Annotated in this window: 109 protein-coding genes and 3 tRNA genes (1 of these 112 only partly in view); 54 read left to right on the top strand and 58 right to left on the bottom strand. The window is 74.3% G+C overall.

Going from position 1 to position 112,731, the window contains the following annotated elements; all coding sequences use genetic code 11:
* Both WCD58_RS33735 and WCD58_RS25210 read left to right on the top strand, forming a co-directional pair.
* On the top strand, nt 1-473 hold the 3' end of the coding sequence (locus tag WCD58_RS33735; protein ID WP_373696275.1) for a DUF3566 domain-containing protein. Its footprint begins 664 nt before the window's first position; 473 of the gene's 1,137 nt are visible here — the last part of the coding sequence; its start codon lies off the left edge, out of view; its stop codon occupies nt 471-473.
* Between the two features lie 63 nt (nt 474-536).
* Nucleotides 537-610 (top strand) — tRNA-Ile (locus WCD58_RS25210).
* Between the two features lie 80 nt (nt 611-690).
* Here the strand turns inward: WCD58_RS25210 and WCD58_RS25205 are convergent.
* The 4 genes from WCD58_RS25205 to WCD58_RS25190 form a co-directional block, all read right to left on the bottom strand.
* The gene (locus WCD58_RS25205) at nt 691-1,092 is read right to left on the bottom strand and encodes a histone-like nucleoid-structuring protein Lsr2 (RefSeq protein ID WP_337705851.1); all 402 of its coding nucleotides are present in this window, start codon (nt 1,090-1,092) and stop codon (nt 691-693) included.
* Between the two features lie 120 nt (nt 1,093-1,212).
* Complete coding sequence (locus tag WCD58_RS25200; RefSeq protein ID WP_337705850.1) at nt 1,213-1,656, bottom strand: SRPBCC family protein; 444 nt, start codon at nt 1,654-1,656, stop codon at nt 1,213-1,215.
* 15 nt (nt 1,657-1,671) lie between these two features.
* Entirely contained in the window at nt 1,672-2,508 is an 837-nt protein-coding gene (locus WCD58_RS25195) for a phosphoenolpyruvate hydrolase family protein (protein WP_337705849.1), read from the bottom strand.
* Nucleotides 2,505-3,698 carry a Tm-1-like ATP-binding domain-containing protein gene (locus tag WCD58_RS25190; RefSeq protein WP_337705848.1) on the bottom strand — a complete coding sequence of 398 codons (1,194 nt, stop codon included), beginning with the start codon at nt 3,696-3,698 and terminating at the stop codon, nt 2,505-2,507. Before WCD58_RS25190 ends, WCD58_RS25195 begins: the two co-directional genes overlap by 4 nt.
* 236 nt (nt 3,699-3,934) lie before the next feature.
* Here WCD58_RS25190 and WCD58_RS25185 point away from each other — a divergent pair, with 236 nt between their 5' ends.
* From WCD58_RS25185 to WCD58_RS25160, 6 genes are all read left to right on the top strand, one after another.
* Entirely contained in the window at nt 3,935-4,048 is a 114-nt protein-coding gene (locus tag WCD58_RS25185) for a DLW-39 family protein (RefSeq protein WP_337705847.1), read from the top strand.
* Nucleotides 4,049-4,053: 5 nt separating this feature from the next.
* Nucleotides 4,054-4,126, top strand: a tRNA-Ala gene (locus WCD58_RS25180).
* A 585-nt stretch (nt 4,127-4,711) separates the two neighbouring features.
* The gene (locus WCD58_RS25175) at nt 4,712-5,128 is read left to right on the top strand and encodes a PEP-utilizing enzyme (RefSeq protein WP_337705846.1); all 417 of its coding nucleotides are present in this window, start codon (nt 4,712-4,714) and stop codon (nt 5,126-5,128) included.
* A 72-nt stretch (nt 5,129-5,200) separates the two neighbouring features.
* The gene (locus WCD58_RS25170) at nt 5,201-6,634 is read left to right on the top strand and encodes a hypothetical protein (RefSeq protein WP_337705844.1); all 1,434 of its coding nucleotides are present in this window, start codon (nt 5,201-5,203) and stop codon (nt 6,632-6,634) included.
* An 82-nt stretch (nt 6,635-6,716) separates the two neighbouring features.
* Nucleotides 6,717-7,337: a hypothetical protein gene (locus WCD58_RS25165; protein ID WP_337705843.1), complete on the top strand. Its 621-nt coding sequence runs from the start codon at nt 6,717-6,719 to the stop codon at nt 7,335-7,337.
* Complete coding sequence (locus WCD58_RS25160) at nt 7,334-9,799, top strand: pyruvate, phosphate dikinase (RefSeq protein WP_337705842.1); 2,466 nt, start codon at nt 7,334-7,336, stop codon at nt 9,797-9,799. Before WCD58_RS25165 ends, WCD58_RS25160 begins: the two co-directional genes overlap by 4 nt.
* 12 nt (nt 9,800-9,811) lie before the next feature.
* Here WCD58_RS25160 and WCD58_RS25155 read toward each other — a convergent pair whose 3' ends face one another.
* From WCD58_RS25155 to WCD58_RS25145, 3 genes are read right to left on the bottom strand one after another with little or no spacing between them, the layout of a single operon-like run.
* Nucleotides 9,812-10,537, bottom strand: coding sequence for a tyrosine-protein phosphatase (locus WCD58_RS25155; RefSeq protein WP_337705841.1), 726 nt, complete (start codon nt 10,535-10,537; stop codon nt 9,812-9,814).
* Entirely contained in the window at nt 10,530-11,555 is a 1,026-nt protein-coding gene (locus WCD58_RS25150) for an HAD family hydrolase (RefSeq protein ID WP_337705840.1), read from the bottom strand. Before WCD58_RS25150 ends, WCD58_RS25155 begins: the two co-directional genes overlap by 8 nt.
* Nucleotides 11,552-12,529 carry a DUF7064 domain-containing protein gene (locus WCD58_RS25145; RefSeq protein ID WP_337705839.1) on the bottom strand — a complete coding sequence of 326 codons (978 nt, stop codon included), beginning with the start codon at nt 12,527-12,529 and terminating at the stop codon, nt 11,552-11,554. The genes WCD58_RS25150 and WCD58_RS25145 overlap by 4 nt, the downstream gene beginning before the upstream one ends.
* Before the next feature lie 217 nt (nt 12,530-12,746).
* On the opposite strand from WCD58_RS25145, the gene WCD58_RS25140 reads away from it, so the two are divergent.
* The 8 genes from WCD58_RS25140 (at nt 12,747) to WCD58_RS25105 (ending at nt 20,791) form a co-directional block, all read left to right on the top strand.
* Nucleotides 12,747-13,031 (top strand): EutN/CcmL family microcompartment protein, encoded by a 285-nt coding sequence (locus WCD58_RS25140; RefSeq protein WP_337705838.1) that lies wholly within the window; start codon nt 12,747-12,749, stop codon nt 13,029-13,031.
* 90 nt (nt 13,032-13,121) lie between these two features.
* Nucleotides 13,122-13,409, top strand: coding sequence for a BMC domain-containing protein (locus WCD58_RS25135; RefSeq protein WP_116708163.1), 288 nt, complete (start codon nt 13,122-13,124; stop codon nt 13,407-13,409).
* 42 nt (nt 13,410-13,451) lie between these two features.
* Complete coding sequence (locus tag WCD58_RS25130; RefSeq protein ID WP_337705837.1) at nt 13,452-14,864, top strand: aldehyde dehydrogenase family protein; 1,413 nt, start codon at nt 13,452-13,454, stop codon at nt 14,862-14,864.
* Nucleotides 14,865-14,869: 5 nt separating this feature from the next.
* Entirely contained in the window at nt 14,870-15,679 is an 810-nt protein-coding gene (eutJ, locus tag WCD58_RS25125) for an ethanolamine utilization protein EutJ (protein ID WP_337705836.1), read from the top strand.
* A complete protein-coding gene (locus WCD58_RS25120; protein WP_337705835.1) occupies nt 15,676-16,308 on the top strand; it encodes a BMC domain-containing protein in 633 nt (210 codons plus the stop codon). Before eutJ ends, WCD58_RS25120 begins: the two co-directional genes overlap by 4 nt.
* A complete protein-coding gene (locus tag WCD58_RS25115; RefSeq protein ID WP_337705834.1) occupies nt 16,305-17,645 on the top strand; it encodes a malate dehydrogenase in 1,341 nt (446 codons plus the stop codon). Before WCD58_RS25120 ends, WCD58_RS25115 begins: the two co-directional genes overlap by 4 nt.
* The gene (locus WCD58_RS25110; RefSeq protein WP_337705833.1) at nt 17,642-18,673 is read left to right on the top strand and encodes an alcohol dehydrogenase catalytic domain-containing protein; all 1,032 of its coding nucleotides are present in this window, start codon (nt 17,642-17,644) and stop codon (nt 18,671-18,673) included. The genes WCD58_RS25115 and WCD58_RS25110 overlap by 4 nt, the downstream gene beginning before the upstream one ends.
* Before the next feature lie 24 nt (nt 18,674-18,697).
* Nucleotides 18,698-20,791: a helix-turn-helix domain-containing protein gene (locus tag WCD58_RS25105; RefSeq protein ID WP_337705832.1), complete on the top strand. Its 2,094-nt coding sequence runs from the start codon at nt 18,698-18,700 to the stop codon at nt 20,789-20,791.
* Between the two features lie 6 nt (nt 20,792-20,797).
* Here the strand turns inward: WCD58_RS25105 and WCD58_RS25100 are convergent, their stop codons facing one another.
* The 3 genes from WCD58_RS25100 to WCD58_RS25090 form a co-directional block, all read right to left on the bottom strand.
* Entirely contained in the window at nt 20,798-21,100 is a 303-nt protein-coding gene (locus tag WCD58_RS25100; protein ID WP_337705831.1) for a BMC domain-containing protein, read from the bottom strand.
* A 381-nt stretch (nt 21,101-21,481) separates the two neighbouring features.
* Entirely contained in the window at nt 21,482-21,802 is a 321-nt protein-coding gene (locus tag WCD58_RS25095) for a tyrosine-type recombinase/integrase (RefSeq protein WP_337705830.1), read from the bottom strand.
* A gap of 149 nt (nt 21,803-21,951) precedes the next feature.
* Nucleotides 21,952-23,922 carry an alkyl/aryl-sulfatase gene (locus WCD58_RS25090; protein ID WP_337705829.1) on the bottom strand — a complete coding sequence of 657 codons (1,971 nt, stop codon included), beginning with the start codon at nt 23,920-23,922 and terminating at the stop codon, nt 21,952-21,954.
* A 199-nt stretch (nt 23,923-24,121) separates the two neighbouring features.
* On the opposite strand from WCD58_RS25090, the gene lysX reads away from it, so the two are divergent.
* Genes lysX through WCD58_RS25075 form a run of 3 tightly spaced genes read left to right on the top strand, consistent with a single transcriptional unit; the run spans nt 24,122 to nt 29,065 of the window.
* Nucleotides 24,122-27,526, top strand: a complete 3,405-nt coding sequence (gene lysX, locus WCD58_RS25085; protein ID WP_337705828.1) for a bifunctional lysylphosphatidylglycerol synthetase/lysine--tRNA ligase LysX — start codon at nt 24,122-24,124, stop codon at nt 27,524-27,526.
* Between the two features lie 3 nt (nt 27,527-27,529).
* Nucleotides 27,530-28,510: a ring-cleaving dioxygenase gene (locus tag WCD58_RS25080; RefSeq protein ID WP_337705827.1), complete on the top strand. Its 981-nt coding sequence runs from the start codon at nt 27,530-27,532 to the stop codon at nt 28,508-28,510.
* A gap of 54 nt (nt 28,511-28,564) precedes the next feature.
* On the top strand, nt 28,565-29,065 hold the full coding sequence (locus WCD58_RS25075) for an Lrp/AsnC family transcriptional regulator (RefSeq protein ID WP_337705826.1): 501 nt from the start codon (nt 28,565-28,567) through the stop codon (nt 29,063-29,065).
* On the opposite strand, the gene WCD58_RS25070 is transcribed toward WCD58_RS25075, so the two are convergent.
* The 7 genes from WCD58_RS25070 to WCD58_RS25040 all read right to left on the bottom strand — a co-directional run bounded on the left by WCD58_RS25070 (nt 29,051) and on the right by WCD58_RS25040 (nt 38,755).
* On the bottom strand, nt 29,051-30,346 hold the full coding sequence (locus tag WCD58_RS25070) for a dihydrolipoamide acetyltransferase family protein (protein WP_337705825.1): 1,296 nt from the start codon (nt 30,344-30,346) through the stop codon (nt 29,051-29,053). The two genes, WCD58_RS25075 and WCD58_RS25070, sit on opposite strands and share 15 nt — an antisense overlap.
* Nucleotides 30,347-30,360: 14 nt before the next feature.
* Nucleotides 30,361-31,338 (bottom strand): alpha-ketoacid dehydrogenase subunit beta, encoded by a 978-nt coding sequence (locus WCD58_RS25065; RefSeq protein ID WP_337705824.1) that lies wholly within the window; start codon nt 31,336-31,338, stop codon nt 30,361-30,363.
* A gap of 13 nt (nt 31,339-31,351) precedes the next feature.
* The gene (locus WCD58_RS25060; protein ID WP_337705823.1) at nt 31,352-32,404 is read right to left on the bottom strand and encodes a thiamine pyrophosphate-dependent enzyme; all 1,053 of its coding nucleotides are present in this window, start codon (nt 32,402-32,404) and stop codon (nt 31,352-31,354) included.
* A 173-nt stretch (nt 32,405-32,577) separates the two neighbouring features.
* Nucleotides 32,578-33,729, bottom strand: a complete 1,152-nt coding sequence (locus tag WCD58_RS25055; RefSeq protein WP_337705822.1) for a 3-isopropylmalate dehydrogenase — start codon at nt 33,727-33,729, stop codon at nt 32,578-32,580.
* Nucleotides 33,729-35,927: a hydantoinase B/oxoprolinase family protein gene (locus WCD58_RS25050; protein WP_337705821.1), complete on the bottom strand. Its 2,199-nt coding sequence runs from the start codon at nt 35,925-35,927 to the stop codon at nt 33,729-33,731. Before WCD58_RS25050 ends, WCD58_RS25055 begins: the two co-directional genes overlap by 1 nt.
* A 14-nt stretch (nt 35,928-35,941) precedes the next feature.
* A complete protein-coding gene (locus WCD58_RS25045) occupies nt 35,942-38,056 on the bottom strand; it encodes a hydantoinase/oxoprolinase family protein (RefSeq protein ID WP_337705820.1) in 2,115 nt (704 codons plus the stop codon).
* A gap of 6 nt (nt 38,057-38,062) precedes the next feature.
* The gene (locus tag WCD58_RS25040; RefSeq protein WP_337705819.1) at nt 38,063-38,755 is read right to left on the bottom strand and encodes a GntR family transcriptional regulator; all 693 of its coding nucleotides are present in this window, start codon (nt 38,753-38,755) and stop codon (nt 38,063-38,065) included.
* A gap of 254 nt (nt 38,756-39,009) precedes the next feature.
* On the opposite strand from WCD58_RS25040, the gene WCD58_RS25035 reads away from it, so the two are divergent.
* From WCD58_RS25035 to WCD58_RS25025, 3 genes are read left to right on the top strand one after another with little or no spacing between them, the layout of a single operon-like run.
* Nucleotides 39,010-40,473, top strand: a complete 1,464-nt coding sequence (locus WCD58_RS25035) for an aldehyde dehydrogenase family protein (RefSeq protein ID WP_337705818.1) — start codon at nt 39,010-39,012, stop codon at nt 40,471-40,473.
* A gap of 29 nt (nt 40,474-40,502) precedes the next feature.
* Nucleotides 40,503-41,282 (top strand): SDR family NAD(P)-dependent oxidoreductase, encoded by a 780-nt coding sequence (locus tag WCD58_RS25030; protein ID WP_337705817.1) that lies wholly within the window; start codon nt 40,503-40,505, stop codon nt 41,280-41,282.
* A gap of 50 nt (nt 41,283-41,332) precedes the next feature.
* Nucleotides 41,333-42,118, top strand: a complete 786-nt coding sequence (locus WCD58_RS25025) for a FadR/GntR family transcriptional regulator (RefSeq protein ID WP_337705816.1) — start codon at nt 41,333-41,335, stop codon at nt 42,116-42,118.
* A gap of 17 nt (nt 42,119-42,135) precedes the next feature.
* Here WCD58_RS25025 and WCD58_RS25020 read toward each other — a convergent pair whose 3' ends face one another.
* On the bottom strand, nt 42,136-42,678 hold the full coding sequence (locus WCD58_RS25020) for a cupin domain-containing protein (protein ID WP_337705815.1): 543 nt from the start codon (nt 42,676-42,678) through the stop codon (nt 42,136-42,138).
* A gap of 100 nt (nt 42,679-42,778) precedes the next feature.
* Nucleotides 42,779-43,438, bottom strand: a complete 660-nt coding sequence (locus WCD58_RS25015) for a TetR/AcrR family transcriptional regulator (RefSeq protein WP_337705814.1) — start codon at nt 43,436-43,438, stop codon at nt 42,779-42,781.
* Between the two features lie 155 nt (nt 43,439-43,593).
* On the opposite strand from WCD58_RS25015, the gene WCD58_RS25010 reads away from it, so the two are divergent.
* Entirely contained in the window at nt 43,594-44,643 is a 1,050-nt protein-coding gene (locus tag WCD58_RS25010; RefSeq protein ID WP_337705813.1) for an LLM class flavin-dependent oxidoreductase, read from the top strand.
* Between the two features lie 16 nt (nt 44,644-44,659).
* Here the strand turns inward: WCD58_RS25010 and WCD58_RS25005 are convergent, their stop codons facing one another.
* Nucleotides 44,660-47,533, bottom strand: coding sequence for an AfsR/SARP family transcriptional regulator (locus WCD58_RS25005; RefSeq protein WP_337705812.1), 2,874 nt, complete (start codon nt 47,531-47,533; stop codon nt 44,660-44,662).
* A 113-nt stretch (nt 47,534-47,646) separates the two neighbouring features.
* Between WCD58_RS25005 and WCD58_RS25000 the strand changes: the two genes are divergently transcribed.
* The gene (locus WCD58_RS25000) at nt 47,647-49,230 is read left to right on the top strand and encodes an FAD-dependent monooxygenase (RefSeq protein WP_337705811.1); all 1,584 of its coding nucleotides are present in this window, start codon (nt 47,647-47,649) and stop codon (nt 49,228-49,230) included.
* A gap of 207 nt (nt 49,231-49,437) precedes the next feature.
* Here the strand turns inward: WCD58_RS25000 and WCD58_RS24995 are convergent, their stop codons facing one another.
* Entirely contained in the window at nt 49,438-50,109 is a 672-nt protein-coding gene (locus WCD58_RS24995) for a TetR/AcrR family transcriptional regulator (protein ID WP_337705810.1), read from the bottom strand.
* Nucleotides 50,110-50,225: 116 nt separating this feature from the next.
* Here WCD58_RS24995 and WCD58_RS24990 point away from each other — a divergent pair, with 116 nt between their 5' ends.
* On the top strand, nt 50,226-50,768 hold the full coding sequence (locus WCD58_RS24990) for a hypothetical protein (RefSeq protein ID WP_337705809.1): 543 nt from the start codon (nt 50,226-50,228) through the stop codon (nt 50,766-50,768).
* A 16-nt stretch (nt 50,769-50,784) separates the two neighbouring features.
* On the opposite strand, the gene serA is transcribed toward WCD58_RS24990, so the two are convergent.
* Both serA and WCD58_RS24980 read right to left on the bottom strand, forming a co-directional pair.
* Nucleotides 50,785-51,984: a phosphoglycerate dehydrogenase gene (gene serA / locus WCD58_RS24985; RefSeq protein ID WP_337705808.1), complete on the bottom strand. Its 1,200-nt coding sequence runs from the start codon at nt 51,982-51,984 to the stop codon at nt 50,785-50,787.
* Nucleotides 51,985-52,036: 52 nt separating this feature from the next.
* Nucleotides 52,037-52,612 carry a GNAT family N-acetyltransferase gene (locus tag WCD58_RS24980; RefSeq protein WP_337705807.1) on the bottom strand — a complete coding sequence of 192 codons (576 nt, stop codon included), beginning with the start codon at nt 52,610-52,612 and terminating at the stop codon, nt 52,037-52,039.
* A 188-nt stretch (nt 52,613-52,800) separates the two neighbouring features.
* Between WCD58_RS24980 and WCD58_RS24975 the strand changes: the two genes are divergently transcribed.
* From WCD58_RS24975 to WCD58_RS24950, 6 genes are read left to right on the top strand one after another with little or no spacing between them, the layout of a single operon-like run.
* A complete protein-coding gene (locus tag WCD58_RS24975; RefSeq protein ID WP_337705806.1) occupies nt 52,801-53,790 on the top strand; it encodes an ABC transporter substrate-binding protein in 990 nt (329 codons plus the stop codon).
* Nucleotides 53,787-54,818: a FecCD family ABC transporter permease gene (locus WCD58_RS24970; protein WP_337705805.1), complete on the top strand. Its 1,032-nt coding sequence runs from the start codon at nt 53,787-53,789 to the stop codon at nt 54,816-54,818. The genes WCD58_RS24975 and WCD58_RS24970 overlap by 4 nt, the downstream gene beginning before the upstream one ends.
* On the top strand, nt 54,815-55,840 hold the full coding sequence (locus WCD58_RS24965) for a FecCD family ABC transporter permease (RefSeq protein WP_337705804.1): 1,026 nt from the start codon (nt 54,815-54,817) through the stop codon (nt 55,838-55,840). Before WCD58_RS24970 ends, WCD58_RS24965 begins: the two co-directional genes overlap by 4 nt.
* A complete protein-coding gene (locus WCD58_RS24960; protein WP_337705803.1) occupies nt 55,837-56,622 on the top strand; it encodes an ABC transporter ATP-binding protein in 786 nt (261 codons plus the stop codon). Before WCD58_RS24965 ends, WCD58_RS24960 begins: the two co-directional genes overlap by 4 nt.
* Before the next feature lie 60 nt (nt 56,623-56,682).
* Nucleotides 56,683-57,123 carry a VOC family protein gene (locus WCD58_RS24955; protein ID WP_337705802.1) on the top strand — a complete coding sequence of 147 codons (441 nt, stop codon included), beginning with the start codon at nt 56,683-56,685 and terminating at the stop codon, nt 57,121-57,123.
* 5 nt (nt 57,124-57,128) lie between these two features.
* Complete coding sequence (locus WCD58_RS24950; protein ID WP_337705801.1) at nt 57,129-57,770, top strand: winged helix-turn-helix transcriptional regulator; 642 nt, start codon at nt 57,129-57,131, stop codon at nt 57,768-57,770.
* Between the two features lie 65 nt (nt 57,771-57,835).
* Here the strand turns inward: WCD58_RS24950 and WCD58_RS24945 are convergent, their stop codons facing one another.
* Nucleotides 57,836-59,347 carry a CocE/NonD family hydrolase gene (locus tag WCD58_RS24945; RefSeq protein WP_337705800.1) on the bottom strand — a complete coding sequence of 504 codons (1,512 nt, stop codon included), beginning with the start codon at nt 59,345-59,347 and terminating at the stop codon, nt 57,836-57,838.
* A 91-nt stretch (nt 59,348-59,438) separates the two neighbouring features.
* Here WCD58_RS24945 and WCD58_RS24940 point away from each other — a divergent pair, with 91 nt between their 5' ends.
* The gene (locus WCD58_RS24940) at nt 59,439-60,047 is read left to right on the top strand and encodes a TetR-like C-terminal domain-containing protein (RefSeq protein ID WP_337705799.1); all 609 of its coding nucleotides are present in this window, start codon (nt 59,439-59,441) and stop codon (nt 60,045-60,047) included.
* Here WCD58_RS24940 and WCD58_RS24935 read toward each other — a convergent pair.
* From WCD58_RS24935 to WCD58_RS24925, 3 genes are all read right to left on the bottom strand, one after another.
* Nucleotides 60,016-61,407 carry a hypothetical protein gene (locus WCD58_RS24935; RefSeq protein ID WP_337705798.1) on the bottom strand — a complete coding sequence of 464 codons (1,392 nt, stop codon included), beginning with the start codon at nt 61,405-61,407 and terminating at the stop codon, nt 60,016-60,018. The genes WCD58_RS24940 and WCD58_RS24935 overlap by 32 nt on opposite strands.
* Nucleotides 61,404-62,135 (bottom strand): TetR family transcriptional regulator, encoded by a 732-nt coding sequence (locus WCD58_RS24930; RefSeq protein WP_337705797.1) that lies wholly within the window; start codon nt 62,133-62,135, stop codon nt 61,404-61,406. The genes WCD58_RS24935 and WCD58_RS24930 overlap by 4 nt, the downstream gene beginning before the upstream one ends.
* 71 nt (nt 62,136-62,206) lie before the next feature.
* Nucleotides 62,207-63,274 (bottom strand): homocysteine S-methyltransferase family protein, encoded by a 1,068-nt coding sequence (locus WCD58_RS24925; RefSeq protein WP_337705796.1) that lies wholly within the window; start codon nt 63,272-63,274, stop codon nt 62,207-62,209.
* A gap of 271 nt (nt 63,275-63,545) precedes the next feature.
* Between WCD58_RS24925 and WCD58_RS24920 the strand changes: the two genes are divergently transcribed.
* Both WCD58_RS24920 and WCD58_RS24915 read left to right on the top strand, forming a co-directional pair.
* Nucleotides 63,546-64,160, top strand: a complete 615-nt coding sequence (locus WCD58_RS24920) for a hypothetical protein (RefSeq protein ID WP_337705795.1) — start codon at nt 63,546-63,548, stop codon at nt 64,158-64,160.
* Nucleotides 64,161-64,199: 39 nt separating this feature from the next.
* Nucleotides 64,200-64,328 carry a hypothetical protein gene (locus WCD58_RS24915; RefSeq protein ID WP_337705794.1) on the top strand — a complete coding sequence of 43 codons (129 nt, stop codon included), beginning with the start codon at nt 64,200-64,202 and terminating at the stop codon, nt 64,326-64,328.
* Here the strand turns inward: WCD58_RS24915 and WCD58_RS24910 are convergent, their stop codons facing one another.
* Entirely contained in the window at nt 64,329-65,150 is an 822-nt protein-coding gene (locus tag WCD58_RS24910) for an AraC family transcriptional regulator (protein WP_337705793.1), read from the bottom strand. It abuts the gene before it with no gap.
* Between the two features lie 82 nt (nt 65,151-65,232).
* Between WCD58_RS24910 and WCD58_RS24905 the strand changes: the two genes are divergently transcribed.
* From WCD58_RS24905 to WCD58_RS24895, 3 genes are all read left to right on the top strand, one after another.
* Nucleotides 65,233-66,063, top strand: coding sequence for a Rossmann-fold NAD(P)-binding domain-containing protein (locus WCD58_RS24905; protein ID WP_337705792.1), 831 nt, complete (start codon nt 65,233-65,235; stop codon nt 66,061-66,063).
* Nucleotides 66,064-66,074: 11 nt separating this feature from the next.
* Complete coding sequence (locus WCD58_RS24900; protein ID WP_337705791.1) at nt 66,075-66,494, top strand: pyridoxamine 5'-phosphate oxidase family protein; 420 nt, start codon at nt 66,075-66,077, stop codon at nt 66,492-66,494.
* A 187-nt stretch (nt 66,495-66,681) separates the two neighbouring features.
* Complete coding sequence (locus WCD58_RS24895) at nt 66,682-67,191, top strand: amphi-Trp domain-containing protein (RefSeq protein ID WP_337705790.1); 510 nt, start codon at nt 66,682-66,684, stop codon at nt 67,189-67,191.
* A gap of 1 nt (nt 67,192) precedes the next feature.
* Here the strand turns inward: WCD58_RS24895 and WCD58_RS24890 are convergent, their stop codons facing one another.
* The gene (locus WCD58_RS24890) at nt 67,193-67,600 is read right to left on the bottom strand and encodes a VOC family protein (RefSeq protein WP_337705789.1); all 408 of its coding nucleotides are present in this window, start codon (nt 67,598-67,600) and stop codon (nt 67,193-67,195) included.
* A gap of 95 nt (nt 67,601-67,695) precedes the next feature.
* Entirely contained in the window at nt 67,696-68,037 is a 342-nt protein-coding gene (locus WCD58_RS24885) for a MarR family winged helix-turn-helix transcriptional regulator (RefSeq protein WP_337705788.1), read from the bottom strand.
* Between WCD58_RS24885 and WCD58_RS24880 the strand changes: the two genes are divergently transcribed.
* Entirely contained in the window at nt 68,015-68,176 is a 162-nt protein-coding gene (locus tag WCD58_RS24880; RefSeq protein ID WP_337705787.1) for a hypothetical protein, read from the top strand. The two genes, WCD58_RS24885 and WCD58_RS24880, sit on opposite strands and share 23 nt — an antisense overlap.
* Before the next feature lie 3 nt (nt 68,177-68,179).
* Here the strand turns inward: WCD58_RS24880 and WCD58_RS24875 are convergent, their stop codons facing one another.
* From WCD58_RS24875 to WCD58_RS24865, 3 genes are read right to left on the bottom strand one after another with little or no spacing between them, the layout of a single operon-like run.
* The gene (locus tag WCD58_RS24875) at nt 68,180-68,323 is read right to left on the bottom strand and encodes a hypothetical protein (RefSeq protein ID WP_337705786.1); all 144 of its coding nucleotides are present in this window, start codon (nt 68,321-68,323) and stop codon (nt 68,180-68,182) included.
* An 18-nt stretch (nt 68,324-68,341) separates the two neighbouring features.
* Entirely contained in the window at nt 68,342-68,710 is a 369-nt protein-coding gene (locus WCD58_RS24870) for a VOC family protein (RefSeq protein WP_337705785.1), read from the bottom strand.
* 10 nt (nt 68,711-68,720) lie between these two features.
* The gene (locus tag WCD58_RS24865; protein ID WP_337705784.1) at nt 68,721-69,548 is read right to left on the bottom strand and encodes an AraC family transcriptional regulator; all 828 of its coding nucleotides are present in this window, start codon (nt 69,546-69,548) and stop codon (nt 68,721-68,723) included.
* Between the two features lie 46 nt (nt 69,549-69,594).
* Here WCD58_RS24865 and WCD58_RS24860 point away from each other — a divergent pair, with 46 nt between their 5' ends.
* Both WCD58_RS24860 and map read left to right on the top strand, forming a co-directional pair.
* Nucleotides 69,595-71,094: a flavin-containing monooxygenase gene (locus tag WCD58_RS24860; protein WP_337705783.1), complete on the top strand. Its 1,500-nt coding sequence runs from the start codon at nt 69,595-69,597 to the stop codon at nt 71,092-71,094.
* 85 nt (nt 71,095-71,179) lie between these two features.
* Nucleotides 71,180-71,965 (top strand): type I methionyl aminopeptidase, encoded by a 786-nt coding sequence (gene map, locus WCD58_RS24855; RefSeq protein WP_337705782.1) that lies wholly within the window; start codon nt 71,180-71,182, stop codon nt 71,963-71,965.
* Nucleotides 71,966-71,982: 17 nt separating this feature from the next.
* On the opposite strand, the gene WCD58_RS24850 is transcribed toward map, so the two are convergent.
* A complete protein-coding gene (locus WCD58_RS24850) occupies nt 71,983-72,612 on the bottom strand; it encodes a hypothetical protein (RefSeq protein ID WP_337705781.1) in 630 nt (209 codons plus the stop codon).
* Between the two features lie 83 nt (nt 72,613-72,695).
* On the opposite strand from WCD58_RS24850, the gene WCD58_RS24845 reads away from it, so the two are divergent.
* Nucleotides 72,696-73,229, top strand: coding sequence for an ester cyclase (locus WCD58_RS24845; protein WP_337705780.1), 534 nt, complete (start codon nt 72,696-72,698; stop codon nt 73,227-73,229).
* On the opposite strand, the gene WCD58_RS24840 is transcribed toward WCD58_RS24845, so the two are convergent.
* The 3 genes from WCD58_RS24840 to WCD58_RS24830 all read right to left on the bottom strand — a co-directional run bounded on the left by WCD58_RS24840 (nt 73,226) and on the right by WCD58_RS24830 (nt 75,139).
* On the bottom strand, nt 73,226-73,465 hold the full coding sequence (locus tag WCD58_RS24840; RefSeq protein WP_337705779.1) for a helix-turn-helix domain-containing protein: 240 nt from the start codon (nt 73,463-73,465) through the stop codon (nt 73,226-73,228). The two genes, WCD58_RS24845 and WCD58_RS24840, sit on opposite strands and share 4 nt — an antisense overlap.
* Nucleotides 73,466-73,616: 151 nt before the next feature.
* Nucleotides 73,617-74,309 carry an MT-A70 family methyltransferase gene (locus WCD58_RS24835; protein ID WP_337705778.1) on the bottom strand — a complete coding sequence of 231 codons (693 nt, stop codon included), beginning with the start codon at nt 74,307-74,309 and terminating at the stop codon, nt 73,617-73,619.
* An 80-nt stretch (nt 74,310-74,389) separates the two neighbouring features.
* A complete protein-coding gene (locus tag WCD58_RS24830) occupies nt 74,390-75,139 on the bottom strand; it encodes a BglII/BstYI family type II restriction endonuclease (RefSeq protein WP_337705777.1) in 750 nt (249 codons plus the stop codon).
* A gap of 132 nt (nt 75,140-75,271) precedes the next feature.
* Between WCD58_RS24830 and WCD58_RS24825 the strand changes: the two genes are divergently transcribed.
* Together WCD58_RS24825 and WCD58_RS24820 are read left to right on the top strand one after the other, a co-directional pair.
* Nucleotides 75,272-76,849, top strand: a complete 1,578-nt coding sequence (locus tag WCD58_RS24825; RefSeq protein ID WP_337705776.1) for an ArnT family glycosyltransferase — start codon at nt 75,272-75,274, stop codon at nt 76,847-76,849.
* 16 nt (nt 76,850-76,865) lie between these two features.
* A complete protein-coding gene (locus WCD58_RS24820; RefSeq protein ID WP_337705775.1) occupies nt 76,866-78,329 on the top strand; it encodes an alpha/beta hydrolase in 1,464 nt (487 codons plus the stop codon).
* Here WCD58_RS24820 and WCD58_RS24815 read toward each other — a convergent pair.
* Nucleotides 78,295-79,710 (bottom strand): FAD-dependent monooxygenase, encoded by a 1,416-nt coding sequence (locus WCD58_RS24815; protein WP_337705774.1) that lies wholly within the window; start codon nt 79,708-79,710, stop codon nt 78,295-78,297. The two genes, WCD58_RS24820 and WCD58_RS24815, sit on opposite strands and share 35 nt — an antisense overlap.
* A gap of 81 nt (nt 79,711-79,791) precedes the next feature.
* Between WCD58_RS24815 and WCD58_RS24810 the strand changes: the two genes are divergently transcribed.
* Complete coding sequence (locus WCD58_RS24810) at nt 79,792-80,415, top strand: TetR family transcriptional regulator (protein ID WP_337705773.1); 624 nt, start codon at nt 79,792-79,794, stop codon at nt 80,413-80,415.
* Between the two features lie 46 nt (nt 80,416-80,461).
* Here WCD58_RS24810 and WCD58_RS24805 read toward each other — a convergent pair whose 3' ends face one another.
* From WCD58_RS24805 to WCD58_RS24785, 5 genes are all read right to left on the bottom strand, one after another.
* Nucleotides 80,462-80,779: a DUF5313 family protein gene (locus tag WCD58_RS24805; RefSeq protein ID WP_337705771.1), complete on the bottom strand. Its 318-nt coding sequence runs from the start codon at nt 80,777-80,779 to the stop codon at nt 80,462-80,464.
* On the bottom strand, nt 80,776-83,718 hold the full coding sequence (locus WCD58_RS24800) for an FAD-binding and (Fe-S)-binding domain-containing protein (protein ID WP_337705770.1): 2,943 nt from the start codon (nt 83,716-83,718) through the stop codon (nt 80,776-80,778). The genes WCD58_RS24805 and WCD58_RS24800 overlap by 4 nt, the downstream gene beginning before the upstream one ends.
* 6 nt (nt 83,719-83,724) lie before the next feature.
* Complete coding sequence (locus WCD58_RS24795) at nt 83,725-84,903, bottom strand: amidohydrolase family protein (protein WP_337705769.1); 1,179 nt, start codon at nt 84,901-84,903, stop codon at nt 83,725-83,727.
* The gene (gene pepE, locus WCD58_RS24790) at nt 84,876-85,601 is read right to left on the bottom strand and encodes a dipeptidase PepE (RefSeq protein WP_337705768.1); all 726 of its coding nucleotides are present in this window, start codon (nt 85,599-85,601) and stop codon (nt 84,876-84,878) included. Before pepE ends, WCD58_RS24795 begins: the two co-directional genes overlap by 28 nt.
* 371 nt (nt 85,602-85,972) lie before the next feature.
* Complete coding sequence (locus WCD58_RS24785) at nt 85,973-87,688, bottom strand: GMC oxidoreductase (RefSeq protein WP_337705767.1); 1,716 nt, start codon at nt 87,686-87,688, stop codon at nt 85,973-85,975.
* An 81-nt stretch (nt 87,689-87,769) separates the two neighbouring features.
* On the opposite strand from WCD58_RS24785, the gene WCD58_RS24780 reads away from it, so the two are divergent.
* Both WCD58_RS24780 and WCD58_RS24775 read left to right on the top strand, forming a co-directional pair.
* Nucleotides 87,770-88,312, top strand: a complete 543-nt coding sequence (locus WCD58_RS24780) for a TetR/AcrR family transcriptional regulator (RefSeq protein ID WP_337705766.1) — start codon at nt 87,770-87,772, stop codon at nt 88,310-88,312.
* Nucleotides 88,309-89,613 carry an FAD-dependent oxidoreductase gene (locus tag WCD58_RS24775; RefSeq protein WP_337705765.1) on the top strand — a complete coding sequence of 435 codons (1,305 nt, stop codon included), beginning with the start codon at nt 88,309-88,311 and terminating at the stop codon, nt 89,611-89,613. The genes WCD58_RS24780 and WCD58_RS24775 overlap by 4 nt, the downstream gene beginning before the upstream one ends.
* Here WCD58_RS24775 and WCD58_RS24770 read toward each other — a convergent pair.
* The 3 genes from WCD58_RS24770 to WCD58_RS24760 are packed head-to-tail and all read right to left on the bottom strand — an operon-like array spanning nt 89,603 to nt 92,015.
* Nucleotides 89,603-90,583, bottom strand: a complete 981-nt coding sequence (locus tag WCD58_RS24770; protein ID WP_337705764.1) for an NADPH:quinone reductase — start codon at nt 90,581-90,583, stop codon at nt 89,603-89,605. The genes WCD58_RS24775 and WCD58_RS24770 overlap by 11 nt on opposite strands.
* Before the next feature lie 29 nt (nt 90,584-90,612).
* The gene (gene mug / locus WCD58_RS24765; protein WP_337705763.1) at nt 90,613-91,164 is read right to left on the bottom strand and encodes a G/U mismatch-specific DNA glycosylase; all 552 of its coding nucleotides are present in this window, start codon (nt 91,162-91,164) and stop codon (nt 90,613-90,615) included.
* Entirely contained in the window at nt 91,161-92,015 is an 855-nt protein-coding gene (locus WCD58_RS24760; RefSeq protein WP_337705762.1) for an SMP-30/gluconolactonase/LRE family protein, read from the bottom strand. Before WCD58_RS24760 ends, mug begins: the two co-directional genes overlap by 4 nt.
* 167 nt (nt 92,016-92,182) lie before the next feature.
* Between WCD58_RS24760 and WCD58_RS24755 the strand changes: the two genes are divergently transcribed.
* Nucleotides 92,183-92,521, top strand: a complete 339-nt coding sequence (locus WCD58_RS24755) for a hypothetical protein (protein WP_337705761.1) — start codon at nt 92,183-92,185, stop codon at nt 92,519-92,521.
* A gap of 8 nt (nt 92,522-92,529) precedes the next feature.
* Entirely contained in the window at nt 92,530-93,933 is a 1,404-nt protein-coding gene (locus tag WCD58_RS24750; RefSeq protein WP_337705760.1) for an alpha/beta hydrolase, read from the top strand.
* Between the two features lie 78 nt (nt 93,934-94,011).
* Here WCD58_RS24750 and WCD58_RS24745 read toward each other — a convergent pair whose 3' ends face one another.
* On the bottom strand, nt 94,012-94,803 hold the full coding sequence (locus WCD58_RS24745; protein ID WP_337705759.1) for a hypothetical protein: 792 nt from the start codon (nt 94,801-94,803) through the stop codon (nt 94,012-94,014).
* Nucleotides 94,804-94,949: 146 nt separating this feature from the next.
* Between WCD58_RS24745 and WCD58_RS24740 the strand changes: the two genes are divergently transcribed.
* Both WCD58_RS24740 and WCD58_RS24735 read left to right on the top strand, forming a co-directional pair.
* Complete coding sequence (locus WCD58_RS24740) at nt 94,950-95,477, top strand: peptidylprolyl isomerase (RefSeq protein ID WP_337705758.1); 528 nt, start codon at nt 94,950-94,952, stop codon at nt 95,475-95,477.
* Between the two features lie 38 nt (nt 95,478-95,515).
* A complete protein-coding gene (locus WCD58_RS24735) occupies nt 95,516-96,391 on the top strand; it encodes a rhomboid family intramembrane serine protease (protein ID WP_337705757.1) in 876 nt (291 codons plus the stop codon).
* Here the strand turns inward: WCD58_RS24735 and WCD58_RS24730 are convergent.
* Together WCD58_RS24730 and crgA are read right to left on the bottom strand one after the other, a co-directional pair.
* Nucleotides 96,302-96,823 (bottom strand): PH domain-containing protein, encoded by a 522-nt coding sequence (locus WCD58_RS24730; RefSeq protein WP_337705756.1) that lies wholly within the window; start codon nt 96,821-96,823, stop codon nt 96,302-96,304. The genes WCD58_RS24735 and WCD58_RS24730 overlap by 90 nt on opposite strands.
* A 55-nt stretch (nt 96,824-96,878) precedes the next feature.
* Entirely contained in the window at nt 96,879-97,133 is a 255-nt protein-coding gene (gene crgA / locus WCD58_RS24725) for a cell division protein CrgA (RefSeq protein WP_274283354.1), read from the bottom strand.
* Between the two features lie 76 nt (nt 97,134-97,209).
* Here crgA and WCD58_RS24720 point away from each other — a divergent pair, with 76 nt between their 5' ends.
* A complete protein-coding gene (locus WCD58_RS24720) occupies nt 97,210-97,860 on the top strand; it encodes an aminodeoxychorismate/anthranilate synthase component II (protein ID WP_337705754.1) in 651 nt (216 codons plus the stop codon).
* A gap of 22 nt (nt 97,861-97,882) precedes the next feature.
* On the opposite strand, the gene pknB is transcribed toward WCD58_RS24720, so the two are convergent.
* The 7 genes from pknB to WCD58_RS24685 form a co-directional block, all read right to left on the bottom strand.
* The gene (gene pknB, locus WCD58_RS24715) at nt 97,883-99,829 is read right to left on the bottom strand and encodes a Stk1 family PASTA domain-containing Ser/Thr kinase (RefSeq protein ID WP_337705753.1); all 1,947 of its coding nucleotides are present in this window, start codon (nt 99,827-99,829) and stop codon (nt 97,883-97,885) included.
* A 2-nt stretch (nt 99,830-99,831) separates the two neighbouring features.
* A complete protein-coding gene (locus WCD58_RS24710; protein ID WP_337705752.1) occupies nt 99,832-101,241 on the bottom strand; it encodes a serine/threonine-protein kinase in 1,410 nt (469 codons plus the stop codon).
* Complete coding sequence (locus WCD58_RS24705) at nt 101,241-102,722, bottom strand: peptidoglycan D,D-transpeptidase FtsI family protein (protein ID WP_337705751.1); 1,482 nt, start codon at nt 102,720-102,722, stop codon at nt 101,241-101,243. Before WCD58_RS24705 ends, WCD58_RS24710 begins: the two co-directional genes overlap by 1 nt.
* Nucleotides 102,719-104,278, bottom strand: coding sequence for an FtsW/RodA/SpoVE family cell cycle protein (locus tag WCD58_RS24700; RefSeq protein ID WP_337705963.1), 1,560 nt, complete (start codon nt 104,276-104,278; stop codon nt 102,719-102,721). The genes WCD58_RS24705 and WCD58_RS24700 overlap by 4 nt, the downstream gene beginning before the upstream one ends.
* A 53-nt stretch (nt 104,279-104,331) precedes the next feature.
* The gene (locus WCD58_RS24695) at nt 104,332-105,702 is read right to left on the bottom strand and encodes a protein phosphatase 2C domain-containing protein (RefSeq protein ID WP_337705750.1); all 1,371 of its coding nucleotides are present in this window, start codon (nt 105,700-105,702) and stop codon (nt 104,332-104,334) included.
* 148 nt (nt 105,703-105,850) lie between these two features.
* Nucleotides 105,851-106,336, bottom strand: coding sequence for an FHA domain-containing protein FhaB/FipA (locus WCD58_RS24690; protein ID WP_337705749.1), 486 nt, complete (start codon nt 106,334-106,336; stop codon nt 105,851-105,853).
* A 19-nt stretch (nt 106,337-106,355) separates the two neighbouring features.
* Complete coding sequence (locus WCD58_RS24685; protein WP_337705748.1) at nt 106,356-107,633, bottom strand: FHA domain-containing protein; 1,278 nt, start codon at nt 107,631-107,633, stop codon at nt 106,356-106,358.
* A gap of 173 nt (nt 107,634-107,806) precedes the next feature.
* Between WCD58_RS24685 and WCD58_RS24680 the strand changes: the two genes are divergently transcribed.
* Together WCD58_RS24680 and serS are read left to right on the top strand one after the other, a co-directional pair.
* Nucleotides 107,807-107,892: transfer RNA gene (locus tag WCD58_RS24680), tRNA-Leu, on the top strand.
* A gap of 93 nt (nt 107,893-107,985) precedes the next feature.
* A complete protein-coding gene (gene serS / locus WCD58_RS24675) occupies nt 107,986-109,302 on the top strand; it encodes a serine--tRNA ligase (RefSeq protein WP_337705747.1) in 1,317 nt (438 codons plus the stop codon).
* On the opposite strand, the gene WCD58_RS24670 is transcribed toward serS, so the two are convergent.
* The gene (locus WCD58_RS24670) at nt 109,292-110,104 is read right to left on the bottom strand and encodes a thioesterase family protein (RefSeq protein WP_337705746.1); all 813 of its coding nucleotides are present in this window, start codon (nt 110,102-110,104) and stop codon (nt 109,292-109,294) included. The two genes, serS and WCD58_RS24670, sit on opposite strands and share 11 nt — an antisense overlap.
* Nucleotides 110,105-110,143: 39 nt before the next feature.
* Entirely contained in the window at nt 110,144-110,665 is a 522-nt protein-coding gene (locus WCD58_RS24665) for an antitoxin (protein ID WP_337705745.1), read from the bottom strand.
* A gap of 268 nt (nt 110,666-110,933) precedes the next feature.
* On the opposite strand from WCD58_RS24665, the gene WCD58_RS24660 reads away from it, so the two are divergent.
* Nucleotides 110,934-112,412, top strand: coding sequence for a serine/threonine-protein kinase (locus tag WCD58_RS24660; protein WP_337705744.1), 1,479 nt, complete (start codon nt 110,934-110,936; stop codon nt 112,410-112,412).
* Nucleotides 112,413-112,731 lie beyond the last annotated feature (319 nt).

Below are 112,731 nucleotides of genomic sequence, written 5' to 3'. Positions count from 1 at the left end.
CGACCAACCAGCTCTCCCCGGAGCAGCTCGGCCTGCGCAACCGCGACGACGACACCCGCCGCGAGCCCGACGACGTCGCCGAGCTCTCGGCGGGGCGCCCCCGCAGCGGCAAGGCGCCGCGGCGGGCCAGCCTGCAGGTCCGGCGGTTCGACCCGTGGTCGGTGCTCAAGCTAGCGCTGGTCCTGGGCGTGGCGCTGTTCTTCGTGTGGATGTTCGCGGTCGGCGTGCTCTACGCGGTGCTCGACGGCATGGGCGTCTGGGCGCAGCTCAACGGCACCTACCAGGACCTGACGTCCGACGCCGGGGGTGGCGGCGAGCTCATCACGGCCGGCGGCGTCTTCGGTGTCGCGGCGGTGATCGGCGTCGTGAACATCATCCTGTTCACCGCGCTCGCGAGCGTCTCGGCGTTCATCTACAACATCTCCGCCGACGTCGCGGGCGGCATCGAGGTCACGCTGTCCGAGCGTGACTGAGGGCGGATCCCCGGTGTCGGGCGCCCGGTGACCGTCGGGTACCGTGGCGTCCGCACCTCGCAGGGGCCCATAGCTCAGTTGGTTAGAGCGCGTCGCTGATAACGACGAGGTCGCTGGTTCAAATCCAGCTGGGCCCACCCCTTTCGGTGCACCCCACCCGACACGAACGGCCCCGGAGCTCCGCGCTCCGGGGCCGTCGTCGTCTGTCGGGGGCGGGTCAGCCGGAGAACGTCGCGGCGTGCTCGGAGCCCTTGCGCTGGGCCTCCCAGGCCTCCACGACGTTGTTGGGCACGCGGCCGCGGTCGGACACCTCGAAGCCCTGGGCCTTCGCCCACTCGCGGATCTGCTTCGAGGTCTCGCGGTCGTAGCCGCCGGGGGACGTGGCCCGCGGGGTGCCCGTGCCGGCACCGGAACGGCGACGCCCGTTCGAGCGGCGGCCCCCGGTGCGGCGCGCGGCGGCGACGTACTCGGCGAGTGCGTCACGCAGTCGGGCGCTGTTCTTGTCGTCGAGGTCGATCTCGTAGGTCACGCCGTCGAGTGCGAACTCGACCGTCGTGATGTCCTCGGCCTCCTCGCCGGTCAGGTCGTCGACCAGGGTGACGATGGTCTTCTGTGCCATGGCTGGCGTGACTCCTCACTACATCATCGAACCGATGAGGTGGCGTCTATTCGTTGCGTGGCGAGATTAGCAAAGAAAAGACGTTGTGTTCGAACCGGGAGGAGTTCGGTGCCGCGAACGTCACCCCGTGGGCGAGAAATACGAGACCAGACCGTCCAACCCGGTTCCGAACACATCCCTTCCGAACAACGCACTGAGCCGTTCAGCGTCGTCGAGGTCGCAGTCGAAGAGGACCGACCAGGCGACGAAGGATTCCCCGGTCGAGGTCACGGGATGGACGCGGATGGTCGAGCGGTAGTCGCGCACCGGGAACGGCGATTCGAGGATCGCGTAGGTCAGACGTCGTTCGCGGTCGTCGAGGGCGACGAGGCTTTCGCGCACGGTGCCGCCGTCGCCGAGGGTGAGCCGGCGCACGGTCCCCACCTGATCGGTGAGCGCGCCGCCCTCGAGCTCGCTCGCGGCGATCGAGGGGTGCCAGGTGGGGAGGCAGCCGAAGTCGCGGATCATCCGCCACACGGTGTCGGCGTCGGCCGGGATCACGGCGCTGGTGGTCACGTCGGGCATCTCGGGTCCTCCTGGTCAGCGGTTCTCGGTGCCCGGGCGCAGGTCGACGAACGCGCGGGTCGTGGCGGTCAGGGCCTGTTCGGTGGGCAGACGCTCCATGCTGCTGGCCCCGTAGAAGCCGTGGCAGGCGCGCGTCCGGGAGAGCACGTAGGCGGCGTCGTCCGGGGACGAGACGGGCCCGCCGTGCACGAGCACGAGGACGTCGTCGCGCACCGAACGCGCGGCGTCCGCCCATTCGTCGACGAGGGCGACGCAGTCGTCCAGCGATTTCGCCGTCTGTGCGCCGATCGTCCCGCCGGTGGTCAGTCCCATGTGGCACACGACGATGTCGGCGCCCGCCTCGGTCATCGCCCGCGCGTCCTCGACGGAGAACACGTACGGCGTCGTGAGCAGATCCTCGTCGTGCGCGGCGGCGATGAGTTCGACCTCACGATCGAACCCCATGCCGGTCTCCTCGAGATTCACCCGGAAGGTGCCGTCGATGAGGCCGACGGTCGGAAAGTTCTGCACCCCGGCGAACCCGAGCTCGCGCAGCTCGCGCAGGAAGCGGGGGCGGATGAGGAACGGATCGGTGCCGTTCACGCCGGCGAGCACCGGTGTGTGGTGCACGACCGGGATCACCTCGCGCGCCATCTCCACAACGATGTCGTTGGCGTTGCCGTAGGCGAGCAATCCCGCCAGCGAACCGCGACCGGCCATGCGGTATCGGCCGGAATTGTAGATGACGATGAGGTCGATCCCGCCCTCCTCCTCGCAGCGCGCGGAGAGGCCGGTGCCGGCGCCGCCGCCGACGATCGGCTCGCCGCGGTCGACCTTGGCGCGCAGCCGCTCGACGATCTCGGCGCGGGTCACGGGCGTCCTCCGGTGATCTCCCCGAGCGCGGCGACCAGGGTCGCGGCGAACTCGGGGTCGTTGACGTGATGGGGGCTCTCGACGATCCGGTGGGTGTCGTCCTCCCGGAACTCCCGCCGCAGGGTGTCGAACAGCGCGGCGTCGGCCTCGGGGTCGGCGAAGGGCATCCCCGGCGCGTCGAGGGCCGAGACGCCGCCCGTGGGCAGGACGAGGCGGACCGGGCCGGGGCAGGCGTTGAGGCGGTCGGCGAGGAACGCCGCGGCCGCGCGGTTCTCCTCCGGCGTGGTGCGCATGAGCGTCACCTGCGCGTTGTGCTCGTAGAGGGTGCGGCCGCGGAACTGCTCGGGGACGGTGTCGGGCGCCCCGAAGTTGACCATGTCCAGCGCGCCGACCGACCCGACCCACGGGACCCCGGTGCGCGCGATCGCGCCGAGCCGGTCCTCGGTGGCCGCCATGACGCCGCCGACGACGAGGTCGGCGATCTCGGTGGTGCTCACGTCGACGACGGCCTGCACGAGTCCGTCGTCGACGAGCTTCTCCATGGCGCGCCCGCCGGTGCCGGTGGCGTGGAAGACGAGGCAGTCCCACTGCTCGCTGACCGCTTCGGTGACCGCGGTGACGCACGGCGTCGTCACCCCGAACATCGTCAGCCCGAGCGCCGGCTTGTCCTGCGCCGCGGGCGGCTCGGTGGCGATCATCCCGCCGAGCGCGTGGGCGGCGTTGCCGAGGACGCGCCGGCTGATGCGGTTGAGGCCGGCGACGTCGGTGACCGAGTACATGAGCGTCAGGTCGACCGAGCCGACGTAGGGCGCGACGTTGCCAGAGGCCACCGTCGACACCACGATCTTCGGCAGCCCGACCGGGAGCCGCTGCAGCGCCGGCGTCACCAGCGCGGTGCCGCCGGATCCGCCCAGCGCGAGCACGCCGGCGACGTCGTCGCGCGCCGGGAGCCAGCGCTCGAGCGCCGTGCTCATCGCCGACACCGAGCTGCCGCGGTCGCCGGTGAACGCCTCCGCGCCCGCGACCTCACGCGGGCCGACGTCCGCCGTGCTCGCGTCCGGGTCGCTGGTGCCGACGTCCACCGTCGTCACCGCGTGCCCCGCGTCCCGCAGGAGCCCGGCGACGTAGCGCAGCTCCTCGCCTTTCGTGTCGAACGTGCCCACCACGTAGGCACGACCCGCCCCGGCCATCCGAGCTCCCGTCCACGACGCCGACGTCCGCGAGAGTCCTACCGCTCCCGGCCCGCCCGGCGCGAGGCGTCGCCGACGATCACCGGTTCCGACCGAAGGGCCCCTTCGGTTGATCTACCGGGCGAGGGGCACCCTTCGCCGGAACAGGGTCGGGCGTTCCGTGCCTCGCGACGCGGCGAACCGGCCGTCTCGGCTGCTGCGGTACCGTGGTCGGGGTCGTCGTGGGAAGGAGTGCAGTGAAGGCACTCGTCACGCTCGCCCTGGTCGCCGGGGTCGCGGTGGTCCTGCGACGCCAGCGCGAGCAGCGACCGACCAAGGACGTCTGGCGCGAGGCGACCACCTCGGCCTGACCCGCGGGGACGTAGCTCAATTGGCAGAGCACCGCCTTTGCAAGGCGGGGGTTGAGGGTTCGATTCCCTTCGTCTCCACCGCTGTGAGCTGCACAAACGCTCGGACGGCGACGTCGCCTGAGGTCATCTCGGCTGTGGCGTGAGGCGAAACGGAGCGCTGCTCGGTGGCACGGCCAGCCCGTGCGAGCGAGTTCTGGTCGCCCGACCAGCACCTTCTTGAGCGCGACCGCTCTTGAAGCCGGCTGGACGCGCCGCGCCCGTGACGCGAACCGGCGTCGACCGGTACTCGGCGGATGAGGTCGCGAACGAGCCCTTGACGCTCGAGTTGCTGGAGGCCAGCTGACACGCCGTCCTGCTCGCCAGGTCCGACGACGTCCTCGACCGCTCCCGGCGTGCCTCTCACCGACGGCAGCAGAGCCTGCCGTTCAATGCTCGGCCGGCTCGGGTTCGGTGGTCTCGCCCGCGGCCCAGCAGCTCGTGACGAGACGTCGCAGGGCGGGCGGCGCTCCTATCCGACCCAGACAACCCCGGGAACGTCTTTTGTCCGCGCTCTCCATCGGCCCGCAAGGTGATCCAGGGCACTGTGACCTGGGCAACGCGGAGAGGAACAGTCGACCGAGCTGGCCTCCGCCCGCACACCTCAGTGGTTCGAGGAGGAACTCCATGGCCGACGTCCTTGCCGAGGGCTACAACGTCTTCGACACGTCCAAGTCCCCGTCGGGGACGGTCAAGTACCTGTCGGCGCCGTCCGACGTGATCCAGCTGATCCAGTCCGGGAAGCTCAAGGAGCACATCCTGCTGGTGCGCGGCGGGACCACGACGTTCCTGGCGCCGGCGCTGAGCATGGGTGCCATCGGGGTGATCACGATGTCGGGGGCGCCCGAGTCGCACCTCGGCATCCTGTCGCGCGAGTTCCAGACCCCGTGCGTCATGACGGCCCACCTGACGAGCAGCGACTCGCGCTACGTCGTCGGCTCCACCGACGAGTCGCACTTCGAGGAGATCGCGCGCGAGCTCGACGGCAAGCAGGTCCGGCTCGACTGCACCGACCACGAGACCGGCCGGGTGGTGGCGGAGTAAGCGCGGCCGACGAGCACCGCGAGCAGCCGACGTCCCAGCCGACCACCGATTCCGCCAGGAGCTGACAGCACAGTGACCACGACCGAGGGCAAGCGCGCGACCTTCCGCCAGCGCTACGACGAGGGCGATGACGGCCTCCGTTTCCAGGACCTCACCTACACCGGCAACTTCGTCGGCATGGAGCCCGTCACCGACGGGATCAAGGGCGACAAGATGATGAGGGAGCGCGCCCGGTCCGGCGTGCTGGAGAAGGTCTCGAAGGAGGACGTCCTCCGCGACCACTTCACCATTCCTGAGCTCAACGACCTCAACAACTATCTGGCCTGGAACATCTGGGACGTGCTCGTCATGCGGGCCACCGAGGGCGTCTCGGGCATGATCCCCCGCCAGGAGTACGAGATCCTGGCCTTCATGCACGAGTTCTACCGCTGGCCGGAGCTCATGGCGATGACCACCGAGGCCGTGGGCGGCGCCCAGGGGATCATGGACATCGGCGCCTCGGCCCGTCGGGAGATCGGCACCAAGGTCAACGCGGTGCACGACTGGTGCATCGGCGCTGTCGGCTTCGGCATGGGCCGGTGCGGTCTGCTCGCGCTCGAGGCGATCAAGCCCGACGAGTACGTCGAGGAGTCCAACGAGATCCTCAAGTTCATGCAGCGCGTGCTGTGGGGCAAGCGCCAGGACGGCTACATCCTCAACTCCCAGGACCGTTACCGCTGCCGCATCCACGACCAGGACTTCCTCGACTCGATCGTCAACCAGGTCGAGCCGCTCGACCCCGACGGGCCCGAGCACGGGGCGTTCACCCAGTTCAACGCTGCCGCGGAGCTGCTCGCCTTCCTCGACCACTACGACTGCCGGCTCGGGCTCGGGGACACCGGCCCCTACGAGCTGCCCGACGGCAAGCTGCTGATCCTGCGGGACCTCTTCGTCAACGAGGAGGTCTTCCACTGGAGCGACGTCTGCGAGGACGCGGGTCTGCCTCACGCCTACACGCTGGCGCTGGTGATCGACCCGGAGATCATGAGCCTGGAGGAGATCCGGGTGAACGACATCTCCACCACCTTCACGCGTCCGAAGAACTACCTGCAGGCCGTCGTGGGCGGGGCCGTCTTCGCCCGCGAGAAGTGGGACACCCCGATGGGCGAGGTCTACAACATCCCCATCAAGGATCTCGGTGACCACCTCGGTCGCGTGCAGACCGCGACCCTGAAGCTGTACACGAAGACGTCGAAGATGTGCCGCCGCGACCTGATCTGGAACGGCCAGTACGTCTACTACATCGACATGATCCTCCCGCACATGCGCAAGGCCGGCACGTACGAGAAGGCCTGCCGGGACTACGACCTGTGGGAGATCGACCAGCGCGTCGCGAACTACTACTACGACATCACCAAGCGGGGATTCGCGCAGGAGACGGTGCCCAGCAAGATCTTCTCGGGCGCCGGCTACCTGCCGTTCCCGGACGGCATCAGCCCCACCCGGTCGAAGTACCGCTGGCTCTAGGCCCGCGCGACCAGACCGACCGACCGGTGCGGCGCCTCAGGAGGTGCCGCACCGGTCGTGGCTGACCCGAGTGAGGACGCCGATGACCGTCACGACCCTGGCCAAGCCCGACTACGACGTGCTCAACGTCCTGGCCCTCAAGAAGATGGCCGACGCCACGGCGATCGCCGCGGTCACCGGGATGCCGGCCGGCGACGTCGAGGGGCGCCTGGCGAGCCTGTCCGGCGGTGGGCTCGCGGTGGTCGCGGGTGGCGCCGCCCTGCCCACCGACGAGGCCGAGCCCGCCCTCGCGGCGACCGCGGCCGAGGTCTACGCGCCGGTCCGGGCCGACGGCGACGTCCTCGCCCTCGTGGAGAAGTTCGAGACCACCAACGCCCAGTTCCTCGCGGCCATGTCGTCGTGGCAGCAGGTGGAGGTCGGCGGACGCAAGGTCACCAACGACCATTCCGACGCGGCCTACGACGAGAAGGTCATCACCAAGATCGAGCGCTTGGTCGGGCGCCTCGAGCCGCTGATCGGTGCCCTGGCAGGGCACGATGCCCGCTTCTCGCTCTACTCGACCCGCTTCGCCACCGCCCTCGAGGCCATCGACACCGGCGACCACGACCTCGTCTCGGCGCCGACGCGCGACTCGGTCCACAACGTCTGGTTCGAGTTCCACGAGGATCTGCTGCGCACCCTGGGTCGGGAGCGCGCGGAGTGAGCTACACCCGCGCATTCACGGACGACGGGCAGGTCGACGTCGACGAGCTCGGCGGCAAGGGCTCGGGACTGGTGCGTATGACCAGGGACGGCCTACGGGTGCCGCCCGGTTACGTCATCACCACCGCCGCCTGCCATGTCTACCTCGACCGCCGAGCGCTCCCCGACGGGCTCGAGGACGAGCTCCGCGACCGGCTCGCCGCGCTGGAGACCACGACCGGCAAGTCGTTCGGCACCGGCCCGGAACCGCTGCTGCTGTCGGTGCGTTCGGGGGCGCCGGTCTCGATGCCGGGAATGATGGACACCGTCCTCAATCTCGGGCTCTCCCGCGACGCGGCTGTCGCTCTGGCCGAGCGATCCTCCGACACACGCTTCATGGCCGACCTCGTCGCCCGCTTCCACACGATGTACTCCGAGATCGTCCTCGGCGCGCTCGACGATCGGCCGGCGGTCGACGCCCTCGTCGCGCAGGCGTCCCCCGGCGACGATCCGGCCGACGTCTACGACCGCATCTGGGCGGCGGCCGAGGCGGCGCTCGACGACGAGCTCTCCGAGAGCGTGCCGTCCACACCGTGGGACCAGCTCGTCCACGCGGTCGAGGCCGTTTTCCGGTCGTGGAACACGCGCCGCGCGCGGACCTACCGCGATCACCACGGCATCGCGCACGACATGGGCACCGCGGTCGTCGTGCAGTCCATGGTGTTCGGCAACCTCGACGATACGTCCGGGTCCGGCGTGGCCTTCACCCGCGATCCCGTCACCGGCGAGCCGGGCCTCTACGGCGAGTACCTCGCCCACAGCCAGGGCGAGGACGTCGTCGCCGGCGTCCGGACCCCCGACCGCGTGCAGGACGCCCTGCCGCCCGACCTGCTCGCCGAGCTCGAGCGCACCGGCGCCGAGCTGGAGGCCCGTCACGGCGACGTCCTCGACATCGAGTTCACCGTCGAGCACGGCGTCCTCTACTTCCTGCAGGTCCGCAGCGCCAAGCGCACGCCCGAGGCCGCGGTGCGGATCGCGGCCGACCTCCTCGCCGACGGCACGGCGAGCGCCGCGCGGGCGCTCGGCCTGGTGACCGCCGACCAGCTCCGGCAGGCGCAGCGGCCGGGTTTCGACCCGGACGCCCTCGCCGCCGCCCGCGACGACGGCCAGGTGCTGCTCACCGGCATCGGCGCCTGTCCCGGGCAGGTCTCCGGCGAGCTGGTGCTCGACCCCGACCGCGCCCGCGACCGCGCCGACGCAGGGGCGTCGGTGGTTCTCGGCCGCTCGGTGACCAGCCCGGCCGACCTCCACGGGATGATCGCCGCCGCCGGCATCGTCACCGCCACCGGCGGCTCCACGAGCCACGCCGCCGTCGTCGCCCGCGCGCTCGGCACGGCCTGCGTCGTCGGTGCCGCGGCCCTCGAGATCGACGACGCCGCCCGCACCGTCCGCATCGGCGACCGCACGCTGTCCGAGGGCGAGGAGGTCTCGCTCGACGGTGGGTCGGGAGAGCTGTTCGCCCTCGCGTTGCCGACGACGACGCCGGCGGCGGCGAACGAGGCGATGGACACCCTGCTGGCCGCGGCCGCCGAGTCCGCCGGCAGCGAGGTGCTGGCGCGGGTGACGCTGCCGGTCGACGTCGACACCGCCCGCGCCGCGGGCGCGACCGGTGTGGTCACCGCGATCGACGACGTGCTCGCCGCGTCCGGCGACCTCAACCGGCTGGTCGAGACGCTGCTCGAGAAAGGGCTGAACGGCGTCGGCGCGTTCTCCGAGGTGCGCGACGCGATCGCCGAGCAGCTCGCGCCGCTCCTCGTGGCGGCTCGGGAGAAGGGGGTGCGCGATGTCGATGTGCGCGCGATCGACCTCCTCGCCGACGAGTCCCGCGAGCTCCTTCAGCAGACCGCGGTGACGACGCGCCACCCCGAGCTCGCGCTGCCGCTCGGCGTGCCCGACCTGATCCGCGCCCAGCGCGAGGGCCTCGTCCGCGCCGCGGGCTCGGCCGACTACACGGGCCGGCTGCGCCTCGCCGTCCGCCACGTGTCCGACCCGTCCGAGGCCCGAGCCCTGGCCGGCCTCGACGACGGTGCCGACGCGCCGGGCGTCGGGACCTACCTGACGAGTCCCCGGGCCGTGCTGGCCGCCGAGGAGCTGGCCGCGTACAGCGACGGGGTCTGGCTGGAGGTCCGTGCGCTCCAGGCCGCGATGTTCGGCATCCCGGCCCGACAGTTCCTCACCGCCGAGCCGCTGGACTCCTACATCGCGCGAGGGCTGCTCGCCGTCGACCCGCGCCACGAGCTCGACCCGGTGGTCGTCCGCCTGTTGCGTGACGTGCCGACCGGGACGGGGGTGCGACTCAGCGGAACGGTCGCCGATCCGGTCGCGGCCACACTGCACGGCCTCGGCTTCCGCCGTTTCGCTGTCGACCTCCCCGAGGTGCGCCCGCTGATGCTGGGACTGGGTCGGGCAGCACTCGCCGGGTGAGGCCGATCGAGGTCAACCGATGGGCTCGATGAGGAGTCCCGGAAGGCGTGCCAGCAGGGCGGCGTCGATCCCGCGGGTCGTCGCCCAGCCCTGCGCTCCGCCGAACCGTTCGTCGAGCACGTCGAGCACACCGTGCACCGTCGACTCGTGGGCCATGTACATCTCGGGCGCCACGGTCGCCATGTGCGTCCGGTAGCGGGGCCAGGTCGCGAAGCGCGCCATGACCGCCTCCATGTTCGGCCCGCTGGCGAGGTAGTCCGCGACGATGGCGTCGCGCTCGACCCCGGCGAGGGCGAGCAGGAGCGTGACCACGAGGCCCGTGCGGTCCTTGCCGGCGGCGCAGTGCACCACCGTCGGGCGTCCGGCGAACGCGGCCGCGGCCCGGACGACGGAGCCCAGCACCGATGTCGGCGCCTCGAGGTGCTGCAGGGAGAACAGGAGAGCCTGCCGCGCGGGCGGCTCGTCGTTCGGCTCGGCCTCGCGCAGCGGCGCGTTGAGGTAGGTGACGTCGCGGGTCACCAGCGGCCCCCGACCCTGCTCGGCCGCCTCGGGTCCGACCCGCAGGTCGATCACCGCCTCGAGGCCGAGACGCTCGACGAGCAGGCCGACGTCGGCGTCGGTGAGGGCCTGGAGCGTGTCGCTCCGGAAGAGCACGCCGTGGCGGGTCCGACGGCCCGGGCCTGCCGGGAGCCCGCCGAGGTCGCGGAAGTTGAGCGTGGCCTCGGGGGTGTCAGCCACGGCAGATGCGGCGCATCGCGTCGAGCACGTCGTCCGACGCGGCGGAGCGATGGCCGTCGGCGCGGCCCGCTGCCGTCCCGTTCGTGGCAGAGACCCCGGGCGCCATCAGCGCGGGGGAGGTCTCCGCGACCGCCTCGCGCCGTCGGCGGCGGCGCCTCTCCCCGGGCTCTTCCTCCGAGCTCCCGGACCCGGAGCCGGTGCACCCGCAGCCGCAGCCCGCGACATCGGGGCTCGGGGCCGGTACCGCGGCTGCCGGCACGGCGCAGGCGTCGCTCGGTTCACGGGCGGCGTTGTCACCGAGCAGGTGGGACAGCACCTCCTGCGGCCACAGCGCGACGAACTCCGCGCCGGCTTCGGTGAGCTCTCGGGCCGAGTGCATCCCCCAGGTCACGCCGACCACACGGACACCGACCTCGCGCGCGTCACGCACGTCTCCGGCGGTGTCGGTGACGAGCACAGTGGTCGAGGGGTCAGGGCGCTCGGCCTCGCCCGCCTCGTCGTAGTCGGCCGAGCAGCGCCGGCCGTAGCCGCTGCCGGCGTCGGCGAGGAAGGCGCGCAGGGCGGCCCGCTTGTCCGGGGCCACGTCGCCGCCGAAGACGTGCGCGAAGCAGTACGCCAGCTCGTTGTCGACGAGGACGCGGCGCAGCACCTCCATCGCGTTCGACGACATCACCGCGAGCGTGCACTCCGACGCCAGGCGCCGGACCACGGCGTGCATCCCGGGCACGAGCGGCGGCGCGTAGTCCGCGCGCAGCGCCGACAGGAAGTCCGCGGTGGCGGCGCGGGCCTGCTCATCGGTGGAGCACAGCGCGCGGATCGAGGTGAAGACGTTGCCGCGGAAGAGCTCGAAGTACTGCGCGGGAGTGTCGACCCCGAGCCCGTGGCGCCGGCTGATCGGTTCGAAGACCTCCCACGACGCAATCCGGGTCTGGACGAGGGTCCCGTCCAGATCGAAGACGACCGCCCGCACCGCACCGATGGTCGAGCTCCCGCTGCGCTTCGTCTCCGAACCCGTCATCGGCTGTGGATCTCCCCGAGCTCGCCGAGCCCGATGAAGTCCATGCACTCGCCGAATCCGACCCGGTCGTCCCGATCGTTCGTCCAGCGCAGCAGCACGTTGTGCCCGACCACACCGGGCTGCGAGAGCCACGGGAAGGTCGTGAGCGCGTCCCCGGCGACCGCGATCGTCCGGTCGCCGGCGCGCACCTCGATCTCGATGCGCTCGGGGTAGAGCCCGCGCCGCCGGGTCAGGCCGTGACCGCCCGAGAGCCCGTGCATCTGGCCGTCCTCGACGAGGTAGCCGTGCGTCAGGCGCAGGGGCGATTCGCCGTCGGGGCCGTTCTTCGTGTCGAAGTCGAACAGGCCGTGGACGACGAGGTCCTCGCCGAAGTGGGCGTGCATCCATGACAGGCGCGAGGTCTGGCGCTCGGCGCGGACCCCCCAGCTGTGGTCCATGGTCGCGACGCAGTCGATCGGCAGCGTCCGTCCCCGCACCGACACCTCGCCCTCGTAGTGCCCGGACTGGTCGAAGTGCCCGGCGTAGGCGTGGCCCCACGTCTTGGCCATGTCCCGGTCCGCGGCGAGCGGGTCCTGGTCGGGGTCGTTGATGTCGTAGGCCGGCATGATCGCCGTGTAACGGAAGTGGATCTCGACGCCCGCCGCAGGGTCGGAGTAGTCGACGTCCCAGACCTGGTTCGGCTTCGTGCACACCACCTTGAGCCCGTTGAGCAGCTCGTAGTCGAGCAGGCTGTCGGGGGCGGGGAGGTTCTGGGAGTCCCAGTACTCGGCGGCCCAGGGCTCGCGGACCCGCCGTGAGTTGATCGACACCGTGGTCCCGACCATGCCGATCGCCTTGCGGTGCAGGGCGTAGAGCCCGATGTTCACCGGCTGCTCGGTGTCGTGCCCCGCGTACAGGCCGAAGTAGTTGGTCTCCGCCCACAGCGGGTCGTCGCTGGTCGGCGGGTGGAACTGGGCGTCCTCGTCGCGGATCACCGATGACCTCCAGGTCGCGGCACGGTTGTGTCGTGGATCACGAGAAGCGTCCGCCCTCCCGGCGACCCGAACCAGGGTGACCCGGGACAGCGGAGCCCGCCGACGTTGTCCGGGTGGGATAAGGCTCGCGACCCGCTCCGCGGCCTAGCGTCCGAGCCACGGTACGAGACCTGGCTCACAGGCTCGTGAGGACGATGCGGTCGCGGGAGGCGTCGAGATGCTGCTCGGACGCGTGGTGGGCCAGGTCGTGGCCACGGTGCGCGCACCCGGCTTCGACAACGTCTCGCTCCTGCTCGTCCAGGACACGACCGAGGAGGGCTGGGTCGGTTCGACGTGCGTCGCGGTCGACCTCATCGGCGCCGGTGAGGGCGACGTCGTTCTGATGACGACCGGCAGCGCCGCCCGCGTGGCCGCCGGATCCCGGTCGCCGACCGACCGGGCCGTCGTCGCCATCGCCGACTCGGTCATCCGCAACGGCACCGCCAGCTCCCGTTCGGCCTGACGCCGGCCGGGCCCCGCAGAGACACCGGAGGACCACATGGCAACCACGGCGACGACCCCGGCCGGGTCGAGCACGAACGGCGCCGTCGCGATGCGCGGCGCACTCGGCCTCATCGAGACGAAGGGCCTCGTCGGGGCGATCGAGGCGGCCGACGCGATGGTGAAGGCGGCGAACGTGCAGGTCCTCGGCCACCGCGAGATCGGCGGCGGCCTCGTGACCGTCATGGTCCGCGGGGACGTCGGCGCGGTGAAGGCCGCCACCGACGCCGGCGCGGTCGCCGCCGGCAAGGCCGGCGAGGTGGTCTCGGTGCACGTCATCCCGCGCCCGCACGACGAGACCGAAGGCATCCTCACCGTCCTCGCGCGCCCGAAAGGCTGATCGCCGCCACCGCACGGACCGAGCACCGAGAGAGGTGGGGAGATGACCGCGACCCTGGACCGGGGACCGTCGGGGGGCCTGGACGCGGACCTGGCCGGCCTGGCCGACGTCCGCGCGAAGGCGCGCGCCGCACGTGACGCCGTCCGCCGGCTCGAGGGCGTCGACCAGGACACCCTGGACGGCTACGTCCGGGCGATGGCCCGCGCCGGGACGAAGGCGGCCGAGGAACTGGCCCGTCTGGCCGTCGACGAGACGGGCTACGGCGTCTACGAGCACAAGATCCACAAGAACCGGTACAACACCGGGTTCGTCGCCCGCTGGATGCTCGAGCGCCGCGCCGTCGGCGTGCTCTGGACCGACGAGGTCGCCCGCGTCACGGCCATCGGCAGCCCGATGGGCGTCATCGCCGGCATCATCCCCGTCACCAATCCCACCTCGACCGCCCTGTTCAAGAGCCTCGCCGCGGTGAAGTCGGGAAACGCCGTCGTCCACGCTCCGCATCCCCGGGCAGCCCGCTGCACCCTGCGTGCGGCGCAGATCATGGCCGAGGCCGCGGTCGAGGCCGGCGCGCCCGAGGGTGTCGTCTCCTGCCTGGAGTCGCCCACGCTCGCGGCCACCGCCGAGCTGATGCGTCGCGACGAGGTCGCGCTCGTCCTCGCCACGGGCGGACCGGGCATGGTCCGCGCCGCCTACTCCAGCGGCAAGCCGACGATCGCGGTGGGCGCGGGCAACGTGCCGGCCTACGTCGGCGCGAGCGTGCCGGACGCCGCCGAGGCGGCCGAGATGATCATCACCTCGAAGTCCTTCGACAACGGGACCGCCTGTGTCGCCGAGCAGTCGGTCGTGGTCGTGGACGCCGTGGCCGACGACTTCCTGCGCGCGTTCGCGGAGCGCGGCGCGTTCTGGATGGACGCCGCTCAGCAAGCGGCGCTGGTCGACGTGCTCTTCGACGACTGCGGTGCTCTGCGTCCGGCCGGCGTGGGACAGAGCGCGCGCCGCCTCGCGCAGCTCGCGGGCTTCGCGGTGCCCGACGCCACGCGGGTGCTCGCGTGCGAGCTCGACACCGTCGCCGAGACGACGCCGCTCTCGCGCGAGATTCTCGGCCCGGTCCTGTCGGTCTACCGAGCCCGCGACCCACGAGCAGGACTCGCCCGGTGCCGGGAGATCCTCGCGCTCGGCGGGGAGGGGCACACCACCGCCGTGCACGCCGCCGACCCTGCCGAGCTCGCCCCGTTCGCGGCGCTCCCGGCGGGCCGCATCGTCGTCAACACCCCCGCCCTCTTCGGTGGGATGGGCTACTCGACCGACGTCGACCCGTCCTTCCAGCTCGGTACGGGGACCTGGAGCGGCTCGATCTGCTCGGACAACGTCACGCCCCTGCACCTGATCAACATCAAGCGAGTCGCCCACGAGGTCCGGCCATGGCGCAGCGTCTACGACAGCGTCGAGGTCTGAGCCCGGTGGCGGGCGGCGATCCCCACGCCCTGCTCGCCGCCGCAGCGGACCGGATCGGGAAGCCGCCGGAGGGCACGCCGCTGCGGCCACGGGTCGGGGTCGACCTCGGCACGGCCAGCTGTGTGCTCGTCGTCCTCGACGACGACCGACCCGTGTGGGTCGAGTCCGCGGGCTCGGGAGCGCTGCAGGACGGGGTCGTCGTCGACTTCGCCAAGGCCGTCGCCACCGTGCGCGAGCTGCGTGACCGCGCCGTGGACGCCCTCGGCACGGAGTTGTCGACCGCCGCCACCGCCTACCCGCCCTGCATCCCGGTCGCCGACGCGCGGGCCTGCACCTACGTCTGCGAGACGGCAGGCTTCGACGAGGTCACGCTCGTCGACGAGGTCAGCGCCGCGCAGCGCACCCTCGAGATCACCGACGGCGTGGTGATCGACGTCGGCGGTGGCTCCACCGGCGTCGGGGTGTTCCGCGACGGACGCCTCGAGCGCCTCGACGACCGTCCCGGCGGCGGGCACCACCTCGACCTCGTGCTGGCCGGCGCCCGGGGCGTCGACGTCGCCGAGGCCGAGCAGTTCAAACGGGAGCGGCCCGCCGAGGCCCTCCCGATCCTCACCCCCGGTCTTCACCGCATCGCGGAGTCGATCCGCGCGATGACCCGAGGCACGGACGCCGACCTCCCGCTCCACCTGGCGGGCGGCGCCCTCATGATCCCCCGCGCCGGAGACGTCCTGGCGCAGTACCTGCAGAGGACCGTCGTGACCCACCCGCACGCCCTGCTCATCACCCCTCTCGGGATCGCGAGGTCGGCACCATGACGTCAGCGAGCGGCCCTTCCCTCCGCACCTACGCCTTCGTCGACCGCATGCAGCCGCAGTGCGCCGCCCACATCGCGGCGACCAGCCCCGGCGACGTGCCGATCGCCGGCATGGCCGAGCTCTACATCGAGATGGCGCCCGGCAACGAGGTCTTCCGCGCCGCCGACATCGCACTCAAGGCCGCCGGTGTCCGCCCGGCCCTGCAGATCATCGAGCGGGAGTTCGGCCTGCTGGAGATCCACTCCGAGCAGCAGGCCGAGGTGCTTGCCTCCGGTCAGGCCATCCTGGACGAGTACGGCCTGGTCGAGACCGACCGCATCCGGCCCACCATCGCCTCGACGCAGTTCATCACCAACGTGCACCCCTACCAGGCGCAGCTGCTGAACAAGTGGCGCAAGGGCAGCATGCTCATGCCGGGGCAGAGCCTGTTCATCATGGAGGTCGCGCCGGCCGCCTACATCTCCGTCGCCGCGAACGAGGCCGAGAAGGCCGCGTCGATCACCGTCATCGAGCTGCGCGCCGTCGGCCGCTTCGGCCGGATGTTCCTCTCCGGCACCGAGAGCGAGGTCCAGTCGGCCCGCGACGCCGCGGTCGCCGCGCTCGAGGAGATGAAGGGCCAGGAGAAATGAGCACCGTCTGGGGCACCACGGACGTCGAGGCGGCCGCGGCGCGCGGCGTCGCGCTCCATGTCGCCCCGGGCGATGTGGTGACCCCGCTGGCCCGCGACCGCGCGCACGAGCTCGGTGTCGCCGTCACGTCCGCCGATGCGCTCGACCGCCCGCCGGCCACCGCACTGCCCGTGTCGTCGGGGACGACGGATCGCACACCCGGCACGGCGAGCTCGTCGACCACGGCCGGGCAGCGACGCAACGGCTCGGACTCGCCGGCTCCCTCACCGGCGACGCCCCTGCCCCCGACGTCGGTCGGGTCGCCCGGGACCGGCGGGCCGGTCCGGACGATGCGCCCCCCGTCGCCCGCACTCTTCCGACGGGGTGCGCCCCTGCCTGCCGGGCTCGACGGCGGCGCGCGGCGGACCGGGCGCGCCGTGGTGATCGGTGCCGGTCACGTCGGGATGATCACTGGGATGCGCCTGGCCGACGCCGACGTCTTCGACGAGGTCGTGCTGGTCGACATCGACGAGGGGCGAGCCGCCGGCATCGCGCTGGACCTCCAGCACACCGCGCCGCTCTCGGACTTCGCCACCCGCGTCCGGGGCGTGGGCACGGTGGAGGAGGCCGGCCCCGCGGAGTACGTCGTCATCACCGCCGGCAGGGCGCGGCAGCCAGGCATGACGCGCGCCGACCTCGTCAGCACCAACGCCGAGATCGTCGGCGACCTCGCCCGCCGCGTGGCCGCCACCTCACCGCAGGCCGTGATCATCGTCGTCACCAACCCGCTCGACGAGATGACCCAGCACGCCTGGACGTCCTCGGGTCTCCCGTCGTCGCGGGTGCTGGGGATGGCCGGGGTCCTCGACACCGCCCGGTTCCAGGCCCTGGTCGGCGTGGAGAGCTCCCTGCGAGCACGATCGGTCGACGCCATCGCCCTGGGCAGCCACGGCGAGGAGATGGTCATCCCGCTCTCGCGGGCCTCCCACGACGGTTCCTCCCTCGCGCAGGTCGTGCCCCCGGCGCAGCTCAACGCGGTGGTGGACAGGGCCCGCGGCTCCGGGGCCGAGGTGGTCGGGCTGCTCAGGACCGGCAGCGCGTTCATGGCCCCGGGCACGTCGGCGGCGCGGATGGTGCTCGCGATGGTCCGCGACAGCGACGAGGTGATGTCGGCGGCCGTGCTCGCCGACGGTTCCTACGGCATCCGGGACGTCTACGTCGGCCTGCCGGTTCGGCTCGGCCGGGGCGGGCTCCGCGAGATCGTGACGATCCCGTTGGGGCCCGAGGAGCTCGCCGCGCTCCGCGAGGCCGGGGAGCGCATCCGGACGCGGCTCGGGGCGATGGCCGCCGCGTCATGAAGGCCGTCGTGCACGCCGGTCACGGCCAGGTCCGCGTCGATGACGTGCCCGACCCGCGACTCTGCGCGCCCACCGACGCGATCGTGCGGGTGCGCCGGGCCGCGGTGTGCGGGACCGACCTGCACGTGCTGGCCCACCCCGACCAGGTCCCGCGGGGCTTCGTCCTCGGGCACGAGTTCGTCGGCGAGGTCATCGAGCGCGGCGACCAGGTGCGCGATCACGCGCTCGGCGACCTGGTGGTCGGCGCCGACTACACCGCCTGCGGACGGTGCTGGTGGTGCCGGCGTGGCGATCACTGGCAGTGCTCGGACCGCCGCTTCTTCGGCACCGGCACCGTCTTCGGGCCGCCGCTGGCCGGCGCGCAGGCCGAGCTCGTCCGCGTGCCGCACGCCGACACGGTCCTCGTCCCGCTCCCGGCGGGCATCGACCTCGACGCCGCCGTCTTCCTCGGCGACACCGCGGCGACCGGATACGCGGCGCTGCGTCGCGCCGGGACGGAGCCGGGCGACACGGTGGCCGTCCTCGGCGGGGGACCGGTCGGCCAGGTCGCCAGCCTCGTGGCGCAGGCGATCGGTTCCGGTGTCGTCGTGGTGGTGGAACCGGTGGCCGATCGCCGGCACGTCGCCGCTCGCGAAGGCGCCCTCGCGGCGAGTCCCGACCAGGCGCGCAAGGTCGTCGACGCGGCCACGGACGGCCGCGGCGCCGACGTGGTGGTGGACGCGGTCGGCGGTGAGCGCGGCCTGGGCCTCGCTCTCGAGCTCGTCCGCCGGCGCGGGCGCGTGGCCTCGGTCGGGGTCCCAGCCGAGACCGTCGAGGTGCCCGCCGCTCGGGCCTTCACCGACGAGCTCGCCTTCTCGTTCGCGATCGGCGACGTCATGCGCGACGCCGGACCCCTCCTGGCGCTGGTGCGAGCCGGGGTGCTGGACCCGAGCGTGGTCGCCACGGACCGGGTCGGTCTCGACGAGGCCGTCGAGGCGTATCGGCGGACCGCCGAACGACTTACTCTCAAGACGCTGATCTGCCCGTAGGCGGTCGGTCCGGAGGTGTGTCCGATGAAGCCGGTCGACGCGGACCGGGCTGCGGCGACGGACGACGGCGCGCAGCTGCTCCGGGCGCTGCTCACGACCCTGCCCGCGTGCGCCGATGAGGCGCTCGACGACCTTCGCCGTGCGGTCGTCGACGTGCTCGGCAGCGAGGTGACCGTCGACGTCGACGCCGGGACGCCCCCTGCTGCGGGCCGGGGTGTGCAGGTGGGACGAGTCTCCGTGCAGTGGGCCAGGGAGTGCCCGCGCGTCCCCGAGGACCTCGGCGCACTGATCGGCCAGGGCTGTACGTGGGCGACGCTCGTCCTCGAGCGGGCCGACGCCCTCCGTGCCGTCGACGACGCGGCCGAGGAGACGGTCATCGTCACCGAGGTGGTCGAGCGGCTGCTCTCCGTACACGACGTCGACCAGCTCCTGCTGAGCATCGCGACCCGGACCCTCGGACTCCTGGATGCCGACATCTGCGGGGTGCTGCTGCGCGAGGGTGACGAGGTGGCCATGCGATCGTGCGTCGGCCACCGCGTCATCGACACCGCGCGACTGCGGATGCGGCGGGGGATGGGGGTGGCCGGGCTCGTGTTCGAGACCGGACAGCCGGCCAAGGTCGATCACTACGTCGAGGATCAGACCATCAGCCGTGACTTCGTCGGGCTCGCCGAACGCGAGCAGACGGAGTCGGCGCTCGCCGTGCCGCTGCAGCTCCCGGGTGAGTTCCTCGGCGTGCTGGAGGTCTGGCGCCGGCGGCCCTCGGTGTTCACCGAGCAGGACGTGCGTCGGATGGTCACGCTCGCCAACTTCGCGACGATCGCCCTGCGCAGTGCCCGTCTGCACGACGAACAGGTTCGTGCCAACGCCGATCTCGCGAAGGCGCACGCCGCACTCAAGCACCAGGTCGGCGTGCTCGGACAGACCGCCGAGCTGCAGCACGCCCTGCTGACGACGGTGCTCGACGGGGGCGGCCTCTCGGCGCTCGCCCGGCGCGTGGCGTCGCAGCTCCACTGCCGGGTCGGCATCTACGACGCCGGCGGAGGCCTGCTGGCGGGGCACGGGGACCAGCTGCCCGACTGCCTCCCCGCGCGCTACGGGCGAGGACGGGCGCTACGACGGGCCGCGGGTCTACCGCCCACCGCCCGCCTCCAGCCGGTCTACGCCGACGGCGACGAGGTCGGCTGCGTGTACCTGCTGCCCTGCGACGACGAGCCCGCGGGGGAGGAGATGCTCGACGCCGTCGTCGGCCAGGTCGCGATGGCGTGCTCGTTGTCTCTGCTGCGGGAGCGGGCCGCGAGCCGCGCCCGCCACGAGGCGTTGAGCGAGGTCCTCTGGGATCTCGTCCAGGGGCCACCCGAGCACCGGGTCGCCGCGCGGGCGCGGGCCCAGCAGATGGGGGTGTCCCTGGGCCCGGGGATGCGCGTGCTCCACGGGCACCTCGAGAACGTCGAGGAGCTCGCGACCGAGCACGGGTGGGACACGTCGCGGACCGGGCGGCTGCGACGCGACGTCGTGCGTGCCCTGCGCGACCGTGACGAGGGGCCCCGACTCGCCCTGGTGGGCCTCCGCGGTGACCTCGTCGTCGCCGTCGCCGACGGGCTGGACTCCACCACGGCCAAGCAGCTGGTCCAGCAGATCGCCGACTCCGCGCGGCGCGAGGCCCCGGACCTGCGGTCGTCGTGGGGGGTGAGCCGGCCGCACGACGACGTCGAGGCGCTGCCCGCGGCGTTCAACGAGGCGAAGACCGCGCTCTCCGCGTCCCACCGTCTCGGGGGCAGCACCATCTCGCTGTACGAGGAGCTCGGCGTCGTGCGTCTGCTCCTCGGCTCCGGTTCCGATCCCGACCTGCAGACGTTCATCGACGACGTCACCGGACCCCTCGTGGCCTACGACCGCGAGAACGACGGCGCGCTGGTGCGCACCCTGCGCGCGTTCTTCGACGCGGACTGCTCCCAGCGCGTGGCGGCCGAGAAGCTGTTCGTCCACCACAAGACGCTGCGCTACCGGCTCGAGCGGATCAAGCAGCTCACCGGCCTCGACCTCTCCCGCCACGACGACCGTATGCGCGCGGACATGGCCCTGCGCCTCCTGCAGCTCAACACCGACGGGAGCTGACCGGGCTCAGCGGATGTGGGAGACCGCCGCGTCGACGATGCCCTCGGTGTCCCCGGCCGGACGCGGGATGATGTGCGAGGCGTACAGCTCGCCCACCGAGGCGGCCGCGACCTTGCCGGCGTCGACCGCAGCGGTCACCGCGCCGACGTCCCCGCGCACGAGGACGGAGACCTGGCCGTTGCGCAGGGTCCGGTAGCCCTCCACCTGGACGTTGGCCGCCTTGACCATGGCGTCGGCGGCCTCGATGGCGCCGACGAGTCCGCGCGTCTCGATCATGCCGAGCGCACCGGCGTGTCCAGGCTGGGTCACGGGTCCTCCCACGTCGTCGCGGTCCGGCGTCCAGCATCCGCCGGCGCCGGGTCCGCCCGCCATTGCCCGCGCGGACAGCCGGGAGCCGATGTCTTGTCCCGAGGGATAGTCGCGAGAGGGTCGCCCGGCATCGACGAGCCAGGGTGTCGATCCTCGTCGTGACACGAAACAGCGCCTACCGACGATGTCGAGGAGTACCGAGTGACATCGCTCGAGGACGTTGTTGCTGGTGGAGGCCCTGATCAACGCGGTCGTCCATCTCTGCAGGGCGGGGGTTGAGGGTTCGATTCCCTTCGTCTCCACCCATCCTGACCAGCCATAACGTGTTTCACGGGGAACATCAGTCCTTCTCCTCGTCCTCGTGGAGCACATCTGGGGCACTCACGGCGGCGTCCATCCGGTCGGCTTGTCGACCGAGCTGGGCGAGAGCGTGGCGCCGAGCTGGGTCACCCACTTCTGCACCTCGGCGCGGCGTACCGACGAGAGCCGGGTCGTGCCCCAGGGCGGCACGATGTCGTTCTCGATCGCGCCGCGGTACCGGTCGTAGGTCGAGGGCGTCAGGTGCCGCTGAGCAGCGAGCCAGTCGCGAGCCCACTCACCGGTGAGCAGCCGGCCGGCGGCCGGGTCGATGTAGGAGCCGGACCGCATGTCGTGCTCGACGGAGACGGCGTAGCCCTCAGCGTCGGACTTCCTGCTCGACACACGCACACCGCGTCCGGGCCGTCGATCCACTCAGCGATCGACCGCACCAACGCCGCCGCGCTGTTCCCGCGCCTCGACCGCTGAGCACCTGCGCCTCGCGGCATGCACTCGGGGGGCGTGACACGTCGGGGGGACCGACCCACGCGGGATCAGGGCGTGACGATGGCGAAGCTCGGGTCCGGCGCGTCGGTGAGCCCGACGATGGTGGCGAGGGTCGTGGGGTCGCCGTCGAACTGCACCTCGTCGGGGGTCTGACCGGCGAGCATGGCCAACAGCTGCGTCCTGGTGAGGGTCACGACGAGGTCGGCCGTCCCGGACCGTGTGGTCGGGTGGTGGGTGAGCACTCCGTTCGACAGGTCCATCCGGTAGGTCTCGTCGGTGTCGGTGAAGTACCAGCGGATCGAGGCGGTCACGTCCCACGCTCGCTTGCCGTCGATCCGGATGGCCAGGCTGTCAAACAGCTGGGTGATGGTGAGCGCGCCCGCCATCCCCGCCGAGCTCACCTTCGCGCCCGCGACCGGCTCATGGAGCTCCAGCGCGCCGGTCAGGAAGTTGTTGCGCCAGGTCGCGCACTCCGATCCGAATCCGAGCCGGGTGAGGACGTCGGCGAGCAGGTCCCTGGCCGCGCGGTGCGAGGCGTCGGCGAACACGGCGTGGCTGGCCAGCTCGGCGGCGAAGCGCAGGTCGCCCGCGTCGGCGAACTCCTGCGCCCTCGCGACGGTGGCGTCGAGGCCGCCGATGATCTGGACGTAGCGGCTGGCCGCGGCCTCGGGCGGGTGCTGCCAGAGGTGTGCCGGGTTGCCGTCGTACCAACCGAGGTAGCGCTGGTAGATCGCCTTGACGTTGTGGCTGACCGAGCCGTAGTAGCCGTGGGTGTGCCACGCGGCCTCGAGGGCCGGCGGCATCTCCATCTGCTCGGCGATCTCGCTGCCGACGAGGCCCTGGTTCATCAGCCGCAGCGTCTGGTCGTGCAGGTACGCGTAGAGATCGCGCTGCTCGGTCATCAGGGTGACGACCTCACCCGCGCCCCAGGTGGGCCAGTGGTGGGAGGCGAAGGCGACGTCGGTCCGGTCGGCGAACAGGTCGATCGCCTCGCTGATGTAGCGGGACCAGTTGCGGGCGTCCCTGACCTCGGCCCCGCGCAGGGTCAGGATGTTGTGCAGGTTGTGGGTGACGTTCTCGGCCAGACACAACGCGCGCTTGTCCGGGAAATGGAAGTTCATCTCCGAGGGCGCCTCGGTGCCCGGGGTGATCTGGAAATCGATCCGGATCCCGTCCAGGGTCTCCTGCTGGCCGGTGCGGGTGATGTCCACGCTGGGCGCGATCAGCCCCACCGACCCGGTCGAGGTACCTGGCCCCAGCCCGACCCCGAGGGTGCCGGTCGCAGCGACAGGCAAGCCCATCCCGGTGTGGTACACACCGCGGCGCAGCATCGCGCCGCCGGCGTAGACGTTCTCCGAGACGGCGTGCTCCAGGAAGCCGGCCGGTGCGACGATCGGGACATCCGTGTCGGCGTCGACGACTCCCAGCACTCCGCCGAAGTGGTCGATGTGGGAGTGCGTGAAGATCACCGCGGTCACCGGCCGGTCACCGCGGTGCGCCCGGTACAGCGCCAACCCAGCGGCGGCGACCTCGGCCGACACCGCTGGGTCGATCACGATGACGCCCTGGTCGCCCTCGACCAGGGTCATGTTGGACAGCTCGATGCCGCGCAGCTGGAAGATGCCGTCGGTGACCTCGAAGAAGCCCTGGATCGCTGTGAGCTGGCTCTGTCGCCACAGGCTCGGGTGGACCGTGTCGGGGCACTCCCCGGTCGTCGCCGCGGTGTAGGCATCCGCGTCGTAGACGACCCGGCCGTCGCCGGCTCTGATCACCCCAGGTTCCAACCTCGCGATCAGGCCGCGGGTCGCGTTGTCGAAGTCGGTCCGGTCGCTGAGATCCGCAGACATCCCGTGGCCCCCTTCACGCGTTCGTGACGCGGCGACTCTGGCGATCGTCCCGACGGTGTGCGTCATCCGTCGCGGGTGAGATCGGCACGATGACCCGTGACACGAAAACAGCGGGTCGCCGCGGTGATCAAGGCGGAGGTCGGGGGTTCGATTCCCTTCGTCTCCACCCATCGCCCCCCGACAGGGCTCTCGGCGACCCCCGGTGCCGAGGAGGTGACGCCGCGTGCCCCGTCACGGCCGGCACCTCGCCGGTCCCGCCAGGACGGGACGGCCGACTCTTCCGGCCCACCGAATTGATCGCCATGCTGACTTCGGAAGCCCGGGCCGGGGACGCGCGCCGGGGCCGGCGACACCCTCGCGGAGTGACGACATGGTCGAGCTGACGGCGGACGAGCCGCCCCGGGCCCCCGGGACCGGTTCCCGCACGCCGACGCCGCCGCCGACCGCGCCGCCCCGCGACCCGTCGGCAGCGGCCGGTCGATCGGCGATGACACGCTTCGCCGACCGGGTGCCGGACCTGCTCGCCGGCTACCTCGCGTTCGTCGCGGTCTTCTGTGCCGTCACGGCGATCGTGCCGCCGCTGCGCGCCCCCCTGGAGTGGCTGCGGATCGCGATCGAGGTCGTGTCGGTCGAGGCGCCGCCGAGCCTGGCCACCGCGACCTTCCTGGGCATCCTCGCGTCCGCCGTGCGTCGACGGATGCGCGTGGCGTGGTGGTTCGCCGTGGTCTACGTCGTGCTGGGCCGCGTCCTGGGCGGTGTCGAGTTCACGATCGACACCGACGCGGCCGACCCGGTCACCCTCGTCGTCGGGGGCACGGGGACGTGGCTGCGGCTGGTGTTCGGCGTCGCGTGGCTCGCGATCCTGCTCGTCGCCCGCCGGCGGTTCACCGCGCGCACCCAGCGGTACAGCGGGTGGCGCGCGCTGGGCACCTACCTCGCCCTCGTCGTCGCCGGCACCCTGCTCGGCTGGGGCCTGCTGCAGCTGTTCCCGGGCACGCTGACCAGCGCTGCGGACCGCTTCGGGTGGGCGATCACCTACGTGCTCGGCGGCCTCGGCGACCCCGGTGCGGTCGGCATCGACGGCGCCGCACCGCGCGCGGTCACGTTCCTGTGCGGGCTGTTCGGCGCGCTCGCCGTGCTGGCCGCCGCGTACGTGCTGTTCCGGCCCCGGCCCGACCGCCGCCGGCTCGACCCCGGCGACGAGCAGCGGCTGCGGGTGCTGCTCGACCAGTACGGCGAGGACGACTCGCTGGGCTACTTCGCCACCCGCCGCGACAAGGCCGCTGTGTTCTCGCGGTCGGGCAAGTCGGCGGTGACCTTCCGTGTCGTCTCGGGCGTCAGCCTCGCCAGCGGGGACCCGATCGGCGCTCCGGAGGCGTGGCCGGGCGCGATCGAGGCCTGGCTCGACGAGGCGCGCCGGTACGGCTGGCTGCCGGCGGTGATGGGCGCGAGCGAGCGCGGTGCCCGCGCCTACGCGGGCGCGGGGCTGAACGTCGTCGAGCTGGGGGACGAGGCGGTCCTCGACGTCCGGGAGTTCTCGGTCGAGGGCCGGTCGATGCGGGTGGTCCGCCAGGCCGTGAGCCGGGTGGAGCGGACGGGCCACACCGTCCGCGTCCGGCGGCACGCCGACCTCTCCCCGGACGAGATGAAGGAGGTCGTCGAGCGCGCCGACGCCTGGCGCGACACCGACGCCGAGCGCGGCTTCTCGATGGCGCTCTCCCGCCTGGGCGACCCGGCGGACGGGCAGTGCGTGCTGGTCGAGTGCTTCGACGGCGCCGGGGAGCTGCGCGCGCTGCTGTCGTTCGTGCCGTGGGGCCGCCACGGCCTGTCCCTGGACCTCATGCGCCGCGACCGCACCGCCGAGAACGGCCTGACCGAGTTCATGGTCGCCTCCCTCGTCGAGCAGGCGCGCACCCTCGGGGTGGACCGCCTGTCGCTCAACTTCGCGATGTTCCGCGCCGCGTTCGAGCAGGGCGAGCGGATCGGGGCCGGCCCGATCGTGCGGCTGTGGCGACGCCTGCTCGTCGTGGGATCGCGCTGGTGGCAGCTCGAGTCGCTCTACCGCGCGAACGCCAAGTACCAGCCGATCTGGACGCCGCGCTACCTGTGCTACCGCGCGGCCCGCGATCTCCCGCGGCTCGGCCTGGCCGCCGCGGCCGCGGAGGGGTTCCTCTCGACCCCGAGCATGCGGACCCTGCAGCGCCGCGGCCTCGCCGCCGAGGGCGGTCCGGCCGTCGTCCTCCCCCCGTCGTCCCCCGTCGAGGCGGAGGATCCCGTCGCGGCGCAGCTCGCGGCCCGCCGCGCGCGGCTGCCCGAGCAGGTCCGCGTGCGGCACGCGAAGTACGACCGGATGCTGGCCGACGGCGTCGACCCCTACCCCGTCGGCCACTCGCGCACCGCGAGCCTCGCGCAGGTCCGGGCCCGGTCCGGGGACCTCGAGGCGGACGTGGCGTCCGGCGAGCGCGTATCGGTGACCGGCCGGGTCGTGCGCCTCCGCGACTTCGGCGGGCTGTGCTTCGCCGTGCTGCAGGAGGGCGACGCGCAGCTGCAGGTGATGCTCGCGGCCGACCGGCTCGGCCGCGACGGCGTCCGCGAGTGGGCGCGGCAGGTCGACCTCGGCGACCACGTGGGCGTCACCGGCGAGGTCGGGACGTCCCGCCGCGGGGAGCTGTCCGTGCTGGCCACCGCGTGGTCGATCACCGCGAAGTGCCTGCGTCCCCTGCCCGACAAGCGTCGCGGCCTGGCCGACCCCGAGGCCCGGGTCCGGCAGCGCTACCTCGACCTGGTGGTCAACAGCGGGGCCCGCCGCATGCTGCGGCAACGGTCCGACGCCGTGCACGCGGTGCGCGAGTGCCTCACCGGCCAGGGCTACCTCGAGGTCGAGACCCCGATGCTGCAGCCGGTGCACGGCGGGGCCAACGCCCGGCCGTTCACCACCCACATCAACGCCTACGACATGCGCCTCTACCTGCGCATCGCCCCCGAGCTGTACCTCAAGCGGCTCATGGTCGGCGGCGCGGAGAAGGTGTTCGAGCTCAACCGCAACTTCCGCAACGAGGGCGCGGACGCCACCCACAACCCCGAGTTCACGATGCTCGAGGCGTACGAGGCCTACGGCGACTACGACACCATGCAGACGATGGTGCAGAACATGATCCAGCAGGCCGCGCGCGCTGCGCTGGGCGGCACCGTCGTCGTCCACCAGGGCCGCGAGTACGACCTCGGCGGGACGTGGCGCGCGACGACCGTCAACGCGGCGATCTCGGACGCCCTGGGCGAGGAGGTCACCGCCGACACCACCATCGAGGAGCTCCGTCGCCACTGCGACCGCGTCGACGTGCCCTACGACCCCGCCTGGGGTCGCGGAGCGGTCGTCCTGGAGCTCTACGAGCACCTCGTCGAGGACCACACCCTCGAGCCGACCTTCTACCGCGACTTCCCGACCGACGTCTCCCCCCTCACCCGGCAGCACCGCGACGACCCGCGGCTGGCCGAGCGCTGGGACCTGGTCTGCTTCGGCGCAGAGATCGGGACCGCCTACTCCGAGCTGGTCGACCCGGTCGAGCAGCGCAAGCGGCTCACCCAGCAGTCGCTCCTGGCGGCCGGCGGGGACGCCGAGGCGATGGAGCTCGACGAGGATTTCCTGCTCGCCCTCGAGTACGCCATGCCGCCGTCCGGCGGGCTGGGGATGGGCGTCGACCGCATGGTCATGATGCTGACCGGCAGCACGATCCGCGAGAGCCTGCTGTTCCCGATCGTCCGGCCGGGGCGCTGACCCGTGACCCAGGTCGCCCCGCACGGACTGCACCACGTCACCGCGATCGCCTCGGACCCGCAGCGCAACGTCGACTTCTACACCGGCGTGCTGGGCCTGCGGCTGGTCAAGACCACGGTCAACTTCGACGATCCCGGCACCTACCACCTCTACTACGGCGACGAGGCCGGGCGGCCGTCCACGATCCTGACCTTCTTCCCGTGGCGGGACGTCCAGGCGGGCCGGCAGGGGACCGGGTTGACCACCGCGACCGCGTTCAGCGTCCCGCCCGGGTCCCTGGGCTGGTGGCAGCGGCACCTGGCCGCGCACGACGTCGACCTGGTCGACCCGCCCCGCGACCGCACCAGCGGTGAGCAGGACGAGGAGGTCCTGACCTTCCGCGATCCCGACGGTCTCGTGGTCGACCTGGTGGCGTCGCCGGGCGACACCCGCTCGGGATGGGACGGCGTCGCCGCGGTGCCCGCCGACCACGCGGTGCGGGGACTGCACGCGGTGACACTCACCGAACGCGAGCTCGGTCCGACGGCGTCGATGCTGACGGACCTCCTGGGGATGACCGCCGCGGGCGGAGGTGCCCGCGCGCGATTCGCCATGGGGCGCGACCGGCCCGGGACCGTCGTCGACGTCGCGGCGACCACCGACGCGGAGCGCGGCCTGCAGGCCGGCGGCACCGTCCACCACATCGCCTTCCGGGCCCCCGACCGCGAGACCCAGGAACGCTGGCGCCAGCAGCTCGTCGACGCGGGGCTGACGGTCACGGCGATCCTCGACCGGCGGTACTTCACCTCGATCTACTTCCGGGAGCCCGGCGGCGTCCTGTTCGAGATCGCCACCGACCAGCCCGGGTTCGACGTCGACGAGCCGCTGCTCGAGCTGGGCCGCCACCTCCGGCTCCCGCCGTGGCTCGAGCCCGACCGCGAGCAGATCGCACGCGCGCTCCCGCCGCTGCGGGTCGGCGACGAGATCGTCGAGGGCACCGACTGACGGTCCCCGGTGTACGTTGTCGCTGGTCCAGGTCCTGCGGGAAGTGTGGTGCGGATGGCCGAGCGCGACGGACCGCGGCGGGTCGACCAGGTCGACCGGCAGTTGCTGAGCCTCCTCAGCGCGGACCCGAGGGCGTCGGCGCGGAAGCTCTCCCGGGAGATCGGCATGTCCCCGGGCGCCGTGGGCGAGCGCCTCGAGAGGCTGCAGGAGCGCGGGGTGATCCGCGGGTTCGGTCTCGACATCGACCCCTCGGCGCTCGGGTTCGGCCTCGAGGTGCTCGTGGCCATCGAGCTGCGCCAGGGCAGCCCGGTCGAGAACACGATCGACCTGCTGTGGGGCATCGAGGAGGTCCAGGCCATCCAGCTCGTGACCGGCCGCTGGGACCTCGTGCTCACGATGCTCGTGCGCGACCAGCACCACCTCCGCGAGGTGCTGCTCGGCGCCGTGTGGTCGGTGGCGGACTTCCAGCACAGCGAGACCATGATCATCCTCGATCGACGCCAGCGCGTGGCCATCGACCGGCCGGCGGCCGCCGACACGTCAGTCGAGGAGTAGCTCGCCCGCGGGGTCGGCGAGCACCGCCGCGACGCGGGCGAGCACGCGGGAGCCGAGCTCGCCGTCGACCAGCCGGTGGTCGAACGACAGCGACAGCTGGGTGACGTCCCGCAGCGCGACCTCGCCCCGGTACTCCCAGGGCCGGCGGCGGACCGCCCCGAAGCACAGGATCGCCGCCTCGCCGGGGTTGAGGATCGGCGTCGCCGCGTCGACACCGAACACCCCGACGTTGGTGATGGTGATCGTGCCCCCGGTCATCTGCTCCGGGGTCGTCCTCCCCTCCCGGGCGGTGGCGGTGAGCTCGGCGAGCGACTGTGCGAGGTCGACGAGGGTCAGCGCGGCCGCGTCCTTGATGTTCGGCACCAGCAGGCCGCGCGGGGTGGCCGCGGCGATGCCGAGGTTGACCGCGCGCGGGTGGACGATCTCCTGGTTCTCCTCGTCCCACCGGGCGTTGATGTCGGGGTGGTGCCGCACGGCGGACAGCAGCGCCCGGGCGACCAGCAGCAACGGCGTGACGCGGACCTCGGCGAACGCCGGGTGGGCCTTCAGGCGCTCGACGGTCTCCGTCATCGCGGTGACGTCGACGCCGACGAACTCGGTGACGTGCGGCGCGGTGAACGCGCTGGCCGTCATCGCCGCCGCCGTGGCCTTGCGGACCCCGCGGATCGGCTCGCGGCGCTCGTCGGTCGGTGCCTCGGTCGATGCCTCGGTCGGTGCCTCGGTCGGTGCCCCTGTCGGGGACTCGGTCGGCGCCTCGACGTGCCGGCGCACGTCCTCGCGACGGATGCGATCGCCGTCGAAGGCGACCTCGGTGAGGTCGACCCCGAGCTCCTTGGCCAGCATGCGGACCGGGGGAGTGGCCGGCGGTCGTGTCCCGCCGGGAGTCGCCGTCGCCGTCGCCGTCGCCGGCTCCGGCGTCGCGGGGCGGCGACGGCGCCGCCGGGTCCGCGCGGCGCTGGTGCCGTAGCCGACGAGGACGCTGACGCTGCCGGCGGCCTCGGCCGCCTCCTCCCGGTCGCCCGGCTCGTCCGCCTCGTCCGCCCCCACCGTGACGGCGATGATCGGCGCGCCGACGGCGACCGTCTCGCCCTCCGCGACCAGCAGCTCGGCGACGGTGCCCTCGAAGGGGCAGGGCAGCTCCACGGCGGCCTTGGCGGTCTCGATCTCGACGATCACCTGGTTGACGCTGACGTCGTCGCCGACCGCGACGTGCCACGCCAGGATGTCGGCCTCGGTGAGGCCCTCCCCGACGTCGGGGAGCGTGAAGGTCTCGGTGCTCACGGCGTCGCCTCCGGTCAGAAGTCGAGGGCGCGGTCGACCGCGTCGAGGACGCGGTCGAGGTCGGGGCGGTAGTGCTCCTCGAGGCGCGCAGCGGGGTACGGGACGTTGAAGCCGCCGACACGGGTCACCGGTGCCTCGAGGTGGGTGAAGCAGCGCTCGCCCAGCATCGCCGCGACCTCGCCGCCGAGGCCGCCGAAGGTCGGGGCCTCGTGGACCACGACCGCGCGCCCGGTGCGCCGGACGGAGGCGACGAGCGTCTCGGCGTCGACCGGGGAGAGCGACCGCAGGTCGATCACCTCGAGCGAGCGCCCCTCCTCCGCGGCCGCCGCGGCGGCGGACAGGCAGGTCTCGACCATCGAGCCCCAGGTCAGCAGCGTCAGGTCGGTGCCCTCGCGGACGGTGCGGGCGGCGTCGACGGGCAGGACCAGCGGGTCGTCGGCGCTCTCGGCGACCTCGCCCTTCGACCAGTACCGGCACTTGGGCTCGAAGAAGATCACCGGGTCGTCGCACGCGATGGCCTGCCGCAGCATCCAGTGCGCGTCCTGCGGGGTGGCCGCGGCCATCACCCGCAGGCCGGCGGTGTGGGCGAAGTAGGCCTCGTTGGACTCGGAGTGGTGCTCGACCGCACCGATGCCGCCGGAGACCGGGATCCGGATGACGACCGGCACCGTGATGCGCCCCCCGGAGCGGGCGTGCAGCTTGGCCAGCTGCGAGGTGATCTGGCTGAAGGCGGGGTAGACGAACCCGTCGAACTGGATCTCGCAGACCGGCCGGTAGCCGCGCATGGCCAGGCCGATCGCGGTGCCCACGATGCCGGCCTCGGCTAGCGGGGTGTCGATGACGCGGTCGGCGCCGAAGTCCTTCTGCAGCCCGTCGGTCACCCGGAACACCCCGCCGGACAGGCCCACGTCCTGGCCCATGACCATGACGGCGGGATCCGACTCGAGCTCGTGGTGCAGGGCGCGGTTGATGGCCTGGGACAGGGTGAGCACGACGTCCTCCGGCTCAGTCGACGAACGAGGCGGCGTACGCGGCGTAGCCGGCGCGCTCGGCGGCCAGCGCCGGGGTCTCGACGCTCAGGGTGTGGGCGAACATCGCGTCGACGTCCGGGTCGGGCATCGACCGGCACGCCCGGCGCACCTCGGCGGCCAGGTCCTCGGCCTCGGCGTCGAGGTCGGCGTGGAAGGCGTCGTCGGCCCAGTCGCGGCGGTCGAGCAGGCGCCGGAGCCGGTCGAGCGGGTCGAGGGTGCGCCAGTGGTCCAGCTCGGCGTCGCTGCGGTAGCGGCGGGGATCGTCCGAGGTGGAGTGGCCGGCCATGCGGTAGGTGACGGCCTCGATCAGCGCCGGCCCCTCCCCGGACCGGACCCCGTCGACGGCACGCGCGGTGGCCGCGTGGACGGCGAGGACGTCGTTGCCGTCGACCAGCTGTGTGGCCAGCCCGAAGCCGGCGGCGCGCCGGTGCAGCGGGGCGCCGAACTGCGCGGTGGTGGGCGTCGAGATGGCCCACTGGTTGTTCTGGCAGAAGAACAGCACCGGCGCGGAGCGCGTCACCGCCCAGTTGAACGCCTCGCCGGCCTCGCCCTCGCTGCTCGACCCGTCGCCGAAGTAGGTCATGACGACCTCGTCGGAGCCCTCGAGCCGGGCACCCATGGCGTACCCGACCGCGTGCAGGAGCTGGGCGGCGAGCACCAGGGTGTAGATGTGGAACCGGTGGCGCGCCGGGTCCCACCCGCCGTGGCGGACACCGCGCCACTGCGCCAGCAGCTCCTCCGGGCTGATCCCGCGGCACATCGCCGCGGCGTGGTCGCGATAGGAGGGGAAGACCCAGTCGGTGTCGCGCAGGGCCCGGATCGAGCCGACCTGCGCGGCCTCCTGGCCCCACGACTGCAGCCAGAGCCCGAGCTCGCCCTGGCGCTGGAGGCTGTAGGCCTCCGCGTCGAGGCGCCGGGCCAGGACCATGTCGCGGTAGAGCCCGCGCGACAGGTCCGCGTCGACGATCGCGGCGGCCGGGTCGTCGGCCAGCTCGCCATCGGGGGTGAGCAGCTGGAAGGGCGTCACCGTGACTCCTCTACCGGGGGTGGTGGTGAGGGGCGGCCGGTTCGATCGCGGGATCGCCGCGGGGTCCGAGGCCGCCGTGTGTCGTGCGGGTGCTCTCATCATCGGTCATCTGGTGAACGATTGTCCAGAGGAAAGGACGGTCCGATGATCGATCGTACGGTTGGGACGAGATCCTACTGATCGATCGTGCGAACACGTCCCATCGCCGTCATGAGGGAGACGGCCGGGTCGCCGATCGTCGCCGGGTCCACGTCGCGGACGTGGTCGGCGATCCGGGCACCGATGCCGGTGGTGGTGTCGGTGGTGGTGTCGGTGGTGGTGTCGGTGGTGTCGGGGCCGTCCCCCAGCTCCGCGAGCACGGACGCGGTGGCCGCCTCGAGGGCGAGGGCCGCGTCGTGCTCGCCGAGGTGGGCCAGGCACAGCGCGGCGGAGAGGACGGCCGCCGCCGGGTTGGCGCGTCCGGTGCCCGCGATGTCGGGCGCGGAGCCGTGCACGGGCTCGAACATGCCCGGGTGGGCGCCGGTCGGGTCGATGTTGGCGCTCGCGGCCAGCCCGAGCCCGCCCTGGAGGGTGGCGCCGAGGTCGCTGATGATGTCGCCGAAGAGGTTGTCGGTGACGACGACGTCGAAGCGCTCGGGGGTCAGCGGCAGGTGCTGGCACATGGCGTCGGCGTGGACGTAGCCCTGCTCGACGTCGGGGAACCGGTGACCGGTCTCGGCGACGACGGAGGTCCAGAGCCGGCCCGCCTCGACCAGGATGTTGGTCTTGTGGCACAGCGTCAGGCGCCGCCGCCGGGCCCGGGCGAGCCGGAACGCGTAGTCGACGCAGGCCCGGGTCGCGGGCGTGGTGTTGACCGAGTTCTGGATCGCGGTGGCGTTGTCGGTGCCGTCGTGGACCGTCGACCCGCCGCCGGCGTAGAGCCCCTCGGTGTTCTCCCGGACGATCACGAGGTCGCACCGCTCCGGGGTCAGGTCGCGGACAGGGCTCGTGACGCCGGGGTAGAGCCGCACCGGCCGCACGTTCACGGCGTGGCGCAGGGCCACGCGCAGGGCGACGACGAGGCCGCGCTCGAGGATGCCGGGCGGCACGCGGGGGTCCCCGACCGCGCCCAGCAGGATCGCGTCGTGGCCGCGCAGCTTCTCGGTGCTCGCCTCGTCGAGGGCCACCCCGTCGCGCAGCCACCGCTCGGCGCCGAGGTCGTACGGGGTCGTCGTGACGCGGAAGCCGAACCGGTCGGCCGCCGCGTCGACGCAGCGCAGCGCCTCGGCGGTGACGTCGGGCCCGATGCCGTCGCCGCCGACGACGGCGAGGTCGTGGCTGCGCATCACGTCAGCGCGAAATCGCGCCAGGCCTTGCCCGACGCCGGCTCCGTGTCCACCCACAGGGCCGTGACGCAGTGCGGGCACACGTACGCGATCGCGGCGAGGGCCTCGTGGACGTCGACGCCGCCGCCGAGGTCGTCGGGGCCGAGGGGGAGGGTCGCGGCGAGGGCCTCCCACCCGTCGTCGAGCGCACCCAGCGGGGTCCGGCAGTGCGCGCACCCCGCGACGGACCGCCCGCCGGCGTCCCAGATCAGCAGCGCGGTGCCCCACCGGCCGGCGGGGTTGCCGTCGACGGCGGGCGCCGGGTCGCCCGCGGGCGCGGTCATCCGGGCGCGGCGGTCGGCGCGGATCTCCTCACGGCGGGTGTCGGTCGCCGCGGAGTCGACCGCGTCGACCGCGTCGACCCCGCCGTCCCCGGTGACGACGACGCCGTAGAGGCGCCGCGCCGCGTCGGGGCTCACCGCCCGGGCGGCGACGTCCGCGGCGACCTTCTCCGGGTCGCGCAGCAGCGGGTCGCCGTAGCCGCCGCCGTTCTGCACGGTGCACTCGAAGACGTCGCCGTGGGCGATCCGCGCGGCCGGCGAGACCCCGGGCAGCACGCCGTGGTCGCCGTCGAGCTCGGTGAGGTCGCCCACCGGGCGCCCGCTGCCGAGCCGGTCGAGGACCCCGGAGCCGATGACCCGCTCGAAGCGGGCGCACGACCCGGGCAGCCCACCGAAGAGCCCGGTGCGGTTGGGCAGGGCGACCCCGTGCGTGCCCAGGACGCCGGTGACCTCCCGGGTGTCGATCGGCGTCAGCGCGAACTGGACGCCGTTGCCGCCGCGGTGGGTGCCCGCCCCGCCGGAGTCGGGGACCTGGCGACGCCACAGGTAGAGCAGGGGGTGGCGCATCTCCTGCTGCTCGACGTCGGTCGCGCCCCCGCCGAGGATGACCATGGCGCCGCCGGAGTCGACGCCGTCGCGGAACGAGAACGCCGGGCCGCCCCAGAGCAGCGAGTCCATGTACATGGAGGCGAAGGGCTCGCCGTGCTGGTCGATGCCGCCGAACTGGGAGAGCTGCCACGACCCGTCGCTCGGGCCGAAGGCGAAGCCCTCGTAGCGCTCCGAGAAGCTCAGCATCTTGGCGATCGCCCCGCCCGCCGAGCAGGTGGCGGTCCAGTTCGCCCCGGCCGCCCCGCCGGAGACCGGCATCGGCTCGACCGCGGTGACGCACAGGCCGTCGGGGGCGACGACCTCGACCGGGCGCATGATCCCGTGGTTCCAGGGGATCTCCCCGCCGAACGTGCACAGCATCAGCGTGGCCACGGCGCCGAGCAGGCCACCGCGCGTGGTCATGCCGTACGCGGGGCTCTGCGGGCTGGCGCCGGAGAAGTCGAAGGTCAGCCGGTCGCCGGCCTTGTGCATCACGCAGGGGACCTCGAGCAGCTCGATCCCCGCGTGCCCCTCGCGCCCGGAGCCGTCGGGGCGGTCGAGGTAGGAGGTGTGCTCGAAGGTGCCGTCGGGCAGCTCGCGCAGCATCGCGCGCAGGTCGGCCTCGGAGTTGTCGAGCGTCTTCTCCATCGTCGCGCGCACGGCCTCGGTGCCGTAGCGGTCGCAGAGCTCGTCGAAGCGCTGCTGGGCGACGCGCAGGCCCGCGAGGAAGGCGCGGAAGTCGTTGGCCACGGTGTCGTGCACGCGGGAGTTGAGGACGATCGTGTCCCAGAGCTCCTGGTTCACCACGCCCTTGCGCACGATGCGGCCCGGCGGGATGCGGATGCCCTCCTGGAACACGTCGGTCGCCGTGGTGCACCAGCTGCCGGGGTCCATCCCGCCGAGGTCGACCTGGTGGGCCATGCACCCCAGCCACGCGACGATCTCGCCGTCGCGGAACACGGGGCTGCAGAACTGCACGTCGTTCTGGTGCATGGCCGCGAGGTAGGGGTCGTTGATGATGAAGACGTCGCCGGGCTCGATGTCGTCGTAGCGGGCGAGGAACTCCTGCACCGCCATCGCGCCGGTGTAGAGCGGGGTCAGCAGGTACACGCCGATGATCGCCATCTCGCCGGCGGCGGTGTAGATGCCGAAGTTGTAGTCGGTGGCGTGCACGACGGGCGAGCCGGAGACGTGCTCGACGGTCGTCGCGCCCTCGGAGTTGATCGACCAGAGCTTGTGGCGGATGACCTCGTAGGTGACGGGGTCGACGCCGCCGGTGGGGGTGGTCATGCGGGGTCTCCCTCTCAGGCGCGGGTCTGGATGACGAGGTCGCCGGCGCCGTCGACGACGGCGTCCTGGTCCGGTCCGATGACCACGGTCGTGTCGGCGAGCTCCACGATCGCCAGGCCGTCGACGGTCATGCCGTCGTGGAGCTGGTCGCCGCGCAGGACGGTGGCGTCGCGCCACGCCCCGCCGCTGAAGACGGGGCGCGTGGCGGCCGACCCGCCCGCGACCGCGGTGTGGTCGGCGACCGCGGTGAACTCCGGGCGCGGCACCGGGCTGGTCGCGACCACGCGGAACGTCGTGATCTCCACGCCGCCCTCGAGGAACGCCGCACCCTTGCCGAAGCGGCCCTCGTACTGCTCGACGAACCGCTCGACCATGCCGTCGACGTCGGCCGCGGTCAGCGCGCCCGACCCGGTGTCGATCGTGACGGTCAGGACGTGGATCTGGGCGCGGAAACGGATCTCGACGGACCGGACGACGCTGATCGAGTCCTTGTCGGCCCCGGCGGCGACGAGGTCGCGGGTGGCGCGGGCGGCGAGCTCGTCGAAGGTGGCGTTGAGGGTCTCGGGCGGCAGCGCCGCCGCGTGGTCGGTGGTGCCCGGCGGGGTCTGCATCGGCTGGGAGATCTCCTCGACCATGGTGAGGTCGGAGCAGCCGATGCCGAACGCCGAGTGCACGGAGGCGGTGATCGGCACGATGATCTGCGGGCACCCGAGCTCGGCGCCGTAGGAGAAGGCGTGCAGCGGGCCCGCCCCGCCGTAGGCGAAGACGGCGAAGTCCGTGGGGTCGTAGCCCTGCTCGACCGTCACCTGGCGCACGAGGTCGGCCATGCGGGCGTCGACGATCGTCTTGATCCCCTCGGCGGCGGCCTCCACCGACAGGCCCGCCGGGCGGGCGACGTGGGTCTCGATCGCCGTCCGGGCGCGCTCGACGTCGAGGGTGAGCCGGCCGCCGAGGAAGTTCTCGGGGTTGAGGTAGCCCAGGACGAGGTCGGCGTCGGCCACGGTCGGCCGCTCGCCGCCCCGGCCGTAGCAGGCCGGGCCCGGGCGGGCGCCGGCGCTCTCCGGGCCGACCTGCAGCACGCCGTTGCGCACCGAGGCGATCGACCCGGCGCCGGCGCCGATCGCGCGGACCGCCACCGACGGCAGGGCGAGCTCGTCGCGACCGATGAGCGTCGTGTTCGACATGACGGGGAGCCCGTCGAGGACGAGGCCGACGTCGAAGCTGGTGCCGCCCATGTCGGTGGTGACGACGTTGCGGTGCCCCGAGCGCGTTCCCAGGAACTGCGAGGCGATGACGCCGCCGACCGGCCCCGACATCACCGTGGCCGCCGCCCGCTTCTCGACCTCGTCGAAGGTCGCGAGCCCGCCGTTGGACTGCATGAGCAGCGGTCCGCTGCGCAGCCCGGCGCGGGTGAGGGTGTTCTCGAAGCTGTCGAGGGAGGTCTTGAGGACCGGGCGCAGGCTCGCGTTGACCGCGGTGGTGAGGGTGCGCTCGTACTCGCCGATGCGGGGGAGGAACTCGCTGGAGAGCGTCACCCCGAGCTCGGGCGCCTCCTCGGCGACGATCTCCGCGACGCGGCGCTCGTGCTCGTCGTTCGCGAACGACCAGAGCAGAGCCACGGCGATCACCTCGGCGCCGCGGTCGCGCAGCGCCCGCACCGCGCGCCGGACGTCGCCCTCGTCGAGCGGGCAGACCACGCGCCCGGCGTAGTCGACGCGCTCGGTGACCTCCTCGGTCATGGCGCGCGGCACCGCCGTGGGCTGCTTGACCAGGGTCCGGAAGCGCTTGATGTCCTCCTCGTCGAGCCCGATGCTCTTGAAGCCGCGCATGATCGTGAGGGTGTCGCCGAAGCCCCGGGTCTGGAGCAGCCCGACGCGGCGGGCGCGGCCCTCGAGCATCGCGTTCGTGGCGATCGTGGTGCCGTGAGCGAACACCTCGACCTGCCCGAGCAGCTCCTCGAGCGCGACACCCCGCTCCTCGGCGGCGTCGACCAGGGTGTTCAGCACGCCCTCGGCGGGGTTGTCGGGCACCGTGGAGGACTTGTACCGCCCGACGTCGCCGTCCTGGTCGATCACGACCGTGTCGGTGAACGTCCCTCCGATGTCCGAGGCGACGTAGTAGGTCGGCATGGCTGGTCACTCCTTCGTGGACCGGGAGCCGGGGTGGTCGTGGTCGGCGCGGAGCTCGTCGATCGTGGTCCGGATGTGGGCGCGGGCCAGGCGCTCGGCGTCGTCCTCGCGCCCGGCCTCGATCGCGGACGCGATCGCCTCGTGCTCGGCGATCGCCCGCCGGGCCCGGGCGGGGTCGACGAGCGCGACGGGGGCGAAGACCTGCGCGGTCATGCGCAGCACCGGGGCCTCCGCGACGAGGAACTCGTTGCCGGACAGGTGGAGGATCTGTTCGTGGAAGTCGACGTTGGCGCCGGTGTAGGCGCGCGGCGACCAGGGGTCGAGCGCCGCGCGCTGCGCGGCGAGGGTCCGCCGCAGGTCGCGGCACCGCGTCGGCCCGGGCCGTGACCGCGCGGTGAGCCGGGCGGCGAGGCCGTCGACGACCGCACGCAGCTCGTAGGCCGCCAGCAGCGTCTCGACGTCCCCGGTGACGACCCGTGCTCCCTGGCCGGGCGTGACCCGGACCAGGCCCTCCTGCTCGAGGACCCGGAGGGCCTCGCGCAGCGGGGTCCTGCTGACCCCCAGCTCCGCGGCCAGGTTCTCCTGCGGCAGGCGCGCGCCGGAGGCGTAGCGGCCGCTGTAGATCCGCTCGCGCAGCACCGCCGCGAGCTCGTCCACCAGCCCGGCGCCGGCACCACCGGCAGCGCTGCGCGTCGCCATGCGGCTCCTCCCACCCGGGTCCCGTCGACTGGATACAACTGCGGGAGAGTGGACTGTGACGTGAGCGATAGTCAAGCGTCGACCACATTCATGCTGTTCAGAGCGCTGATCTGTCCGGCAGTCCGCGACACCGCGCGTTCGACGAGCCCCTTGACGGGTGTCGACTACCACCTGCACCCTGCCGAGGGGCGCTGCTGGTCTGACCAGGAGGACGCGCCGACATCGTTGTCCGGAGCCGTCTGGAGGAGCCGTCCATGAGCTCGAGTCCCGGGTTCGCGCTGCCCGACCTGCCCGCCGGCCTGCCCGTCGGCGGCGGCTGGCGCGAGGACGTGGCCACGGCGCCGGTCGTGTTCCCCTTCGACGGCTCCACCGTCGCGCACGCCCCCGTCGGCACCGTCGAGCTCGCCCGCGCGGCGGTCGCCGCCGGGGCCGGGGTCCGCCGCGAGGTGGCCGCGCTGACCTCGGCGACGCGGCGGGCGATCCTGCTCGACGTCGAGCGCGAGCTCGCCGCGCACACCGACGCGTTCGTCGAGCTGCTCGTCGCCGAGACCGGCAAGACCCGCGCGGACTGCGCCGTCGAGTTCTCCCGCACGCTGTTCACCTGGACCGCGACGGCCGAGGAGATCGCGCACCAGCACGGCGAGACCGTCCCGCTGGACCTGCAGGCCTCCGGCGCCGGAATGGTCGGCTGGTGGACCCGCCGGCCGATCGGGCTCGTGGTCGGGATCGCGGGTTTCAACGGGCCGGTGCTGCTCGCCTCACACAAGATCGCCCCGTCGATCGCGGCCGGCTGCCCGGTGATCTGCAAGCCGGCGCCGGCCACGCCGCTCGCCACGCTCTGGCTCGCCGACATCGTGCGCCGGGTCGCGGTCGCCCACGGCGCGCCGGCGGAGATGGTCCAGGTCGTCACCGGCGACGCCGAGGTGGGGAAGGTGCTGGTCACCGCGCCCGAGGTGGCGGCGGTGTCGTTCACCGGGTCGGCCGCGGTGGGGCACCGGATCGCGCGCGACGCGGCCCCGCGCAAGACGCTGCTCGAGCTCGGGTCGAACGCCGCCCTCATCGTCGACGTGGACGCCGACCTCGAGCGCGCCGTCGACGCGGTGCTGCGCGGCGGCTTCTACTTCAACGGCCAGGCCTGCATCGCCGTGCAGCGCGTCATCGTGTGCGAGCCGGTGCGCGAGGAGTTCCTCGGCGCGCTGACCGCCCGCATCGGCGAGCTGACCACCGGCGATCCCCGCGACCCCGCGACGCGCGTCGCCCCGCTGATCGACGAGGCGTCGACGCGGCGCGTCCTGGCCTGGATCGAGGAGGCCGAGGAGGCCGGCGCGAAGATCCTCCACGGTGGCCGCGCCGTCGAGCGCTCGATCGAGCCGACGATCCTGCTCGACGTGCCCGAGGACCAGCAGGCCTGGTGCGAGGAGATCTTCGCGCCGGTGGTGGCGGTCAACTCGGTGCCCGACCTGGCGACCGCCCTGGAGACCGCCAACCGGTCGCGCTACGGGCTGCACGCCAGCCTGTTCACCCGCTCGCTGGCCGGCGCGTTCCGGGCGATCGACGAGCTCGAGGTCGGCGGCGTGATCGTCAACGAGGTCCCCGGCTTCCGGTCGGACATCATGCCCTACGGCGGCGTCAAGGACTCCGGGATCGGGCGCGAGGGGCCGCGGTTCGCCATCGAGGAGCTGACGGTCACGCGCATGGCCGTCATCCGTCCCGCGTGACCACCGCACCGACCCCTGGGAGCACCGCCGTGACCGACTACCGCACGCTGTTCGACCTGCAGGGACGCCGCGCCCTGCTCCTCGGGGCCGGCGGCATCGGCGGGGAGGCGGGCCGCGCGCTGGCCGCGCACGGGGCCGAGGTCGTGTGCGCCGACCGCGACACGGCGACGGCGGAGGCCACCGCCGCGGCGATCACCGCCGCCGGCGGGCTCGCGTCCGCGCTCGCCCTCGACGTCACCGACCCCGACGACCTCGAGGGCCGTCTCGACGAGGTGGGCGACGTCGACGTCGCCGTCCTCACCGCCGCGATGAACGTGCGCAAGAGGCTGCTCGACTACAGCCCCGACGAGTTCGACCGTGTGGTCGCGCTGAACCTGCGCGGGAGCTTCAACGTCCTGCGCGGCGTCGGCCGTCGCATGATCGCCCGCGGCGCGGGAAGCATCATCGCGTTCTCGTCGATCCGCGCCCGCACCGTCGAGCCGGGCCAGGGCGTGTACGCCGCGACGAAGGCGGGCCTGGAGTCCCTCGTGCGCACGGCGGCGGTCGAGTTCGGCGACGCCGGTGTCCGCGTCAACGCGATCGCCCCCGGCGTGGTGGAGACGCCCCTGACCGCGCAGATCAAGGCCGACCCGGAGTGGTACCGGGCCTACGCGACCAAGGGGGCGCTCGGGCGCTGGTCGCAGCCGTCCGAGCTCGCCGGCGCCGTGGTCTACCTCGCCTCCGACGCCTCCAGCTTCGTCACGGGCTCCACCCTGAGCGTGGACGGCGGGTGGACCGCCGTCGACGGCCGCTTCACCCCGCCGGCCTGAACCGTCCCTCGGCGTCCGGTCACTACCGTGGGCGCTCGGGGAGGGCGCTGATGACCGAGACGGGCAAGACCGCGACCGCGGCGACCGCTGAGCACCGCGCGTACCGCCGCGTCGTCGACGACGTCGAGGCGCGCATCGCGTCCGGTGACCTGCGGCCGGGCGACCGGCTGCCCAGCGAGCGCGAGCTCGTCGACCGCTACGGCATCGCCCGGTCGTCGGTGCGCGAGGCCCTGCGCGTCCTCGAGAGCCTCGAGCTCGTCCGCTCCGCCCCCCGGGACCCGCGCGGACCCCTCGTCCTGCCGATCACGTCCGCCCCGATCCGCCGGTCCCTGGGCCTGCTGACCTCGAGCCGGACGATCTCGCTGCCCCAGCTCGTGCAGCTGCGGATGGTGATCGACGCGTCGACCAACCTCATGGCCGCGCTGCGCCGGACCCCGGAGCACCTCGTCGCGCTCGAACGGAACATGGCCCGGATGCGCGGGCTGCTCCACCACTCGTACGCCGAGTTCGGCCGCGCCGACCTCGCGTTCCACGAGATCCTCGCCGACGCCGCCGGCCACGAGCTCGTGCGCCTCTACGGCGAGGCCGTGCGCGAGGCGGTCCTCGAGCTGATCCAGCAGACGATCCTCGACGCCGACGACCAGGAGGCGCACAAGCTGCGCTCCATCCGCCACCACACGGCGGTGTTCGAGGCGATCCGGTCGGGCGACGGGCCGGCCGCGTCGCGCCTGGCCCGCGAGAGCCTGTACCAGTACTACGCCGACCACGTCGGCGACGAGGACCGGGAGATCATGGCCGCGCTCGTCCGGGAGTGCGGCGGGCGCACCGACCCCTGACCGGCGCGGTGCCCGCGTCAGGAGGTCCGGTCGGCGCCGACGAGCACGTAGCACATGAGGGCGGTCCGGTCGGAGCGGTTGTGCCAGGCATGGCGGGTGCCGCGCTGGACGACGCACGCGCCGGGCGTCAGCTTGACCTCCTGGCCGTCGTCGAGCTCGAGGTGCAGCTCGCCCTCCAGGCAGATCCCGTAGTCGACGCTGTCGGTGGTGTGCATGCCGGGGGCGTCGGGCTCGAAGACGTCCATCAGGCCGGGCAGCTTCTCGGCCGCCTCGGCGCCCAGCTCCTCGGGATCGCCGAGCTCCTCGGGCGCGGAGGAGTCGGGCGCCCACCGCAGGAAGAGGATGCGCGTGCCGCCCGTGCCGGGGAAGAACGGCCACAGCCGGGGCTGCGCGGGCTCCGAGCCCACGGTCGCCGTGCCGTCCTCGGTGCCCCACAGCATGTAGAACTCGGACCCGGGGATCGCGCCGACCGTGATCGGGTCGCCGGGCTCGTCGGTGACGAACACCGACCTCCCGTCGGACTCCCGCCCGGTGACGATCAGTCGTGGCTGGATGCTCATGGGCCCTCCTCGGGCGCGTGGCCGGCAGGCGCGGGGGACGCGCCCCATACTGAGCGCATAGTTAGTGACCGCCGTCACGGCTGTCAACCGGCCCCCGCCGTCAGCCGCCGGGCCGCGCCAGCACCATGCGCAGGGCGAGCGCGGCGTACTCGTCGGCGAGGGCCTCCGGGGAGTCCGGGCCGTCGAGCCGGTACCAGCGCACCAGGTCGACGCCCAGGGAGATGATCACCCGGGCCGTGCGGTGGACGTCCGGGACGTCGAACACCCCGGCGTGGACCCCGCGTGCCACCGCGCCGCGGAAGACCTGGTTGATCTGCTGGCGCAGGTGCTGCACCTGCTCGAAGTGCCCGGGCTCCAGCCCGGAGAGCTCGTACTGGCAGATCCGCGCCACCGTGTGGTGGCGCGCGTGCCAGGCGACGAACCGGCGCACGAGCTCGGCGAGCTGCTCGGCGGGATCCAGCTCCCCGGTGTCGTCGCCGAGGCCGGCCAGCGCGCGCTCGTGGCCGACCCGCGTGATGGCGAACAGCACGTCCTCCTTGGTGGAGAAGTGCACGTAGAGGGCTCCGGGGCTGAGGCCCACCCCGGCGGTGAGGTCGCGGGTGGTGGTGGCGTGGAAGCCGTTGCGGGCGAAGCACAGCACCGCCGAGCTCAGCAGCCGCTGCGCGACCTCGGCGAACTCCGGCCCCCAGAGCTCGGCGGACGGCTCGTCGATCGACGCGTCGGCGACCCGGGCCCGGCGGTGCGCCTGTCTCAGCGCCATGCGGTCCACCACCTCTCCGCGCGCCTCGACGGCCCGCCGCGACCATCCTCGGTCACGGCCGCCCGGCGCCGTCGCGTGACCTTGACACGAGTCTCAGCTCACAGTGACTATGCGCTCAGTAACTCGGAGCATAGCGAGTCCGGCAGGAGGAGCGCATGCGCACAGGCATCGTCGTCACGGCCCGTTCGGGTGTGGAGGACCTCGCCGTCCTCGCCGAGGAGCTGGGGTTCTCGAGCTTCTGGGTCTACGACACCCCGATGGTCAACGGCGACCCGTTCGTCTCCCTCGGCCTGTGCGCCAAGGCGACCAGCCGCATCCGGCTCGGCGTCGGGGTGACCTCGCCGGCCCTGCGGTCCGCCCCCGCCGCGGCGGCCGCGCTCGCCAGCCTCAACGCCCTCGCCCCGGGCCGCATCATCTGCGGCATCGGCACCGGCAACACCGCCCGTCGCACCCTCGGGATGCTGCCCACCACGATGGCGGAGCTCGAGCGCTTCACCGGTCAGCTCCAGGATCTCTGCGCCGGCCGACCCACGGAGTACCGGGAGAGGGACCGGGTCCGGGACGTGCGCTTCCTGCACGTCGGCCCGTACGTGAACACCGACGACCCCGTCGAGTTCGTCGTCGCCGCGTTCGGCCTCAAGGCCGCGGCGATCGCCGGCCGCCGCGGTGCCGGCGTGATCTCCTTCGGCCTGCTGGACCCGGCCGCGTGGGAGGGCTTCGACCGGGCCCGGCGCGAGGCGGCGCAGGAGGCCGGCACCCCGCTCGACGTCGACTCCTACGTCATGACGTCGGTCCACGTGCTCGGCGAGGGCGAGGACCGCCACGGCGACGCCTCCCGCGACGCGATGGGCCACATCGCCATGGCCCTGCTGACCTTCGCCGCCGACAACCCGGCCTTCGGTGACGCCCTCACCGACGAGGAGAACGCGGCCGTCCAGCGCCTGCTCGACCGCCGCGGCACCACTGCCACCGCCACCGACCGCCACCACGTCCTCTACCGCGGCTACCTCGGGCGCATCGACCCCGGGGACCGCGACCTCGTCGTGCCGTCGCTGGTGGACAAGCTGGGCCTGGTCGGCACCCGCGACGAGCTGACGTCGCGCATCGCCTCGATGGAGGAGGCGGGCATCGACGAGATCGTCATCCAGCCCGTGGTCGACCCCGAGGTCGAGATGCGCGAGCTGGCCAAGCTCGTCGACGGCTGAGGCCGCGCCCGGGTTGTCAGCCGTCGGCGGCCACGGGCGTCCGGAAGTCCGCCACCGTCAGCCGCGCGACGCCGCGACCGATGAGCTCCGCCGCCTCCGAGGGGACCGCGGCGCGGGTGCGGGCGAGGAGGTCGTCGGTGCCGCTGGCCGTGGGCCAGGGCAGCCCGGCGCGGTCGTTCTGCGCCTTCGCGGCCCCGTAGACGCGCAGCGCCTCGTCGTGGCGACCGAGCAGGGCCAGGGTGTTGGCGCGCTGCTCGAGCTGCAGGGGCGCCTGGCGCCGCCCGGTGCCGTCGACGACGGCGAGGCAGATGTCCGACCAGGACAGGGCCGTCACCGGGTCGCCCGCGGCCATGGCGGCCGTGTGGGCGCTCGCGCTCGCGATCCAGGCGCCGAACCAGTTGTCGAGCGCCGCGGCCTCGCGGTACACCGCCGCCAGGTCCCCGAGGACCGCGCCGGCGTCGCCGCGCGCCAGGGCGGCCACGACGGTCCGGACCCGGTGGACCAGTGCCAGCGTGGGGTCGTCGGTGCGCCGCACGATCTCCCCGGCGGCGTCGAGGACGGCCCGTGCCCGCTCCTGCGCTCCGGTGAACCCCAGCGCCGTCGACAGGACGACGAGGGCGTCGCCGGTCAGCAGCTCCTGCACGGGGTCGGGCCGTGCTCCCGCGAGCTCCTCGAGCGCCCGGTCGGCCGGCGCGGCGGCGGCGTCGAGACGTCCCGCGAACGCCCGCGCCGTCGCCGCGCCGAGCGAGACCCGCACCGCGGTGGCGGCCGGGACGTCGTCCGGGAGGGCGGCGCACAGCGCGTGGGCGATCTCGATCCACCGCGCGCCTTCGAGCGTCGCGTCGTGCTGGAACCAGAACAGCGCCCCGAGGTCGGCCATGACCTGGACGCCGCGGGGTGACGGGTCCTCCACCAGGGTGTGCTGCAGCGTGCCGCGCAGCGCCGTGGCGTCGTCGGCGAGGGCGCGCGAGCGGGCGAGGTCCCCGGGGGTGCCCAGACGAGGAGGCCCCTCGGCCACCAGGCGCTCGATCCAGGCGTCGCGGCGGTCCTGCGCGGCCGCGGTCCCGCCCGCGTCGTGCAGGGCGCGCGCGGCGTGGGCCCGCACGATGGTGAGCTGCGAGAACCGCGAGGGGCGGCCCGGCGCGGCGGGGCCCCGCGCGACGACCATCGAGCGGTGGGCCAGGTCGGCGAGCAGGTCCGCGGCGACGACCGGGGTGACGCCGGCGACCGCGGCCGCCGCGGCGGCGGTGAACGGGCCCGGCAGCACGGCGAGGCACCGGTGAAGGCGCCGCGCGTCGTCGTCGAGCAACCGCTGGCTGCGCTCCACCGCGGCGTACACGGTGGGCCGGGTCCCGTGCCGGCGGCGCCCGAGCGCGGAGAGGGTGCCCGGGTCCTGTTCGGTCTGGTCGGCGATCTCGGCGAGGGTGAAGGTGCCGGCGCGTGCCGCGGCGAGCTCGAGGGCGAGCGGGACGCCCTCCACGGCGCGGCAGACGCGGCGGGCGGCCTCGAGGTCGTCCGGATCCGTGGGCCCGGTGGCCGCCTCCCAGCGGTCCAGGAACAGGTCGAGCGCGGAGGCGCCGGGGTGCTCCTCGTCGGGGACCACCAGGGGCGGCAGCTCCACGAGGGTCTCGTCCGCGAGGTCGAGCCGCTCGCGGCTGGTCACGACCACCGCGAGCCGCGGCGCGTCGCGGCGCAGCGCCCCGACGAGCGAGGCCACCTCGGCCAGGACGTGCTCGCAGTCGTCGAGCACCAGCAGGGCGGACCGCTCCCGGAGGAACCCGAGGACCGCGTCCCGCGCCGAGCCGCGCGCGGGCGCGGCGAGCGAGAGCGCGGTGGTGATCGCGTCGAGGACCTGGGCGCCGTCGCGGGCGGCGGTGAGGTCGACGAACCACACGCCGTCGGGGACGGTGTCGGCGACCTGGTGGGCGGCCTCGACCGCCAGGCGCGTCTTGCCCACCCCGGCCGGGCCGTGCACCGTGACCAGCGACGACCGCCGCGCCAGCCCCGTCAGACGCTCGAGCTCGTGGTCCCGGCCGACCAGGCGGCTCGACCACCGGGGCAGGTCGGGGTCCGGCGCGCGCGGGGCCGTGGGGTCGGCGGCCACCGACCTCAGCGACGGGTCGTCGGCCAGCATGCGGCGGTGCAGGTCGCGGAGCTCGTCGGTGGGTTCGGTGCCGAGCTCGGCGACGAGCAGCGCGCGGGCGCGGCCGTAGGTGGCAAGGGCGTCGTCGACCCGTCCGGCGCGGTACGCCGCGAGCATGCGCCGGGCCCACAGGCGCTCACGCAGCGGGTGCTCGCCGAGCGCCGGCTCGAGCTCGACCAGCGCCTGCTCGGCCCGTCCCAGGTCGAGCAGCGCGTCGACGTGGCGCTCGGCGAGCTGGGCGCGCAGCTCCTCCAGCCGGGCCACCGCGGGCGCCGCCCACACCCGGTCGGCCACCGGCGCGAGCGGGCGGCCCCGCCACAGGGCCCGCGCCGCCTCGCACCGCCGCAGCGCCCGCTCGGCGTCCCCCCGCCCGAGCAGGGTCCCGGCCTCCGCGACGAGGGCGGCGAACCGCGACGAGTCGACCTGCTCCGCCCCGACGCGCAGCCGGTAGCCGCCGGGCTCGGTGACCAGCAGCGTCCACGGCGCCCCCGGCTTCCGGTCCGGCTCGAGCACCTGGCGCAGGCGCCACAGGTGCGACTCGAGCGTCGACACGGCCCGCGGCCGGCCGTCGTCCCAGATCGCGGCGCTCAGGGTGTCGACGGAGACCGGGCGGTCGGCGTGGATCAGCAGGACGGCGAGGGCGGCGGTCGTGCGGGGACCACCGGGAGCCCGGCGGTGCCCGTCGATCTCGACCATCAGCGGACCGAGGTCGAGGAAGCGCGCCGACCCGCCACCGGTGTCCCCCACCGGCTCATCGTGCACCGGACTGGGAGCGGAATGGGAGCCGCGAGGGAACCCGGGGCGCGATCGTCCGACCGACGCGGCCCGTCACGGGCCGTCCTCGGGAGGGCGGGAGTGCCATGGAGCTGACCTCGGACGAGCCGGACACCGTCCTCGTCGCCGGAGCGGGCCCGGTGGGTCTGACCGCGGCGGCGGAGCTCGCCCGTCAAGGTGCGCGGGTCCGGCTGGTCGACGCGCTGGCGGGCCCGTCGGGGGAGTTCCGGGCGATCACGGTGCACCCGCGCACGCAGGAGCACCTCGCCGCGATGGGCGTCCTCGACCGGATCGTAGGGCGGGCCCAGGAGATCACCGCGGTGGAGTTCCACGTGCGCGGGGAGGCCGCGCCGCGGGTGCGGTTGACCACCGAGCAGGTGGACTCGCGGTTCCGGCGCATCCTCGACGTCCCCCAGGTGGACACGGAGAACGCGCTGCGCGAGGTGGTCGCCGGGCACGGCGTGGTCGTCGAGTACGGGACTCGGGTCGAGGGTCTGGTGCAGGACGGGGACGGCGTCACCGTCGACCTCACGACGTCGGCCGGCCCGGAGCAGCGGCGGTTCGGGTGGGTGGTCGGCGCGGACGGCGCGCACAGCGCGGTCCGGGCCGGGGTCGGGACGCACCTCGAGGGCGAGTTCGCCGGGGGGCACTCGGTGCTGGCCGACGTGGACGTGGAGACCGAGCTGGCGCCGACGGCGCTGCGCCTGTTCATCGACCCCCGCGGCGGCGGGGGCGTGTTCCCCCTCGCGGGAGGCCGCGCCAAGATCGCCGCGCGCGTCGGGACCCCGGAGCCCGGGACCACCCCGACGGTCGAGCAAGTGCAGCGCCTGGTCGACGAGCAGATGGGCGGGCACTGGCGGCTGGGCACGGCGCACTGGCTGACCTACTTCGAGAGCCGCCACGCGCAGGTCCCTCGCTACCGGCACGGGCGGGTCCTGCTGGCCGGCGACGCCGCGCACATCCACCCGCCCTCGGCGGGCCAGGGCATGAACACCGGCATCCAGGACGCGGTCAACCTCGCGTGGAAGCTGGCGCTGGTCAGCACCGGGCGGGCCGGCGAGAACCTGCTCGACACCTATCACGACGAGCGGCACCCCATCGGCGCCGCCGTCGTCGCGGGCACCAGCAGGCTCGACGACCTGCTCGCCGCCTCCGGGCCCTTCGCACTCGCGCGCGACCTCGGCCTGGCGCTGCTCGGGCACCTGCCGCGCGTGGGTGAACGCCTCATGGCGAGCATGACCGAGACGACCGTGCACTACGGCGACCGGCGGTCCCGCGCGAGGCACGCCGTGATCGGCGACCACGCCCCGGACGTCGCGGACCTGCGCACCGCCGACGGCGACCCCACCCACCTCGACGTGCTGCTGCGCCGGCCCGGCCACCTGTTGCTCGTGGTCGGCTCCGGGGACGACGACCTCGAGCGGTTCCGCGAGGTCCTCGGCGGCCTCGGGACGGTCGTCCCCGTCGTGGCCTCCCCGGCGGAGGCCCCCACCGACGCCCTGGTCGACCCCGCCGGCGGGATCGCCGGGCGCTACGGGCTCGGGGGCTGCGGATTCGCGCTCGTCCGCCCCGACGGCTACCTGGCCTGCGTCTCCCGCGGCCGGGACCACCGAACGCTCCTCGAGCACCTCGGTGCCGTCCGAGGGGATCCTCGCCGCATGCCGAGCTGATCCGGCGGGACTGTCCGGGCACGGTCGGCGCTCGCTCTCAGGACGAACGAAGTGTACGAAAGGCGAGCGTAGAGAGCAGGGAGCGAGCCTGCCGACGGACCCACCGAGGGGGTGTGGCGATGTCCCGGCCCCGGTTCCCCACGCTCGACTGGGAGATCCGGCAGGCGAGGCATTTGCAGGCCCAGGCGTTCGACCGGGACCACGACGTCAAGTCCGCCTGCTGGTGCTGCTGTCTCCAGTGCTCGCCCCGCCGGGCGGCGCCGCGGCGTCCCCTGACTCGGCGTCTCGGTGCAGGAGGGTGAGCAGGCCCTCGACACCACGTCCGAAGGCGTCGCCGACCTCGTCCGCCCCGTCGAGGTGCGCGCCGGTCATGGCGCCGTCGCGCATGAGGACGAAGTGCCGCGCGGCGTGCCCGGGGTCGCCGCGCCGGGGTGAGTCCCCGAAGACTTCGGCGAAGAGCGCGGCGAGGGTGGACACGTACCAGCGCCGGTGATCCAGGACCACCCGCCGGACGGGGTCGTCGGGGTCGGGGTACTCGGTCGCGGCGTTGAGGAACGCGCACCCGCGGAACTCCGGCCGGGCCAGGTCGGCGGCGACGGCCGCCCCGATCGCGCGCACCGCGTCCGCCGGCGACGTCGTGCTCTCGACGGCCGCCCGGACCTGGTCGCGGGCACGGGCGTCGGCACCGTGCAGGTAGGCGAGGACGAGGTCGTCCTTCGAGGGGAAGTGGCGGTAGAACGTCGCCCGCGTCGCCGGGGCCTCGGCGAGGATCCGCTCGACCCCGACCGCCCGGATGCCCTCGCGGTAGAAGAGCTCGCTCGCCGTGGTGAGCAGCCGATCCCGCGCCTCGGAGCGCGTGGCCCGGGTCGGTGTCGTCATGCGTCGACGGTAACAGAAAGAATGGTCGGTCTTGCGGGCGAGCCGGAGCCGTGGCAACCTCCGACGCAGAGCAGAGAGAACGGTCTTTCTGTCTACGACTCCGGAGGCCCACCGCCATGGACACCGTCACCGCCCCGCCCGCGGCCACCGTCGCGCCGACGCTGCGGCGGCTCTACGCCGCGCGCTTCGTGTTCGCCCTCGTCTGGGCGGTCCTCGTGGTCGCGACCGCGCCGGGCCTCGGCGCGCTCACCGCCGTGCTGCTCGTGCTCTACCCGCTGGTCGACGTGGCCGCCGCCGTGGTCGAGCTCCGCTCCATGCGCACCGAGGCGGGCGTCGTCGCGACCGTGGCGATCAGCGCGCTCGCCGCGGTCGGCCTCGCCGTCGCCGTGACCGGCGGCGTGCCCGCGGTCCTGTGGGTGTGGGGTGCCTGGGCCGTGGTGGCGGGCCTGGCGCAGCTCGTCGTCGCCCTGCGGCGGCGGCGCCTGGGCGGGCAGGGCGCGATGATCGCCAGCGGCGGCCTCTCGGTGCTGGCCGGCGGGGCGTTCGTCCTCATGGCCTCGAGCGCCGGGGCGTCCCTGGTCGGTGTCGCCGGCTACGCCCTGCTCGGGGGCGTGTTCTTCCTCGTCACGGCGCTGCGTCTGGGCCGTGTCCGCGCGTAGCGACCGGCCGGCGGCCTCACGGCCCCCAGGTCCGCAGCCACACGGTGTGGGGCGAGCGGCGCAGCTCGGCGAGCGCCTCCTCCGGGACGGCGGCCTCGGTGTCGGTGAGGACGTAGCCGCGCTCGCCGCGCGTCGACAGCGCCTGGCTCACCACGTTGACGCCGCTGTCGAGCAGGAGCTGGTTGATGCCGGCGAGCACGCCCGGGCTGTTCGTGTGCAGGTAGCCCATCCGGAAGGCGGTCGGCGCCACGGGCAGGGCGACCTCCGGGAGGTTCACCGACAGCGCGGTGACGCCGGTGGCGACGTAGCTCAGCAGTTTCGTGGAGACGAAGGTCCCGATCTCCTCCTGCGCCTCCTGGGTGGAGCCGCCGACGTGCGGGGTGAGGATGACGTTGTCGAGCCCGCGCAGCGGCGACTCGAAGGTGTCGCCCTGCGCCTTGGGCTCGATCGGGAAGACGTCGATCGCGGCGCCGGCGAGGTGCCCGGACAGGATGTTCTCCCGCAGCGCGTCGTCGTCGATGACCATGCCGCGCGAGGCGTTGATGAAGATCGAGCGCGGCTTCATCAGCGCGAACTGCTCGGCGCCGAAGAGCCCCGCGTTCCCGGGCCTGCCGTCGACGTGCAGGCTCACGACGTCGGCCTCGCCCAGCAGCTGCTCGAGCGAGTCGACGCGCCGCGCGTTGCCGTGGGCGAGGCGGTCGGCGGTGTCGTAGAAGATCACGCGCAGACCCACGGCCTCGGCGATGTTGGACAGCTGGGTGCCGATGTTGCCGTAGCCGACGATGCCCAGGGTCCGGCCGCGGAACTCGTGGCTGCCGCGGGCGGATTTGTCCCAGATGCCCTCGTGCATCCGCTGGGTCTTCTCCGGCAGCCGCCGGACCAGCGCGATGATCTCGCCGAGCACCAGCTCGACGACGCTGCGGGTGTTCGAGAACGGGGCGTTGAACACCGCGACACCGCGCTCGGCCGCGGCGGCGAGGTCGACCTGGTTGGTGCCGATGCAGAAGCACCCGACCGCGAGGAGGTCCTTGCCGGCCTCGAGCACCTCGGCCGTGATGGTGGTGTTGGACCGGATCCCCAGCAGGGAGACCCCCGGCAGCGCGTCCGCGAGCTCGGGTCCGCTCATCGAGGCCGAACGCACGTCGACCTCGAGACCCTCGGCGCGGAACGCCTCGGCGGCGGCCGGATGGATGTTCTCGAGGAGCAGGGCTTTCACGCCGGGAAGCGTAGGCGCTCGGCCGGGCACCGCATCCCCACCGGTGCCGGCGTCAGATCTCCTGGCCGTCACGGGTGACCGACCCCGCGGGCCAGTCGCCGAGCGAGCGGTGCACCGGCAGCACCATCCCGTGCCGGCGGTCCTCGACGAGGTCGTCGACGCGGATCGAGCGCACCCGCTCGGCGAGCGGCGTCCAGCCGCACCGCCGGTAGAACGGCCGGACGTCCGGGTCGCAGGTGAGGAAGCCGAAGGGGAGGCCGAGCTCGGCGAGGGTCATCGCGACCGCGTCCATCAGCTCGGCGCCGAGACCGGTGCCCTGCTCGTCGGGGTGGACCGCCACCAGCCCGACGTCGCCGACGAGCACCGACGGGCCGGGGGTGCGCAGGAACCGCCGGACCACGGCCGCGTGGGCCACGATCCGGCCGTCACGACGACCGAGGACACGCAGCTCGGGGCGCGCGCCGGCCCAGCTGTGCTCGCGGGAGAAGACGGTGGGCGTCGCGGGGTAGCTGCGCGCGAGCAGGCCGGCGAGGGCGCGGTGCTCGGGGGCCTCGAGCGCGGTCTCCCAGTGGTGGGTCCACCTGACCGCCGGCCCGGTCCACGTCCGGCTCGTCGCCATCGCCGTCATCCGCGCCTCCGTCCCGCCGACGAAATGTAGGTTCATTATCCCCCGCCGCGGCCGCCGATCACGGGGTCGATCCGCTATGGCGTAGAGCACACCTCACCATCTGCTGAGGTGTTGCAGACTGCGGGTCGATCTTGAGGAGGCCCGGAATGGTGCGTTCGTCCGTTCCCCGTCGGATGCGGTGGGCGGCCGTGGTCGCGGTGGGTGCCGTGGTCCTCGCCGCGTGCGGCGGGCGTCCCGCACCGGAGGCCGCGGGCCCGGGCGGGATCACCGAGGTCAACTGCGGCCTCCCGGTCAGCGTCCCGGCGCCGCCCGAGCGTGTGTACGCGCTCTACCAGCCGGCCGCCGAGGCGATCCACGCGCTCGGGCTCTCCGACCGCCTCGTCGGCACCTCGTACCACGGCGCGCCCGTGCTGCCCCGGCACGCCGAGGCGCAGGCCCGCGTGCCGAACCTGCCCGACCTGCCCTCCCGCGAGGCGCTGCTCGCGACGGACCCCGACTTCGTGCTCGCCGGGTTCAACAACGCCTTCGCCACCGGCGGGTCGGAGAGCATCAGCACCCGGGCAGACCTCGGCCGGCTGGGCATCGCCACCTGGATCAACGCGCCGCTGTGCCCCACGCAGGACGGGCTGTCGGACGAGGCGATCGACCCGGCGCGGGTCTCGATGGACACGGTCTACGACGACCTGCGGGGGCTCGGGCGCCTGTTCGCCGTGCCCGACCGGGCCGACGCGGTCGTCGCCGACCTGCGGGCGCGGGTGGACGGCGTGGCGCAGCGCGTGGCGGGCCGGCCCGCGCCGCGGGTGGCGATCCTGCTCAACGACGACGACGGCAGCTACCGGGTCGCCTCGGGCATCGACTTCGGCACCCAGGTCCTGGCCATGGCCGGCGCGCAGAACGCGTTCGCCGATCTCACCGAGCGGCGCCACGTCGCGGTCGGCAAGGAGGAGCTGGCCGCCCGCAACCCCGACGTCATCCTCACCTCCACCTGCTGCGACCCCGCGACCATCGGCCCCGACGGCGCGGCGGACGTCGCGCAGATCCGCGCCGATCCGGCGCTGGGCGGCGTCCGCGCGGTCCAGGAGGGGCGGGTGTACCCGTTCCTCTTCGAGGACCGCGCCGCCGGCGTCCGCGCGCCGTACGCGGCGGAGCAGGTCGCGGGCCTGGTCCACCCGGGGTGACGGTCGCCGTCGCGGCGACGGGTCCCCGGCGGACCTCGCCCGGTGCCGGCACGGCGATCACCCTGGCCGTCGTCCTCGTCGCCGTGGCGGGCGTGGCCTCGCTCAAGATCGGCACCCGGCCGCTGTCGTGGAGCGAGCTGCACGGCGGGCTCTGGCACTTCGGCGGGCGCCCGCCGGACATCGTCGTGCGCCACGTGCGGGTGCCGCGGACGCTGGCGGGCCTGGTGGCCGGCGCGTGCCTGGGCCTGGCCGGGTGCGTCGCCCAGGGCGTCACCCGCAACCCCCTGGCGGGGCCGGGGACGCTCGGGGTGAGCGCGGGCGCGGCCGGGGCGATGATCGCGGCGATGTCGCTGACGGGGATCGGCGCGCTCGGCGGCTACGTCTGGTTCGGGTTCGCCGGCGGCGCGCTCGCCACCGTGGCGGTGTACGCGATCGGCACCGCGGGACGCGACGGCGCCACCCCGATCAAGCTGGCGCTGGCCGGCGCGGCGGTCTCGGCGCTGATCACCTCCGCCGTCTCGGCGATCGTCCTGCTCGACCGCGACCTGTTCGTGCGCTACCGGTACTGGATCCTCGGCTCGCTGGCCCGCGCCGACCTGGCCACGGTGGCGCAGGCGGTGCCGTTCGCCGTGGTCGGCGTCGTGCTCGCGATCGCGCTCGTGCGCCGCCTCGACGCCGCCGCCCTCGGCGACGACACGGCGCACGCGCTGGGCGCGCGCCCGGGGACGACGCGGGCGCTGGGCCTGGCCGCCCTCGTCGTGCTCGCGGGGACGGCCACCGCGGTCGCCGGGCCGGTCGCCTTCGTGGGCCTGGTCGCCCCGCACGCGGCGCGCGCGCTCGTCGGCACCGCCCACCGCCGCGTGCTCGTCCTCGCGGCGCTGCTCGCGGCGGGTGTGGTGCTGCTCGCCGACGTGCTCGGGCGGGTCGTCATCGCGCCCGAGGAGGTCCAGATCGGCGTCACCGCCGCCGTCGTCGGCGCGCCGTTCTTCCTGCACCTGGTCCGCACCCGGAAGGTGGCCGTGCTGTGATCGTCCTGCGCCGCGGCGGGTTCTCGGTCCGCCTCCGGGCCCGGGGCCTGACGGTCGGCCTGCTCGCCGGCGTCGCCGCGGCCGCGGTGGCGCTCGCCGGCGTCGGGGTCGGGCAGTACCCGATGTCCCCCGCGACCGTCGTCGGGACGCTGGCCGGCCACGGCACGGCCGTCACCTACGACATCGTCGTGCTCGACCGGCTGCCCCGGGCGGTCGCGGGCCTGCTCGTCGGCGCGGCGTTCGGGACGGCCGGCGCGGTGCTGCAGCGCACCGCGCGCAACCCGCTGGTCAGCCCCGACGTCATCGGCATCAACGCCGGCGCCTCGGCCGGGGCCGTGCTGGCGATCCTCGGCGGCGCCGCGGCGCCCGGGGTCACCGCCGGGGCGCTGCTCGGCGCCGCGCTCGCCACCGTGGCGGTGTTCGCCCTGGCCCACCGGCGCGGCTTCTCGGGCTACCGCCTGGTGCTCGTCGGCATCGGGGTCGCCGCGATGCTCAGCGCCGCGGCCACGTTCATGCTCGGCCGCGCCGACGTGAACGCCGCCTACCAGGCCGCGGTGTGGCTGGTCGGGAGCCTGACCGGGCGGGGCTGGGGCGACGTCGTCCCGGTGGCGGTGGCCGTCGGCCTGCTGCTGCCCGTGGCGCTGGTGCTCTCCCGGCACCTCGCGCTGCTGGAGCTGGGCGACGACCTCGCGCAGGTGCTCTCGCCCCGGATCGCGCGCACCCGGGCGACCCTGCTGGGGTGCGCGGTCGGCCTGTCCGCGCTCGCCACCGCCGCGGCGGGACCGGTCGGGTTCGTCGCGCTCGTCGCGCCGCAGATCGTGCGCCGGCTGCTCGGCGGGCGCGGCCCCGGCCTGCTGCCGTCGGCGGCGGTCGGCGCGCTGGTCGTGGTCGCCACCGACCTCGTCGCGCGCACGGCGTTCGCGCCCCGCGAGCTGCCGGTCGGGGTGCTGACGGCGCTGGTCGGCGCGCCGGTGCTGATCGCGCTGCTCGTGCGCGCGAACCGGGTCGGGGCGAGCGGATGACCCTCTCCGGGCGGGACCTGCGCCTCGGGTACGGCGCGGACCGCCTCGTCGTCGACGGGCAGGACGTCCGGCTGCCCGCCGGGCGGATCACCGCGATCGTCGGACCGAACGCGTGCGGCAAGTCCACGCTGCTGCGGGGCCTGGCCGGGCTGCTGCGCCCGTCCGGCGGGCGGGTGCTCCTCGACGACGCCGAGCTCGCCCGGCTGCCCGCGCTCGAGGTCGCCCGGCGCATCGGTGTCCTGCCGCAGTCGCCGGTGACGCCCGACGGCATCACCGTCGCCGACCTGGTCGGCCGGGGGCGTCATCCGCACCAGCGGTGGTTCCGGCAGTGGTCGGCCGACGACGAGGCGGCGGTGACCGCGGCGCTCGCCGCCACCGGGCTCGCGGACCTCGCCGAGCGGCCGGTCGCCGAGCTCTCCGGCGGTCAGCGCCAGCGGGCGTGGATCGCGCTGGTGCTCGCCCAGGGGGCCGAGACGATGCTGCTCGACGAGCCGACGTCGTTCCTCGACCTCGCCCACCAGCTCGACGTGCTCGAGGTGCTCCGGGCGATCAACGCCGACGACGGCCGGACCGTGGTGATGGTGCTGCACGACCTCGAGCTGGCCGCGCGCTACGCCCACCACGTGATCGCGATGCACGACGGGCGGATCGTCGCCGAGGGCGCGCCGGGCGAGGTCGTCACCGAGGAGATCGTCGCCGCGGTGTTCGGCGTCGACGCCCTGGTGATCGAGGACCCGCTCACCGGGACCCCGCTCGTGCTGCCCCGGCCGCGAGGGTCTTGACGGTTCACTTGTTTTTCGCAAGTGTCGGGCTCTCCACCGACCGGCGAGAGGGAGCCCCCGATGCCCGCGACCGCGATGTTCGTCAACCTGCCCGTCACCGACCTCGACCGCGCGAAGGCCTTCTACACGGCGATCGGGTTCACCATCAACCCGACCTTCACCGACCACAACGCGGCCTGCGTCGTCGTCGAGCAGGACCACAGCGCCTTCATGCTCCTCACCCGCGACTTCTTCCAGACCTTCACCGACCTGCCCATCGGCGACAACGCCGTGAACCCGTCGGTGGCGGTGGCGCTCTTCATGGGCAGCCGCGAGGAGGTCGACACGAGCGTCGCGGACGGCCTCGCCGCGGGCGGCTCGGAGGCACGTCCCGCCGCGGACTACGGCTTCATGTACCAGCGCCAGCTCACCGACCCCGACGGCAACGTCCTCGAGTTCGGGTGGATGGACCCGGTCGCCGCCGAGCAGGGACCCGAGGCCGTCGCGAGCCGGCAGGGCTGAGGCCGGTGGCCCCTCGCGAGTACGGGCAGTACGACGGCGTCACGCGGGCCCTGGAGCTCGTGGGCGAGCGCTGGGCGATGCTCATCGTCCGCGACCTGCTCGTCGGGCCCCGCCGCAACGGCGAGCTCGCCGCGGGGCTGCCCCGGATCCCCAGCAACATCCTCGCGGCGCGGCTCAAGGAGCTGCAGGCGGCGGGCGTCATCCGGCGGGCGCCGCGCTCGCGGGTCGTCGTCTACGAGCTCACCGACTACGGCCGCGAGCTCGAGCCGGTCGTGCTCGCGCTCGGGGCCTGGGGCTCCAAAGCCATGGGCGACCCCCGGGAGGAGCAGATCCTCACCCCGGACGCGATGACGATGTCGCTGCGCACCGCCTTCCGGCCGCAGGTCGCGGCGACCCTGCCCGCGACCGCCTACGCGGCGCGGCTCGGCCCCGCCGACCTGCTCGTCCGGGTCGACGGCCCGGCCCTCGACGTGACGCGCGGCGACGGGCCGGTCGACCTCGCCTTCACCGCCGGCCCGGGCATCCACCGGGTCCTCTCCGGCGAGCTCGCCCCGGACCGCGCCATCGCGACCGGGGTCGTCGAGGTCCGGCACGGGCCCGGCGACCTCCTCGGCCGCTTCGCCCGCACGTTCCACCTGGCCGCCTGAGCGCGCCAGGGACTCACATGTGGGCGGCGACCTCGCCCATCTCGGTCCAGCCGACCCCGGCGGGCTCATCCCGGGATCACGGGCACGAGGAGGTGCGAGGCGTGCTCGCCGCCGACGTGGATCGTCGCGCCGGTCGCGGGCCGGCGCAGGTCCGGGTGGTCGTGGGCCATCATCGCCAGGTCGCCGTCCTCGGCCACGAGCTCCAGGCGCAGCCGCTCGCCCGGCGCGAGGGTGATGCTCGTCGGCCAGATCTCCACCTCAAGCAGGGTCGGCTCCCCCGGGGTGAGCGGGACGGCGCGGTCGTGGGGGTGCCACGGCCGGTACGGCAGCGAGCGCTCCGGATCGGTCGCGCGGTGCGAGGCCCGCAGCCACCCCATCGCCATCGGCACCGGCCCGCCCTGCGGCCCGACCCCGGGGATCGGGTTGCCGTCGACGTCGAGGTGCTGCACGCGGGCGAGGACGTCCACGTCGTCCTGGTCCGCCGAGAGCCACAGCCGCAGCGCGACCGGCCCGGTCAGCTCGAGGGTCTCGGTGGCCGGCGCGGTCTCGAAGCTCGCGGGGTAGCCGACCTCGGCGGCCGCGCTCGGCGGCGTCCAGTCGAGGTCCTTCTCGCCCAGGTACAGCTCGCGCCAACGCGTGTCCGGCAGCGGGAAGTCGGGGGCGTCGCGCCAGACGACGTCGCGGCCGTGGCGGACGGCGAGCTGCACCGGGGGGACGCCGTCCATGGCGTCGGGCCGGTCCTGGAGGTAGCGGGCGAGGAACCGTTCCTGCAGCTCCAGGGCCCAGTCGGCGTAGTAGGGGTCGATGTGGGTGCCGGTGTGCACCACGAGCCACTTGTCGTCCGACGCGGCGCGGCGCCAGCCCTCGATGTTCCCGCGCAGGTGCAGGTGCAGCGCGCCCCAGTTGGCGGCGGAGAGCACGGGCACGGTGACGCGGTCGAGGTCGGTGGTGCGCGCGCGGTGGTAGTCGTCGAGCAGCGGGTGCTGCGGGAGCACCGTGCGCCAGTCGTCCCCGTCCGACCCGGTGCGCTGCGGCTCGATCTGGCGCGCCCACCAGAACTCGATGAACCCGTGGGTGTAGAGGCCGCCCTGGTAGGCGCACTCGCGGTAGAAGTCGGTCGAGCCCTCCCAGGCGATCACCGCGGCCAGGTGCGGCGGCTGCAGCGCGGCGACCCGCCAGCCCATCATCGCCAGCCAGGAGATGCCGCTCGAGGCGACCTTGCCGGTGCACCAGGGCTGCTCGGCCGCCCACTCCACGACGTCGTAGAAGTCCTCGGCGTCCTGCGGGCCGTAGAGGTCCAGCCGGCCCGGTGACGCGCCGGTGCCGCGGGTGTCGGCGCGCAGCAGGGCGTAGCCCCGCGCGGTCCACCACTCGGGGTCCGGCGTCTCCCAGACCATGTGCTCGTTGTTCGGCACGACGTCGTAGAGCGGGTAGCGCTCCGGCCAGTGCACGTCCTTGCCGTACGGGCTGATCGACGCGATCACCGGGGACGGCGCCGCGCCGTCGGGCCGGAAGACGTCGACGACGAGGGTGGATCCGTCGCGTACGGGGACCGCGACGTCGCGATCGATCTGCATCGGGTGCTCCTTGAGTCCAGCCGACTGGCCTTAAGGAGTGTCGACCCGGCCCGAGCCGAAAAGCAAGAGGGCTTGCGTTAGAGTGCCCGGGATGGCCGAGGCGGAGGTACGGCGGCGTCCCGGTGGCCGGTCGGCACGCGTCCGGGCGGCGGTCCTCGACGCCGCGCTCGAGCTGCTGGCGGCCCACGGCCTCGAGGGGCTCAAGGTCGCCGACGTCGCCGCGCGGGCCGGGGTGCACGAGACGTCGATCTACCGGCGCTGGGGCACCCGCGAGAACCTGCTGATCGACGCGCTGCTCGAGGCCACCGGGGCGCTCACGGTGCCCGACACCGGCAGCCTGCGCGACGACCTCGTCGCCTACGCCACCGACCTCGCGGCGTTCCTCGCGACGCCCACGGGGCACGCGCTCGAGCACACCCTGGCGGCCGCCGGCGACGACCCCGCGATGCGCGAGGCCCGCGACCGCTACTGGGCCGCGCGCGCCGGGGGCTCGATGCAGATCGTGGTCCGCGCGGTCGAGCGCGGCGAGCTCCCGGACACCGTCGACCCCCGCCTGGCGATCGAGATGCTCGTGAGCCCCGTGCACTTCCGGGTGCTCCTCACCCGCGAGCCGATCGAGCCCGGGATGCCCGCACGGCTCGTCGACGCGCTGCTCGGCGGGATCGCCGTCAGCCGGCCGCCCTCGGATCCGGCTCGGTGACCAGCTGCGCCCACCCGTGGCGGGTCGGCGTGCGGGTCACCGGCCAGCGGCCCCGGCCCGGCTCGGGGAGCCCGACCTCCAGGCGGTAGCGCACCGGGATCGGTGGGGGCGCCGCGTAGTGGCGGTAGTTCAGCTCGAAGGCCGGGTGGAGGGCGCGCCACCGGGCGATCGACGCGTCGACCCGGCCCGGGTCGGACAGCACCGGGTCGACCACGGTGCAGCCCCGGTCCTGGCAGGCGAAGGCGAGCGAGCCGATCTCGTTGCTGAGCACGACGCCGTCGGTGGGCAGGTCGCGGGCGATCGCGGCGTACTCGGCGGCGGTCGCCATGTTCTGCCGCATCGGTGCCAGGCCCTCGGACCACAGCGACCCGTGGGCGACCGATCCGGCGACGCAGCCGGCGACGAGGAGCCCCGGGACGGCGACCGCCCGCGACGGCGCCGCGACCAGCACGAGCGCCAGGCCCAGGCCCGCGATCGCGGGCGTCAGGTAGTACTCGATGGGTGGTGTCTCGGCGCTCGCCAGCGCCCCGAGGTGCGCCGCGCCGCCGGCCCCGAGCGCCACCGCCGGCCACCGGCGGCGGCGCAGCGCGACGAGCACCGCCAGGACACCGAGCGCGAGGGTGACGGCGACGGCGATCGTCGCCCACCCGAACCGGGGCCACCAGTAGCCCGGCATCGTCAGGGTCCAGCCGCTCCAGGCGCCGTGCACCCACTTCACGGCGACCGAGTGCGCCCACGCCGACCCGAAGTGCCACCACGAGAACAGCACCCAGGGCAGGGCGACCAGCGCGCCGAGCGGCAGGGCCAGGAAGAGCCGGCGGTCGACCGCGAGTCCGAGGACCCCGACGGCGACCACGGCCGCGATCAGCAGGTCCGGCCGCGCCAGGACCGAGGCCCCGACGAGCACGCCCGTCGCGACCCACCGCCCGTCGGCGCCGTAGCGCACCAGCCCGACGAGCACGGCCGCGCACAGGAACGACTCGAGCCCGACCGCCGAGGTGAGCACCGGCGACGTCGCCAGCAGGGCCGGCCCGAGCGCGGCCGCCGGCGCCCCGCCCAGCCGGTGCAGCCAGGTGGCGGTGACCGCGAGGCACAGGCACAGCAGGAGCCCGGCCGCGACGATCGCGCGGTGCCCGGTGAGCACGTGCAGGCCGGCGAGCAGCGCGACGTTGAGCGGCGAGGTCGCGGTGTTCGACTCGATGCCCGTCGTGAGCGCCCACTGCCCGTGCTCGGCCAGGTTGCGGGCGAACGACAGGGAGATCATCGCGTCGTCGGGCATCGCGTGCCGGGCGCCGAGGAAGAGCCCCGCGCCGAGCAGCGCGCCCCAGGCCGCGGGCCACGCCCGGAGGAGCCGGGTCACGACCCCCGGGCCCGCGCGAAGACCGCCGCGTCGGGGGCGCAGCGCTTCTCCCAGTCCGACTCCAGGACCTCGGCGAGCCACGCGTCGGTCGCGACGACGGGCAGGATCCCCAGCCAGGTGTCGGTCATCCGCTCGAAGTGGGTCGGCGAGCCGACGACGGTCTCGGCGAACGACCGGTGGCCGCAGGACGCCGCCACCACGAGCCTGCTGACCCGGTCCGGGTCGGTCGCGGGGCGCAGGAGGCCCTGCTCGAGCGCGGCGCGCAGCTGGGCGGCGGTCGAGCGCGCCCAGTCGCCGTACCAGGCCCGGTGCTGGTCGGCGAAGTGGGTCGTGCCGGTCATCGCCCGGCTCCCGCCGCGCACCACGACATCGTGGGTCCACCGGCCGACGTAGGCGTCGGTCTCGACGAGCAGCGTGCGCAGCGGGTCGAGCCCGCGCGCCGCGATCGCCGCGCGGACCTGCTCCCACGAGGCGACGACCTCCGCCACGAGCTCGGTCGCCATCTGCTCCTTGGAGCGGAAGTGGAAGTACATGGCGCCCTTGGTGCGTCCGGACGCCGCGAGGATGTCCGAGAGCGACGCGGCGTCGTACCCGCGCTCGTCGAAGGCGCGCGCCGCCTCGAGCAGCAGGGTGTGACGGGTGGCGCGGCCCCGCTTCTGGGGTGACGGCCCAGCGTCGGACCAGCCGACCACGGGCACGTCCCACCACCTCGTGACTGGCGCGCTCACGGCACTCACCTCCCCGTGGCCTGGTCCGTGAAGCCACTGGAATCGAGTCACGCTAGCGCTCGGGCGACGACCTACAACGAGGTGCGGTACGCCTGGTTGGCCGCGCGCAGCCGGGTGTCCGCCCCGAGGTAGACGTGCTTGGACATGTCGGGCGAATACCGGCTCGCCGGCGGGGTGCGTCCCAGCGTCTCGGCCATCGCCCGCAGGTGGTGCGGAGCGGCGCCGCAGCACAGGCCGAAGTAGCGCACGCCGGCGGCGCGGGCCCGGCGGGTGAAGTCGGCGATCTCGTAGCGGTGGCAGGTGAACGGGTCGAGCGCGGTCGGGAAGGGCAGGTCCTCGGGCAGCGGCGTCGGGCCCGGGTCCCGCAGCGCATGGAACGTCGGCTGTTCCGGGGTGGTGCGGTAGGGCACCGGCAGCGCGGCGACCGGGACGTCCACCGCGGCCGCGATCGGGCCCAGCAGCGGCAGCATCGTGGCCGGTCCGCGCACGCAGTTGAGCCCGACGACGTCGGCGCCGAGGGCGGCCAGCTCGCGGCACGCCTCGGTGATGTCCACGCCGTCGCGGGTCTCCGGCTCGGCGCCGGCCACGAGCAGGATCACCGCGGGCAGCTCCGCCGCGCGGATCACCTCGAGGGCGATCCGGGCCTCGCCGAGGTAGCGGAACGTCTCGCCGATGACGTAGTCGGCGCCGGCCTCCGCGGCCCAGCCCACCTGCTCAGTGAACATCTCGCGCACCGCGGCGTGCGTCGCCGGGTCGGCCGGGTCGTAGACGCCGGTGTTGCAGATGTTGCCGGCCAGCAGGGTGCCGGTGGTGTCGGCGACCCCGCGCGCGATCTCGAGCGCCTGGCGGTTGAGCGGCTCGAGGATCCCGTCCTTGCCGATCACGCGCAGCTTCTCGCGGTGCGCGTAGTACGTGAACGCCTCGACGACGTCGGAGCCGGCGTGCACGAACTGACGGTGCAGCGCGGCGACCTCCTCGGGATGCTCGAGGACCACCTCCGGCACGAACGCCCCGGCCTGCAGGTAGCCGCGCCGCTCGAGCTCGAACAGATAGCCCTCGCCGCACACGACGGGTCCGAGCGCGAGTCGTTCGTGCAGACGATCGCGGACGTACGCCGGCAGCGGCTGCGGACTGGTCATGGGTGGCCTCGCTCTCGTGACGGACATCACCAGGATCACGGCTGGTCCTGGCGTTGACCTCGCTCCGTCGATGCGATCCGCCACTGATCCCAGAAGGTCGGCCTCATGACCGGTGGGGTTCTCCCCTCGCGCCCGCGGGGGTGCGCCCGCGGGGGCCGAGGGTTTGCCCGATCGTTCCCCGCGGGGCGCCGGACCAGGCTCTGAGCAGCACGAACGCAGCACTAACGCAGCACAGACGGCAGCACGACCGGCCCGATCCGGAGGACCGACCATGACCGATGTCCGCGACTTCCCGCACGGCGGTGGACCCGCGCCCCGGCCGATGGGGCCGCCCCCCGGGGCGCCGGTGCCGCCGTACGGGTACGTGCCCGACCCCCGCCACCCGGCGACCCCGCCGGCGGGGCTCGGGTACCCGCCGCCGGGCGCCCAGGGCTGGGGCCCGCCGCCGTTCCCCGGCGCCGTCCCCCCGATGCCGCCGATGCCGCCGATGCCGCCGGGCCCGCCCGGCTCCCGCGGCAGGACGGCGCTCATCGCGGTGATCCTCAGCGTGGTGCTGCTCGGCGGGATCGTCGCGGCGGTCGCGGTCATGGCGAAGGGCGTGTCCACCGCGCCCGTGCCGCCCACCCCGGCGCCCGCCCCGGTCCCGGCGAGCCACTACACGCTCAACAGCATGTTCGCCGGCAACGGCACCTGCACGCCGGTGGGGCCGGGGGAGCAGATCGCCTCCAGCAGCGAGGGCATGACCTGCAGCGGTCCCGGCGACGGGTCGATCTTCATCTTCTACCGCTACACCGGGTCGTCGGCGTCCTTCGAGACCTCGCTGGTCCGCGGCTGGGGCGGCACGGGCCTGACGCTGCACTCGCAGGACGCCTGCAGCGTGAAGTAGACCGGCACGATCGACGCCCCGAGCGGCGGCACGGCGCCCGTGGTCGTCGACATCTACCGGAACTCGCCGTTCGTCGTGGCCACGGCGGCGGAGGGCGTCACCGCCGAGTCCCTCGCGACCCCGCGCTACCGGGTCGCGAACCGCGACGACCTCTGCGCCGGCCGCTGATCAGTCCGCCGCCAGCGCCCCGTCACCGTCCCTCGGCGCCGAGGGGCGGTGGCGGACCTCGCTGGGGGTGAGGCCGCGGTGGCGGCGGAAGGCGGCGCTGAAGCTGAACGGGTTCGCGTAGCCGACCCGGCGGGCGACCGCGGCGACGGTGACCTCGGGCTCCGTGATCAGGGCCCGCTCGGCCACGTCGAGGCGGTGCTCGCGGACGTAGGACAGGGGCGAGGTGCCGACGGCCTCGCGGAACCGGCGCGCGAACGCCGCGCGGCCCACGCCCGTGTGCCGCGCGAGGCCCTCGACCGTCCAGGCCCGCGCGGGGTCCTCGTGGACGGCGGTCAGGGCGGCGGACACGTCCGGGTCGGTGACCGTGCCGGCCGGCGCCGCCGCGGTGAGCACGTCGCGCACGGTGCAGGTCACGAGCCAGTCGAGCAGGCGCTCGGAGACGACGTCGGTGTCTGGGGACGCGCAGAACTGGTCGGCGAGCCGTTCGATGAGCAGGCGGCAGAACTCGGAGTCGGCGTGGACCACGACGTCGTCGGGCAGCGCGAGCATCCGGTTGCCGGTGCCGTGCAGGGCGAACCGGGTCACGAGCAGCGTCGTGTCGTCGTCCAGGCCCTCGGCGGGGAGGTCGCCGCGGCCGCGAGTGAGCACGGCGTCCCCGGGCGCGAGCGTCGTGCCGAGCAGTCGGACCCGCCCGCGGGCGACCGCGACGAGGCCCCACCGGTCGCCGCTGCCGACGAACGTCGGACCGGGGCCGAGGCGTTCGACGGCGAACTCCGGCTCGCCGACGTGGACCGGGCCGAGCAGTCCGTCGACGGTCTCCACGCCCCCGAGGCTAGACGCTCGCGTAGGTGTCGTAGAGCCGCGCGGATGGGCATCGCGGCCGGAACCGGACACCGTGGAACCCATGGCTGAGGACATCACCGTGCTGGCCGGGAACGGCAAGTCGGGCCGCCGGATCGCTGCGGCGCTGCGCGTGGCCGGCCACCACGTCCGGGTCGCCGGGCGGCGCGGGCCCGTCCGGTTCGACTGGCACGAGCCCGCGACGTGGCCGGGTGTCGTCGACGGCGCGGACGCGCTCTACCTCGTGGCCCCCGACGGCGCGCCGGACCCGATCGGCCCGTTCGTCGACGCCGCGCTCGCCGCCGGCGTGCAGCGGATCGCCATGATCTCCGGGCGCGGGCTCGAGCACTTCGACGGGCGGTTCGGCGGCGCGATGGTCGTGGGGGAGCAGGCGGTCGCCGCGACCGGGCGCGGCACGATCCTGCGGGCGTCGAACTTCGCCCAGGGGTTCACCGAGGACGCCTTCGCGCCCGGGGTGACCGCGGGCCGGCTCGCGCTGCCCGCCGAGCACGTCGGGGACGCGTTCGTCGACCTCGGCGACGTCGCCGCGGTGGCCGCCCGGGTGCTCACCGAGGGCGGGCACGAGGGCCGGACCTACGAGCTGACCGGCCCCGCCGTGCTGACCTTCGAGCAGGCCGTGGACGTGCTGGCCGCCGCCACCGGGCGGGACATCCGCTACGAGGCCCTGACCCCCGACGCGTACGCCGCCGAGCTGCGGGCCGCCGGCGTCGGCGAGTTCGGGGTCGGCGAGCTCGGTGGCCTGTTCGCGATCATGGGAGAGGGACACCTCGCGAGCACGAGCGATGACGTGCCCCGGCTCCTCGGACGCCCGGCGCGTTCCTTCACCGACTGGGCGCTCGAGCAGGCCGCGCTCGGCGCCTGGACCCGACCCTGAGAGAGGACCCGATGTTCACCGACTCCGACCGCGCGCTGCTCGACCGGCCGCTGCACGGGCTGCTGACGATCCCGCCCGGCCGCGACCGCCTCCCGGCGCCGCGCCCGGTGTGGTTCGAGCGCACGCCCGGGGACGACCTGCAGCTGTTCTCGATGGCGGACGCGCTCAAGGTCCGCCGCCTGACCGCCGACCCGCAGGCCTCGTTCGTCGTCGTCGCCCCGGCCACCGAGACGGAGGCCTGGGTCTCGGTCGAGGCGGACGTGACCCTGCACCCCGACGGCGCGGCCGACCTCGCTCTGCGGCTCTCCGAGCGCTACTGGGACGACCTGACGACGCCCGAGCACCGTGAGCTGGTCGCGCTGTACGCGAAGGAGGAGAACCTGCGCCGGATCGTGCTGCACCCGCGCCGGGTCACCCGCATGTCGCTGTGACCCTCGGCGTCGGCTCGCGCCCACCGCGGTGGTGCCGCCGCACCGTCCGCTCGGCGGCCGCGGAACGGTTCCTGATGGCCCTGCGCGAGATCGCCGTCCTCGACAGCGGTCTCCTGTCCTGGATTTCCTGGGAAGGTGGACGGGGGCAGGCGCGGCACCGGCCGCGTCCCGACGGAGGGACGGCGCGATGGGCGAGGTCAAGGTCGAGCACGAGGTGACGCTGTCGCGCGAGGAGGTCGCGGACTGGCTCGCCGACCTCGCCGACGCCATCCGCGAGGGCGGCTCGGCGGAGCTGTCGCTGTCCGGGCCGGTGCTCACGCTGCCGCTCGCCGACGACATCGACGTCGACATCGAGGTGGAGATCGACGGCGACGAGGTGGAGCTCGAGCTCGAGCTGTCGTGGTCGATCCGGGGCAAGGCCGAGGGCAAGGCTGAGGGCAAGGCCGAGAGCGACGACGAGGACGACGACGAGGCCGACGAGGAGGACGCGGTGTCCGCGGCCGGCGATACGGCGCAGGGCACGGTGGACGACACCGTGAGCACCGTCGACGACACCGTGGAGGACACGACCGCGACCGCGGCGTCGACCGCGCGCACCGCGACGAAGACCGCCGCGAAGGCGCCGGCCAAGGCCCCGGCGAAGACCGCGGCGAAGGCCCCCGCCAAGGTCGCGAAGACGGCGACCGGCAGCAGCTGACTCAGCCGGAGCCGGCGATGTTCACCAGCCAGCGGATGCCGAACCGGTCGGTGCAGTCGCCGTAGAGGTCGCCCCACATCTGCTTCTCCAGCGGCGTCCCGACCGTGCCGCTCGCGGACAGCTGCTCGTACCAGCCGCGCAGCGTCGGCTCGTCGTCGCCGGAGAGCGAGATGGTGATGTCGTTGCCGCGCTGGCGGGCCTCCCCGGGCGGCATGTCCGAGACCATCAGCGTGATGCCGCTGTCGGTCTCGAGCTGGCCGTGCATGACCTTGTCCGCGTCCGGGCCCTCCATGCCCATCTGCCCGAAGGTCATGACGTTCGTGGTGCCGCCGAGGACCTCGGCGTAGAAGGCGATGGCGTCGGCCGCCTCGCCGTCGAAGTGCAGGTAGGGGTTCAGGGTGACGCCCATGAGGTGCTCCGTGGATCGACGAGTCGGGCCCCGACGCGCGTGAAGCTAGACCCGGTGGCGGGCGCGCGGAAGCCATCCGTCGGGCGTTCCGGCGCTCACGACGAGACGAACCAGGCCGCTGCCGCGAAGGGACCCGCGCCGTCGTCGGTGAGCGCGCGCAACCCGTCCTGGAAGGCCGCGAAGCGCTCCGGGCCCACCCGGGCGGCCCGCTCGGCGCGCAGCCGTTCGAGGATCTCGCCGGACAGCGCGAGCAGCTCGTGGCCGCGCGGGGTGAGGACGACGAGCCGGCGGCGCGCGTCGGCCGGGTCGCCGGCGCGCTCCACGTAGCCCCGCGCGGCGAGCACGTCGACGGTCTTCCCGGCCGCCTGCTTGGTGACCGCGGGTGGGGTGCGGGTCGCGATCGGGAGCGAGGTCGTGGACCTGGGTCCCGGGGACACGGTCGTGCTGCCGGCCGGCGTGCTGCGGCGCATCCACGCCGACGCCGCGCTCGGCCTCGAGGCCGTCGTCACCGGACCGGGGGACGACACCGCCTCCGGGCCCGGGCGCGACCCGGTGGTGCCGCCGTGGATCGCGTGACGGTCAGGCCGGCGGGAGGTCCCGGTCGGCGCGCAGCCGCGGGTCGTGCCCGGCCCGTCGGCGGCGGCGCTCGACCACCGTCAGCGCCGCGGAGAGGATCGCCAGCACGAGCAGGATGCCGAGCAGCACGAGGATGAGGGTGCCCACGCCCTCAGGGTGCCCGACCTAGGTGGCGGGCCGGTACGTGCCGAAGCTCCAGACGTTGTCCTCGGCGTCGACCGCGGCGTACTCCCGCGAGCCGTAGTCCTGGTCGGTCAGGCCCATGATGATCGTGGCCCCCGCGGCCGCCGCCCGGTCGTGGTGGGCGTCCACGTCGTCGACGGCGACGTAGACGACGGCCCGTCCGGTCGCGAAGCGGTCGCCCTCGCGCCGCGGCCCGACGAGGACCGCGCCGCCGTTCTGGACGAGCTCGGCGTGCTGCACGGTGCCGGCGTCGTCGCGGTGGGCGGCGGCCACGGTGAAGCCGAGGGCGTCGCGCAGGAAGGTGATCGCGGCGTCGGGGTCGCGATAGCGCAGGGTGGGGTGGACGCTCATGCGGGCGAGATTAGGAGTCCCCCGCCGCGGCGTCTTGGACGTCCGGGAAGCCGTGCCGGAGCTCGTGGAGGTACCGGCTGGGCGTGCACCCGGCGAGGTCGCGGAACTCGCGCACGAGGTGCGAGTGGTCGGCGAAGCCGCAGCTCGCGGCGACGTCGGCGATGCTGCCGGGGTCGTCGGCGGCGAGCAGCGTCGCGGCCTCCCGGAAGCGCAGCACGCGCCCGGCGGTGGTCGGCGCCAGCCCGATCTGGTCGCGGAACCGGGTGAGCAGGTGCCGACGGCTCCAGCCGGTCTCCGCGGCCAGCGTCGCCACGGCCACCCGCCCGCGGGCCCGCGTCAGGCGGCCCCAGGCGTGGGCGACCTCGGGGTCGGGCCGGGTGCGCGAGCGGTCGAGGAGGCCGGCGAGCGTGGCGTCGACCAGCGCGTGGCGGTCCGCCCACCTCGCGGTGTGGGCGAGGCGCTCGGGCAGCGCGGCGAGCGCCGGGGCGTCGAGGGCGTCGAGCGGGGCGATGTGGTTGGTCAGCGCCGACGTCGGCCGGTCGAGCAGCCGCAGCACCCCGAGCGGCGTGAGGTCGACCTGGATGCCCTGCTGGTGCCCGGCGAACGCCGTGACGACGGCGCCGTCGTGCATGCCCGCGAGGAACGCCGCCGCGCGGGAGCGGCCGCCGGGACCGGTCATCTCGAGCGGGTCGGCCCACGAGAGGATCAGCGTGCACGCGCCGTGGGGCGCCTCCCGCCGGCGCAGCGGCACGACGGGCGACACCTCGTCGTAGGCCTGGTAGCGCCGGACCACGCCCGCCAGCACCCGGTGGGGGTGCCGAGCTGGGGTGACGTCCACGTTGGCAGCCTGCCAAAAGCGGCGCGGAACGGATACCGTCCGGCCCGTGACGGGACGCAACGAGACGGGCACGGCACGCGACGCGGCGCGCGGCAGCCGGGTGGTGATCGTGGGCGCGGGCTTCGGCGGGATCGCCGCGGCCATCGAGATGCGCAGCCACGGGATCACCGACGTCGTGATCCTCGACAGCGCGCCGGAGGTCGGGGGCACCTGGTACTACAACAGCTACCCGGGCGCGGCCTGCGACGTCCCGAGCCACCTGTACTCGTTCTCGTTCGCCCAGCGCAGCGACTGGTCGCGGTTGTGCTCGCCGCAGCCGGAGATCCTCGAGTACCTCCAGGGCGTCGCCAAGGAGTACGGGCTCGAGGAGGTGTTCGTGCCCTCGGTGCGCGTGTCGGCCGTCCGGCTCGACGAGGCCACGATGACCTGGACCGTCGAGGCCGAGGACGGCCGGAGCTGGGACGCCGACGCCGTCCTGCTGGCGACCGGCCAGCTGAACACCCCGGCGATCCCCTCGATCCCCGGCGCCGACGACTTCGCCGGCCCGCAGATGCACTCCGCGCGCTGGGACCACGACGTCGACCTCGAGGGCAAGCGCGTCGCCGTGGTCGGCACCGGGGCGAGCGCGGTGCAGTTCGTGCCGGCCATCGCCCCCGAGGTCGGCAGGATGACCGTCTTCCAGCGCAGCGGCAACTGGTTCTTCCCGCGCAAGAACCGGTACTACCCGCCGGCACTGCGGCGGCTGTTCAGCATCCTGCCCGGCGTCATGCGCGCCCGGCGCTTCTTCCTCAAGGGCTACCTCGAGTCGCTGACGCTGATGATCCGGCACCCGAACACCGTCGGGCGGCTCGGGCGCATCTACTCGACGCTGTTCATGCGCCGCCAGCTGCGCACCCCGGAGGTCCGCCGCAAGGCCTGGCCGGACTACACGTTCGGCTGCAAGCGCATCCTGTTCAGCTCGCACTACCTGCCCGCGCTGGAGCGCGAGAACGTCGAGCTCGTCACCGACCGGGTCACCGGGATCGAGGCGGACGGCGTGCGCACCGAGGACGGCCGCCACCACCCCGCCGACGTCCTGATCTGGGGCACCGGGTTCAAGACCACCGAGTTCATGTTCCCCATGGACATCGTCGGCCGCGGTGGCCGGACCCTGGAGGAGGAGTGGGGCGACGGCGCCCACGCCCACCTGGGGATGACGGTGCCGGGCTTCCCGTCGCTGTTCGTGCTGTACGGGCCGAACACCAACACCTCGGGCGGCTCGATCATCGTGTTCCTCGAGGCGCAGGTCGCCTACGTGCGGCAGGCCCTCGAGGAGACCGCGCGGCGGAAGGCGGCGGCGCTGGAGGTGCGGCGCGACGTGGAGCAGGCGTTCGACCGGCGCCTGCAGGCCGAGTTCGAGGGCACGGCGTGGACGCAGTGCGACTCCTGGTACCGCGACGAGTCCGGACGGATCGTCGCCAACTGGCCGAAGTACATGGAGCAGTACGTCCGCGCGGTGTCCCGCCTCGACCCCACGGAGTACGACTTCCACCCTGCTCCCCGCTAGCTGTCCACAGCTGTTGTCCACACTGGGGACGAACTACACCGGTGTCATTCCCGGTGGTCAGGAGCCCGGTGTCTAGGGTCGGGGCATGTTGCGCCGTGCCGAGATCGAGCTCAAGACCTCCGGCGAGGTGGACGCCATGCGGGAGGCGGGCCGGGTGGTCGCCCGCTGCCTCGACGCCGTCCGCACCGCGGCGGCACCGGGCGTCTCGCTCGAGGAGCTCGACGGCGTCGCCCACGACGTCATGACCGACGCGGGCGCCGTTCCCGCGTTCCTCGACTACCACCCGCACTTCGCGCCCTCGCCGTTCCCGGGCGTGATCTGCGCGAGCGTCAACGACGCGGTGGTGCACGCGATCCCCGGGCCGTACCGGCTCGCCGAGGGCGACCTGCTGAGCATCGACTGCGGCGCGTTCCTCGACGGGTGGTGCGGCGACGCGGCGTTCAGCGCGGTCGTCGGCGCCGAGCCCGACCCGGCGGACCTCGACCTCATCGCCACCACCGAGCGCTCGCTGGAGGCCGGGATCGCCGCGGCACGGCCTGGGGCGCGCCTCGGCGACCTCGGCGCGGCGATCAGCGGGGTCGCCCGCGCCGCCGGCTACGGGATGCTCGCCGACCACGGCGGCCACGGCATCGGGCGCGCCATGCACGAGTCACCGCACGTGCCCAACGAGGGCCGCGCCGGGCGGGGCATGAAGCTGCGCGCCGGGATGGTCATCGCGATCGAGCCGATGCTGCACGCCGGCGGCGGTGACGACTACTTCCACGACGACGACGGGTGGACCCTGCGGACCGCCGACGGCAGCCGCGCGGCGCACGCCGAGCACACCGTCGCGATCACCGACGACGGGCCGCGGATCCTCACCCTGCTCTGAGGAGCGCCGGAGCGCGTCTAGCTCCGGCTGGCGGCGTGGTCGCGGCTGTCGTCCTGGGACGCCGAGCCCTGGGACGCGCCCTCGCGGGGTGCGTCGGCGCGCTCGCGGTGCGCCTGCTCCCACTCGGAGTCGTCGCGTGCCCCGTCCTCGCCGCGGTCCGAGGACGGCTTGCGGCGGACGCCGCGGCGGTCGAGCCGGTGCAGCTGGCCGTTGCCGTCGCGGCCCCAGTGGGTGCCGTGGGAGTCGGTGAACCGCATCTCCGGGACGGCGGGCGCCGAGTACAGCTCCTCGCGGCTGACCTCGTCAGCGCCGAAGGGCAGCGAGTGGATCTCGTCGCTGGCCGGCGGGAGCAGCGCCATCGAGATGCTGTGCTGCTCCTCGCTGGAGGGCAGGCTGAACAGGCAGCGCACCTGGAACACCGGCGAGTCGCCGCCGTTGTGGACGCAGAGCACGTAGTCCTCGTCGCGGTCGTGCCGCCGGCCCTCGTCGAGCCAGGCCGTGACGCCCTGGGCCTGCTGCTCCTGGCGGACCTCGACCTGGTCCTTGCGGTTGAGCAGCATGATCCACACGTAGGCGGCGAAGCCGAGCAGGGAGCCGGCGCTGCCGACCGCCGACACCCACTGCGCGGCGAGCTGGGAAGTGCTCATCGGGGCTGGTCACCTCGGGGGACGTTCGGGGGAGTCACGGACGAGGAGGTGCCCGGCGCGGGCGACCTCTACGCTCCCGTGCCGTGAGCTCCGCGTCCGCCCCGGACCCGCCCCGCCCGACCCCGCCGACCGACGCCTCCCCGGGCGCACTGATCCGCTGGACGATCGACGTGCTCAACGCGCACGACGCCGAGGCGCTGCGCCAGGTGTACGCGCCGACGATCCGCGCGCGCTTCCCGACGCGCACCGTGCGCAGCGCCGACGACCTCGTGGCCTGGTGGCGCGGGGTGTTCGCGGCGGTGCCCGACCTCGCCATGACGATCGAGGGCATGGCCGAGAACGGCACGCGCGACGAGGGCGAGGTGTTCCTGCGCTGGCGGCTCGCGGGTCACCACTCGGGGGCCGCGTGGGAGGGCCTCGAGGCCACCGGGGCGGCGGTCGACCTCGACGGGATGGACCACTTCGTCGTGGCCGGCGGCGTGATCGCGAGCAACTTCGTGGTCTTCGACCAGCTGCAGTTCGCCCGGCAGATCGGCCTGATGCCCGCCGAGGGGTCGCGTCTCGACGTCGGGCTCAAGCGCGGGTTCAACGCGCTCGCCCGCCGCCGGCAGCGCTAGCTGCTGCTCTTCGCGCCGTCCTTGCGACTGCGGCCCTGCGTGCCGCCACGGCCGCGGAACTCGACGCCCGCGTCCACGAGCAGGCGGCGGACCCGGCCGATGCTGTAGCCGGTCTCGGCGCAGATCTCCCGGATGCTGGCGCCCTTCTGGTACCGCTTGAGCAGCTCGCTGCCGAGCTTGGAGCGCTCCGCCCCCGTCACCCGCTGGTTGCGCGCCAGCTCTGGTGTCTTCGCCATGGGAGGCAGTATCACAGCGCGTGGCCGAGCGCCGCCACTATCGGGGATTACCGCTGAGTCAAGCGGTCGGACGCGTACTGCGAACGAGATCAAGGTCCGTCCGTCGGCTCATTGCGGTGACCGACCGTGAGAAAAACTGTTCGCTCGTGCACTACCTGTAGGCGGGGTACTGACGCCCCCGCGGGGCGACGTCCTCGGACGACTCGGCACCCCAGCTCGACCAGCCCGGACGCGGGTAGCGGGCGAACATCTCGAGGTACGGGCCGGGCGAGCACGCCTCGATGAGGTCGTAGGCCTCCTCGGGCTTGCGGGAGTGCTCGCGCTTGCGCGTCTCGATCATGTTGACCTGGCGGCGGCCCGGCTCGAGCGTGCGCAGCGACCCCCGCACACCGAAGAGGATCAGCTCGGTGACGTTGCGGAAGTAGAACCCGACGCCCCGCCCGTCGGGCCCGCCGTCCTTGCGGCGCTTGGCCCACACGAGGTTGCTCACGTACCGGAAGCCCCAGCCCTGCATCACCGCGAGGCCCTCGGGCAGCAGGGCGTTCGGCACCCAGAGGTAGAGGTGCGCGTTGGCCGAGACGACGTCGGCGACCGGCAGCGCCGCGATCTCGGCGGCGGTCATCGTGTCGTAGCGGTCGAGCCGCCGGTGCTCCGGCGCGACCTTGCCGGTGCGGTTGGTGAACCGCCACGGGGGGTCGGCGTACACGCACGACCAGCCGCCCGCCGTCCGGGGGAGCGCGACCTCCTCGAGGGGCGTCGCGTCCACGCGCAGGGGAGCCGCGCGGCGTCGGGGTGTCGCACCGTCGGTGTCCGTCGCACTGCCGGCGTCCGCCGCCAGGGTCATCGTCTCGGGCCTCCTCGCCGGGATCGGGGTGGGCGGGACGCTAGCGCCGGACCCCGACAGCGCCGGGTCGTCCTCGTCGCTCACTGCACGAACTCGTCGGTCAGCATGAGCGGCGCGGGCGCCGCCGGCCGGTCCCGCTCCCCGTCGGCGGGCACCCAGCACCGGCGGGAGATCGCGACGGCGAGCAGCGGGCAGCCGCCGGCGTCGCCACGCGTCATGCGCGACTCGAGCTTGCCCAGGTGCGTGGTCGTCGAGGTCGAGAGCCTGCTGCGCACCTCGTCGTCGCTGCCCCCGGCCGCGCGGGTCAGCTCCCGGGCGAGCTCGCGCAGGTCGTCGTGGGTGCGGGTGAGCAGCACCGCGCCGTCGATGAGGCCGGCGTCGTAGAGCGCGCGGTACGCGCCGATGTCGCGGTCGAGGTTGCCGTCCTTGGCGTTCCACTCGACGTCGAGCGCGACCCGGCCCTTCACGTTGTCGACCTTGTAGCCCTCGTTGACGACCTCGCTCTCGCGCACCGTCACGCCGACCTCCCCGGCGGGCGCCCACGGCTGCACCTGCAGGCGGGAGGTCACCACGGTGTCGACGCGCCCCTCGCGCCAGCCACGCCCGCGGAAGGCGGCGTTGAGGCGGGCCGCGAGCCGGGACTCGTTGCCGCCGGCCTCGACGAGGTCGGCGGTGGTGAGGGTGAAGTCGGCGAGCACCGCGCAGACCTCGGCGAACTCCTCGCGGCTCGTCGCGGCGAGCACGGCGGCGGCGTTGCGGGTCTCGCGGAGCTCGTAGCGCTCGGCGATCTCCGGCGGCACGACCGTCGACCACCCCTGCGTCAGCTCCATCGCCGACAGTCTCGCACCACGATCGGGCGGGGCCCCGCTCCCGGCGCCGGACCCGCGGTAAGGCGGTGTGACGCGGGCCTCTAGGGTCGCTCGAATGGGTTACACCCCCGGCGGCCCGGCCGGAGGTCCCCGGTGACCACCACGGCCCCCCTGCCCGTCGCCGCGCCGGCCGCGCCCGACGCGCGGCCCGGCGACGCGACGCCGCGCACCGTCCGGGTCGCGTGGCGCCCGGTGCTCCTGCTGGCCGGGGTGGTCGCGGTCGTCCACGCGGTCACCTCCGCCTGGTACGGCGCGTTCGGCGACGAGCTGTACTTCGTCGCCGCCGGGCGCCACCTGGCCTGGGGCTACGCCGACCAGCCGCCGCTGGTGCCCTGGCTCGCCGCGGGGCTCGACGCGCTCGCACCCGGCAACCTCGTCGTCCTGCGTCTGCCCGCCACTCTGACCAGCGCCGCGCACGTCGTCGTCACCGCGCTCGTCGCGGCCGAGATGGGCGGACGGCGCCGCGCGCAGCTGCTCGCCGGCGCCGCGGTCGCGATGTCGCCGTTCCTGCTCGCCACCGGCCACCTGCTGGCGACCTCTACGCTCGACCCGTTCCTGTGGACGCTGCTCCTCTGGCTGGTCGTGCGGTGGATCCGCACGGACTCCCGCCTCCGGCGCGGCAGCTCCGCTGCGCTGCGTGCCGCAGGGCAGGACCGCCTCCTGCTGGCCGCGGCGCCGGTGCTCGCGGTGGCCCTGTCCGTCAAGTTCCTCGTGCCCGTGCTGGTCGCGGGCCTGGCGGTCGGCGTGCTCGTGGCCGGGCCGCGCCGGCTGCTCGCGCGCCCGGCGCTGTGGGTCGCGCTGGTGCTGGCCGCGGCGTCGACCGTGCCGACGCTGCTCTGGCAGGCGGCGCACGGCTGGCCGCAGCTGCACATGGGCGCGGTGGTCGCCGCCGAGGGCGGCCTGACGGGCAACCGCTGGTGCTTCCTGCCCTTCGCCGCCTGGGACGTCGGGCTGGTGCCGGGGGCCGTCCTCGCGGGGCTGGGGCTGTGGGGGCTGCTGCGCGCCGAGGTCCTGCGGCCCTGGCGGGCGGTCGGGATCGCCGCCGTCGCCGCCACGGCCGTGATGATCGCCGCCGGCGGCCGCCCGTACTACGTCATGGGCCTGGCCGCGGTCCTGCTCGCCGCCGGGGCGGTCGTGCTGCAGGACCGGCGCCCGGCGCGCTGGTGGGGCTGGACGGTCTCGGTCCCCGCCTACGTCGCGTCCGCGCTGGTCGTCGCCGTGATCGCCCTGCCGCTGGGGCCGGCGTCGTGGCGCGTCGAGCGCGGGGACTTCCTCACCGCGGGGCAGGTCGGCTGGCAGAGCCTCGCCGCCGACACCGGCGCGGCCTACCGCGCCCTGCCGCCCGAGCAGCAGGCGCGCACGACCGTGCTCGCGTGGTCGTACTGGTACGCCGCCGCCCTCGAGGTGTACGGGCCCGCCGCGGGGCTGCCGCCCGTGTACAGCGCGCACCGCGGGTTCGCCTACCTCGGCCCGCCCCCGGACACCGCGACCGCGGCGATCCTCGTCGGCCCGATCGCGGAGGCGGGTGCGCTCTGCCGCACGGTCACGCCCCTGCCGCCGCACCGCGACCCGACCGCGAACGCGGTCGTCAACGGCGACGTCCCGCTCGCCCTGTGCGACCTGCGCGCACCCTGGTCGGCGTCGTGGGGATCGATCACGCACATGCAGTAGGGCCCATGATGGGCGCGTGAGATCCCGCGCGGTGCTCGCCGTCCTCGTGCTGGCGGTCGTGGCGGGGTGTGCCGGCGGCGGGTCGTCCCCGGCCGCGGGCTCGCCCCCGGCGCCCGGTGCGCCCGCGATGGGCACCAACGGCGCGCCGGTCCCCGCCCTCGACTGGCGGCCGTGCGGCGGCGGGCAGTGCGCCGATGTCGCCGTCCCGCTCGACTACCGCCGCCCGACCGGTCCGACGATCACGCTCGCGGCGCTGCGCATGCCCGCAACCGACCCCGCCGCGCGGATCGGCACGCTGGTCGTCAACTACGGCGGGCCGGGCACCCCGGGGACGTCGAGCCTGCGCCGCCTCGCGGGGCGGTTCGACGCGCTGCGCTCCCGCTTCGACCTGGTGACGATCGACCCGCGCGGCACCGGGGCCTCGTCGCCCGTGGCCTGCGGGCCCTTCGGCGGCGACCGGGTGCCCGCGCCCGTCGGGCCGGCGCGCACCCCGGAGTTCTGGGCATCGGCCGCGGAGCCGGGGCGGGCGTGCCTCGCCGGCACCGGGGAGCGCCTCGGCCACCTGTCGACCGCGAACGCCGCCCGCGACGTCGACCTCGTGCGCCAGGCGCTCGGCGAGGAGACCGTGAGCCTCTACGGCTACTCCTACGGCACCTACTCCGCGGCGACCTACGCGAACCTGTTCCCCTCCCACACCCGCGCGATGGTGCTCGACGGCAGCCTCGACCTTGTCGCCAACGCGGCCGGCGCGCCCGGCACCGAGCGGGTCCCCGTGGACGTGCGGGCGGCGGTCAGCGAGGCCTGGGAGGAGGCGTTCGGGGTGGCGCTCGACCGGTGCGCGGCCGGCCCGGCGTGCCCGCTCGGCCCCGACGCGCGAGCGCGCGCCACCGACGTCGTCGCCGCGGCCGCGACCTCCGGGACGTCGGCGGAGCTCGTCGCGCGCATCGACCGGGCCCTGCAGACCGAAGGACGCCTGCTCGGACTGATGCGCTCGTTGGCCGCGCTGCCTGCTCCGCCCTCGGAGGGGCGCATCCCGCTGCCCGCGACCCCGTGGGCGCCGGAGCACTCGCCGTCCTACCTCGCGATCCAGTGCACCGACAGCGTCACGCCCCCGGCCGCCGACATGGACGCGGCGGTGGTGTCCGAGCAGGCCGCGCACCCGATCGTCGGGGCGTCCACCGCGCTCAACCACGCGATGTGCGTCGACTGGCCCGCGATCGACCCCGACCGCTACCTGGGCCCGTGGAACGCGCCCCTGGCCGCGCCCGCCCTGATGGTCAACTCGCGCTGGGACCCGACGACCCCGCTCGCCGACGCCCGCGCGACGGCGTCGCAGCTCTCGGCGGCGCACGTGCTCGTCGTCGACGCGATCGGCCACACGACCCTCGACGCGCCGAGCCGCTGCGCCGCCGACGCGTACACCGCCTACCTGCTCGACCCGCGGGTCACGCCGCCCGAACAGTGCCCCGCTGGGCTGTGAGCGGCGCCAGCCACGCGCGCACCTCGTCCGCGGTGCCGCGGCGTCCCACGTAGCCGTCGGGCCGGACCGCGACCACCTCGCCGGGCGCCAGCGCGTAGGTCGCGATCGCCTCGTCCCCGGCGAGGACCACCGTGGCGCCCTCGACGTCGGCGGCGGAGGCCGCCAGCACCGTCCAGTCGGCCTCGCGGCGGCGCAGGAACAGGGTGCTGTCGCCGACCGGGGCGTCGGGCGCGCGGTCGCCGGGCCGCGGCCCGGGACCGTCGTCGGAGGCGCCGAGCGGCCCGTCGCGGTAGGAGAGGTCGAGCTGGGAGGTGGTGCGCACCTGCGCGGCCGTGCGCGCCCACATCGCCCCGCCCGAGAGCTCCGCGGAGATGCCGAGCACGCCGGCGGCGATCGGCAGCCGCTCGGCGGTGTAGGTGTCGAGCAGGCCCGCATCGGCGCCGCGCAGGACGGCGGCGAGCTTCCAGCCGAGGTTCATCGCGTCGCCGATGCCGGTGTTCATCCCCTGCGCGCCGGCGGGCGAGTGGACGTGCGCGGCGTCGCCGGCGAGGAACACCGGGCCGACGCGGTAGTCGGCGACCATCCGCACGTTGAGCCGCCACACCGAGCGCCACGCCACCGACCGCAGGCGCACCCGGGGACCGCGCGCGGCGACGATCCCGGCGATCACCGGGTCGTCGGGCTCGCGGTCGTCGAGCGGGCCGGCCTGCAGCTGCCAGGTCGACGTGGCGGGCAGCGGGCAGAGCGCGACCCAGGAGTACGGCGCGCCGCTCGGCGAGCCCCACTGGTGCCAGTGCTCGCGATCGAGGCCCTCGAGCTCCACGTCGGCCACGACCATCCGCATCTCCTCGCGCGTCTCGCCGAGGAACGGCACCCCGAGCGTGCGGCGCACGGTGCTGCCGCCGCCGTCGGCGCCGACGAGGTAGCGGGCGCGCAGGGTGCCCTCCGACGTCGCGACGGTGACGCCGTCGTCCGCCGTGGCGACGTCCTCCACCCGCACGCCCTGCTCCGGCGCGACCCCGCACACCGCGAGCCGCTCGCGCAGCACCTGCTCGACGCGCCACTGCGGGAGGAGCAGGGTCGACGGCCAGGGCGTGTCCGGCGTCGGCGCCCGGCCCTGGGCGGGCTCGTCGACCACGCCGTCGGGCCCGTACCGGCGCACGGGCAGGTGGGTGCGCCCGAGCGCGACGAGCCGGTCGGTCACGCCGCCGACGACGTCGAGCAGCTCCAGCGAGCGGGGCTGCAGGCCCTTGCCCCGCGACCCCGCGAACGGGGCGGGCGCGGCGTCGAGCAGCCGCACGCCGATCCCGCGGCGCGCGAGCTCGAGGGCTGCGACGAGCCCGGTCGGTCCTGCCCCGGCCACGACCACCTCGGTGTCCATGACCGGCACGCTACGCCGAAGTGAGACTGAGTCTCAAGTAGGACTCAGTACCAGATGAAGCGCCGTGCCACGATGTCCCCCGTGACCGATCCGGGGACCCGAGACGCCGGCCTCCGCGAGCGCAAGAAGGCCCGCACGCGCGCCGAGCTGCAGCGCCACGCCCTGCGGCTGTTCCGCGACCGGGGGTTCGCCGCGACCACGGCCGACGACATCGCGGCGGCGGCGGAGGTCTCGCGCAGCACGTTCTTCCGCTACTTCCCGACCAAGGAGGACGTCGTCCTGCTCGACGATGTCGACCCGGTCTTCGAGGAGGCCTTCCGGGCGATCCCGGCGGGCACACCGCTGCTCGAGGCCGTCAGCCGGAGCATGCGGGCGGGGTTCGCGTCCCTCGACGACGAGAAGCGCGCGCTCGAGGAGGTCCGCATGGACCTCGCGCGGACGATCCCCGAGATCGGCGCGGTCCTGCGCGAGCGCAACACCTTCGGCGTCGAGCACGTCGCGGCCATGATCGCGCAGGCGGTCGGGCGCCCGGCGGACGACGAGGAGGTCGTCGTGGTCGCCGGCGTCGTGAGCGGCGCGCGCCTCGCGGCGCAGGTGCTCGTGCACCGCGACCCGGCCCGCGGCTACATCGACACCTTCGCGAGCGTGCTGGAGACGCTGTCCGCCGGCGTCCCGCTGGCCGACGCCCCGACCGTCCCCATGTGAGCACTTTCCGGGCCCATAGGCCCGGAAAGTGCTCACGACGTGCTTGCTAGTCGTCGTCGCGGAGCACGACCTCGGGCAGGTAACCGTGCTGGTAGAGCCGCTTCTCGCGCACCATCGGCGAGAACAGCGTCGCCATGAACAGCGTCGAGACCAGCACGAACAGCGGCAGGGCGAGCTTCAGCCAGACCGGCCCGGGCAGCAGCGCGAGGAACGCCGCCGGCGTCGCCTGGACCGCCGAGCGGGCGAGGTGGCGCAGGAACCAGGTCCGGCACGTGAGGTCGTGCAGCACCCACGGCGCGTACCGGACCGGCAGGCGCGCGCCGAACGCGTAGGCGATCCAGCGCAGGACGCCGGGGCGGGTCACGGTGCCGCGCGCGCCGCTTCGCGTCTCCCCGCGCGCAGGCCGAGGGCCGTCGCCGCGACGTGGGCGAGGTGCACCGGCTCGTGGCCCGCGTTCTCGAGCTGGCGGATCTGGGTGCGGCAGGAGAAGCCGTCGGCGAGCACCGCGGTGTCCGGGTCGGCGGCGCGCACCGCGGGCATGAGGCCCCGCTCGGCGCACGCCGTCGAGACCTCGTAGTGCCCTTCCTCGAACCCGAAGTTGCCGGCGAGCCCGCAGCAGCCCTCGTCGAGCACCCGCACGTCGACCCCGAGGGCGTCGAGCACCGCGCGGTCGGCGTCGAAGCCCATGGCCGCGTACTGGTGGCAGTGGATCTGCGCGACGGCCTTCGTGGTGGTCGTGACCTGCGCCCGGATCTCGTCGACGTGGGACGCCAGGATCTCGGCGAGCGTCCGCGTCGACTTCTCCAGCCGCACCGCGTCCTCGTCGTCCGGGCCGAGCAGCTCGACGACGTCCTGGCGCAGCGCCGCCGTGCACGAGGGCTCCAGGCCCACCACGGGGACGCCGTCGTCGAGCCACGGCTTGACGACGTCGAGGCTGCGCCGGGCGACCGCGCGCGCCGTGTCGAGCTGGCCGGTGGTGTGCCAGGTCAGCCCGCAGCACACCTGGCCGGTCGGCAGCTCGACCCGGTAGCCGAGGTGCTCCAGCACGGCGATCGCGTCGAGGGCGAGCTCGGGGTCGAACGCCGCGGTGAACGTGTCGGGCCACAGCAGCAGGCGCGGCTCGGCGCCGTCGGGACGCGGCGGGTGCGGGGTGACGAGGCGGCGCAGCGGCTTCGGCGCGAGCGCCGGGATGTCGCGCTGCGGGGCGATGCCGCCGAGGCGCTTGGCGATCGCCGCGAGCGCGGGCCGGCGGGCCAGGGCGTTGGCGAGCCGCGGCAGGCCGGGGACGGCGTCGGCGAGGCGCAGCCAGCGCGGCAGGTGGCCCATCGACCAATGGCTGCGCGGGCGCTGCCGGGCGCGGCCCGCGTAGTGCTGAGAGAGGAACTCCGCCTTGTAGGTGGCCATGTCCACGCCGACCGGGCAGTCGCGCTGGCAGGCCTTGCAGCTCAGGCACAGGTCCAGGGCGTCGCGGACCTCGGTGGAGCGCCAGCCGTCGGGGACGAGCTGCCCGGACGCCATCTCGAAGAGCATGCGCGCGCGGCCGCGGGTGGAGTGCGTCTCCTCGCCGGTGACGCGGTAGCTCGGGCACATGTAGCCGCCCGAGTCCGAGATGCACTTGGCGACGCCGATGCAGCGCCGGCTCGCGCGGGTGAAGCTGCCGCGGTCGTCGGTGTAGGCGAGCTCGGTCGTGGGGCCGATCGTGGGGACGCCGACGAAGACCTTGAGGTCCTCGTCCATGGGGGCCGGGTCGACCACGCGGCGCGGGTTCATCCGGCCCTCGGGGTCCCAGACGGCCTTGAACGCGCCGAACGCCTCGAGCAGCTGCGGGGAGTAGGTGCGGGCGAGCAGCTCGGCGCGCGCCTGCCCGTCGCCGTGCTCGCCGGAGACCGAGCCGCCGTGCGCCGCGACGAGGTCGGCGGCGTCGGTGAGGAAGGCGCGGAAGTTCGCCAGGCCGGGCCGGGTGAGCAGGTCGAAGTCGATGCGCACGTGCAGGCAGCCGTCACCGAAGTGCCCGTAGTAGGCGCCCTGGCGGCCGTGGCGGCGCAGCAGCGCGTCGAACTCGCGCAGATAGGCGCCCATCTGCGCGGGCGGCACCGCGGCGTCCTCCCAGCCGGGCCAGGCCTCGCCGCCGTCGGGGGAACGGGTGACGATCCCGGACCCGTCCTCGCGGATCTTCCACAGTGCGCGCTGCGCCGCGGGCTCCGAGACGACCTTGACGCTGGCGCCGTAGGCCGCCATCTCCTTGCCGATCGCGTGCGCCTTCGCCTCGGCCTCGCCGCGGTCGGCGCCGCCGGTCTCGACGTAGAGCCAGCCCTTGCCCTCGGGCAGCGCCTCGTGGGTGCGGTCGTCGGGCCGGCTCGCGCGCAGGGCCCCGATGACGCCGACGTCCATGCCCTCGATGGTCAGCGGGTGGTGCTCGCGGATCGGCATGACGTGGTCGGCGGCGGTGTAGGCGTCGGGGAACCCGAGCACGCACAGCGCCCGCGCGGGCGGCGACTCGACCAGCTCGACGGTCGCCTCGAGGATCGTCGCGCAGGTGCCCTCGGTGCCGACCAGGGCGCGGGCCAGGTCGAACGCCTGCTCGGGCAGGAGCTGGTCGAGGTTGTAGCCGCTGACCCGCCGGGTCATGCCCTCGGCGAGGAGCTCGTCGCGGACGGTGCCCTCGTACTTCTGGCGCAGCGCGTCGAGCTCGCGGTAGACGGCGCCCTCGCGGCCGGGCCGCCGCTTCGCTGCGTCGAGGTCCGGCGTGCGCCCGACGCCCATCCGCGTGCCGTCGGCCAGCACGACCTCGAGCGCGCGGACGTTGTCGACGGTCTTGCCCCACGCCACCGAGTGCGACCCGCAGGCGTTGTTGGCGATCATCCCGCCGAGCGTGCAGCGGTTGTGCGTCGACGGGTCGGGGCCGAACGTCAGCCCGTAGGGCCTGGCCGCTTCGCGCAGGTCGTCGAGCACGACGCCGGGCTGGACGCGGGCGGTGCGCGCGTCCGGGTCGATCTCCAGCACGCGGGTGAGGTGCCGGGAGAAGTCGACCACGACGGCCTCGTTCACCGCCTGCCCGCCGATGCTCGTGCTCGCCCCGCGCGGCAGCAGCGGAACGCCGTGGCGCCGCGTCACGTCGACGACCGCCTCGACGTCGTCGATGTCGACGGGCTGGACGACCCCGATCGGCACGTGGCGGTAGTTGGACGCGTCCGCCGACCACATCGCCTTGCTCGCGGTGTCGAACCGGACCCGCCCGCGCACGGCCGTGCGGAGGTCCTCGGCGAGGAGGGATTCGCGGGAGGAAGGGTGCGTGGCGGTCATCGCGGGTCAGTTTGCGCCGGTGCCGGGGTGTTCGCCTATCGGGGTGCGCGGCGCGCGGTCGAGGAGGCCGGTGCGGGCGTCGTCGGCGTCGAGCAGGACCAGGTCCGCCCGGGCGCCGGGGACGACGTCGTGGTGCTCGTCGCCGAGCAGCGCGGCCGCCTCGCGTGTGCCCATGTCCAGCAGGGTGTCGAGGTCGACGCCCTGCATGTGGCCGAGCAGCAGGGCGGCGTCGAACAGGTCCACGGTGCCGAACGGGGTGAAGGCGTTGCGGACGTTGTTCGACGAGTACGCGACGCGAACGCCGGCGTCGCGCAGCTCACGCACCGGGGCGGAGGCGCCGACGAGATAGAGGTCGGTGGGCGGGAGGACGACGACGCCGACCCCGGCGGCGGCGAGGGCGTCGGCGGTGCGCCGGCGCCGGTCGGGGTCGAGGCCGGCGAGGGTCGTGACGTGGCCGAGGACGACGCGTCCCGCCATGCCGTTCGCGCGTGTCATGGCGGCGATGTCCCGGGCGAGGTCGTGGCGCGGGTCGTCGGCGCCGGCGGCGAAGTCGGCATGGACGTCGACGGGCACGCCGTGGTGCTGGGCGAGGTCGAGGACGTCGCGGACGTGCTCGCGGCAGGCGTCGACGTCGTCCTCGGCGTAGCTGCACGCGCCGAGCACGTCGGCGCCGTGGCGCAGGGCCTCGACGAGGAGGTCGCGGGTGTTCCCGATCATCCCCTCCTGCGGGAAGGGGACGACCTGGAGGTCGATGCGGTCGCGCCACTCGTCCCGGAGCTCGAGCAGGACGTCGAGGCTGGTCAGGCCGACCGTGGGATCGACGTCGACGGGGGTGCGGATGCGTGTCGTGCCGGCGGCGTGGGCCCGGGTCAGGACGTCCGTGGCGCGGGCGCGGACGTCGTCGGGGGTGAACCGTTCCTTGCGCTCGGCGGTGCGCCGCACGGCGGCGTCGAGGCCCGCGTCCGGGTCGGGGCCGGGGTCGAGCATCGCCTTGTCGAGGTGCAGGTGGGGTTCGACGAGGCCGGGGAGGACGAGCCTGCCCGCGCCGCCGCGGACCGTCCTCCCGGTGCGCTCGAGGTGGGGTCCGACGGCGGTGATCCGGCCGTCGGCGACCGCGACGTCCACGAGCCCCTCGTGGTGGCGGGTGCGGACGTCGGTCAGGAGGTAGGTGTCGCGAGCAGCCACGTCAGGTCGGTACCCGCCGGGAGCTCGACGGGCTCGTGGCCGCGGCGGAACAGGCGCGCGGTGTAGCCGTCGAGGGTGAGGGTGTCGTCGCTGTGGAGCAGCCACGCGCCCTCGCGGAGCCCCACGACGGCGACGGCGTTCTCCTCGTGGAACTCCTCGATCCGCTGCTGGCGGGTCTCGCCGCGGTGCGTGGAGTGCGGGTCGGGGTCGAGGTAGTGCGGGTTGATCTGCACGGGGATGCGGCCGACGGCGTCGTAGCCGCCGGGGTCGACGATCGGCATGTCGTTGGTCGTCATGATCGTCGGGCAGGCGAGGTTGGACCCGGCACTGGCGCCCGCGTAGCGCAGGTCCTCCCGGGCCTTCAGGGCGTCGAGGACCCCGTTGTCGCCGGTGCGCCGGCGCAGGCGGAACGTGTTGCCGCCGCCGACGAACACGGTCTCGCGGTCGGGGTCGGCGTCGCGGATCGTCGCGGCGGGGTCGGGCTCGCGGTGCAGCCCGCGGACGTCGAGGGGGCCGAGGACGTTCTCGAGCGCCTCGGCGACGAAGCCGGTGTACGCGTCGAGGTCCCCGCCGGCCCAGGGCGCGAACCACAGTGTCCGCTCGCCGACGTGGCGGCGCAGCGGCTCCGCGGCGTGCGCGAACGGCACCGCCGCCCCGGGCGGGCGGGAGTTGGAGAACAGCAGGGCGTCGGCGGGCACGTGGCGATCCTCGCGGCCCGCGGACCCGGCCGACGCACGGGGTGATGTCAGCGTGGGGGCCACGCTGACGTTGAACGTCAGTATTTCCGCCCGCTCGATCCGGGCCCGGCGTCGGCTCGGAGATCACGGGCTACGTCATCCACCTCAGGTCGCTGCACCGGGTGGACAGCGCTCTGCTGATCTCCACGGGAGGCGAGCTGGTGGCTTTCCTGACATCTGACGTCAGTATTTCGCCTCCGGCGCGGCAGCTCCGCTGCGCCGCGTGCCGCCCGTGGCCGCCACGCTGGAACACCTCGCCGCGCCCGTCCCCGGCGTGTCGCGCAGCGAGGATGTGGCGATCCTGGCGTCACACACCAGCGACGCCGCATCGCTCACACGGGGGTGCGAGGCGGAACGGTCGGGGTGCCGAGGGGGACCAGGCGCAGTGCGCCCGGGGCGTCGGCGGGGACGACCGGCGTATGCGGGGCGACCGGGTCCACGCGCCGGTACGCCGACCCGAGCGGCGGGCGCGGGTCCGCCTCGCCCTTGTTCGGCCAGAACGCCATCGCCCGCTCCGCCTGCGCGGTGATCGTCAGCGACGGGTTGACGCCGAGGTTCGCGGACAGCGCGGAGCCGTCGACCACGTGCAGGCCCGGGTGCCCGTAGAGGCGCTGGTAGCCGTCGATCACGCCGTGCTCCGCATCGGCGCCGATCGGGCAGCCGCCGATGAAGTGCGCGGTCATCGGCATGTTCACCGCCTCGCCCCAGGTGCCGCCGGGATCGCCGTCGATGATCTCGGCGAGGCGCCGGGTGGTGTCGTTCGCCGCCGGGATCCACGTCGGGTTCGGGGTGCCGTGACCCTGGCGCGAGACGAGGCGGCCGAACCGCCGGCGCACCGTGATCGAGTTGTCCAGCGACTGCATCACCAGCGCGATCACCGTGCGCTCCGACCAGTGTCGCTTGTCCAGCGAGCGCGCGAACGTGCGCGGGTGGCGCACCATCCCGCCCAGCAGCTTGAGCAGCCGCGGCACCCGCCCGCCGCCGTCGGTCATGAGCGTCGTCAGCAGGCCCATCGCGTTCGACCCGCGCCCGTAGCGGCAGGGCTCGATGTGCGTGTCGTCGTCCGGGTGCCAGGACGAGGTGATCGCGACGCCGCGGGTGAAGTCGCGGGGGCCGCCGGGCTCGGGCGCGCGGCGGGCCATCGCGCCGACCAGCGCCTCGGAGTTGGTCCGCGTCAGCTCGCCGAGGCGCCGCGACACCCGCGGCAGCACCCCGGTGTCGCGCAGGCGGTGCAGCAGCGACTGCGTGCCCCAGGTGCCGGCGGCGAGCACGACCTGATCGGCCGTGAACGTGGCACGCCCCCGCCCCCGCAGCGCCCGCGTCTCGACCGTGTAGCCGGACGCGGAGGGCCGGACCGTGCGCACCGTCGTCTCCGGGTGCACGACGGCTCCGGCGCGCTCGGCCAGCGCGAGGTAGTTGGTCTCGAGGGTGTTCTTGGCGCCGTGGCGGCAGCCGGTCATGCACTCGCCGCACTCCACGCACCCGGTGCGTGCCGGCCCCGCGCCCCCGAAGAACGGGTCGGGGGACGTCACGCCCGGACCGTCACCGAAGTACACGCCGACCTGGGTCGGCGCCACCGTGTCCCCGCGCCCGCGCTCCTCGGCGACCTGGCGCATCACCACGTCCGACGGCGTCACCGACGGCTGGGTGACGACGCCGAGCATCCGCGTCGCCTGGTCGTAGAACGGGTCGAGCTCGGCGCGCCAGTCGGTGAGCGACGCCCACTGCGGGTCGCGGTAGAACGCCTCGTTCTTCGGGCGGTAGAGCGTGTTCGCGTAGTTCAGCGACCCGCCGCCGACGCCCGCGCCCGCGAGCACCACGACGTCGCGCAGCACGCGGATGCGCTGGATCCCGTAGCACCCCAGCCGCGGCGCCCACAGGAAGTTCCGCACGTCCCACGACGTCGCCGGCAGCGTCTCGGGCGTGAACCGTCGGCCGGCCTCGAGGACCCCGACCCGGTAGCCCTTCTCGGCGAGCCGCAGCGCCGTGACGCTGCCCCCGAACCCGGATCCGACGACGAGCACGTCGTAGTGGCGTGGTGGTGGCACCGCAGGAACTTAACCCGTGAGTAGCTGTGACGGAAGGTCACAGGTAGACGATGATGGGAACCGTGTCCTAATCTCCATCAAGTGGTTGATGGAAAGTCGACGCGACGCGAGCAGCTCGTGGCGGCGGCGTTCGGACTGGTCGCCGAGGTGGGCCTCGAGGGCCTGCGCCTGCGACGGGTCGCGGACGCGGTCGGGATCGACCAGTCGACGCTGCACTACCACGTCGCGACGAAGGCCGAGCTGGTCGAGGCGGTCGCGCAGCACGCCGCGGCCCTGCTCGCGACGACCGCGCCGCCGCGGCACCTGCCCCCGCACGAGGCCCTCGCGGCCCACCTCGACGCGCTCGCGGGCCTCATCGCCACGCGCCCCGAGCTCTTCACCGTCACCGCCGAGCTCGACCTGCGGGCGCGCCGCGACCCGTCGGTGCGCGCGGTGGTCGACCGGCAGGAGGCGGGCTGGCGCGAGGTGCTCGTCGGGCTCCACGCGGCGCTCGACGGTGACGACGACCCCGCAGCGCGGGCGGAGCTCGTGATCGCCGCGGTCAAGGGCGTGCGCCTGGTGCCCGACCTCGCCCCGACCGTGCTGGGCCGGTTGGTGGAGCAGACGACAGGAGCGACGCGATGACGGACGGACCGCGGGTCGCGGTGATCGGGGGCGGGATCGGCGGGCTCTGCCTCGCCCAGGGTCTGCACGCCGCCGGGGTGCCGGTGACCGTGCACGAGCGCGACCGCGACCCCGCCGACCGGTGGGAGGGCTACCGCATCCACATCGACCCGGCCGGGGCGCGCTCCCTGCGGGCGTGCCTGCCCGACCACCTCTGGGACGCCTTCCTCGCGACGTCCGCGCCCGGCGGGCCGTTCGGGTTCGTCACCGAGCAGCTCGAGGAGCTCGTCGAGATCGAGGAGGCCATCGCCTACCCGGCGGCCGCCGACCCTGCGGAGAACCACTACGCCGTCGACCGGCGCACGCTGCGTCGCCTGCTGCTCGCCGGGTTGGACGACGTCGTGCACCTCGGCGCCGAGTACGTGTCGCACGAGACGGGCGACGACGCCGTGACCGCCCGCTTCGCCGACGGCCGCCATGTCACCGCCGACCTCCTCGTCGGCGCCGACGGCGTGGGCTCGCGGGTGCGCCGTCGCCTGCTCCCCGAGGCCGAGCCGGTCCCCGCCGGCGTGGTCGGGTTCGCGGGCAAGGTGCCGCTCACGGCCGACGTGCCGGCGATCCTGGCCCACGGCATGCACGTCGTCTCCGACGCCGGCCCGGGCTCGCTGTTCACCGCCGCCTTCCGCCCGTCGCCCGGGGCGGGGGCGGTCCTCGCCGAGGTCACCGGCCGACCTGCCCCGCCGGTCGACGAGCCCTACCTGCTCACCGCGTTCGTCACTGCGCCCGAGCACCTCCCGCCGGACCTCGACGTCCACGACACCGACGCCCTCGCCGCGTTCGCCGACGAGCTGACCGCGTCCTGGCACCCGGACCTGCGCCGCATGCTCGCCGCCGGCGACCCCGCGAGCCGGAGCGCGAGCGTCTTCCTCGTTGCGCCGCCCGTGCCGTACTGGGAGCCCGGTCGCGTCACCCTGCTCGGCGACGCCGTGCACGCCGTCCCCGCCACCGGCGGGCTCGGCGGCAACGCCGCCCTCCGCGACGCCCGCCGGCTCACGCTGGCCCTGACCGGTCCGGACGACCTCCTCGCCGCCGTCGGCGCCTACGAGGCCGACCTGCGCGAGCACGGCACCGCGACCATCGCGGACGCGCTGGCGGTGCGCGACCAGATGCTTGCCGGCGGCGTTTGGCGGACCCGCGTGGCGCGCGCGTGGTTCCGGCTGTGCGCCCGTTCGTCGTTCCTGCGCCGGCGCACCTTCGCCGAGAGCGAGCGCGCGGTGAGCCGGCCGCGGCCGTGGGAGCTCGCCGCGTCGGTCAGGGCGTGAGGATCACCTTGCCGATCGCGCCCTGCTCCACCGCCTCGTGCGCCGCGACGATCTCGTCGAGCCCGTAGCGCGTCACCGGCAGCGGCGAGAGCGCGCCGGCGCCCGCCGCGTCCCCGGTCCACGCGACCGCCGCGCGGAGCTCGTCGGCCGGCACGCCGTAGAGCAGCACGTAGCTGATCGAGGTGTTGGCGACCATGAGGCGCCGGGTCGGGATCACCGGGTCGTCCGGCTCGTTGGCGTAGACCGCGATCACCGTGCCCGCCCCGGACAGCGCCAGGTCGAGCTCGAGGTTGGCGCCGAGCGCGACCTCGACGACGCGGTCGGCGCGGTCGGTGAACTCCTGGATCCGCTCGACGACGCCGGGCTCGCGGTAGTTGACGACGAGGTCCGCGCCGGCCGCGCGCGCGAGCTCCGCCTTCTCCTCGGAGCTCACGGTGGTGACGACGCGGGCGCCGGCGTGCTTGGCCAGCTCGATCGCGTAGTGCCCGACCGCGCCGGCGCCGCCCGCGACGAGCACCGTGCGCCCGCGCAGCGCCTCCCGTCCCTCGCCGCGCACGAGCAGGCAGTGCGCCGCGGTCACGGCCGGCACCCCGAGGCAGGCGCCGAGGTCGTCGGGGGCGTCGCCGGGCAGCGGGACGGCCAGGTCGGCGTGCACGACCGAGTACTCCGCGGCCGTGCCGTACGGGTTGCCGAACGCGGCGAGGTAGAGCCAGACCCGCTCCCCGACGCGCCCGGCGTCCACCCCCTCACCGACCGCGTCGACGACGCCGACGCCGTCCTGGTGGGGGATCTGGAACGTCGCGGGATCCTGGCCGGTGAGGCCCGTCCGGGTCTTCCAGTCGGTCGGGTTGATCCCGGAGCCCGTGATGCGGACGCGCACCTGGCCGGGCCCCGGCTCGGGGGTCTCGACGTCCTCGACGGAGAGCACGTCGGCAGCCGGACCGGTGCGGCGGTAGATCGCAGCCTTCATGCCGGCCAGGTGCCCCGGACGGGCGCAACCTATCCCGCGCTCTCCCGCAGCTCCCGGAACGCCGCCGCCAGGGACGCGGGCGTCTGGTGGGCGTTGAGGCCGCTGGGGTTCGGGAGCACCCACAGCCCCGTCGGACCGAGCGTGCGCTCCTGCCGGCCCGCGGCCGCCCGGCGGTCGCCGAACGCGACCCGGTAGGCGCCGATCCCGACCACGGCGAGCCAGGCCGCGCGCACCTCGTCGACGAGGCCCCGCAGGCGCTCGCCCCCGGCGACCAGCTCGGCGTCGTCGAGCTCGTCGGCCCGCGCGGTCGCCCGGGGCGCGACGTTGGTCAGGCCCAGGCCGAGCGCGCGCAGCTCGCCCTGCTCGGCGGGCGCGAGGAGGCGCGGCGTGAAGCCCGACGCGTGCAGGGCGGGCCAGAACCGGTTGCCGGGCCGCGCGAAGTGGTGCCCGGTGGCCGCCGACACCAGCCCCGGGTTGATCCCGCAGAACAGCACCCGCAGGGGCGGGTCGCCGGGTCCGGGCAGGACGTCGGGCAGCAGGCGGGAGCGCGCGGCCTCGAGGTCCACGGCCAGCAGTATCACCGCGGCACCTCGGTGACGAGCACGCGTGCCGACCGCCGGGCCTGCACCTCCGTCAGGCGGTCGATGCCCGCGAACTCGTTGCACAGCAGGAACAGGTGCCGGCCGTCGGGGCCACCGAGCACGCAGGCGAAGCAGGGCAGCTCGGTCTCGACGCGGTGGGTGACCTCGCCCCCGTCGAGCACGCGGACGACCGCCCCGGCCGGCGCGTCGGGGTCGCCGGAGTGGGCCGCGGTGTCGGCCGTCTGGGTCCAGATGCCGCCCGCCGGGTCGATCGCGATGCCGTCCGGGCCGAGGCCGTCGGCCCACACCCGGCGCCCGGAGAGCCCGCCGTCGTCGGCGATCGCGAACGCGGTGAGGCGCCCGGCCGTCGACTCGGCGACGACGAGCGTGCCGCCGTCCGGGGTGACGACCATGCCGTTCGGGAAGTGGACGTCCTCGGCGACCCGGCGGGAGGCCCCGTCGGGCGCGAGGAGGTCGATCCAGCCCGGGTCGGGCATGCCGGCGCCGTCGCCGAAGGCACCGTCGAAGCCGTCGACGAAGACGTGCCCCCGCGGGTCGACGACGATCTCGTTGGCGCCCTGTGCCCGCAGCGTCGTGGTGGCGCCGCCCGGCTCGTGGCGGGTGATCGCGTCGCCGGTGGTGACGAGCCGGCCGTCGGGCAGCCAGTCGATCGCCCAGCCCATCCGTGCCGGGCCCGGCGCCGTCACCTCGGCGTGCCCGTCGAGGTCGACGGCGACGACCTCGCCGACGCCCCAGTGCGCGAACCACAGGCGCCCGTCGTGCCAGCGCGCGGACTCGACCATCGCCAGGCCGGTCAGCAGCGTCCGCGGGGGCGGCAGGTGAACGCTCATGTCGGTTCCTCTCGTCGTGGTCTCGCCCCACCACGAACGGGATCCGCCGGGATCGACACACCTCGATTGCCACGGACTCGCCCGATCGCCGTCCCCATCGGCCGGTCGCGTCCCCAGGCCCGCGAGGTCGCGGGATCCGCGGCCGGGTCGGCGGCGTCGGAACCGGTGTGGACGACCAGGGCGGGCCGGACGTGCGGCCCGAGGAGCTGCGGGAGGCCGGGGCGGCGTGCGTCGCCGCCGGGCTCGAGGTGCCGGTGGGCGCACCGGCGGAGGCGATCCGTGAGGTGGCGGTCGTGCCGGGCGGACGGTCCGGCGCCGCGGCGGCCGCGCTCGCCGACCGCTGGGAGGTCGCGCACGCGCGGTGGTGCGCCGACCTCGTGGCCCACGGCGAGGCGCTGGCCGCGGCCGCGGTGGCCTACGCCGCCGGGGACGGGGCGGCCGCGACGGGCCTGATGGCCGCCGGGGACACCGTCGCGACGGGGCGGATGGGCGGGCCCGGCTCGTGACGGCGGTCGTGACGGTGGGGGTCGCCGCCGCCCGGCTGCTCGCCGCCCGCCGTGCCCTGGCCCGGGCCGCCGCCGTGCTCGCCGACCCCGCACCCGGATGGCGCGGTCCCGCGGCGGAACAGGCCGCGTCCGCGCGTACCGCCCTGCTCCGGGCGCACGCGGTCCTGCTCGACGACCTCGACGGCGTGCTCACGGCGCTCGGCGTCGCCGCGGTCGCCCTCGCCGCCGACACGCCGCCCCTCGTCGTCGACGCCGCGCTCGCGGCCGCCCTCGACGCCGCCGGCCCCGCACCCCCGGGCACGAGTCCCATGAGCGTGCCGGGCACCGTCCCCGGCCTCGATCCCGAGGCGGTCGCGCGCTGGTGGGACGGTCTCGGCCCGGACGCCCGCGCCGCGCTCGAGCGCGACCGGCCCGCCCTGGTCGGCGGCCTCGACGGGGTGCCGGCGGCGGTGCGCGACCGCGCCAACCGGCGCGTGCTCGCCGCCGCGCAGGAGCAGGCGCGCGCCGAGGAGACCGTGACCCGCGACCGTCTCGCCCGCACCCGCGATCCCGCCGAGCTCGCCCGGATCGGGTGCGAGCTGCACGAGGTCCGGACCCGGCTCGCCCGGCTCGGGGCGGTGGCGGCCGCGGTCGACCGGCCCGGCCGTGCGCTGCTGGACCTCGAGGTGGAGCGTGATCCCGCCGACGGTCAGGGCGTGCGCGCGGCCGTGGCCCGCGGCGACGTCGACACGGCCGGCCACGTCGGGGTGTACACGCCCGGCTTCACCACCGGGGTCGACGAGCTGCCCGGACGCCTCGAGGAGCTCGACGCGCTGGCCGACGCCGCGGGACCGGGCACCGCCGCCGTCGCCTGGTACGGCTACGACGCGCCCCAGGTCGGCGAGCTCGCCGACCCCGACCGCTCGGTCCTCGGCCGCGCCGCCGCCGACGAGGGCGGGCGGCGGCTGGCGTCGTTCCTCGACGGGATCGGGGCCGCGCGCCGGGACGACGTGCACCTCACCGCGATCGGGCACTCGTACGGCTCGGTGGTCACGGCGGCGGCCACCGCGCCCGGCGGTGCGAGCGGCGTCGACGACGTCGTGCTCCTCGGCAGCCCGGGTGTCGGGGACCCGCCGCGTCGCGCGTGGGTGGTCGAGGCGGCAGGCGACCCGGTCGCGGACGCCGGCTGGTTCGGTCCCGACCCGAACCGCGCGCCCGGCGTCACCGGGCTCTCGGCGCGCGAGGTCGCGCTGCCCGACGGCCGCGTGCTCGCCGCGTCGCGGGGCCACGGCGAGTACCTGACGCCGGGGACGACGAGCGCGGCGAACGTGGCCGCGGTGGTCGGGGGGCGCCCGCAGGACGCCGTGCTGGACCGGGGCGTCGGCGCCGGCGACCGGCTGCGCCGACTGGCGGGCCGGCTGCTGGGCCGGTGACACGCGCGAACGGCCCGCCCCCGGTCCTGCGAGGGACCGGGAGCGGGCCGTGCCGACGAGCGTGTCCGTCCGGAGTGGTTACTCCTTGCCGCCGGTGGCGGGCTTGTCGGAGGCCACCGCACCGTTGGAGTTCGAGCCGCTCACGGCGTCGGTGGCCGTGTGCGTCGGGATCTCCTGGCTGCTCGCCTGCGCCGGCGTCACCGGCGGCGCCCCGGCGGGCTTCTCGGTGCTGACCGGACGCGGCCGCGGGGCGGGCGGCGGCGGAGGCGGCAGCTCCGGCTCACGACGCGTGGCGACCACGGCGGCGCCGACGCCCACGAGGGCGATGACGACCAGCCAGAGGCCCCAGCGGCGGCGCTTCTTCGGCTCCTCGGGCTCGATGCGGGCCGCGAGGTCCTTGCGGACCGACGTCAGGCCCTCCTCCAGCGAGCCGCGCACGGACTCGCCGAAGTCACGCAGCTCGTCGGCGCTGGTGGGCACCGCCGAGGCCTCGAGGCGCTTGCGCGCGTCCTTGGCGTAGCTCTTGGCCTGCTTGCGGGCCTCCTTGGCGGCCTTGTTGGCGCGCTTGCGGGTCTCCTCGCGGGCCTCCTGGGCGCGCTTGCGGGCCTCGGCCTGCGCCTCCTCGGCGCGCTGGCGGGCCTCGGCGCGGGCGTCGAGCACCCGCTGGCGGGCCTCGTCGGCGGCCTTGCGAACGTCCTTGCGGACCTCGGCGCGCTTCTTCGCGCCCTGCTTGCGGGCCTTCTCGCGGTCCTTGCGGGCCTGCGCGGCGGCCTTCTGGGCCTTCTTCTCGGCCTTCTTGCGGGCCCGGCGGCCCTCCTTGCGCAGATCGTCCAGGTCCTCCCTGGCGCCGATCAGAGTCTTGCTGCTCAACGACTTCACCTCACTCGTCGGTGGGCGGCCATGATGCCCCCGGCCCTGTGGTGCAGGTGCCCGACCCGCCGGGCCGTCACACCCGCTACTCCATTCGAAGGTCGCCACCGTCCCTCCCCGCAGAGTCCTAGTGGCACGATGGCCCGGTGACCACCGCCGACACCCCGACCGCCACGCTGCACACCTCCAACGGGGACATCAACCTCGTGTTGTTCTCCAACGAGGCGCCGAAGACCGTCGCGAACTTCACGGGACTGGCGTCCGGCGAGCAGTCGTACAGCGAGCCCAACGCCAAGGGCGGGAGCTCCGGGCCGTTCTACGACGGCACGATCTTCCACCGCGTGATCGCGGGCTTCATGCTCCAGACCGGTGACCCGACGGGCACCGGGCGCGGAGGCCCCGGCTACAAGTTCGCCGACGAGTTCCACCCCGACCTGCGCTTCGACCGCCCGTACCTGCTGGCCATGGCCAACGCCGGCCCCGGCACCAACGGCTCCCAGTTCTTCATCACCGTCGCCCCCACGACGTGGCTCAACCGCAAGCACACGATCTTCGGTGAGGTCGCCGACCAGGCCTCGCGCGACGTCGTGGACTCCATCGCCGCGACCGCCACCGGCCCCGGCGACCGCCCGGTCCAGGACATCGTCATCACCTCGGTCTCGGTCGGTTCCTGAGGTAGCCCCCTGAGGACGACCACAGCAGTGAGGACGGCGTGACCGCGCCCGGCGGGCCGACGGCCGGGCCCGAGGCCTCGCCGGTCTGCGTCCGGCACCCCGACCGCCCCACGTCGCTCGCCTGCACCCGCTGCGGGCGCCCGGCGTGCCCCGACTGCCTGCGTCCGGCGCCGGTCGGGGCGCACTGCGTCGACTGCATCGCCGAGGCCAACCGGGCCGCGGCGGCGACGCGGCCGCGCACCGTCGGCGGCGGGCGTTCCCGCACGGACGACAGGCCGGTCGTCACGATCACGCTGATCGCGGTCAACGTCGCCGTCTTCCTGCTCACCGCGGTGTCCGCGGGCAGCGCGACGGCGAACTATGCGTCACCGTGGGTCGACACCGCCTGGCTGGTACCCGCCGACGTCGCCGCCGGCCAGTGGTGGCGGCTGGTCACGGCGGGCTTCCTGCACGCCGGGCCGCTGCACGTCGCGCTCAACATGTTCGCGCTGTGGATCCTCGGCCGCGACCTCGAGCTGGTCCTCGGGCGCCTGCGGTTCTCGCTGCTCTACGGGGTCTCGCTGCTCGGCGGCTCGGTCGCCGTCGTGCTGCTCGGGGCGCCCGGACAGCCCGTCCTCGGCGCGTCCGGAGCCGTGTTCGGGCTGATGGGGGCCCTGCTCGTCGTGCTGCGCCGCCTGCAGATGAACATGCGCCCGGCGCTGGTGGTCATCGGCATCAACGTCGTCCTGAGCATCGCCGTCCCGGGCCTGTCGCTGCTCGGGCACCTCGGCGGCCTCGTCACCGGGGCGCTCGTCGCGGCCGTCCTGGTGTACGGGCCGGCGCGCTCACGCCCCGCGGCCGGGCTCCTCGCCGTCGGCGGGATCGTCGTGGTCCTCGTCGTGCTGGTCGCGGTGCGGTCCCTGGCGCTCGCCTGACAGGCGCCGCCCCGCCCGCGCGCGGTGGTCCTGGAGCGCGTCGGCCACCTCGACCGGGTCGGTGCCGAGCTCGAGGCGCCCGAGCACGAGCAGCCGCTCGTTGCCGTCGGCCTCGTCGCGCACCTCCACCTCGAGGTAGGCGGCCGGCAGGCCCATCCGCCGCATCCGCACCGCCCGCACGGCGTCGACGCGCGCCCACGACCACGTGTGCCGGCCCGCGATGCCCCGCAGCGCCAGGCCGTCGTCGTCGGCCCGCAGCCGCGGGCGGGCGAACGCCCCGAACGCGGCGCTCAGCAGCAGGGCGAGCGCCGCGAGCCCGGTGAGCAGGCGCCCCGGCGGGTCGGTGGCGGCCAGCGACCACGCGCCGAGCCCGAGCGCACCGGCGGCGCCGAGGACGAGCGCGGGCCACGGCGGGGCCCAGGAGTCACTCACCGGCAGTTGTCCACAGGGTTCGTCCACACCCGTGGACGAATGACACTGATGTGGTTCAGCGCCACTTCATGGTCATCAACAGGGACACCACGATCAACCCGAAGCCGATGAGGAAGTTCCACGCCCCGAGGTCCTGCATGAACGGGATCGACTCGGAGGCGAGGTAGTTGACCACCAGCCAGGCGAGGCCGAGCAGGCCGACGCCGAGCATGATGCCGACGTAGGCCGGGTGCGACGGGCCGGCGGGCGCGGGCCCGGCCTTCGGGGGCGGGGTGTAGGCCGGCTTGCGGCGGACCTTGGACTTCGGCACGTCGGCTCCGATCGGGAAGACTCCGGCGCCGAGTCTAGTGCACGCATCCTGATCACCGGTTTCGTACGCTGGAGGGATGCGCGTCCTGGTCGTCGACAACTACGACAGCTTCGTCTACAACCTCGTCCAGTACCTCGCGCAGCTCGGCGCCGACCCCGTCGTGCGCCGCAACGACGTCGACGGGGTGGTCGACCTCGTCGACGAGGTCGACGGCGTGCTGGTCAGCCCCGGCCCCGGGACGCCCGCCGACGCCGGCGCGAGCACCGAGGTCATCCGGCGGTGTGCCGCGCTCGGGCGCCCGATGCTCGGCGTGTGCCTCGGCCACCAGGCCCTCGGCGCGGCGTACGGCGGCGTCGTCGACCGCGCCCCCGAGCTGCGCCACGGCAAGACCTCGCTGGTGCACCACGAGGGCGCGGGCGTGCTCGCCGGGCTGCGGAGCCCGTTCACGGCCACCCGCTACCACTCGCTGACCGTGCTCCCCGACACGATCCCCGCGGCGCTCGAGCCCACCGGCTGGACCGAGGACGGGGTGCTCATGGCCATGCGCCACCGCGAGCTGCCGCTCGAGGGCGTGCAGTTCCACCCCGAGTCCGTGCTCACCGAGGACGGGCACCGGCTGCTCGCGACCTGGATGGGCCTGTCCGGCCACCCCGTCGACGACGGCGTGGTCCGCGAGCTCACCGAGAGCCTGCGGGCCCTGGCGATCGCCGCGGCGCCACCCGCCTGAGTCTGCCCGGCGAGGAGGAGGGTCAGTTCCCGCCCGGGAACAGCCCACCGCCGTCGTCGCTGCCGGGCTGGTAGCGCCCGACGACGACCGCCACGCTCGACCCGGGGTCGGCCGACGAGCCGGCCGTCGGGTTCTGGCTCAGGATCTTGCCGTCCTGCGAGGGGTCGCTCACCGACTGCGACGTGCGCTGCAGGTTGCCGCCGCGGAAGCCCGCCGCGACCAGCGTCTGCACGGCGTCGGAGGGCAGCTGCCCGACCAGCGAGGGCACCTGCACCTGGCCCTGGTTGCCGCGCGAGACGCGCAGCGTCACCGACGAGTTGCGAGGCACCTGGGTGCCGGCGCTCGGCGACGTCGAGACCACGGTCCCGGCCGACCCGCCGCCGTCGACCTCGGTGACGTCGACACGCAGGCCGACGCCCTCGAGGGTGGTCGTCGCGGTCTGCCGGTCCTGGCCCGTGACGTCGGGCAGGCGCAGCGTCTCGCGCTGGCGCCCGATCGTCAGCTGCACCGGGGTGCCCGGCGCGAGGAACTGCCCGGCGGCGGGGTCCTGCGCGAGCACCCGGTTGATCTGGTTGGAGTCGTCGACCTCGCGGGTCTGCGGGACCGGCGCGAGGGACAGGCCGAGCCGCTGCACGCTCGCCTGGGCCTCGTTGGCGGTCTGGCCCGTGAGGTCGGGGACCTGCACCCGGTCGGGACCGCGCCCCACCCGCAGCTCGACGACGCTCCCGGGCGGGACCTCGAGCCCGCTCGACGGGCTGGTGGTCACGACCTGGCCGACCTGCTCGGGGTTCGAGGCGACCGGCACGACGGTCGGCCGCAGCCCCGCGGTCGACAGCGTCTGCAGCGCGGCGGCCTGCGGCTGCCCGATCACCTGGGGCACGGCGACGGAGTTGGCCGACGGCGAGAACAGGAAGTACGCGCCCGCGAGGGCGGCGAGCAGGACCAGCGCGGACACGAACCCGATCGCGCGCCGCCGGCCGCGGCGGCGCCGGACCTCGGCCTGCTCGGCCTGCCACTCGGCGAAGTCGTCGACCTGGTCGACGGGCCCGGTCGCGGCGGCCACGGGGTGGCCGCCGGTCATGTACTCGGTGCGCTCCTGCTCCGTCATCACCATCGGCGCCTCGGGGCGCTCGCCGTTCAGGACGCGGTAGAAGTCCTCGCGCATCTCGTCGGCCGTCTGGTAGCGGTTCGACGGGTTCTTGGCCAGCGACTTCAGCGTGATCGCGTCGAGCTCCGGCGGCACCCGCGGGTTGATCTCCGACGGGGCCGGCGGGTCCTCCCGCACGTGCTGGTAGGCGATCGCGACGGGGGAGTCGCCGGTGAACGGGGGCCGGCCGGTGAGCAGCTCGAAGAGCACGCAGCCGGTGGCGTACACGTCGGAGCGGGCGTCGACGGACTCGCCGCGGGCCTGCTCGGGCGAGAGGTACTGCGCGGTGCCGATGACAGCGGCGGTCTGCGTGACCGCGGGCTGGGCGTCGGAGAGGGCCCGGGCGATGCCGAAGTCCATCACCTTCACCGCGCCGGCCGGCGTGATCATGATGTTGGCCGGCTTGACGTCGCGGTGGATGATCCCGTGGCGGTGGGAGAAGTCCAGCGCCGCGCAGACGTCGGCGAGGACCTCGCAGACCCGGAAGGCCTCCATCGGGCCCTCGGTCTTGACGATGTCGCGCAGCGTCCGCCCCGCCACGTACTCCATGACGATGTAGGGCAGCGGCACGTCGTCGGTGGGCGTCTCGCCGGTGTCGTAGACCGCGACGATCGCCGGGTGGTTCAGCGCGGCGGCGTTCTGCGCCTCGCGGCGGAACCGGACCTGGAACTGGGGGTCGCGCGCGAGGTCGGCGCGCAGGACCTTGATCGCCACGTCGCGGCCGAGCCGCACGTCGCGCCCGCCGTGGACCTCGGACATGCCGCCGTAGCCGAGGGCGGGCCCGAGCTCGTACCGGTCGGACAGGAGTCGTGGCGTCGTCATCCTCAGAACTCCTGACAGGTGACGGTCACGGTCTCCCCGCGGGGGACGTCGCCGGTGGGCGACAGGTAGAGCACCCGGCAGCGCGAGGGGTCCGACGGCTCCCCGCCGAGGATCGTGGCCACCTCGGGGTCGAGACCGGACTCCCGCAGCGCGGCCGCCGCGACCGACGCGGGCCGGCCGACGTAGTCGACCGGGTTGACGCTGATGCCGTTCGAGGCCGACGTCGTGGTCGTCGTGCGCGAGCTCCGGGTGGTGGTCGGGCTCGGTGTCGTGGTGGTGGAGCTCGTGGTGGTGGCCACGGGCGGCAAGGGCTCCGACGTCTCGGTCATGTTCATGACCCACAGCACGCCGGCGAGCAGCAGCAGGGCGACCACGGCGAGGGCGGCGACCGTGCCCCAGGGCCCGCGGCGGCGGGGCTGCTCGGGCTGGGAGGCCCAGCGGTCGGGACGCTCGGCGCCGCGCGGCGGGGAGGGCTCGCGCGACATCGCGGGCGCGACGCGGGTGGAGGGGTTCACGCGCTCGGTGAGCGCGGTGGCCTGGCCGGGCAGGGGGAGGGGCTCGCCGCGACGCACCGCGCCGACCGCGGCCGCGAACTCGCCGCCCGTGGCGTAGCGCTGACGGGGGTCCTTGGCCAGCGTCGCCTCGATGAGCTGGCGGACCACCGGCGGCACGTCGTTCGGGAGCGGCGGCAGCGGGTCGCGGATGTGCATCATCGCGACCGTGACCGCGTTCTCCGACAGGTACGGACGGCGTCCCGCCAGGCACTCGTAGCCGACGACGCCGAGCGAGTACACGTCCGAGGCGGGGCCGGCGTCGCCGCCGCCCGCCTGCTCCGGCGCGATGTAGTGCGCGGTGCCCATGACCATGCCCGAGCGGGTCACCGGCGCGGCGTCGACGGCCTTGGCGATGCCGAAGTCGGTGATCTTCACCTGGCCCGACGGCGTCACCAGGATGTTGCCGGGCTTGACGTCGCGGTGCACCAGGCCGCGCTCGTGCGCCGCCTCGAGCGCCCACCCGGACTGCTCGAGGATGTCGAGGGTGTAGTCGACGCCGAGCCGGCCGTGGACCGCGAGGATCTGGGCCAGCGGCTCGCCGCGGACCAGCTCCATGACGAGGTACGCCGTGGGCACCTGCACGGTGCCGTTCGCGGTGGCCCACTCGGTGGTGGTCTCGCCGTAGTCGTGCACGGCGGTGATGCCGGAATTGTTCAGCGACCCCGCGGTGCGCGCCTCGGTGCGGAAGCGGTGCAGGAACTCGGGGTCACCGGTGAGCTCGGCCTTGAGGATCTTCACCGCGACCGTGCGGCCGAGCCGGGAGTCCTCGGCCTCCCAGACCTCGCCCATGCCCCCGACGGCGATCCGCCGGCCGAGCCGGTAGCGGTCGCCGATCAGCGATCCGGTCGTGGGCGCCACTAGGAACCACTCCCCAGGGCGGCCGCGATGACCGCGCGCCCGATCGGGGAGGCGACCGAACCGCCGGTGGCCTCCTCGCCGCGGTTGCCGCCCCGTTCGACGATCACCGAGACGGCGATCTGCGGGTTCGGCACCGGGCCGAACGCGTCGTACCAGGTGTGCGGCGGGTTGGTCTTGGGGTTCGCGCCCCACTCGGCCGTGCCGGTCTTGGAGGCGATCTGGACGCCGGGGATGCGGCCCTGCCCGGAGCCGTTGTTCTCCGAGCCGATCATCAGCTGGGTCAGGGTGTCCGCGGTCGACTGCGAGAACGCGCGGGCCAGCCGGTCCGGCTCGGTGGACTCGACGGTCGAGAGGTCCTGGCCCTGGATCTGGGCGACGGTGGACGGGGTCATCGGGATGCCCCCGTTGGCCACGGTCGCGGTGATCTGGGCGTTCTGCAGCGGGGTCAGGCGCACGTCGCGCTGCCCGATGCTGGACTGCGCGGTGGAGGCGCCGTCGGCCATGTCGCCGAGGCGGGAGGCCTGCACCGGCATCGGCACGGTGAGCCCCGGGTTCTCGAAGCCCAGCGAGGTCGCCATCGCGCGCAGGCGGTCGGCGCCGATCTGGGCCCCGAGCTGGGCGAACGGCCCGTTGCAGGACTTCGCGAACGCCGTCGCGAACGGCACCGTGGCGCCGGGGCCGCACGGCTTGCCGTCGTAGTTCTCCAGCGTCGTCGTGCTGTCCGGCAGCGTGATCCGCGGTGCGGCCGTGACCGGGGCCTCCGGGGAGATCGCCCCGGCCTCGAGGGCGGCCGCCGTGGTGACGATCTTGAAGGTGGACCCGGGCGGGTAGGTCTCGCTGGTGGCCCGGTTGGTCAGCGTCGGCGGGTCGTCCTCGCTGAGCTCGTTCCAGGCGTTCTGCTGGGTGGTGCCCGAGTGGCTCGCCAGTGGGTTCGGGTCGTAGGACGGCGTCGACACCATGGCGACGATCTCGCCGGTCTGCGGCCGGATGGCGACGACCGAGCCCTGGTAGCCGCGCGAGGTCATCGCCTCGTAGGCGGCGCGCTGGACCCGGGGGTCGATGCTCAGCACGACGTTGCCGCCCGCCGGGTCGCGGCCGGTGACGGCGTCGGAGATGCGGCGCACGAACAGGCGGTCGTCGGTGCCGTTGAGCACCGGGTCCATGGCGCGCTCCATGCCGCCCGCGCCGTAGATCTGCGAGTAGTAGCCGGTGACGGGCGCGTAGAGCGGGCCGTCGGTGTACTGGCGCTGGTAGCGCAGCCGGTCGCCGGGGTCGGGGCTCTGCACGCTCTGGGCGAGCACCTCGCCGCCGGCCGAGATCTGGCCGCGCTGGCGGGAGTACTCGTCCAGCAGGACGCGGGCGTTCCGGGGGTCCGCGCGGTACTCGTCGGCCTTGACGACCTGGATCCAGGTGGCCTGCCCCAGCAGGAGCAGGATCAGGACCATGACCGCGAGGGAGACCCGTCGCAGCGGGGTGTTCACTCTCCTCGGGTCCTTCCTCGCGGGGCCTGTTCGGGATGGCCGGGCTGGGCGGCACCGGCCTCCTGGCGCACGCCGCCGTGCGGCGGGGTGCGGACCTGGTCGCGCGAGACCATCTCGGTGCTCGCCTCGGCCAGGGGCGCGAGCGGGGCCTGCTGCCCGGGCGCGGGTGCGCCGGGCCGCTTCTCGGTGCTCGGCTGGCGGGCCGCGTTCGACACCCGCAGGACCAGCGCCACGAGAGCGTAGTTGGCCACGAGCGACGACCCGCCGTAGGACACGAACGGCGCCGTGATGCCGGTGTTCGGGATCAGGTTGATGACGCCGCCGACGACGACGAACACCTGCCAGGCGATCGCGAAGCCGAGGCCGGCGGCCAGCAGCTTGCCGAAGGTGTCCCGGACGGCGAGCGCGCTGCGCATCGCCCGCGTGGCGAGCACGCAGTAGATGACCAGCAGCGCCGCGATCCCGACGAGGCCGATCTCCTCGCCGAGCGAGGTGAAGATGAAGTCGGTGCTCGAGAACGGGACGAGCTCCGGGCGGCCGGCGCCGAGCCCGGTGCCGCCCATCCCGCCGGTCGCGAGGCCGAACAGCCCCTGGCTGACCTGGAACCCGCGGCCGTTGTAGTCGGCGAACGGGTCGAGCCACACCGAGACGCGGATCTGCACGCGGGACACGAACGTCCACGCGGCGAACGCGCCGCCCGCGAAGATCGTCAGGCCGATGATGACCCACGAGATGCGCTCGGTGGCCACGTAGAGCATCACCAGCACGATCCCGAAGAACATCAGGGACGTGCCGAGGTCGCCCTCGAAGACCAGGACGGCCATCGCGACGCCCCAGGCCGCGAGCAGCGGGCCGAGGTCGCGGGGCCGGGGGAAGGTCATGCCCAGGAAGTGCTTGCCGGCGCTGGTGAACAGGTCGCGCTTGACCACCAGGAACGACGCGAAGAACACGACGAACAGGATCTTCGCGAACTCGCCGGGCTGGATGCTGGCCGGCCCGAGGCGGATCCAGATGCGGGCGCCGTTGACCTCCGAGAGCGAGGCGGGCAGCACCGCGGGCAGCGCCAGCAGGATGAGCCCGACGAACCCGGCGGTGTAGCCGTAGCGCGCCAGCGTGCGGTGGTCCGGGACGAGCCAGAGCATGCCGACGAAGAAGACGATGCCGATCGCCGTCCAGCCGACCTGGCGCAGCGCCTCCTGGGCGGGCTCGTCGTTGCCGAGGCTCGCCGCGCGGGCGATCCGGGCCAGGTCGATCCGGTGGATCATGACCAGCCCGATGCCGTTGAGCAGCGCCGCGAGCGGGAGCACCAGCGGGTCGGCGTACGGCGCGAACTTCCGGACGGCGAGGTGCGCGAGCGCGAGGATCGCCATGTAGGCCGCGCCGAGGTAGAGCAGCGCCCAGGTGAGCTCTTGCTCCTGGTTGGCCTCGACGAGCACCAGCGCGCCGGTGGTGATGGCGGCGGCGAAGCCGAGCAGCGCGAGCTCGACGCCGCGGCGGGTGGAGACGGCGGCCGCGACCGCCGGCCGCAGCGCGGTGCGGTCGGCGGGGCGGTCGATCCCGGAGGCCCCGGGCGCGCCGTTCCGGGCGCCGGGAGCGGTCGGCCGCGTCACTACGGCACCCGGCAGTCCCGGCCCGGGACCTGCGGCTCGGCCGGCGCGGGGGACGCGACGGGGGCCTGACCGGCCGCGTCGGGCGTGCCCGGGGTGCCGGGCGCGACGGTGGGGGTGCCGGCGGGCGGCACGGTGCCCGGCGCGGTGGCCGGGGCGGGGGGCTCGCACGGCGGGAGCATCTGCTCGGTGCGCAGCCGCTCGACCGTCTGCTGGGCCTTCGGGAGGTCCGCGACGCGGATGCCGTCGCCGGCCAGCTGCTGGCGGGCGACGGGGGTGAGGTCGGCGATCTGGACGCCGGAGTCCTCCGCGACGCTCTGCAGGGAGACGCCGAGGAACGTCCCGGGCACGCCCTGGTAGATCACGACCGTGTCGTCGTCCGCGGCCACGTAGTACTGGCTGCTGACGTACACGGTGGCGGCGAGCACGGCGATGCCCGCGAGGGCGACGACGGCCAGCGCGGCGAGCGCGAGGCGCAGGCGCGTGCGGCGGGGCGCGCGGCGCGAGGACTCGGAGGCCGCCGGCGAGGGGCGGGGCGTGGGCTCGCTGCGGGTCAGCGTCGCGGCGGAGGCGCGCGCGGCCGCGGAGTCGCCGGGCGGGGGGTCGGCGCGGCCGTCGCCGGCGGCGCCGCCGTAGATGGGGTCGTGCTCGCCGAAGTCGACGTCGACGACGTCGGCGACGATGCACGTGACGTTGTCCGGGCCACCGCCCTTGAGCGCGAGCTCGATGAGCCGGTCCGAGCAGTCCTGGGGGTCGGCGATTGTGAGCGCCTCGGCCAGCGTCTCGGCGCTGACAACCCCGGAGAGCCCGTCGGAGCAGAGCAGGTAGCGGTCGCCGGAGCGGGCCTCGCGGACGGTGAGCGCGGGCTCGACGTCGTGGCCGGTGAGCGCGCGCAGCAGCAGCGAGCGCTGGGGATGGCTCGCCGCCTCGTCCTCGGTGATCCGGCCCTCGTCGATCAGCGACTGCACGAAGGTGTCGTCGCGGGTGATCTGGGTGAGCACGCCGTCGCGGAACAGGTAGGCGCGCGAGTCGCCGACGTGCACCATGCCCAGCCTGCTGCCGGCGAAGAGCACCGCGGTGAGCGTCGTGCCCATGCCGTCGAGGTCGGGCTCCTCGGCGACCAGTTCGGTGATCGCGTCGTTGCCCTGGGCGGTGGCTTCGGCGAGCTCGCCCAGGAGGTCGTCGCCGGGCTCGTCGTCGTCGAGCGGCACGAGGGCGGCGATGACGAGCTTCGAGGCCACCTCGCCGGCCGCGTGTCCGCCCATGCCGTCGGCGAGGGCGAGCAGGCGCGGGCCCGCGTAGACCGAGTCCTGGTTGTTCTGCCGCACCAGGCCCCGGTCACTGCGAGCGGAATAGCGCAGCACCAGGGTCACGGGTCGATCCTGCACGGGAGGGGACAGGGAGTCGTCACCCGGGTCCGGATGGCGGGCGTGCTGACCAGCGGGCCGATCACCGCGTCGAGCTCCGCGTCGGTTCGTCTCCTGCTCAGCGGGTCGAGCTCCGCCGCGCTTCGTCTCCTGCTCATGACCGGAGCTCGATGACCGTCTTGCCGATGCGGATGGGGGTGCCCACCGGGACCCGGGTGGGTCCGGAGACCTTGTTGCGGTCGAGGTACGTGCCGTTGGTCGACCCGAGATCCTCGACGTACCAGTCGTCGCCGGACTGGGAGATCCGGGCGTGACGTGTGGACGCGTAGTCGTCGTCGAGCACCAGCGTCGAGTCGTCCGCCCGGCCGATCATGATCGGACGGCCGTCCAGGGCGATGCGGGTGCCCGCGAGGGCGCCGGCGGTGACGATCAGGGCACGGGGCCCCGAGCGTCCGCCGCCGCGGGCCGGCTTGGACGAGCCCCCACCGCGGGTGGAGGGCCGCCGGCCGCCGGGCGCCGCGGCCCGCAGACCCGAGGCCGCGTAGAGGTCGCTGCGGACGACCCGCAACGCGGCGAGGACGAACAGCCACAGCAGGGCCAGGAATCCGGCCCTCGTGATCTGGAGGACGAGTTCGGGCACGCCGTCGGGCCTTCGGGCCTCAGCCCTGCGCGCGGAAGAGCAGCGCGCTGTGCCCGACCCGGATCGTGTCGCCGTCGGCGAGCTGCCAGGTCTGCACCGGCGTGCCGTTCACCGTGGTGCCGTTGGTCGACCCGAGGTCGGACAGGGTGGCCTGCTGGCCGTCCCAGTTGATCTCCAGGTGACGACGCGAGACGCCGGTGTCGGCGAGACGGAACTGCGCGTCCTGCCCGCGGCCGATGACGTTCGAGCCGTTGACGAGCTGGTACGAGCGGTTAGAGCCGTCGTCCAGGGTCAGCGACGCGGTCAGCTGGCGGGTCTGGACACCGCCGTAGCCCTGCTGGCCGTACTGGTCGTACCCGCCCTGCTGGGCGTACGGGTCGTACCCGCCCTGGCCGTACTGGCCGCCGTAGCCCTGCTGGCCGTAGGGGTCGTAGCCCTGCTGCTGGCCGTAGCCCTGGGGCTGGCCGTACTGGTCGTACCCGGGCTGGCCGTAGCCCTGCTGCGGGTAGCCGCCCTGCTGGCCGTAGGGGTCGTAGCCCTGCTGCTGGCCGTAGCCCTGGGGCTGCCCGTACTGGTCGTAGCCCTGCTGCGGGTAGCCCTGCTGCGGCTGGCCGTACTGGTCGTAGCCCTGCTGCTGGCCGTAGCCCTGCTGCGGGTAGCCCTGCTGGCCGTACTGGTCGTAGCCGCCCTGCTGGGGGTAGCCCTGCTGCGGGTAGCCCTGCTGCGGCTGGCCGTACTGGTCGTAGCCGGGCTGGCCGTACCCCTGCTGCGGGTACCCCTGCTGCGGGTAGCCCTGCTGGCCGTAGGGGTCCTGCTGGCCGTAGTTGCCGTCGCGACCCTGCTGGTCGTCCGGGTAGCGGCCGGGTGCCTGACTCATGGGCTGTTCTCCTGCGGATCGGGGGCTCGCGGCCCGTCGCCGCGACGCGTCGGGGTCAACGGACGACCTGGTGCGGAACTGTCCCGTGTGCAGCGCGTCGGAACGCTCCAGAGAGACTACGACCTCACCGTAAGTCTCCCACCCGCCCTCCGTGAGGTGCTCCTCCACGACCTCGATGAGCGAGTGGGTGATGGTCTCCTCGTCGCCGGCCAAGCGTTCGTGGTCCGCGGGACTGAGCACCACCGTGTACTGATTGGGCGCCAGGCGGCGCCCACCTGCCAACTCTCGCACGCCGTCCTCCGCCTCACGGCGAAGGCCCTGTGCTATCTCCTGCGGGACGACCTTGCCACCGAACACGCGTGCGAAGGCGTCACCCACCAGTCCCTCGAGCTTGCGCTCGAAGCGCTGTGCGCGCCCCACCGCGATCCCTCCTCGTCCGACGTCTGCTCCGTCGTCCCGACACCTGCTGCCCCGTCCGGAGTGTCGCCACACCGGGCGGGCGGATTCGATGGTATCGGTCGCCGCGGCGAGGGCGCCGACCTCCTTCCGAGGGGCCGGATCCGTGCGTGCTAGCGTTCCTGCCAGATCACTCCGGGCGAGTGGCGGAATGGCAGACGCGCACGGTTCAGGTCCGTGTATCCGGAAGGATGTGGGGGTTCAACTCCCCCCTCGCCCACCAGCACGCAGCGATCGACAGGGCCCCGACCGTGACCCACGGCCGGGGCCTTCTTCATATCCACCCCCCGCGCTCCGTCGGAGAGGATCGGCCGCGATGCACGACGCACGCCTCCTGCTCGAGCTCGGTGACGAGGCGGTGCGCCGCCTCGCTCGCCGGGGCTACTCGCTCGACCTCGCGGGCCTGGAGGCGATGGCGTCGCGGCGGTCGGCGGCGATCGGTGCGGTCGACGAGCTGCGGGCCGAGTCCAAGCGCGCCGCCGGCGAGGTGGGCAAGGCCGCGAAGTCGGGGTCCCCGAGCGCCGAGGTCGACGCGCTCAAGGAGCGGGCCCGCGAGCTCAAGGAGCGCATCCGCGAGGCCGAGGAGGAGGTCGACGCCGCCGAGGCCGCCCTGCGCGAGCTGATGCTGGCGATCCCGAACCTGCCCTCGGACGACGCCCCGGACGGCTTCTCGGAGGACGACGCGGTCGAGGTGCGCCGCAGCGGCGAGCCCCCCGTCCTCGGGTTCACCCCGCGCGACCACGTCGAGATCGGCGAGGCCATGGGGATCCTCGACTTCGGGCGCGCCGCGAAGCTCTCGGGCGCGCGGTTCTCCCTCGCCCGTGGGGCGGGGGCGGCGCTCGAGCGGGCCATCGCGTCGTTCTTCCTCGCGCTGCACACCGGCCGGCACGGCTACACCGAGTTCTCCCCGCCCTACCTCGTCACCGCGCCGACCATGACCGGTACGGGGCAGCTGCCGAAGTTCGAGGAGGACCTCTTCCGCACCGGCACCGGCGACCGGGACCTCTACCTCATCCCCACCGCCGAGGTGCCGCTCACGGCGATGCACGCCGACGAGATCCTCGAGACCGAGACGCTGCCGCGGGCGTACACGGCGTGGACGCCGTGCTTCCGCTCGGAGGCGGGCTCCTACGGCCGCGACACCCGCGGCCTCATCCGGCTGCACCAGTTCTCGAAGGTCGAGCTGGTGCGGGTCTGCGCCGCCGACGACTCGCGCGCCGAGCTCGAGCTGATGCTCACCCACGCCGAGGCGTGCCTGCAGGAGCTGGGCCTGGCGTACCGCGTCATCCGCCTGGCCGCGGGCGACATGGGCTTCAACAGCACCCTGACCTACGACGTCGAGGTGTGGCTCCCCAGCCAGGACACCTACCGCGAGATCTCGTCCTGCTCGGACTGCGGCACGTTCCAGGCGCGCCGGTCGGGGATCCGCAGCAAGGACGCCCACGGCACCCGGGGCCAGGTGGCGACGCTCAACGGCTCGGGCCTGCCCATCGGGCGCACGATGGCCGCGATCCTCGAGCAGTGCCAGGCGGAGGACGGGTCGGTGACGATCCCCGAGGCGCTCGTCCCGTTCACCGGCTTCCGGCGCCTGCTGCCGGACGGCACGCCGGAGACGGTGCTGACTACCGCCTGATCGCGGCCAGCTGGTGGGCGTGACCCACCAGCCGGTCGTCGGCGTCCCACACGCGGCACGTCTCGTGCATGCGGTCGGCGCCCGCGCGCTCGACCCACTGCACGACCCGCAGCGGGCCGGGCGCCGGGTCGGCCACGACGTGCGCCGAGAGCGACATCGTCGGCGACCACCCCGAGAGGCCCATGTCGAAGGTCGCCGGCGGCAGCACGTCGAGCGCGACCAGCAGGCCCTCCGGCGTCCAGGACTCACCGGACGCGAGCGACGCCCAGCCCGCGAGCCGCCCCTCGCCCGACGGGCGCCCGTGCAGGAACCCGGCGGTGCGCGGGTCGAGGCGGGTGTCGACCACGTCCATGATCGGCAGGGAGCCACGGCCGTCCTCGTCGGACCCCGAGGGGCTGCGAGGGCACTCCTCGCGGGGCGTGAGCTCCGGCGGCGCCGGCTCGACGTCGTCCGGCGTGCGTGCCGCGGGCGGGCCGAGGATGAACGCGGCCTCGACGGCCGGGCCGTCCTGGTCGAGGCGCACCCGCAGCTGCGAGGCGCCGCGCCCCAGGCGCAGCACCGTGACCTCGAGCGACGCCGGACCCGGCTCGGGCGCCTGCAGGTAGGTGCCGGTCACCGCCTGCGGGCAGGTGTGCGCGGGCCGCTCGGCGGAGACCGTCTCGCGCGCCGCGCGGGCGAGCACGGCGAGCAGGTAGCCGCCGTGCAGCTTGGGACCGATCGTCCACTGGTCGTCGAGGAGGATCGTGTACCGGCCGGCCTGATCGGTCGGCTCGGGGCGGGTGGCCTTGTCGTACTCAGCCACGGTGCCCCTGGTCGGGGGTCGGCTCCGGAGCGCCCGGTCTCACGACTGCGGCGGGCGCGGCCAGTCGGCCGAGTCGTCGCGCGGCGGGTGGGTGGGACGGCCCGGGTCGGTGGGCGCGTCGGACGGGGTGCCCGTCGGCGGGCCGACCGGGCCGGTCGGCGGCTCCGGCGCGGCGGACGCCCCGGGTGCGGTGGGGGCACCGGACGGGGGCGGGGTGCTCGACGGCGGCGTGGCGGTCGGGCCGGTGCCGGTCGGGCCGGTGCCGGTCGGGCCTGTCCCGGTCGAGCCGGTGTTCGGCGTGCCATCGCCCGCCGCGGCGCCGGGCGCCTGCGGGTCGCCGGTGCCCTGCTTCGCGGCCCAGCCGACGCTCTCGCCGGCCTTCGCCTCGGCCTTGCCGATCTGCTCGGAGTACTTCCCGCCGGTCTTCTCGTCGACCCAGCGCGCGGCCTTGCCGATGGCGCCGAGGATGCTCTGCTCGTTGTCGGCGACCTTCTTGCTGGCCGTGTCGCGCAGGTCGTTGGCGAATTGCTTGCCCTGCTGCACGTAGTCGTCGCGGCTCATGGGTCCTCCGTGATGACCGGTGGTGTGACCGGGGTTCGGATTCCGACCGTACCCGCGGGGCGCCCTGCCCCACACCCTCGCGGGCGCACCCCGGCGGGCGCGGTGGTATCGCCCGGGGAGGCGCGTGCGGCAGGGTGGCCGTCGGACGCGCCGAGCGGGCCAGGCACGATGGGCAGGCGCCCCGGGCACTCCGGGGCCGTTCGGACGGGTTACGGACGCGAAGGAGCCGGCACCCGCCGGAGCACCCGGAACGAGGAGGCGCGCGGGCGTGAGTTCGACGGAGGCGGGCCCGCCGCCCACCGTGGGTGGAGGGCGATACACCCTCGGTGACCTCATCGGCCGCGGTGGCGCCGCCGAGGTGTTCCGGGCGCGCGACGAGCTGCTCGGCCGCGACGTGGCCGTGAAGCTGTTCCCGGCCGGTGTCGGCGAGGCCGACGAGTCCCGCCGCCAGCGCGAGGTCCAGACGCTCGCCGGGATGAACCACCCCGGCCTGGTGACGATCTACGACGTCGGCCAGGAGCGCGACCGCGCCTACTTCGTCATGCAGCTCATCGAGGGCGAGTCCCTCGCCGACCGCATCCGCAGCGGTCCGCTCGCGCTCGGCGACGTCGTCGCCCTCGGCTCGGCCCTCGGCGACGCGCTGACCTACGTGCACCGCCACGGCGTCGTGCACCGCGACATCAAGCCCGGCAACGTGCTGCTCGACACCGACGGCCGCCCGCACCTGTCGGACTTCGGCATCGCGGTGCTCGCCGACGCCACGAACATCACCGCCACCGGCATGGTCATCGGCACGGCGTCGTACCTGTCGCCGGAGCAGGTGCGCGGCCAGCAGGTCGGTCCCGCCTCCGACGTGTACGCGCTGGGCCTGGTGCTGCTCGAGTGCATCACCGCCCGCCGGGAGTACCCGGGCAACGCCCTCGAGGCCGCGGTCGCCCGCCTGCACCGCGCCCCCGAGATCCCGCCGGACGTGCCGGCGCCCCTGGGCAACCTGCTCGCGGCGATGACCGGCGACGAGCCGATGGAGCGCCCCACCACCGAGCAGGTGGTCGGCGAGCTGCGCATGATGGCCCGCGAGGCGGGCATGGACGCCCAGACCGTGCTCGCCCCCGCGCCCGTCACCGGCAGCGGGGCGATGCGGACCACCGCGATGGGCACGGGCACCGGCCCGACCGCCTACGCCCCGATGGGCGGCGCCACCACCAGCGGGCCGACCCGGGCCATGGGAACCCCTCCCGGCGGCTACGCCCCGGCCGCCTACGGGGCGGCGGGGTACGGGGCGGGGGGCTACGGCACGGCGGGGTACGGCGCCGCCGACCCGACCGCGCTCGTCGGGCCCGACGACCCGCGCTCGGCCGAACAGGCGAGGCCCAAGCGGGGCCGGCGCGCGGCGATCGTCGCGCTGCTCGCGCTGCTGCTCGCCAGCGGCGTCGGCGGCTACTTCCTGCTGTCCAACCGGGAGGAGGCCGCGCCGCCCGCGCTGCCGCCCGCCCCGCCGGTGTTCTCATCGAGCACGACGACCACCACCGAGCAGGAGACGACCACCCGGTCACGGGTGCGCACCACCACCGAGGCGCCGACCACGACCACGGTCGTCCCGCCGCCGGTCGTCCCGACCACGAGGACCACGACCACGACCACCCAGGCACCCCAGCCCGGCGGCACCGACGACACCCCGGGCGGCGGTGGGGATGACGACGGCGGCGTCGTCGTGCCGGCGCCCGGAGCCCAGCAGGCGCCGCCCTGATCCGGCGGCGGTCGCCGGAGTTCTGACCGAAGGGCACCTTCGGTCGGATAGACGGGCGAGGGTCGCCCTCGGCCGGAACGCTGATCGGGGCAGGGCTCGCGCGACAGGCACGGCGCGCATGATCATCAGCTTGCTGAGCTGCGGAGGGTGCCGCTCGCGCATCGGCCGCGCGGGGGGGCGCCCGCGACCGGCGCGGTCCGCATGATCATCGGGTCGCTGAGCTGCGGAAAGTGCAGGTCGCGGGTCGCTGAGGCAGCCTCGACTCCCGTGAGTTCCCCTGACGCGGATGTCGCCGATGGCGCAGTTCTTGGGTAGACTA

This window comes from Actinomycetospora flava (assembly GCF_037400335.1).
Classification (GTDB): Bacteria; Actinomycetota; Actinomycetes; order Mycobacteriales; family Pseudonocardiaceae; genus Actinomycetospora; species Actinomycetospora flava.
Note: the sequence above shows the minus strand (reverse complement) of the source record. Positions and strands in the feature narration are given on the sequence as shown.

Bases quoted from the DNA above. Each gene is read 5' to 3' on its own strand.
- WCD58_RS25205 (WP_337705851.1), bottom strand. From the start codon at position 1,092: ATGGCACAGAAGACCATCGTCACCCTGGTCGACGACCTGACCGGCGAG.
- WCD58_RS25200 (WP_337705850.1), bottom strand. From the start codon at position 1,656: ATGCCCGACGTGACCACCAGCGCCGTGATCCCGGCCGACGCCGACACC.
- WCD58_RS25190 (WP_337705848.1), bottom strand. From the start codon at position 3,698: ATGGCCGGGGCGGGTCGTGCCTACGTGGTGGGCACGTTCGACACGAAA.
- WCD58_RS25175 (WP_337705846.1), top strand. From the start codon at position 4,712: ATGGCCGACGTCCTTGCCGAGGGCTACAACGTCTTCGACACGTCCAAG.
- WCD58_RS25165 (WP_337705843.1), top strand. From the start codon at position 6,717: ATGACCGTCACGACCCTGGCCAAGCCCGACTACGACGTGCTCAACGTC.
- WCD58_RS25150 (WP_337705840.1), bottom strand. From the start codon at position 11,555: ATGACGGGTTCGGAGACGAAGCGCAGCGGGAGCTCGACCATCGGTGCG.
- WCD58_RS25140 (WP_337705838.1), top strand. From the start codon at position 12,747: ATGCTGCTCGGACGCGTGGTGGGCCAGGTCGTGGCCACGGTGCGCGCA.
- WCD58_RS25135 (WP_116708163.1), top strand. From the start codon at position 13,122: ATGCGCGGCGCACTCGGCCTCATCGAGACGAAGGGCCTCGTCGGGGCG.
- WCD58_RS25130 (WP_337705837.1), top strand. From the start codon at position 13,452: ATGACCGCGACCCTGGACCGGGGACCGTCGGGGGGCCTGGACGCGGAC.
- WCD58_RS25120 (WP_337705835.1), top strand. From the start codon at position 15,676: ATGACGTCAGCGAGCGGCCCTTCCCTCCGCACCTACGCCTTCGTCGAC.
- WCD58_RS25115 (WP_337705834.1), top strand. From the start codon at position 16,305: ATGAGCACCGTCTGGGGCACCACGGACGTCGAGGCGGCCGCGGCGCGC.
- WCD58_RS25110 (WP_337705833.1), top strand. From the start codon at position 17,642: ATGAAGGCCGTCGTGCACGCCGGTCACGGCCAGGTCCGCGTCGATGAC.
- WCD58_RS25105 (WP_337705832.1), top strand. From the start codon at position 18,698: ATGAAGCCGGTCGACGCGGACCGGGCTGCGGCGACGGACGACGGCGCG.
- WCD58_RS25090 (WP_337705829.1), bottom strand. From the start codon at position 23,922: ATGGGTGGAGACGAAGGGAATCGAACCCCCGACCTCCGCCTTGATCAC.
- lysX (WP_337705828.1), top strand. From the start codon at position 24,122: ATGGTCGAGCTGACGGCGGACGAGCCGCCCCGGGCCCCCGGGACCGGT.
- WCD58_RS25075 (WP_337705826.1), top strand. From the start codon at position 28,565: ATGGCCGAGCGCGACGGACCGCGGCGGGTCGACCAGGTCGACCGGCAG.
- WCD58_RS25055 (WP_337705822.1), bottom strand. From the start codon at position 33,729: ATGCGCAGCCACGACCTCGCCGTCGTCGGCGGCGACGGCATCGGGCCC.
- WCD58_RS25050 (WP_337705821.1), bottom strand. From the start codon at position 35,927: ATGACCACCCCCACCGGCGGCGTCGACCCCGTCACCTACGAGGTCATC.
- WCD58_RS25045 (WP_337705820.1), bottom strand. From the start codon at position 38,056: ATGCCGACCTACTACGTCGCCTCGGACATCGGAGGGACGTTCACCGAC.
- WCD58_RS25040 (WP_337705819.1), bottom strand. From the start codon at position 38,755: ATGGCGACGCGCAGCGCTGCCGGTGGTGCCGGCGCCGGGCTGGTGGAC.
- WCD58_RS25035 (WP_337705818.1), top strand. From the start codon at position 39,010: ATGAGCTCGAGTCCCGGGTTCGCGCTGCCCGACCTGCCCGCCGGCCTG.
- WCD58_RS25025 (WP_337705816.1), top strand. From the start codon at position 41,333: ATGACCGAGACGGGCAAGACCGCGACCGCGGCGACCGCTGAGCACCGC.
- WCD58_RS25020 (WP_337705815.1), bottom strand. From the start codon at position 42,678: ATGAGCATCCAGCCACGACTGATCGTCACCGGGCGGGAGTCCGACGGG.
- WCD58_RS25015 (WP_337705814.1), bottom strand. From the start codon at position 43,438: ATGGCGCTGAGACAGGCGCACCGCCGGGCCCGGGTCGCCGACGCGTCG.
- WCD58_RS25010 (WP_337705813.1), top strand. From the start codon at position 43,594: ATGCGCACAGGCATCGTCGTCACGGCCCGTTCGGGTGTGGAGGACCTC.
- WCD58_RS25000 (WP_337705811.1), top strand. From the start codon at position 47,647: ATGGAGCTGACCTCGGACGAGCCGGACACCGTCCTCGTCGCCGGAGCG.
- WCD58_RS24995 (WP_337705810.1), bottom strand. From the start codon at position 50,109: ATGACGACACCGACCCGGGCCACGCGCTCCGAGGCGCGGGATCGGCTG.
- WCD58_RS24990 (WP_337705809.1), top strand. From the start codon at position 50,226: ATGGACACCGTCACCGCCCCGCCCGCGGCCACCGTCGCGCCGACGCTG.
- WCD58_RS24980 (WP_337705807.1), bottom strand. From the start codon at position 52,612: ATGACGGCGATGGCGACGAGCCGGACGTGGACCGGGCCGGCGGTCAGG.
- WCD58_RS24960 (WP_337705803.1), top strand. From the start codon at position 55,837: ATGACCCTCTCCGGGCGGGACCTGCGCCTCGGGTACGGCGCGGACCGC.
- WCD58_RS24955 (WP_337705802.1), top strand. From the start codon at position 56,683: ATGCCCGCGACCGCGATGTTCGTCAACCTGCCCGTCACCGACCTCGAC.
- WCD58_RS24945 (WP_337705800.1), bottom strand. From the start codon at position 59,347: ATGCAGATCGATCGCGACGTCGCGGTCCCCGTACGCGACGGATCCACC.
- WCD58_RS24940 (WP_337705799.1), top strand. From the start codon at position 59,439: ATGGCCGAGGCGGAGGTACGGCGGCGTCCCGGTGGCCGGTCGGCACGC.
- WCD58_RS24925 (WP_337705796.1), bottom strand. From the start codon at position 63,274: ATGACCAGTCCGCAGCCGCTGCCGGCGTACGTCCGCGATCGTCTGCAC.
- WCD58_RS24920 (WP_337705795.1), top strand. From the start codon at position 63,546: ATGACCGATGTCCGCGACTTCCCGCACGGCGGTGGACCCGCGCCCCGG.
- WCD58_RS24905 (WP_337705792.1), top strand. From the start codon at position 65,233: ATGGCTGAGGACATCACCGTGCTGGCCGGGAACGGCAAGTCGGGCCGC.
- WCD58_RS24900 (WP_337705791.1), top strand. From the start codon at position 66,075: ATGTTCACCGACTCCGACCGCGCGCTGCTCGACCGGCCGCTGCACGGG.
- WCD58_RS24895 (WP_337705790.1), top strand. From the start codon at position 66,682: ATGGGCGAGGTCAAGGTCGAGCACGAGGTGACGCTGTCGCGCGAGGAG.
- WCD58_RS24890 (WP_337705789.1), bottom strand. From the start codon at position 67,600: ATGGGCGTCACCCTGAACCCCTACCTGCACTTCGACGGCGAGGCGGCC.
- WCD58_RS24870 (WP_337705785.1), bottom strand. From the start codon at position 68,710: ATGAGCGTCCACCCCACCCTGCGCTATCGCGACCCCGACGCCGCGATC.
- map (WP_337705782.1), top strand. From the start codon at position 71,180: ATGTTGCGCCGTGCCGAGATCGAGCTCAAGACCTCCGGCGAGGTGGAC.
- WCD58_RS24850 (WP_337705781.1), bottom strand. From the start codon at position 72,612: ATGAGCACTTCCCAGCTCGCCGCGCAGTGGGTGTCGGCGGTCGGCAGC.
- WCD58_RS24840 (WP_337705779.1), bottom strand. From the start codon at position 73,465: ATGGCGAAGACACCAGAGCTGGCGCGCAACCAGCGGGTGACGGGGGCG.
- WCD58_RS24835 (WP_337705778.1), bottom strand. From the start codon at position 74,309: ATGACCCTGGCGGCGGACGCCGGCAGTGCGACGGACACCGACGGTGCG.
- WCD58_RS24830 (WP_337705777.1), bottom strand. From the start codon at position 75,139: ATGGAGCTGACGCAGGGGTGGTCGACGGTCGTGCCGCCGGAGATCGCC.
- WCD58_RS24815 (WP_337705774.1), bottom strand. From the start codon at position 79,710: ATGGACACCGAGGTGGTCGTGGCCGGGGCAGGACCGACCGGGCTCGTC.
- WCD58_RS24800 (WP_337705770.1), bottom strand. From the start codon at position 83,718: ATGACCGCCACGCACCCTTCCTCCCGCGAATCCCTCCTCGCCGAGGAC.
- WCD58_RS24775 (WP_337705765.1), top strand. From the start codon at position 88,309: ATGACGGACGGACCGCGGGTCGCGGTGATCGGGGGCGGGATCGGCGGG.
- WCD58_RS24770 (WP_337705764.1), bottom strand. From the start codon at position 90,583: ATGAAGGCTGCGATCTACCGCCGCACCGGTCCGGCTGCCGACGTGCTC.
- WCD58_RS24760 (WP_337705762.1), bottom strand. From the start codon at position 92,015: ATGAGCGTTCACCTGCCGCCCCCGCGGACGCTGCTGACCGGCCTGGCG.
- WCD58_RS24720 (WP_337705754.1), top strand. From the start codon at position 97,210: ATGCGCGTCCTGGTCGTCGACAACTACGACAGCTTCGTCTACAACCTC.
- pknB (WP_337705753.1), bottom strand. From the start codon at position 99,829: ATGACGACGCCACGACTCCTGTCCGACCGGTACGAGCTCGGGCCCGCC.
- serS (WP_337705747.1), top strand. From the start codon at position 107,986: ATGCACGACGCACGCCTCCTGCTCGAGCTCGGTGACGAGGCGGTGCGC.
- WCD58_RS24665 (WP_337705745.1), bottom strand. From the start codon at position 110,665: ATGAGCCGCGACGACTACGTGCAGCAGGGCAAGCAATTCGCCAACGAC.